The sequence below is a fragment of the Variovorax sp. GW458-11-26-14-LB1 genome (genome assembly GCF_059423965.1).
In genome coordinates this window covers 55,847-137,399 of the sequence record NZ_JBWKYW010000009.1, presented here as the reverse complement: position 1 = coordinate 137,399, position 81,553 = coordinate 55,847, and the positions used below count along the sequence as shown (strand labels likewise).

Annotated in this window: 81 protein-coding genes and 2 tRNA genes (1 of these 83 only partly in view); 54 read left to right on the top strand and 29 right to left on the bottom strand. The window is 69.0% G+C overall.

All coding sequences use genetic code 11. From position 1 onward, the window contains the following. Positions 1–134 precede the first annotated feature (134 nt). The 3 genes from AC07YS_RS09300 to AC07YS_RS09290 all read left to right on the top strand — a co-directional run bounded on the left by AC07YS_RS09300 (position 135) and on the right by AC07YS_RS09290 (position 4,669). Positions 135–1,088, top strand: a complete 954-nt coding sequence (locus tag AC07YS_RS09300; RefSeq protein ID WP_495269318.1) for a LysR substrate-binding domain-containing protein — start codon at positions 135–137, stop codon at positions 1,086–1,088. Positions 1,089–1,176: 88 nt separating this feature from the next. Then, positions 1,177–1,986, top strand: a complete 810-nt coding sequence (locus AC07YS_RS09295) for a helix-turn-helix domain-containing protein (RefSeq protein ID WP_492744704.1) — start codon at positions 1,177–1,179, stop codon at positions 1,984–1,986. Between the two features lie 121 nt (positions 1,987–2,107). Further along, the gene (locus tag AC07YS_RS09290) at positions 2,108–4,669 is read left to right on the top strand and encodes a penicillin acylase family protein (RefSeq protein ID WP_495269314.1); all 2,562 of its coding nucleotides are present in this window, start codon (positions 2,108–2,110) and stop codon (positions 4,667–4,669) included. Here the strand turns inward: AC07YS_RS09290 and AC07YS_RS09285 are convergent. Further along, positions 4,659–5,918: an MFS transporter gene (locus AC07YS_RS09285; RefSeq protein WP_495269313.1), complete on the bottom strand. Its 1,260-nt coding sequence runs from the start codon at positions 5,916–5,918 to the stop codon at positions 4,659–4,661. The two genes, AC07YS_RS09290 and AC07YS_RS09285, sit on opposite strands and share 11 nt — an antisense overlap. 175 nt (positions 5,919–6,093) lie before the next feature. Between AC07YS_RS09285 and AC07YS_RS09280 the strand changes: the two genes are divergently transcribed. Both AC07YS_RS09280 and AC07YS_RS09275 read left to right on the top strand, forming a co-directional pair. After that, positions 6,094–7,041 (top strand): GlxA family transcriptional regulator, encoded by a 948-nt coding sequence (locus AC07YS_RS09280; RefSeq protein ID WP_062477569.1) that lies wholly within the window; start codon positions 6,094–6,096, stop codon positions 7,039–7,041. Between the two features lie 104 nt (positions 7,042–7,145). Then, complete coding sequence (locus tag AC07YS_RS09275; RefSeq protein WP_495269312.1) at positions 7,146–7,973, top strand: SDR family NAD(P)-dependent oxidoreductase; 828 nt, start codon at positions 7,146–7,148, stop codon at positions 7,971–7,973. An 89-nt stretch (positions 7,974–8,062) separates the two neighbouring features. On the opposite strand, the gene AC07YS_RS09270 is transcribed toward AC07YS_RS09275, so the two are convergent. Beyond that, entirely contained in the window at positions 8,063–9,019 is a 957-nt protein-coding gene (locus AC07YS_RS09270) for a hypothetical protein (RefSeq protein WP_495269311.1), read from the bottom strand. Here AC07YS_RS09270 and AC07YS_RS09265 point away from each other — a divergent pair. The 5 genes from AC07YS_RS09265 (at position 9,018) to AC07YS_RS09245 (ending at position 14,783) form a co-directional block, all read left to right on the top strand. Beyond that, the gene (locus AC07YS_RS09265; RefSeq protein ID WP_495269310.1) at positions 9,018–10,133 is read left to right on the top strand and encodes a BMP family ABC transporter substrate-binding protein; all 1,116 of its coding nucleotides are present in this window, start codon (positions 9,018–9,020) and stop codon (positions 10,131–10,133) included. The two genes, AC07YS_RS09270 and AC07YS_RS09265, sit on opposite strands and share 2 nt — an antisense overlap. 105 nt (positions 10,134–10,238) lie before the next feature. After that, positions 10,239–11,525, top strand: a complete 1,287-nt coding sequence (gene guaD / locus AC07YS_RS09260; protein WP_139701961.1) for a guanine deaminase — start codon at positions 10,239–10,241, stop codon at positions 11,523–11,525. Positions 11,526–11,610: 85 nt separating this feature from the next. Next, positions 11,611–12,177 carry a dCTP deaminase gene (gene dcd, locus AC07YS_RS09255; RefSeq protein WP_099795730.1) on the top strand — a complete coding sequence of 189 codons (567 nt, stop codon included), beginning with the start codon at positions 11,611–11,613 and terminating at the stop codon, positions 12,175–12,177. 112 nt (positions 12,178–12,289) lie between these two features. Then, the gene (ypfJ, locus tag AC07YS_RS09250; protein ID WP_495269309.1) at positions 12,290–13,183 is read left to right on the top strand and encodes a KPN_02809 family neutral zinc metallopeptidase; all 894 of its coding nucleotides are present in this window, start codon (positions 12,290–12,292) and stop codon (positions 13,181–13,183) included. Between the two features lie 130 nt (positions 13,184–13,313). Next, positions 13,314–14,783 carry a DEAD/DEAH box helicase gene (locus AC07YS_RS09245; RefSeq protein ID WP_062477554.1) on the top strand — a complete coding sequence of 490 codons (1,470 nt, stop codon included), beginning with the start codon at positions 13,314–13,316 and terminating at the stop codon, positions 14,781–14,783. 69 nt (positions 14,784–14,852) lie between these two features. On the opposite strand, the gene AC07YS_RS09240 is transcribed toward AC07YS_RS09245, so the two are convergent. The 4 genes from AC07YS_RS09240 to AC07YS_RS09225 are packed head-to-tail and all read right to left on the bottom strand — an operon-like array spanning position 14,853 to position 19,283. Next, complete coding sequence (locus AC07YS_RS09240; protein WP_495269308.1) at positions 14,853–16,490, bottom strand: rhodanese-related sulfurtransferase; 1,638 nt, start codon at positions 16,488–16,490, stop codon at positions 14,853–14,855. Next, the gene (locus AC07YS_RS09235; RefSeq protein ID WP_062477560.1) at positions 16,487–17,086 is read right to left on the bottom strand and encodes a cysteine dioxygenase family protein; all 600 of its coding nucleotides are present in this window, start codon (positions 17,084–17,086) and stop codon (positions 16,487–16,489) included. The genes AC07YS_RS09240 and AC07YS_RS09235 overlap by 4 nt, the downstream gene beginning before the upstream one ends. Then, positions 17,083–18,054, bottom strand: coding sequence for an ABC transporter substrate-binding protein (locus AC07YS_RS09230; protein ID WP_495269307.1), 972 nt, complete (start codon positions 18,052–18,054; stop codon positions 17,083–17,085). The genes AC07YS_RS09235 and AC07YS_RS09230 overlap by 4 nt, the downstream gene beginning before the upstream one ends. Then, positions 18,051–19,283 carry an acyl-CoA dehydrogenase family protein gene (locus AC07YS_RS09225; protein WP_495269306.1) on the bottom strand — a complete coding sequence of 411 codons (1,233 nt, stop codon included), beginning with the start codon at positions 19,281–19,283 and terminating at the stop codon, positions 18,051–18,053. Before AC07YS_RS09225 ends, AC07YS_RS09230 begins: the two co-directional genes overlap by 4 nt. A 147-nt stretch (positions 19,284–19,430) precedes the next feature. Here AC07YS_RS09225 and AC07YS_RS09220 point away from each other — a divergent pair, with 147 nt between their 5' ends. Genes AC07YS_RS09220 through AC07YS_RS09185 form a run of 8 tightly spaced genes read left to right on the top strand, consistent with a single transcriptional unit; the run spans position 19,431 to position 27,418 of the window. Beyond that, on the top strand, positions 19,431–20,429 hold the full coding sequence (locus AC07YS_RS09220; RefSeq protein ID WP_495269305.1) for an ABC transporter substrate-binding protein: 999 nt from the start codon (positions 19,431–19,433) through the stop codon (positions 20,427–20,429). Between the two features lie 33 nt (positions 20,430–20,462). Continuing rightward, positions 20,463–21,572 carry an LLM class flavin-dependent oxidoreductase gene (locus AC07YS_RS09215; RefSeq protein ID WP_062482534.1) on the top strand — a complete coding sequence of 370 codons (1,110 nt, stop codon included), beginning with the start codon at positions 20,463–20,465 and terminating at the stop codon, positions 21,570–21,572. A gap of 3 nt (positions 21,573–21,575) precedes the next feature. After that, positions 21,576–22,400, top strand: a complete 825-nt coding sequence (locus tag AC07YS_RS09210; RefSeq protein ID WP_495269304.1) for a class II aldolase/adducin family protein — start codon at positions 21,576–21,578, stop codon at positions 22,398–22,400. 26 nt (positions 22,401–22,426) lie between these two features. Beyond that, complete coding sequence (locus AC07YS_RS09205; protein ID WP_062482528.1) at positions 22,427–23,428, top strand: ABC transporter substrate-binding protein; 1,002 nt, start codon at positions 22,427–22,429, stop codon at positions 23,426–23,428. Continuing rightward, positions 23,425–24,489 carry an ABC transporter permease gene (locus AC07YS_RS09200; RefSeq protein ID WP_495269303.1) on the top strand — a complete coding sequence of 355 codons (1,065 nt, stop codon included), beginning with the start codon at positions 23,425–23,427 and terminating at the stop codon, positions 24,487–24,489. Before AC07YS_RS09205 ends, AC07YS_RS09200 begins: the two co-directional genes overlap by 4 nt. Beyond that, a complete protein-coding gene (locus tag AC07YS_RS09195) occupies positions 24,483–25,277 on the top strand; it encodes an ABC transporter ATP-binding protein (protein WP_495269302.1) in 795 nt (264 codons plus the stop codon). Before AC07YS_RS09200 ends, AC07YS_RS09195 begins: the two co-directional genes overlap by 7 nt. 1 nt (position 25,278) lies before the next feature. After that, positions 25,279–26,421 carry a c-type cytochrome gene (locus AC07YS_RS09190; protein WP_495269301.1) on the top strand — a complete coding sequence of 381 codons (1,143 nt, stop codon included), beginning with the start codon at positions 25,279–25,281 and terminating at the stop codon, positions 26,419–26,421. Positions 26,422–26,455: 34 nt separating this feature from the next. Next, positions 26,456–27,418, top strand: a complete 963-nt coding sequence (locus AC07YS_RS09185; protein ID WP_495269300.1) for an ABC transporter substrate-binding protein — start codon at positions 26,456–26,458, stop codon at positions 27,416–27,418. On the opposite strand, the gene AC07YS_RS09180 is transcribed toward AC07YS_RS09185, so the two are convergent. After that, a complete protein-coding gene (locus tag AC07YS_RS09180; protein ID WP_447742109.1) occupies positions 27,415–28,452 on the bottom strand; it encodes an AraC family transcriptional regulator in 1,038 nt (345 codons plus the stop codon). The two genes, AC07YS_RS09185 and AC07YS_RS09180, sit on opposite strands and share 4 nt — an antisense overlap. Before the next feature lie 238 nt (positions 28,453–28,690). Here AC07YS_RS09180 and AC07YS_RS09175 point away from each other — a divergent pair, with 238 nt between their 5' ends. After that, positions 28,691–29,206: a response regulator transcription factor gene (locus tag AC07YS_RS09175; RefSeq protein ID WP_495269299.1), complete on the top strand. Its 516-nt coding sequence runs from the start codon at positions 28,691–28,693 to the stop codon at positions 29,204–29,206. Between the two features lie 2 nt (positions 29,207–29,208). On the opposite strand, the gene AC07YS_RS09170 is transcribed toward AC07YS_RS09175, so the two are convergent. Beyond that, complete coding sequence (locus AC07YS_RS09170) at positions 29,209–30,153, bottom strand: LysR family transcriptional regulator (RefSeq protein ID WP_495269298.1); 945 nt, start codon at positions 30,151–30,153, stop codon at positions 29,209–29,211. A gap of 128 nt (positions 30,154–30,281) precedes the next feature. On the opposite strand from AC07YS_RS09170, the gene AC07YS_RS09165 reads away from it, so the two are divergent. Next, on the top strand, positions 30,282–31,844 hold the full coding sequence (locus tag AC07YS_RS09165) for a M20/M25/M40 family metallo-hydrolase (RefSeq protein ID WP_495269297.1): 1,563 nt from the start codon (positions 30,282–30,284) through the stop codon (positions 31,842–31,844). Between the two features lie 24 nt (positions 31,845–31,868). Here the strand turns inward: AC07YS_RS09165 and AC07YS_RS09160 are convergent, their stop codons facing one another. Next, a complete protein-coding gene (locus tag AC07YS_RS09160) occupies positions 31,869–32,720 on the bottom strand; it encodes a symmetrical bis(5'-nucleosyl)-tetraphosphatase (RefSeq protein ID WP_495269296.1) in 852 nt (283 codons plus the stop codon). Positions 32,721–32,743: 23 nt separating this feature from the next. Between AC07YS_RS09160 and AC07YS_RS09155 the strand changes: the two genes are divergently transcribed. The 6 genes from AC07YS_RS09155 (at position 32,744) to AC07YS_RS09130 (ending at position 38,519) form a co-directional block, all read left to right on the top strand. Continuing rightward, positions 32,744–34,054, top strand: a complete 1,311-nt coding sequence (locus AC07YS_RS09155; RefSeq protein ID WP_159277941.1) for a hemolysin family protein — start codon at positions 32,744–32,746, stop codon at positions 34,052–34,054. 16 nt (positions 34,055–34,070) lie between these two features. Next, entirely contained in the window at positions 34,071–35,012 is a 942-nt protein-coding gene (locus tag AC07YS_RS09150) for a protein kinase family protein (protein WP_495269295.1), read from the top strand. A gap of 39 nt (positions 35,013–35,051) precedes the next feature. Beyond that, positions 35,052–36,023 (top strand): hypothetical protein, encoded by a 972-nt coding sequence (locus tag AC07YS_RS09145; RefSeq protein ID WP_095946792.1) that lies wholly within the window; start codon positions 35,052–35,054, stop codon positions 36,021–36,023. A gap of 10 nt (positions 36,024–36,033) precedes the next feature. Further along, positions 36,034–37,362: an adenylosuccinate synthetase gene (locus AC07YS_RS09140; protein WP_495269294.1), complete on the top strand. Its 1,329-nt coding sequence runs from the start codon at positions 36,034–36,036 to the stop codon at positions 37,360–37,362. 18 nt (positions 37,363–37,380) lie between these two features. Next, on the top strand, positions 37,381–37,806 hold the full coding sequence (locus AC07YS_RS09135; RefSeq protein WP_495269293.1) for a hypothetical protein: 426 nt from the start codon (positions 37,381–37,383) through the stop codon (positions 37,804–37,806). Between the two features lie 77 nt (positions 37,807–37,883). After that, positions 37,884–38,519: an FABP family protein gene (locus AC07YS_RS09130; RefSeq protein ID WP_062481901.1), complete on the top strand. Its 636-nt coding sequence runs from the start codon at positions 37,884–37,886 to the stop codon at positions 38,517–38,519. Between the two features lie 6 nt (positions 38,520–38,525). Here AC07YS_RS09130 and AC07YS_RS09125 read toward each other — a convergent pair whose 3' ends face one another. Next, the gene (locus tag AC07YS_RS09125; protein ID WP_070061745.1) at positions 38,526–38,879 is read right to left on the bottom strand and encodes a hypothetical protein; all 354 of its coding nucleotides are present in this window, start codon (positions 38,877–38,879) and stop codon (positions 38,526–38,528) included. A gap of 99 nt (positions 38,880–38,978) precedes the next feature. Here AC07YS_RS09125 and AC07YS_RS09120 point away from each other — a divergent pair, with 99 nt between their 5' ends. Next, positions 38,979–39,464, top strand: coding sequence for a DUF2165 family protein (locus AC07YS_RS09120; RefSeq protein WP_495269292.1), 486 nt, complete (start codon positions 38,979–38,981; stop codon positions 39,462–39,464). A 76-nt stretch (positions 39,465–39,540) separates the two neighbouring features. After that, positions 39,541–39,885: a hypothetical protein gene (locus AC07YS_RS09115; RefSeq protein WP_139701940.1), complete on the top strand. Its 345-nt coding sequence runs from the start codon at positions 39,541–39,543 to the stop codon at positions 39,883–39,885. 4 nt (positions 39,886–39,889) lie between these two features. Here AC07YS_RS09115 and AC07YS_RS09110 read toward each other — a convergent pair whose 3' ends face one another. The 3 genes from AC07YS_RS09110 to AC07YS_RS09100 form a co-directional block, all read right to left on the bottom strand. Beyond that, positions 39,890–40,354, bottom strand: coding sequence for a GNAT family N-acetyltransferase (locus AC07YS_RS09110; protein WP_495269291.1), 465 nt, complete (start codon positions 40,352–40,354; stop codon positions 39,890–39,892). Positions 40,355–40,358: 4 nt separating this feature from the next. Then, positions 40,359–41,360: a LysR family transcriptional regulator gene (locus AC07YS_RS09105; RefSeq protein ID WP_307584703.1), complete on the bottom strand. Its 1,002-nt coding sequence runs from the start codon at positions 41,358–41,360 to the stop codon at positions 40,359–40,361. 456 nt (positions 41,361–41,816) lie between these two features. Further along, a complete protein-coding gene (locus AC07YS_RS09100) occupies positions 41,817–42,119 on the bottom strand; it encodes a helix-turn-helix domain-containing protein (protein WP_495268562.1) in 303 nt (100 codons plus the stop codon). A gap of 151 nt (positions 42,120–42,270) precedes the next feature. On the opposite strand from AC07YS_RS09100, the gene AC07YS_RS09095 reads away from it, so the two are divergent. From AC07YS_RS09095 to AC07YS_RS09065, 7 genes are all read left to right on the top strand, one after another. Next, the gene (locus AC07YS_RS09095; RefSeq protein ID WP_139701936.1) at positions 42,271–42,693 is read left to right on the top strand and encodes a DUF7684 family protein; all 423 of its coding nucleotides are present in this window, start codon (positions 42,271–42,273) and stop codon (positions 42,691–42,693) included. Between the two features lie 34 nt (positions 42,694–42,727). Then, on the top strand, positions 42,728–43,522 hold the full coding sequence (locus tag AC07YS_RS09090; RefSeq protein WP_495268561.1) for an ornithine carbamoyltransferase: 795 nt from the start codon (positions 42,728–42,730) through the stop codon (positions 43,520–43,522). Between the two features lie 63 nt (positions 43,523–43,585). Continuing rightward, positions 43,586–43,960 (top strand): tetratricopeptide repeat protein, encoded by a 375-nt coding sequence (locus AC07YS_RS09085; protein WP_495268560.1) that lies wholly within the window; start codon positions 43,586–43,588, stop codon positions 43,958–43,960. A gap of 31 nt (positions 43,961–43,991) precedes the next feature. Continuing rightward, positions 43,992–44,570, top strand: coding sequence for a dihydrofolate reductase family protein (locus AC07YS_RS09080; protein ID WP_492745111.1), 579 nt, complete (start codon positions 43,992–43,994; stop codon positions 44,568–44,570). Between the two features lie 41 nt (positions 44,571–44,611). After that, positions 44,612–45,772: an ABC transporter substrate-binding protein gene (locus AC07YS_RS09075; RefSeq protein WP_495268559.1), complete on the top strand. Its 1,161-nt coding sequence runs from the start codon at positions 44,612–44,614 to the stop codon at positions 45,770–45,772. Positions 45,773–45,883: 111 nt separating this feature from the next. After that, a complete protein-coding gene (locus AC07YS_RS09070; protein ID WP_495268558.1) occupies positions 45,884–46,777 on the top strand; it encodes a DMT family transporter in 894 nt (297 codons plus the stop codon). Positions 46,778–46,821: 44 nt separating this feature from the next. Beyond that, positions 46,822–47,241: a hypothetical protein gene (locus AC07YS_RS09065; protein WP_495268557.1), complete on the top strand. Its 420-nt coding sequence runs from the start codon at positions 46,822–46,824 to the stop codon at positions 47,239–47,241. 379 nt (positions 47,242–47,620) lie between these two features. Here the strand turns inward: AC07YS_RS09065 and AC07YS_RS09060 are convergent, their stop codons facing one another. The 5 genes from AC07YS_RS09060 to AC07YS_RS09040 form a co-directional block, all read right to left on the bottom strand. Beyond that, positions 47,621–48,109 carry a GFA family protein gene (locus AC07YS_RS09060; protein ID WP_495268556.1) on the bottom strand — a complete coding sequence of 163 codons (489 nt, stop codon included), beginning with the start codon at positions 48,107–48,109 and terminating at the stop codon, positions 47,621–47,623. A gap of 73 nt (positions 48,110–48,182) precedes the next feature. Continuing rightward, positions 48,183–49,133 (bottom strand): hypothetical protein, encoded by a 951-nt coding sequence (locus AC07YS_RS09055; protein ID WP_495268555.1) that lies wholly within the window; start codon positions 49,131–49,133, stop codon positions 48,183–48,185. A gap of 180 nt (positions 49,134–49,313) precedes the next feature. Next, on the bottom strand, positions 49,314–50,285 hold the full coding sequence (locus tag AC07YS_RS09050; RefSeq protein WP_495268554.1) for a Bug family tripartite tricarboxylate transporter substrate binding protein: 972 nt from the start codon (positions 50,283–50,285) through the stop codon (positions 49,314–49,316). 47 nt (positions 50,286–50,332) lie between these two features. Then, a complete protein-coding gene (locus tag AC07YS_RS09045; RefSeq protein ID WP_495268553.1) occupies positions 50,333–51,283 on the bottom strand; it encodes a PDR/VanB family oxidoreductase in 951 nt (316 codons plus the stop codon). Positions 51,284–51,286: 3 nt separating this feature from the next. Then, a complete protein-coding gene (locus AC07YS_RS09040) occupies positions 51,287–52,363 on the bottom strand; it encodes an aromatic ring-hydroxylating dioxygenase subunit alpha (protein WP_495268552.1) in 1,077 nt (358 codons plus the stop codon). 108 nt (positions 52,364–52,471) lie between these two features. On the opposite strand from AC07YS_RS09040, the gene AC07YS_RS09035 reads away from it, so the two are divergent. The 4 genes from AC07YS_RS09035 to AC07YS_RS09020 all read left to right on the top strand — a co-directional run bounded on the left by AC07YS_RS09035 (position 52,472) and on the right by AC07YS_RS09020 (position 54,839). Continuing rightward, on the top strand, positions 52,472–53,440 hold the full coding sequence (locus AC07YS_RS09035; protein WP_447742174.1) for a LysR family transcriptional regulator: 969 nt from the start codon (positions 52,472–52,474) through the stop codon (positions 53,438–53,440). 106 nt (positions 53,441–53,546) lie between these two features. Further along, a complete protein-coding gene (locus AC07YS_RS09030; protein WP_495268551.1) occupies positions 53,547–54,017 on the top strand; it encodes a DUF4124 domain-containing protein in 471 nt (156 codons plus the stop codon). A gap of 37 nt (positions 54,018–54,054) precedes the next feature. After that, complete coding sequence (locus tag AC07YS_RS09025) at positions 54,055–54,519, top strand: ribonuclease HI family protein (RefSeq protein WP_492729163.1); 465 nt, start codon at positions 54,055–54,057, stop codon at positions 54,517–54,519. Between the two features lie 65 nt (positions 54,520–54,584). Beyond that, the gene (locus AC07YS_RS09020; protein ID WP_062468964.1) at positions 54,585–54,839 is read left to right on the top strand and encodes a DUF3297 family protein; all 255 of its coding nucleotides are present in this window, start codon (positions 54,585–54,587) and stop codon (positions 54,837–54,839) included. A gap of 39 nt (positions 54,840–54,878) precedes the next feature. On the opposite strand, the gene AC07YS_RS09015 is transcribed toward AC07YS_RS09020, so the two are convergent. After that, positions 54,879–55,931, bottom strand: a complete 1,053-nt coding sequence (locus tag AC07YS_RS09015; RefSeq protein ID WP_495268550.1) for a DUF2272 domain-containing protein — start codon at positions 55,929–55,931, stop codon at positions 54,879–54,881. 90 nt (positions 55,932–56,021) lie between these two features. On the opposite strand from AC07YS_RS09015, the gene AC07YS_RS09010 reads away from it, so the two are divergent. Then, positions 56,022–57,023, top strand: coding sequence for an alpha/beta hydrolase (locus tag AC07YS_RS09010; protein ID WP_495268549.1), 1,002 nt, complete (start codon positions 56,022–56,024; stop codon positions 57,021–57,023). A 5-nt stretch (positions 57,024–57,028) separates the two neighbouring features. Here the strand turns inward: AC07YS_RS09010 and AC07YS_RS09005 are convergent, their stop codons facing one another. Both AC07YS_RS09005 and AC07YS_RS09000 read right to left on the bottom strand, forming a co-directional pair. After that, positions 57,029–57,313, bottom strand: coding sequence for a hypothetical protein (locus AC07YS_RS09005; RefSeq protein ID WP_062468955.1), 285 nt, complete (start codon positions 57,311–57,313; stop codon positions 57,029–57,031). Positions 57,314–57,437: 124 nt separating this feature from the next. Continuing rightward, positions 57,438–57,513 (bottom strand) — tRNA-Lys (locus AC07YS_RS09000). Between the two features lie 150 nt (positions 57,514–57,663). Between AC07YS_RS09000 and AC07YS_RS08995 the strand changes: the two genes are divergently transcribed. Continuing rightward, entirely contained in the window at positions 57,664–58,371 is a 708-nt protein-coding gene (locus tag AC07YS_RS08995; RefSeq protein ID WP_095946812.1) for an SDR family NAD(P)-dependent oxidoreductase, read from the top strand. An 80-nt stretch (positions 58,372–58,451) separates the two neighbouring features. On the opposite strand, the gene AC07YS_RS08990 is transcribed toward AC07YS_RS08995, so the two are convergent. After that, positions 58,452–58,527 (bottom strand) — tRNA-Ala (locus AC07YS_RS08990). Positions 58,528–58,615: 88 nt separating this feature from the next. Between AC07YS_RS08990 and AC07YS_RS08985 the strand changes: the two genes are divergently transcribed. Further along, positions 58,616–59,482, top strand: a complete 867-nt coding sequence (locus AC07YS_RS08985; RefSeq protein WP_062468950.1) for an alpha/beta hydrolase — start codon at positions 58,616–58,618, stop codon at positions 59,480–59,482. Positions 59,483–59,519: 37 nt separating this feature from the next. Here the strand turns inward: AC07YS_RS08985 and AC07YS_RS08980 are convergent, their stop codons facing one another. Continuing rightward, positions 59,520–60,497, bottom strand: a complete 978-nt coding sequence (locus tag AC07YS_RS08980) for a GMP reductase (RefSeq protein WP_062468948.1) — start codon at positions 60,495–60,497, stop codon at positions 59,520–59,522. 220 nt (positions 60,498–60,717) lie between these two features. Beyond that, positions 60,718–61,371 (bottom strand): OmpW/AlkL family protein, encoded by a 654-nt coding sequence (locus AC07YS_RS08975; RefSeq protein ID WP_495268548.1) that lies wholly within the window; start codon positions 61,369–61,371, stop codon positions 60,718–60,720. Positions 61,372–61,570: 199 nt separating this feature from the next. On the opposite strand from AC07YS_RS08975, the gene AC07YS_RS08970 reads away from it, so the two are divergent. Further along, positions 61,571–64,024, top strand: a complete 2,454-nt coding sequence (locus tag AC07YS_RS08970) for a UvrD-helicase domain-containing protein (protein ID WP_495268547.1) — start codon at positions 61,571–61,573, stop codon at positions 64,022–64,024. Between the two features lie 45 nt (positions 64,025–64,069). Here AC07YS_RS08970 and AC07YS_RS08965 read toward each other — a convergent pair whose 3' ends face one another. The 3 genes from AC07YS_RS08965 to AC07YS_RS08955 all read right to left on the bottom strand — a co-directional run bounded on the left by AC07YS_RS08965 (position 64,070) and on the right by AC07YS_RS08955 (position 66,568). Next, a complete protein-coding gene (locus AC07YS_RS08965; RefSeq protein WP_095946815.1) occupies positions 64,070–64,900 on the bottom strand; it encodes a BPSS1780 family membrane protein in 831 nt (276 codons plus the stop codon). A 170-nt stretch (positions 64,901–65,070) separates the two neighbouring features. Beyond that, on the bottom strand, positions 65,071–66,120 hold the full coding sequence (locus tag AC07YS_RS08960) for a homoserine kinase (RefSeq protein WP_070061775.1): 1,050 nt from the start codon (positions 66,118–66,120) through the stop codon (positions 65,071–65,073). A gap of 73 nt (positions 66,121–66,193) precedes the next feature. Further along, complete coding sequence (locus AC07YS_RS08955) at positions 66,194–66,568, bottom strand: hypothetical protein (protein WP_062468938.1); 375 nt, start codon at positions 66,566–66,568, stop codon at positions 66,194–66,196. 97 nt (positions 66,569–66,665) lie between these two features. Here AC07YS_RS08955 and polA point away from each other — a divergent pair, with 97 nt between their 5' ends. From polA to AC07YS_RS08925, 6 genes are all read left to right on the top strand, one after another. Continuing rightward, the gene (gene polA, locus AC07YS_RS08950; RefSeq protein ID WP_495268546.1) at positions 66,666–69,482 is read left to right on the top strand and encodes a DNA polymerase I; all 2,817 of its coding nucleotides are present in this window, start codon (positions 66,666–66,668) and stop codon (positions 69,480–69,482) included. Positions 69,483–69,544: 62 nt separating this feature from the next. Next, complete coding sequence (locus AC07YS_RS08945) at positions 69,545–70,831, top strand: M20/M25/M40 family metallo-hydrolase (protein ID WP_095744265.1); 1,287 nt, start codon at positions 69,545–69,547, stop codon at positions 70,829–70,831. Positions 70,832–70,853: 22 nt separating this feature from the next. Continuing rightward, positions 70,854–71,756 carry a LysR family transcriptional regulator gene (locus AC07YS_RS08940; RefSeq protein ID WP_495268545.1) on the top strand — a complete coding sequence of 301 codons (903 nt, stop codon included), beginning with the start codon at positions 70,854–70,856 and terminating at the stop codon, positions 71,754–71,756. Positions 71,757–71,797: 41 nt separating this feature from the next. Next, positions 71,798–72,157, top strand: a complete 360-nt coding sequence (locus AC07YS_RS08935; protein ID WP_101492588.1) for a DUF2946 family protein — start codon at positions 71,798–71,800, stop codon at positions 72,155–72,157. A gap of 118 nt (positions 72,158–72,275) precedes the next feature. Beyond that, positions 72,276–74,441: a TonB-dependent receptor gene (locus AC07YS_RS08930; RefSeq protein ID WP_495268544.1), complete on the top strand. Its 2,166-nt coding sequence runs from the start codon at positions 72,276–72,278 to the stop codon at positions 74,439–74,441. A 17-nt stretch (positions 74,442–74,458) separates the two neighbouring features. Beyond that, complete coding sequence (locus tag AC07YS_RS08925; protein WP_495268543.1) at positions 74,459–76,033, top strand: PepSY domain-containing protein; 1,575 nt, start codon at positions 74,459–74,461, stop codon at positions 76,031–76,033. Here AC07YS_RS08925 and AC07YS_RS08920 read toward each other — a convergent pair. Continuing rightward, entirely contained in the window at positions 75,966–77,192 is a 1,227-nt protein-coding gene (locus AC07YS_RS08920; protein ID WP_495268542.1) for a D-amino acid dehydrogenase, read from the bottom strand. The two genes, AC07YS_RS08925 and AC07YS_RS08920, sit on opposite strands and share 68 nt — an antisense overlap. Positions 77,193–77,393: 201 nt before the next feature. Between AC07YS_RS08920 and AC07YS_RS08915 the strand changes: the two genes are divergently transcribed. The 5 genes from AC07YS_RS08915 (at position 77,394) to AC07YS_RS08895 (ending at position 81,443) form a co-directional block, all read left to right on the top strand. Next, positions 77,394–78,284, top strand: coding sequence for a transporter substrate-binding domain-containing protein (locus tag AC07YS_RS08915; RefSeq protein ID WP_062468917.1), 891 nt, complete (start codon positions 77,394–77,396; stop codon positions 78,282–78,284). A gap of 29 nt (positions 78,285–78,313) precedes the next feature. Then, positions 78,314–79,054, top strand: coding sequence for an aspartate/glutamate racemase family protein (locus tag AC07YS_RS08910; protein ID WP_159277906.1), 741 nt, complete (start codon positions 78,314–78,316; stop codon positions 79,052–79,054). Positions 79,055–79,181: 127 nt separating this feature from the next. Next, complete coding sequence (locus AC07YS_RS08905) at positions 79,182–80,081, top strand: dienelactone hydrolase family protein (protein WP_495268541.1); 900 nt, start codon at positions 79,182–79,184, stop codon at positions 80,079–80,081. Positions 80,082–80,193: 112 nt separating this feature from the next. Continuing rightward, a complete protein-coding gene (locus tag AC07YS_RS08900; RefSeq protein WP_495268540.1) occupies positions 80,194–81,093 on the top strand; it encodes a ZIP family metal transporter in 900 nt (299 codons plus the stop codon). A 131-nt stretch (positions 81,094–81,224) separates the two neighbouring features. Then, positions 81,225–81,443, top strand: a complete 219-nt coding sequence (locus AC07YS_RS08895; protein ID WP_062468907.1) for a hypothetical protein — start codon at positions 81,225–81,227, stop codon at positions 81,441–81,443. A gap of 19 nt (positions 81,444–81,462) precedes the next feature. Here the strand turns inward: AC07YS_RS08895 and AC07YS_RS08890 are convergent, their stop codons facing one another. After that, positions 81,463–81,553, bottom strand: the 3' portion of a protein-coding gene (locus tag AC07YS_RS08890) for an amidase (protein WP_495268539.1). Its footprint extends 1,295 nt past the window's final position; only the last 91 of its 1,386 coding nucleotides appear in the window; the start codon falls outside the window, past its right edge — the gene reads right to left on this strand; its stop codon occupies positions 81,463–81,465.

Below are 81,553 nucleotides of genomic sequence, written 5' to 3'. Positions count from 1 at the left end.
GCGGGGGGGAGGAGGGCGATGGGGTCATGTTGCAGCGCAGTGTCCGCCGCTGCAAAGGTTTTGAAAATCAGAAAATAATGAGCGGATCGTCCTGAAATTCAGGATGATTGAAAAGCCTCATGCAAGGACCCGCGATGACCCAGGTGATGTTCGATCTCGACGTGCTGCGCACCTTCTCCACCGGCATGGCGCTCGGCAGTTACGCGCGCGCGGCCGACAAGCTGGGCCGCTCGACCTCGGCCGTGAGCGCGCAGCTCAAGAAGCTGGAGTCGCAGGCCGGCACCGTGCTGTTCCGCAAGGAGGGCCGCGGCCTGGCGCTCACCGATGCCGGCGAGACGCTGCTGGCCTACGCGCACCGCATGCTCGAGCTCAACGACGAGGCCAGCGCCGCCCTGCGTGGCGCCGACCTGCAGGGCTGGGTGCGGCTGGGCCTGCAGGAAGACTTCGGCGAGACGCTGCTGCCGGCCGTGCTCGGCCGCTTCGCGCGCGCCCATCCCAAGGTGCGCATCGAGGCCTGCGTGGCGCGCAGCGGCGAGCTGCGCGAGCGGCTCGAGCTGGGCCAGCTCGACCTGGCGCTGGCATGGGACGCGGGCGACCAGCCGCTGTCGCCGCATGCCGAGCGCGTGGCGCGGATGCCGCTGCTGTGGATCGGCCCCATGGCGCCCGAGCGCGTCGATGCGCCCTGGTGGACCGAGCGCGAGCACCGCGCGGGCGTTCGCGCCGTGAAGAGCAAGGAGCCGCTGCCGCTCATCATGCTCGACGCCCCGTGCCCGCTGCGCGAGATCGTCATCACCGCGCTCGACCGCGCCGGCCTGCCGTGGCGCCGCGCCTTCGGCAGCGCCAGCCTGGCGGCGCTGTGGGCCGCGACCTCGGCCGGCCTGGGCCTGACCGTGCGCACGCCGTTCGGCTTGCCTGCGCATGTGCGCGCGCTCGACCGCGCGGTGCTCTCGCTGCCCGCGCTGCCGCAGATCTCGCTCGTGCTGTACCGCGCGCAGGCCCGTGCCGAGGCCCCGGCGAGCCGGCTGGCCACGCTGCTGCTGGAGGCCGTGCGCCAGCATCTGCAGCTCGAGACCGTGCAACCCCGCTGAGCGCAGGCCCTTGCGCGGGCCGCCGCCGCGATGCGTGAGAATCCGCCGCTGGAGACAAGTACAAGAGACAAGACCCAAGCGAGACGGCATGACCACCACGCGGCACAACTCCCTGCACCTGTGGGACGACAGGTTCCTCTACATCACGCCGGCGATCCAGTCGGGGCTCACGGCCCGTTCGTCGGCCACGCTGCTGGCCTCGGTGAGCGGCCATCCCTTCACGCTGGAGGCGGTCGACGGCACGCGCGTGCGCTGCACCGCCGCGCTGGTGGGGCCGCATGTGTCGCGCCGCCTCGACGTCGACGGCTGCGGGCTGCTGTCGCTCAACCTCGACCCGGCCTCCAGCGCCTACCGCATGCTCTCGCGGCACCTGGGCGGCCACGGCATCCAGCCGCTCGACGCGCGCCGCTTCGGCCGCGCGCGCGACGACTTCGAACCGGCGCAGCACGGCGCGCTGTCCGACCGGCGCCTGCAACTGCTCAGCTCCAGGCTGGTCACCGCGATCACCGAGTGTCCCGAGATCGAGGCCGCCATCGACCCGCGCATCGAGCGCGTGCTGCAGGCCATCCGCACGCATGCGGGGCAGATCCCGCTGCGCGAGCTGTCGGCGCTGGCCTTTCTCTCGCCCGACCGGCTCACGCACCTGTTCGCGCAGCAGGTGGGCGTGTCGATCAAGCGCTATGCGCTGTGGACCAAGGTGCGCCGCACGGTGCAGCAGTTCACCGGGCGCCGCCCGCTGACCGACGTGGCGCTGGCCAGCGGCTTCACCGACGCGGCGCACATGAGCCGCACCTTCCAGCGCTACTTCGGCCTGTCGCCGTCCTTCCTGTCGAACCAGGTGCGCGTGACGGCCGACGAGCAGGCCTCGCACGCTTGGGGGCGCGGCCTCGCGCACTGAGGCGCCTTCGAAGGTCTCCAGGCGCGGCGCAGGACAGCGGCTGCGTTCAAGCCCCGGCACGCCGGCGTGCCTAAGCTGTGCGGTGCTCCATCAAGAGAGCGCCCATCCAACTGGAGACAGCATGAGACCTCGGAATTTCCTGCGCGGCGCAACGCCGCGATCACTCTGGCTTGCGCTCGTGGCTGCAGCCGCACTGACTGCCTGCGGTGGCGGTGGAGGCGGTGGCAGCAGCAGCTTTCCCTTCTTCCCCGGCACGGGCGGCAATCCGCCCGCAGAGAACAACGCCTACAAGGCCGAGATTCGCCGCACCACGATGGGCGTGCCGCACATCAAGGCCGCCGACTGGCCCGACCTGGGCTACGGCTACGGCTACGCGCAGGCCGAGGACAACCTGTGCACCATGGCCGACTCGTTCCTCACCTACCGCGGCGAGCGCTCGCAGTACTTCGGTGCCGACGCGAAGCTCGTGGCCGGCAGCACCATCGGCCTGCCGAAGAACATCGACGCCGACTTCTTCCACCGCCACGTCATCTCGCCCGATGTGCTGAAGCAGATGACAAGTGCCCAGGCCGACTACATGCAGCGACTGGTGGAGGGCTTCGCCGCCGGCTACAACCGCTACCTGCGCGACGTGAAGGCCGGCGGCAGCGCGCACGCGGCCTGCCGCACCGAAGCCTGGGTGAAGCCGATCACCGCCGAGGACATCTACCGCCGCATGTACGCGACCAACCTGGCGGGCGGCTACAGCAACTTCCTGGCGCACATCGCGAACGCGACCCCGCCCGTGCCCGCGGCGCCGACGAAGGTCGCGGCACGCAGCACCAGCAACAGCAAGAAGAAAGAGCCGCCGCTGCAGCTCGCCGCACGCGATCTCGCCGTGCCCTTGCAGGTCGGCGGCGAGGAGGGCGTGGGCAGCAACATGATCGGCTTCGGCACCGCCGCCACCGGCGACGCGAGCCCGCTGCTGTTCGGCAACCCACACTGGTACTGGCGCGGGCCCGATCGCTTCTACCAGGCGCAGCTCACCATTCCGGGCAAGCTCAACGTGAGCGGCACCTCGTTCCTGGGCATTCCGGTGACGCTGATCGGCTTCAACGACAACATCGCGTGGAGCCACACGGTCTCGACCGCCAAGCGCTTCGGCTTCTACGAACTGCAGCTGGCCTCGAGCGACCCCACCAGCTACATGCGCGACGGCAGCGCGGTGAAGATGCAGGCCCGCGAGATCACCGTGCAGGTGAAGCAGGCCGACGGCAGCGTGGTGCCGGTGACGCGCACGCTCTACAAGTCCGAGTACGGGCCGATCGTCAACCTGCAGTACCTCAGCGACAAGCTGCCGCCGTGGACCACCACCATGGCCTACGCGATGCGCGACATCAACGACCAGAACTTCCGCACCTTCCGCAACTGGCTGCGCTGGAGCCAGGCGAAGTCGCTCGACGAGTTCATCGCCATCCAGCGCGAAGAAGCGGCCATTCCGTGGGTCAACACCGTGGCCGTGGGCCGGGGCAGCGCCAAGGCCTGGTACGCCGACATTGGTGCGGTGCCCAACGTGTCGGTGGACCAGGTGGCGACCTGCTCGAGCAAGAGCCCGATCGGCGCGGCACTGCAGGCCGTGCCGGCGCTGGCCCGCGTGCCGGTGCTCGACGGCTCGCGCAGCGCCTGCGACTGGCAGACCGATGCCGACTCGGCGCAGAAGGGCGCGCTGGGCGCCGCCCGCATGCCCAGCCTGCTGCGTGACGATTACGTGGCCAACATGAACGACAGCTACTGGCTGGCGAACCCGAAGGCGCCACTTACCGGCTTCCCGGAGATCATGGGACCGGCCGGCACCGACCCCGTGACCTTCCGCACGCGACTGGGCCACCTGCTCGCGCAAGGCCGCATCGATGGCACCGACAGCCACGGCGCGCGGGGTGCCACGCCCGACACCGTGAAGCGCATGGTGCTCGACAGCCGTGCGCTGACGGCCGAGCTCTTCAAGATGCAGGCGCTGCCGCTGGTGTGCGCGAAGGCCACCATCAACGTCGCCACCGATCCGCTGACCAGCGAGGCCATCGGCCGCGACATCGATGTCTCTGCGGCCTGCAGCGCGCTGCAGGACTGGAACGGCACTGGCGTTGCGGGCGCGCGCGGCGCGCATGTGTGGGACGAGTTCTGGAGCCGCGCCTCGCGCATTCCGGCGGCCGACCTGTACAGCGTGCCCTTCAACCCGGCCGACCCGGTCCGCACCCCGCGCGACCTGAAGCCCGCCGCCGCCCTCGCGCTGCAGCAGGCCTTCGGTGCCGCCGTGGCGCGCGTGCAGGCCAGCGGCTTCGCCGAGAACGCGGCGCGCGGCGACTACCTGTTCGCCACCCGCGGCGGCCAGAAGATCCCGCTGTACGGCGGCTGCGGCGGCCCGGGCTACTTCACCATCGCCTGCTCCGAGAACCGGCTCGACAAGGGCGGCTACACGATGGATCTCAACCCGAACGGCAACAGCTACATGCACATCGTTCGCTTCCCCGAAGGCGGCGTGGAGGCCCACACCTTCCTCACGTTCTCGCTGTCGGACGACCCGGCCTCGGCGCACAACGCCGACTACACCCGGGCCTACAGCGCGGGGCAGTGGCTGAAGGTGCCGTTCTCCGAAGCGGAGATCAAGGGCGACGCGGCCTACCGCAGCGCGGTCGTCAGCGAATAGCCGACGACGCGGCGGCTCGCTGCGCGAGCCAGTTCCACCCGGCGCCTGCGGCCATGAGCACGCAGGTGCCGAGGAACACGGCGCGCATGCCGATGTGCCCGCCCACGAAGCCGCCCAGCAGCGGGCCCGCCACTTGGCCCGCGTACTGCGCCGACGTCGAGTAGCCCAGCATGTTGCCGGCCACGCGCTCGGGCACGTTGTGGCGGATCACGCTCGCAATGCACGGCAGCAGCCCGCCGAGCGACAGCCCCATCAGGAAGCGCAGCACCACCAACTGCCAGCCTGCCGTGACGAAGGCCTGCGGCACCAGCAGCAGCGCCGACACCGCGAGGCACCCGACGATCACGTTCCAGTGCCCCACGCGGTCGGCCAGCTTGCCCAGCCGCGAGGCCGAGAGGATGCTGCCGAGCGCGGCGGCCGACATCACGAGGCCGGCCATCATCGTCACGCGCTGCGGGTCGTCGAGCAGCGTGGCGACGTAGACCGTAATGATCGGCTCGATCGACATGTTGGCCAGCATCAGCAGCATGCCGGTGAAGAGCATCGCGACCAGCGGGCGCTTGTCGGGCACGGCGGCCCAGCCGGTGTCGTCGGACGTGCCGCGTTGCTTCGATGCGGAAGGCGCCTTCTTCTCTTCACGGATGAGAAAGGCCGTGGCGAGAAAGGCGATGAAGATCATCGCGCCCGCCGCGAAGAAGGTGTTGCGGATGCCGACCAGCGGCGGCAGCACCCCACCCACCAGTGGCCCCACGAGGTTGCCCGCCATGATGGCCGACGACATCGTGCCCAGCGCCCAGCCCGTGCGGTCCTTGGGCGTCTGCGTGGCGACCAGCACCATCGAGCCCGAGGCGTACCCGCCGAGCAGCCCCGCCAGCAGCCGCAGACCCACGAGCTGCCACACGTTGGCCGCGAGGCCGATCAGCGCCATCGCCACCGCCATGCCGAGGCTCGCGCGGATCAGCATCGGCTTGCGCCCGTAGCGGTCGGCCAGCCGGCCCCACAGCGGCGCGACCAGCGCCGCGCTCAGGAAGGTGGCGCCATAAGCCGCGCCGGACCACTGCACGATGGCCGCGTGATCCTTCACGCCAAGCTGCTCGACGTACAGCGGCAGGAAGGGCAGCAGCAGCGTCATCGCGATGATGGTCGTGAAGGAGCCGAACATGCAGACCGCGAGGTTGCGCTGCCAGTGTGCGTGGGCGCCCGGTTCGGCTGTGGGGGCGCCTGTTGTCGTTGTCGTCGGGTTGGTCATGGTGGGGAACGTCCATTGTGGGACGGCCCGCGCGGGCTGGCGCTTGCCGATTGGTGGGGGCACCCATCGCGGCGCGGGAAGGGCGCGGGCCGTATCCCTTCCGCTGGCGCGGTGGGACGGGTTGGTCTAGCCTTGTGTCTGCTGCTTCAAACAACCCTCTTTTCAGGACATGGCCATGAAACGCATCGGCATGCTCGTCTTCCCCGGTTTCCAGATCCTCGACCTCGCTGCCATTGCCGCGTTCGAGCTCGCGAACCTCCATGCCGGCAAGCAGGTCTACCAGGTCGAGCTGCTGTCGGAAGAGGGCGGCCCCGTGACCAGTTCGTCGGGCGTGGTCACCGACAGCAAGCGCTTCGGCACGGGGAAGTTCGACACGCTGGTGATGAGCGGCGCGCTCTTCATCGCGCCCACGTCCGAGAAGATGTGCCGCTTCCTGCGCGCGGGGCTGCGCAACGCGCGCCGCGTGACCAGCATCTGCACCGGCGCCTTCGGGCTGGCGGATGCGGGCCTGCTCGACGGACGCCGGGCGACCACGCACTGGTCCTTTGCAGGCGAACTGCAGAAGCGCCATCCCGCCGTCAAGGTGCAGCCCGACCGCATCTTCATCAATGACGGGCCGGTGTGGACCTCGGCCGGCATGACGGCGGGCATCGACCTCGTGCTGGCCCTGGTGGAGGAAGACCTCGGCGTGGAGGCGGCACGGTTCGCGGCGAGGAAGCTGGTCGTGTACCACCGCCGCGCGGGCGGGCAGTCGCAGCATTCCGCGCTGCTCGAGCTGGCGCCCAAGTCGGACCGCATCCAGAAGGCGCTGGTGCATGCGCGCGCCAACCTGCGCGAGACGCTGTCGGTGGACGAACTGGCCGAGGTCGCGCACCTCAGCCCGCGCCAGTTCAGCCGCGCCTTCAAGGCCGAGACCGGGCAGTCGCCGGCGCACGCGGTCGAGAACCTGCGCGTGGAGGCGGCGCGCGCGCTGATCGACGAGGGCAGCCTCGCGCTCGGCGTGGTCGCGCGCGAAACGGGCTTCGGCGACCCCGAGCGCATGCGCCGCGCCTTCCTGCGCACGCTGGGGCATCCGCCGCAGAGCGTGCGCCGCGTGGCCCGTCGGGAGGCCGCGACGGCTTGAGCAGCGTATGTCCTGAAAGGTGGCTTATATGACATTTACGCCATCGCCTTGCAGGAAGAAACTTCTCCCCACGGCCACACACCCGTGGCGACGAAGGAAACTCCATGACTGCAACCCAAGCAAATCCGAACAAGGGCACGGCCCTCATCACCGGCGCGTCGTCGGGCATCGGCGCCGTGTACGCGGACCGTCTCGCGCGGCGCGGCTTCGACCTGATCCTGGTGGCGCGCAACCGCGAACGCCTCGCCGCGGTGGCCGCGAAGCTCTCGGACGAGACCGGGCGCAAGGTCGAGGTTCTCCCGGCCGACCTGTCCGACCGGAAGGACATCGCGTCCGTGGAAGCCGTGCTGCGCACGCGCGGCGACATCACCCTGCTGGTGAACAACGCCGGCTTCGGCGCCGCCGCACCGCTGCTCGGCTCGGACATCGACAAGATGGCGGACATGATCGAGCTCAACGTGAGCGCGCTCACGCGGCTCACCTACGCGGCTGTGCCGGGTTTCGTCGAACGCGGTGCCGGCACGCTGGTGAACATCGCCTCCATCGTGGCGATCTCGCCCGAGACGCTCAACGGCGTGTACGGCGGCACCAAGGCCTTCGTGCTGGCGCTGAGCCAGTCGCTGCAGCACGAGCTGAAGGACAAGGGCGTGCGCGTGCAGGCGGTGCTGCCCGGTGCGACAGCCACCGAGTTCTGGGGCGTCGCGGGCGTGCCGATGGCGCACCTGCCCAAGGAGATCGTGATGACGGCGCAGGACATGGTCGATGCCGCCCTTGCGGGGCTCGACCAGGGCGAGCAGGTCACGATTCCGGCGCTGCCTGATCCGGCCGAGTGGGATGCGTTCGATGCGGCGCGGCGTGCGATGTCGGGCAGGTTGTCGAGCACGGCGCCGGCGGCGCGCTATGGCGTTGGTGCCACCGCGCTACTGGCATGACGCCTGCGTTCGGTGGGTGAGGCCGTCGGTCGTACACGAAGAAGACGTGCCCCGGGAACTCCGCCAGCCTGGCTTCACTTCAGGGTCGGTCAGAGCGGCCGCACCTGCCATGCAGAGTCTGGTCCGAAAAGTGCCCGGCACTGGGGGCATTCCTCGGAGAAGTACGGAATCTCCGCATTGCATGAGGGGCACACGCCGAGGCGGGTCGCGGGGTCGAAGGTGTCCGGCGCCGGCATGTCGTCGGTGGGGAAGCCCGCGGAAGGAAACGAGAGCGGCGCGGCCGACGCAGGCGGCACGATCGGCGTCAGCAATCTTGCTTTCAGCGCGTCGCGTGTCTGCGCGTCCAGTCCTTCGCTGTCGGCATAGGCGTCCACGACCTTTCGTCGTTTCTCGAGCCATTCCGGCTGGTGCTGGCGCCAGACGGCGAAGGCCTCGGCCAGTGCCATGCGCAGCACGGTCGGCGGCATGCCGCGGTAGAACAGGTGCAGTTCGCCGAGATGCGTGACGAAGGAAATGAAGCTCTGCAGGGTCGGTTGCGTCGTGGCGGAGATGTGTTCCCGGCCCGTCGGGTTGCCCAGCCCCGTCAGGCCTTGCGTGGTACCGCCGGTTGTCGCGACTTCGCGGTTCTCGATCGTGAGCTCGGCCAGCTCGAAGTAGGGCAAGGGGATCGGATCGCGGTTCTTGGCCTTCACCATCACGCATTTCGTGCCGAAGGCCAGGGTGACGGTCTCGTTGGTGAAGAGGTCGTAGCCCGCCGCGTTGGCGACGATGCATGGCTCGAGCACGGGCGTTCGTGGCAGCGGCGTGAAGTCGAAATGCATGCTGAGGGTCATGGCTGGCAGGGTGTGATGCGGAGGCACGGATCGTAGTGAGTGTGCGGCGTTCCTGGCCGCCGCATCCGATGCGTCTGCGCGGCCGGATGCGTTCGCGTTCTGCGGCGGCCATGGCCGGCGGGAGGCCGCGGCATTAAAATCCGAACCCCGCAGCAGGGCGTCCCGGCCTGCTGCGGGGTTTTGCTTTTCCGGGGCCATGTAGAGGACCACCATGTACAAAAACCTCGCGGGCCGCGCCGTTCTGGCGTGGGTGACCGCCTGTTTTTTATCCCCCGCCTTTTCACAGACCGCATCGCCGAAGCCGCCCCTGGCCAAGGACGCGCTGAAGGTCGGCTTTGTCTACGTCACGCCGGTCACCGATGCCGGCTGGGTGCGCCAGCATGAAGAAGGCCGCAAGGCTGTCGAGGCCGCGCTGGGCCCCCGCGTGAACACCGTTTTCGTCGAGAACGTGCCGGAGGGCGCCGACGCCGAGCGCGTGATCCGCGACCTCGCGCAGCAGGGCAGCCAGCTGATCTTCACGCCCAGCTTCGGCTACATGGAGCCGACGCTGAAGGTCGCGAAGGACTTCCCCGGCGTGAAGTTCGAGTCGATCACCGGCTACAAGACCGCGCCCAACGTCGCCACCGCCAACGCCCGCTACTACGAAGGCCGCTACCTCGCGGGCATCGCGGCCGGGCGCATGACGAAGACGAACGTGGCCGGCTACGTCGCGGGCTTTCCGATTCCCGAAGTGCTGCAGGGCATCAACGCCTTCACGCTCGGCATGCGCTCGGTGAACCCGAAGGCCAAGGTGATCGTGGTGTGGCTCAACGAGTGGTTCGATCCGCCGAAGGAGCGCGACGCGGCCATGGCGCTGTTCAACCAGAACGCCGACGTGCTCGCCTTCCACACCGGCTCCACCGCCGTGATGGCCGCCGCGCAGGAGCGCGGCAAGATGGCCGTGGCCTACCACTCCGACATGCGCAAGATCGCGCCCGACGCGCAGATCGTCGCGGTCACGCACCAGTGGGGCGGCTACTACACGCAACGCGCGAAGGCCGTGCTCGACGGCACCTGGAAGAGCGGCAACCTCTGGGGCGGCGTGAAGGAAGGAATGATCCGCGTCGGCGACTTCGGCACGAAGGTGCCCCAGGCCGTGCAGGACGAGGTGCTGGCGCGGCAGAAGGACATCGCGGCAGGCAAGCTGCAGCCGTTCCGCGCGGTGGCGGCCGACGTGCGCGACAACGAAGGCCGCGTCGCGATCACCAAGGGCGCGCAGCTCAGCGACGAGCAGATCCTGCAGATGAACTGGCTGGCCGAGGGCGTGCAGGGACGGGTGAGCCGCTGAGCGCAGTCTCTTTCCCCTGCGTTTGAAGAGTGCGTTCCGCGTATAGCACTCATACGCGCAGGGCAATTCCCACCGTCCGGGGCTGGATTACCCTCCGAATCCACGATGAAAAAAGCCTACCGCGCCTCCCTCCTGCGATTCGACGCCGCCGGCCTGCCTGTCTTCGACGAGGACGGCCTGCTGGTCGTCGCCCCCGACAGCACCGGCCGCCAGCGTGTGCTCGACGCCGGCAGCCATGCCGACGTGTCGCAGCGCCATGCCGGCGCCCACACCACCCACCTGCCGGGCCGCATCCTGGCGCCGGGCTTCGTGGACATGCACGTGCATTACCCGCAGACCGACATCATCGGCGCGCCCGCCGCCGGCCTGCTGCCCTGGCTCGAGAACTACACCTTCCCGGCCGAAAGCAAGTTCGCCGACCCCGCGCATTCGCGCGTGGTGGCCGACGTGTTCTTCGACGAGCTGCTGCGCAATGGCGTGACCACCTCGCTGACCTTCGCGACCTCGCACGTCGCCTCGGTCGACGCCTTCTTCGAGAGCGCGCAGCGCCGCCAGCTGCGCATGATCACCGGCAAGGTGCTGCAGGACCGCAACTCGCCCGACGGCGTGCGCGACGACACCGAGCAGAGCCTGGTCGACACCGAGGCGCTGATCCGCAAGTGGCACAACGTCGACCGCCTGGGCTACGCCATCACGCCGCGCTTTGCGCCCACCAGCACCGACGCACAGATGCGCGGCGCCGGCGAGCTGGCCGCCAAATACGGCGACACCTGGATCCAGTCGCACGTGGCCGAGAACCGCGACGAGGTGAAGTGGGCGCGCGAGCTGTACCCGAAATCGCGCTCCTACCTGGACGTGTACGCCGACTTCGGCCTGCTGCGCGAACGCGCCGTGTACGCCCACTGCATCTACCTGGACGACACCGACCGTGCGCTCATGCACGAGACCAAGACGGCCGCCGCCGTGAGCCCCACGAGCAACCTGTTCCTGGGCAGCGGCTTCTTCGACTTCGGCGCGGCCGACCGGCTCGAGCAACCCTACGGCCTGGCCAGCGACGTGGGCGGCGGCACGAGCTTCAGCCCCTTCCACACCATGCTGGCCGCGTACTACGTCGGCCGCGAGGGCCAGACCAAGACCGGCCTGAGCATCGCGCCCTCGCGGCTGTGGTGGCACCACACCGGCGGCGCGGCGCGTTCGCTGGGGCTGGGCGGCGTGGTCGGCAACCTGCAGCCGGGCTGCGAGGCCGATTTCCTGGTGCTGAACCCGTCCGCCACACCGCTTCTGGCGCGCAAGACCTCGCTGGCCAACAACCTCGAAGAGCTGCTGTTCGCGATGATCGTGCTGGGCGACGACCGGCTGGTCGAGCGCACGGTGATTTCGCAGGCGGGCTGAGCGGCGCCTGCGGGGGGAGGGCGCGCAGGGCGCCCGTGCCACAATTCGGCCCCGATTTCCCCCGCAGCAGCATCAGCGAGCGCATATGAGCATCAAGAGCGACAAATGGATCCGGCGCATGGCCGAGAACGAAGGAATGATCGATCCCTTCGAACCGGGCCAGGTGCGCGAGAACAACGGCCACAAGATCATCAGCTACGGTACCTCGAGCTACGGCTACGACATCCGGTGCGCGCCTGAATTCAAGGTCTTCACCAACATTCACAGCACGGTGGTCGACCCGAAGAACTTCGACGAGAAGAGCTTCGTCGACATGCACGGCGACTACTGCATCATTCCGCCCAACAGCTTCGCGCTGGCGCGCACGGTGGAGTACTTCCGCATCCCGCGCAACGTGCTCACCATCTGCCTGGGCAAGAGCACCTACGCGCGCTGCGGCATCATCGTCAACGTGACCCCGTTCGAGCCCGAGTGGGAAGGCTACGTGACGCTGGAGTTCAGCAACACCACGCCGCTGCCCGCCAAGATCTACGCGGGCGAAGGCTGCGCGCAGGTGCTGTTCTTCGAGAGCGACGAGGTCTGCGAAACCAGCTACAAGGACCGCGGCGGCAAGTACCAGGGCCAGCGCGGCGTCACGCTGCCCAAGACCTGACAGCCTGATACAGGCATCCTGACCGCCGGTTACGTTCCGGGCGGCCGGGCCAAGTACCATCCTGCGACGTTCCGGCAAATACGCCGTTCAGCAAGCCGGCAAGGAGACTGCGATGAGATGGGAAGGCAACGAACAATCCGATAACGTCGAAGACCGCCGCGACGGCGGGGGTGGCGGCGGTGGTGGTGGAGGAGGCCTTTTTGGTGGTCGCAGCATCGGCATCGGCACCATCGCGGTCGCGCTCATCGCGGGCTGGGTCTTCGGCATCAATCCGCTCACCGTGCTGAGCCTGCTCAGCGGCGGCGGCGACCCGGTCCAGGTGCAGCAACAGCAGCAAGGCCCCGCGCCCAAGCCGCCCACCGGCGACCGCGAGGCGGCCTTTGTCTCCACCGTGCTGAAGAACACCGAGGTGGTCTGGACCGATCTCTTCCGCAAGAGCGGCGGCAATTACCAGGCGCCCCGGCTCGTGCTGTTCCGCGGCGCCACGCCCACGGCCTGTGGCACCGGGCAATCGGCCATGGGGCCGTTCTACTGCCCGGGCGACAAGAAGGTCTACATCGACCTGGCGTTCTACGACACCCTCAAGAACCAGCTCGGCGCGCCTGGCGAGTTCGCGCAGGCGTACGTCATCGCGCACGAGGTGGGCCACCACGTGCAGGACGAACTCGGCATCACCGCCAAGGTCGACGGCATGCGCGGGCGCCTGAGCCAGTCGCAGAACAACGCCATCAGCGTGCGCGTCGAGCTGCAGGCCGACTGCTTCGCGGGCGTATGGGCGCACCACTCGCAGGAGTCGAAGAAGTGGCTCGACCCGGGCGACATCGAGGCCGCCATGAACGCCGCGCAGAAGATCGGCGACGACGCCCTGCAGCGCTCCGCGGGCCGCGCCGTGGTGCCCGACAGCTTCACCCACGGCTCCAGTGCACAGCGCCAACGCTGGTTCGGCACGGGCTACCAGACGGGTGAAATGAAGTCCTGCGACACCTTCAACGCGCGCAATCTGTAAAGATTGTCTCCCGAGAGCCCCAAGTTCATTGGGGTCTTTGCTATTGAATAAATAGCAATTCGGCCTGCGCGGATGTTGTCGTTTCGTTGTCACTGCCGTTTTTTGCGGCAGTGCGACAATAGAAGGCTCAATGACAATGTCCTTCTCCAATCTATCGCTGGCAGAACCGCTGGCCCGCGCCGTGGCCGAAATGGGCTACGAGACCATGACGCCCATCCAGGCACAGGCCATTCCGGTCGTGCTTTCAGGCCAGGACGTGATGGGCGCCGCGCAGACCGGCACCGGCAAGACGGCGGCGTTTTCGCTGCCCTTGCTGCAGCGCATGCTCAAGCACGAAAACGCCTCCACCTCGCCCGCGCGGCATCCGGTGCGTGCGCTGGTGCTGCTGCCCACGCGCGAGCTGGCCGACCAGGTCGCGCAACAGGTCAAGCTGTACGCCAAGTACACCAACCTGCGCAGCACGGTCGTGTTCGGCGGCATCGACATGAAGCCCCAGACGCTGGAGCTGAAGAAGGGCGTCGAAGTGCTCGTGGCCACGCCGGGCCGGCTGCTCGATCACATCGAAGCCAAGAACGCGGTGCTCAACCAGGTCGAATACGTCGTGCTCGACGAGGCCGACCGCATGCTCGACATCGGCTTCCTGCCCGACCTGCAGCGCATCCTGAGCTACCTGCCCAAGCAGCGCACCACACTGCTGTTCTCGGCCACCTTCTCGCCCGAAATCAAGCGGCTGGCCAGCAGCTACCTGCAGAACCCGGTCACCATCGAAGTGGCGCGGCCGAACGAAACGGCCTCCACCGTCGAACAGCATTTCTACAGCGTCTCTGACGACGACAAGCGCCGTGCGCTCAAGCAGATCGTCAAGCAGCGCGGCATTACGCAGGCCTTCGTGTTCGTCAACAGCAAGCTCGGCTGCGCGCGCCTCGCACGCTCGCTGGAGCGCGACGGTCTGCGTACCACCGCACTGCACGGCGACAAGAGCCAGGACGAACGCCTGAAGGCGCTCGCCTCGTTCAAGGCCGGCGAAGTCGACCTGCTGGTGTGCACCGACGTTGCGGCTCGCGGCCTCGACATCAAGGACGTGCCCGCCGTCTTCAACTTCGACATCCCGTTCAACGCCGAAGACTACGTGCACCGCATCGGCCGCACCGGCCGTGCCGGCGCCTCCGGCCTGGCCGTGAGCTTCGCCAGCGGCGGCAACGATGCGCGCCTCGTGGCCGACATCGAGAAGCTGATCAAGAAGAAGATCGAGCTCGAGCCCGTCGAGTTCGAGGAAGACCGCCCGCGCGGCCGCATCAACGACGGACGCCGCCACTGGCGTGAAGAAGGCGAAGCCGGTGACGCACGCGACGTGCTCGACCAGCCGCGCGAACGCCGCGAAGCCGACACCCGCCGCAGCATGAGCGGTGGTGGCCGCCCGCACCGCGCGCCGTCCGCGCCGCGCGATCCGTTCTTCGACAAGCCCTACGAGTCCGGCGAGCGCGAAGCCGCACCGGCCTGGGAAGCGTCGGCCAAGGCCGCGCCCGCACGCGGCATCTCGAGCAACATCAAGAGCAAGCGCAAGGTCGCGGCACTGTTCAAGGCGGCCGAGCCGGGTTGAACCGGGGTCGCACGACAGTGAAAGCAAAAAGCCGGGCATGCCCGGCTTTTTTTCGTCTGCGCTGAGCGCTCAGGCGATGCGGAAGTGATGCGTGCCGTCGCGCCCCAGCTGCTCCACCAACCCGAACTCCCAGTCCAGGTAGCCCTGCATGGCCTCGGCGGGCGCGTCGGTGCCTTCGTAGGGCCGGCGGTAGCGGTCGGTGCGGGCGGTGGCCAGGCGGGTCTCGCCGGTCTCGGCCGGCAGCCCGGCGGCGAACCAGGCGGTGTTGCCGCCCGTGAGCACCTGCACTTCCACGTCGCGCTGGCCGCGCGCATCGAGCAGGGCGCGCAGGTCCGCGGCGGCGTAGCGCGCGAGCAGGCTGCTGCCGCAGGTCAGCACGTAGCGCGGGGCGGACGGAAGGGCCTGGCGGTCGAGCGCCTGGGCGAGCTGCGCGCGGATCGCGTACCAGGCGCCGGGGATGTGGCGCTTCACGTAGTTGGCGCTCGTGGTCACGTCGATCACGGCGGTGGCGGGCTGCTGCTTCAGCAACTCGGCCAAGGCCTGCGGCACGATCTCGGCGACCGTGGCCGCGACGGGCGGGTAGGCCGACGTCGGCGTGCCGGTCTCGCTGTGCGCGGCGGTCGGTGGCACGGCGTCGAGCACGTACACCTCCCAGCCCATCTGGGCGAGCCATGAGGCGCTCATCGATGCGCGCACGCCGTCGTCGTCGGCCAGCACGATGCGTGCGCCGCGCACCGGCACCTGGTGGTCGGTTTCCTGCACGAGCTGCCCGCCGGGCGCGCTCGCGAAGCCGGGCAGGTGGCCGGCGGTGTATTCCTCGGGCGTGCGCACGTCGAAGCGGTACACGGTGCGGCCAGGAGCCTCGAGCGTGCCGAGTGCGTCGAGGGCGATGCGGCGCACGCCCGCGGCGTCGGCCACGCGGCGTGCGTCGGCCTGCGCCTGCGCGCGGTTCGCCTCAGACACCGCAGCCGGCGCTTGCCGGCCCGCGCCGTGGTCGAGCACCTGGCCCGCGAGCTTCCAGCCGATGGTGCCGTTGCGCAGCGCCGCGACCGGGTTCGGGATGCCCGCGTTCACGAGCGACTGCGTGCCGATGATGCTGCGTGTGCGGCCCGCGCAGTTCACGATCACGCGCGTGGCCGGGTCGGGCGCGAGCTCGCGCACGCGCAGCACCAGCTCCGCGCCCGGCACGCTGGTGGCCGAGGGGATGCTCATGGTCTGGTATTCGTCGAAGCGGCGCGCGTCGAGCACGACCACGTCGGCGCGGCTGTCGATGAGCGCCTTCACCTCGGGCGCCGACAGCGACGGCGTGTGGCGCTCGTGCTCGACCAGCTCGCCGAAGGACTTGCTCGGCACGTTCACGTCGCGGAACAGCTCGCCGCCCGCCGCGCGCCAGCCTTCGAGGCCGCCGTCGAGCAGGTGCACGTTGGTGTAGCCGAGCGCGGCGAAGGTGCGTGCCGCCAGCGGCGCGAGATCGACACCGTCGTGCGCGCCGTACAGCACGATGAAGGTGTCGCGCCGCGGAATGCGCCGCCACGCTTCGATCTCGATGCGCGACAGCGGCAGGTTGGCGGCCCACAGCGGGTGTTCTTGTGCAAACGGGTCTTCCTCGCGCAGGTCGAGCAGCGCGGTCTCCTCGCGCGCGATCAGCCGTTCGCGCAGCGCGGCGAAGGGCAGCAGGGGAAAGGAGGCGGTCGTTGTCGTCGTCATGCGGCAGTGTTTCGAAGTTCGGCGGAGCGGTCCCACAGGTTGGGCAGCAGCGTGTTGGAGTAGCCGGAGACGAAGGGCTTGCGCCCGCCTTCGGCCGGGTAGGTGTGGCGGCGCACAGCGCCGATGTTGGCGCCGTACACGTGGATGCTGATCGACACGCGGTCGGCATGCGCGTTGTGCACGCGGTGCAGGTCGCCCACGGTGGGCGACACGGCCTCGACATGCCCCGCGTCGAGCCGCACCGGCTCGCCCTGGGGTCGCGCGGTACCGTCGGCGTCGAGCGCGTAGGGCTGGCTGTACTCGGCGCCGCGCAGCATGCCGATGAGGCCCCACACCGTGTGGTCATGGATCGGCGTGGCCTGGCCCGGCCCCCAGACGAAGCTCACGACCGAGAAGCGCTCGGTGCTGTCCGCGTGCAGCAAAAACTGCTGGTAGTAGGTCGGGTCGGCCACGGCGAAGGCGTCGGGCAGCCAGTCGTCGCGCGCCACCAGCGTGCGCAGCAGCGCGCCGCCTTCGGACAGGATGCGCGGCTCGTCGGGCCGGCTGTCGAGCAGCCGGCCGAAGGCGCCGACGAAATCGCGCAGCGGAGCAATCATGCGGGGCGTTTCCAGAGTTGGGTGTCGGTGATCGCGCGCACATCCACGCGTGTGGGAAGGATACCGTCACGCGCTGAGCGGTCGGCCACAGTTTGTAGCGCGACGATGTCGGCCTCGCTCACGGGCCGCCCCGCCACCGAGGCGCGCGCCGTGATGAGCCGCGCCGAGGCGATCGGCAGCCGCGTGAGCTGGCTGTAGGCCTGCGCATAGGCCTCGGGGTTGGCCAGCGCCCAGTCGCCCGCGCGGGCGAGCCGGTCGAGGAACTGCACGATGGCTGCGCGCCGGGCCGGGTCGGCCAGCGAATGCTCGCTCGCGGTGATGAAGCCCAGCGCCGTGTTGATGCCGCGCCCGTCGCGCAGGATGCGCCCGCCCTGCTGCAGCGCGATGGCGTAGTAGGGGTCGAAGATGGCCCAGGCGTCGATCTGCTTTGACGCGAACGCGGCCGCTGCGTCGGTGGGCAGCACGAACTTCACCGTGACCTCGTCGCGCCGCACGCCGGCCTCTTCGAGCGCGCCGTAGAGCTGGTACTGCGAGATGCTGCCGCGCGCCGACGACACGACCACCGTCTGACCGCGCAGGTCGGCCACGCGGCGCAGCGGCGAGTCGGGCTGCACCACGATGCCCAGCGACTCGGCCTTGCCCACGCGCGTGGCGACGATCTTCAGCGGCGTCTTGCCGACGGCCGCCGCGAGCACGGGCAGGTCACCGGCCATCGCGGTGTCGACCGCTGCGCTGCGCTGCGCCTCGAACAGCGGCGCGGCGCCCTGGAAGTTGGCCCAGCGGTACGCAAAGGGCGCGTCGTCGAGGGCCTTGGAGGCCTCGAACAGCGAGCGCAGGCCGCCGGCCTGGTCGCCGAGCACCAGCGTGGCCTGGGGTTGCGCTAGAGCGCGCAGCGGGCCGGCCACGGCCAGCGACAGCGCGGCGCCTTGCGCGAGCCAGGTGCGGCGAGAAATTGGCAGCGCGCTCATGCGGCACCTCCGAAGGCCTGCAACGCACGCTGGCCCGCCGCGACCAGGATCGCGTCGTTCTGCGGCGTGTGGATGCGGCTGCACAGCACGTCGCGGTAGTGGCGTTCGAGCGGGTTCTGGCGCGTGAGGCCGTGGTTGCCGCTCAGCTGCAGCGCCAGCTCGACCACGCGGATGGCGTGCGTGGTCACGGTGTGCTTGAGCAGGCCGCTGTCGGCGGCGGGTGGCGTGTGGCCGCTGTCGACCGCGGCGGCGGTGTCGTCGAGCAGCACGCGGTTGGTGCGCAGCAGCGCCTCGATCTCGCCGACTTGCTCCTGCACGCGCGGCAGGCTGGCCAGCGGCGTGCCGAGGCTGCCGGGCGCGCGCCGGTTCAAAAAGTCGACCAGCCAGTCGCGCGCGGCGCGCGCCACGGCGTCGTAGAGGCTGCCCAGCAGCACGACCATCCAGGCCTGCTGTGCCGCATGGGCGTCGATGTCGGTCTGGCTGCCGGCGCCGGGCGCCCAGTCGGCGGGCGCGCGCAGGTCGACGGCGTGGTCGGCGGCAATGGCGACGTCTTCGAACACCACCTCGTGGCTGCCTGAGGCGCGCAGGCCCAGGTGGTCCCAGCTCGCGATCACGCGGATGCCGGGCGCGTCGCGCGGCACCAGGAACACGCCGGTGCGCGGTGCGGCCTCGTCGGTGCGCGCCCAGACCGCGAGCCACGACAGGCCCTCGATGCCGGTCGTGTAGAGCTTGTGGCCGTCGATGCGCCAGCCCTCGGGCGTGCGCCGCGCCACGGTGCCGGGCAGGCCGCCGCGCGCGGGCGAGCCCAGCGCGGGCTCCACGCGCAGCGCGTTGATGAGCGCGCCGTGCGCCACTGCGTCGCGTGCCACGCGCTCGCGCAGGTGCGCGGGCCAGCGGCTCTCTCGGCGCGCGAGCGCCTGGTGCTGCAGGTAGGTCATGGTGAGGATCAGCGCGGTGGCGGGCTCGCCGCGCGCCACCGCCGCGATCACGCGGCGCGCCGTGGCCAGCGTGGCGCCGCCGCCGCCGTATGCGGCGGGCGCGACGAGGCCGATCAGGCCGTGCGCCTGCAGCGCCTCGAAGTTCTGGCGCGGAAAGGCGCCGCTGCGGTCGTGGTCTTCGGCCGTGGACGAGAACTGGTCCGACAGGCGGACCAGCACGCTGAGGTCGACGGAGGGCGGGGTGTCTGTGTCGGGAATGGCCGGCGCGCGGCGCAAGGGGAGTGCACTCATGGTGCCCGCACGGTAAAGGCCCGCTGCCAGCGCGCGAAGGATGCATCGCGCATATCCAAATTCGTTTTTCTGCGTTCGTTTTCGGGGCCCGTCTCGGTACGGTCTCGCTTCTCCTCGTGAGTGAGTGAAGAAGAAAGAACACAAGGCATGACACCCGATTTCCCGCTGGACCGACGCCGCCTGCTGCAGGCCGCCGCTGCATGGGGCGTGGCTGCGTCGGGCGTGGCGCAGGCCGCCGCGCCCTCGCGCGACCTGTCGGGCGTGACGCTGCGCGTGGGCACCTACAAGGGCCTGTGGCGCCCGCTGCTCACGGCCTCGGGCCAGGCCGACACGCCCTACAAGATCGACTGGCGCGAGCTCAACAACGGCGTGCTGCACATCGAGGCCATCAACGGCGACGCGCTCGACCTGGGCTCGGGCAGCGAGATCCCGCCGGTGTTCGCGGCGCGGCAGAAGTCGAGCGTGCGGCTTGTGGCCGTGACGCACGAAGACCTCAACAACCAGGCCACGCTGGCGCGCAAGGACGCGCTCATCCGCAGCATCGCCGACCTCAAGGGCAAGCGCGTGGGCTACGTGCGCGCCACCACCTCGCACTACTACCTGGCCAAGCAGCTGGCCGAGGCGGGCCTGTCGTTCGCCGACATCCAGCCCGTGAGCCTCACTCCGGCCGACGGCCTCTCGGCCTTTGCGCGCGGCGACCTCGATGCGTGGGCCATCTACGGCTACAACGGCCAGCTCGCGCGCACCCAGTACGGCGCGCGCACGCTCAAGACCGGCGTGGGCTACCTGTCGGGCAACTTCCCCATCTACGCCAACCCGCGCGCGCTCGACGACACGCTGCGCCGCGCGGCGCTGGGCGACCTGCTGCAGCGCCTGCAGCGCGCGTTCGCCTGGATCAACGGCAACTTCCTGGCCTACGCCCGCGCGCAGTCGGCCGAGACCCGCGTGCCCGTGGGCGACCTGGTCGAGCTGTTCAACGGCCGCAGCGGCGACTACAGCCTGGGCCCGGTGACCGACGCCGTGGTGCGCAGCCACCAGGACGTGGCCGACACCTTCCAGAAGATCGGTGTGCTCGACGGCCCGGCCGACGTGAAGCCCCTGTGGGACCGCCGCTTCGAAAACCTGCTGCGGTTGCCCGCCGCCTGACCCCTTCATTCCATCCGCATCCACGAGGACACCATGAGCCAGAACGACGTTGAATTCATCGGCATGATCCAGGGCCAGAAGGTCTCGGAGATCCACGCCGCCAAGGGCCCGGCCATCGACCGCGACTACGTGCGCGCCTTCGCGCAGGCGCACGAGAACGCCGGCTTCGACCGCGTGCTGGTGCCGCACCATTCGACCAGCCCCGACGCCACGCTCACCGTGGCCTATGCGGCCTCGGTGACCGAGCGCATCCACTTCATGCTCGCGCACCGCCCGGGCTTCGTGGCGCCCACGCTCGCGGCGCGCCAGTTCGCCTCGCTCGACCAGTTCAGCGGCGGGCGGCTCGGCGTGCACTACATCTCGGGCGGCTCCGACGAAGAGCAGAAGCGCGACGGCGACTGGCTCGACCACGACCAGCGCTACGCCCGCACCGACGAATACCTCGAGGTGCTGCACAAGGTGTGGACGGCCGAGAAGCCCTTCGACCACGAAGGCGCGCACTACCGCTTCCAGAACGCGTTCTCCGAAGTGAAGCCGGTGCAGACGCGCCACGGCAAGCCGCACGTGCCCGTGTACTTCGGCGGTGCGTCGGAGGCGGCGATCCCGGTCGCGGGCAAGTACGCCGACGTGTACGCGCTGTGGGGCGAATCGCTCGACCAGGCGCGCGAACTCACGACCCGCGTGCGCGCCGAGGCGGCAAAGCACGGGCGCAGCGTGCGCTTCTCGGTGTCGTTCCGTCCGATCCTGGCGGACACCGAAGAGGCCGCATGGGCGCGCGCCGAGAACATCCTGGCGGAAACGAAACGCCTGCGCGTGGTGCAGGGCTACAACCGCGGCGGCCCGCAGCAAAGCGAAGGCGCCAAGCGCCTGCTGGCCGCGGCCGAGAAGGGCTCGCGCCTGGACAAGCGGCTGTGGACCGCGGTCGCGCAGGAGATCGGCGGGCGCTCCAACAGCACCGCGCTGGTCGGCACGCCCGAGCAGGTGGCCGACGCACTGCTCGACTACTACGACCTGGGCGTGACCACCTTCCTGATCCGCGGCTTCGATCCGCTCGAAGACGCGACGGACTATGGGCGCGCGCTGATTCCACGCACGCGCGAACTCGTCGCGCAGCGCCTGCAATCGCAGCGCAAGGCGGCCTGAGCCATGAGCGCCGTCCTGTCCATCGACCGCCACGCGGCCCAGCCGCTGAAGCTGCACGCGAACCCGCAGCAGAAGCACTGGTTCGACCCCATCCCGCCGCGCCCCACCGTGCAGGCCGAGCGCCGCCACCGGCAGGAACGCCTGGCGGGCGCCTTCCGCCTGTTCGCGCGCTTCGGCTTTGCGCAGGGCCTGGCCGGCCACATCACGGCGCGCGACCCCGAGCTGACCGACCATTTCTGGGTCAACCCGCTGGGCGTGCACTTCTCGCGCATCAAGGCGTCCGACCTGCTGCTCGTCAATTCAAAGGGTGAAACGGTCGTCGGCGACCGGCCGCTCAACAAGGCCGCCTTCGCGATCCACGCCGCGATCCACGAGCACAACCCGAACATCGTGGCCGCCGCCCACACGCACTCGACCTACGGCAAGGCCTGGTCCACGCTGGGCCGCAAGCTCGACACGCTCACGCAGGACAGCTGCGTGTTCCACGACGACGTGGCGCTGTTCGACGACTTCACCGGCATGGTGGTCGACACCAGCGAGGGCGATCGCATTGCTCGCGCGCTGGGCGACAAAAAGGGCGCCATCCTCAAGAACCACGGCATCCTGACGGCCGGCCCCACCGTGGAGGCCGCGGCGTGGTGGTACATCGCGCTGGACAACGCCTGCCACACGCAGCTGCTGGCCGAGGCAGCAGGCACGCCGCAGCCGATCGACGAGGCCACTGCGCGCCACACGCACGGCCAGATCGGCGGGCCCGAAGGCGCCATCCATTCCTTCGACAGCCTGTACGAAGGCCTGGTCGAGGCCGAACCCGAACTCCTGCTTTGATGACGAACCCCCGGAGCCTTTCCCCGATGAACGCATCCCTTTCCCGCCGCAGCGTGCTGCGCACCGGCGCCGCTGCCGCCGTGGTCGCCTCGGGCGGCCTCATTGCCTCGCAGGCCTTCTCGCAGCAGGCGCGCAAGCTCACCTTCGCCTGGAACGCCGCCGCGTTCTGCCTCTCGCCCGTGGTGGTGGCGCAGGAGCGCGGCTACTTCGAGCGCAACGGCCTGCAGGTGGACCTCATCAACTACACGGGCTCGACCGACCAGCTGCTCGAATCGCTCGCCACCGCCAAGGCCGACGCGGCCGTGGGCATGATCCACCGCTGGCTCAAGCCGCTCGAGTCGGGCTTCGACGTGAAGATCGTCGGCAGCTCGCACGGCGGCTGCGTGCGCCTGGTGGGCGCCAAGGACGCGGGCGCCACCAGCCTGGCCAGCCTCAAGGGCAAGATCATCGGCGTGTCGGACATCGCGAGCCCGGGCAAGAACTTCTTCTCGATCCTCCTCGCGAAGAACGGCATCGACGCCGACCGCGACGTGACCTGGCGCCAGTACCCGGCCGACCTGCTCGACATCGCGGTGAAGAAGGGAGAGATCCACGCCATCGCCGACGGCGACCCGAACGTCTACCTCATCGAGAAGCGCAACCAGGGCACCTTCGTCGAGCTCGCGAGCAATCTCTCGGGCGAGTACAAGGACAAGGTCTGCTGCATCGTCGGTGCGCGCGGCGAGCTGGTGCGCAAGGACAAGGCCACCGTCGCCTCGCTGGTGCGCGCCATCGCGCAGGCCTCCGACTACGTGGCCGAGAACCCGAACGAGTCGGCCAAGCTCTTCGCCAAGTACTCGCCCAAGGTGCCGGTCGAAGACCTGCGCGCGCTGCTGGGCACGCTCACGCACAACCACCACCCGCTGGGCCGCAAGCTGCGCGACGAGGTGGAGTTCTACGCGCGCGACTTCCGCGGCGTCGGCGTGCTCAAGAAGACCACCGACCCGGTGCGCTTCGCGGAGCACGTGTCTTTCGATCCGCTGGCATGAGCGCCGTCATCGACCGGGTGCTGGAAGCACCGCCGGCACCGGGCAGTTGGCGTCGCCCCGGCATCGAGAAGGCCGCGCCGGCTTCCGTGTTCGCGCGCCCCGCCGAAGGCTTCTGGCGCACCGGCGCGCTCGCGAGCGCGGGGTGGGTCGCGCTGGGCCTGCTCACCGTCTACTGGCCCAACAAGGCCGTGGGCTTCAGCGACTGGGCCTATACCGACGAATTCGGCATTGCCGCCATTGCCATCGGTGCGGCGCTGCTGCTCGTGGCGCTGCTCGGCGCGCGCGCGGGCCGCGTGGCGCGCACGCTGCGACCGGCCGGGCCCTGGCTGGTCGCGCTGCCGGTGCTGTTCGCCCTCTGGGAGATCGCCACCGCCAAACTCGCACTGCTGCCCACGCCGTTCTTCGCGCCGCCGCAGAGCCTCATCGAGACCTACATCGACGACTGGCGCCGCCTCGGCGAAAGCCTGGCGCATTCGGCGCGGCTGCTCGCCCACGGCTTCGTGCTGGGCGCGCTGGCGGGCTTTCTCACGGGCGTGACCATCGGCTGGTCGCGCATCGCGGGCTACTGGGTGCATCCGGTGCTGCGCTTCGTGGGGCCGGTGCCGGCCTCGGCGCTGCTGCCGCTGGCGTTCTTCTTCTTTCCGTCGAGCTATGCGGCGGCCGTGTTCCTCATCGCGCTGGCCACGGGCTTTCCGGTGGCGGTGCTCACCTGGTCGGGCGTGGCGGGCGTCAACCGCAACTACTACGACGTGGCGCGCACCATGGGTGCGAGCGAGCGCTTCCTGGTGCTGCGCGTGGCCATTCCCGCCGCGCTGCCGCAGGTGTTCGTGGGGCTGTTCATGGGGCTGGGCGCTGCCTTCTCGGTGCTGGTGACGGCCGAGATGATGGGCGTGAAGGCCGGGCTGGGCTTCTACCTGTCGTGGGCGCAGGGCTGGGCGTCGTACTCGAACATGTACGCCGCGCTGATCGTGATGGCGCTGCTGTGCTCGGGCCTGATCACGCTGCTGTTCAAGGTGCGCGACCGCGTGCTGTCGTGGCAGAAGGGGACCGTCAAATGGTAGCCACCGCGCAAGCCGAAGCGGGTGTGCGCCAGGCCGGCGCGCAGATCGACATCCAGGGCGTGAGCCACTGGTTCGACGTGCCGGCCGGGCCGCTGCAGGTGCTCGACGACATCGACCTCACGGTGAAGCCCGGCGAGTTCGTCGCGCTGCTCGGGCCGAGCGGCTGCGGCAAGTCGACGCTGCTGCGCCTCGTCGCCGGGCTGGAGCCCGCCACGGCCGGGCGCATCACACAAGACGGCGAACCCATCACGCGGCCCGACCCGTCGCGCATCGTCGTGTTTCAAGACCCGACGCTCTACCCCTGGCGCAGCGTGTGGGACAACGTGGCGCTCGGCCTGCAGGCGCGCGGTGTGCTCAAGGCGCAGCGCGGGCGCGTCGACGAAGCGCTGAAGCTCGTCGGCCTCACCGACTTCGCCAAAGCCTTTCCGCACCAGCTCTCGGGCGGCATGGCGCAGCGCGTGGCGCTGGCGCGCGCGCTGGTCAACGACCCGCAGCTGCTGGTGCTCGACGAGCCGCTGGGCAAGCTCGACTCGCTCACGCGCATCGCGATGCAGAGCGAGCTGGTCAACCTGTGGCAGCGCGCGGGCTTCTCGGCGCTGCTGGTGACGCACGACGTGGAAGAGGCGCTGTTCCTCGCCAACCGCGTGATCGTGCTGAGCGACCGGCCGGCGCGCATCGCGGCGGAGCTCGTGGTCGATTTGCCGTACCCGCGCCATCGCGGGCACGCGCGTCTTGCTGAGCTGCGCCACGAAGCGCTGCGCCACTTGGGGCTCGACGCCACCTGGTGACATGAACGCAACGCCCGAGGCCGATTGGCTCAACCTGCTGATCGGCCTGCTCCAGGGCGCTCAACTCCAGCTGCTGCGCATGCTCGACGCGCTGGGCCTCGTGCGCCATGTGCACGGCCAGCCGGCCTGGCCGTGGGCGCACCGGCTGTCGGGCGAGAACCTGCTGATCGACCTGGGGCAAGCGCGCAGCCTCGCGTGGACGCTGGCGTGCGTCGGCGTGGCTTTGCTGCTGCTGTCGGTCGCGTTGCTCTGGCGGCGCCCGCGCTGGTACCTGCTCGCGCTGGTGCCGATGCTGCTGATCGCTGCGCCCTGGCCCCACGCGAACGTGGTGCTCGTGCCTGCGACGCCGGCGAGCTTCCACGCGTCGCCGACCGGCTTCACGGCCACATCGATCGCGCAAGGCCGCGCGCTCTACGCGCAGCACTGCGTGAGCTGCCACGGCACCGACGGCAAGGGCGAAGGGCCGCTGGCCGCCTCGCTCGCCGTGTGGCCGCCGAACCTCACGGGCCCGCTGCTGTGGCGCCGCGCCGATGGAGACCTGCTCTGGCGCGTGCTTCACGGCACGGCCACCATGCCCGGCTTCGGCGGCCCGCTCGACGCGGCCGATGCCTGGGCGCTCATCGACTACATGAAGGCGCAGGGCGCGGGCCAGAGCCTGCGTGCGCTGGGCCACTGGCCGCAGCCCGTCGGCCTGCCCGACATGGCGGTGCGCTGCGGCGCGCAGGCGCCCCGGTCGCTCGCGCAGTCGCGCGGGCAGCGCGTGCGCGTCGTGGCGGGCGCGGTCGCGCCCAGCGAAGACCCGCGCCTGGTGACGGTGCAGCTGCTGCCGCCCGGTTCGAAGGCGGCGGGCGTCACCGCCGATTGCGTGGCCGATTCACCGGCCGCGTGGGAGGCGCTGGCGCTCATCGCGGGCACCGACCAGCTCGCGGGCATGCAGCTCATCGCCGACCGCGACGGCTGGCTGCGCGTGCGCGGCCTGCCGGGGCAGGCCGGCTGGTCCGACGACGACCTGCTGTGCCGCAGCGACAGCCCACCGACTGCCTCGGCGAAAGGCGCCGTGCTGCCACCCGATGGCCTGGGCGCGCTCATCGCGCGCATGGACGCCGAGCCGGTGCGCTTCGTCAAGGGCGGCTTCATCCACTGATTTCCTTTTCACTGCTTCCACGGAGAACGAACCCATGACTTCACACCTCGACCGATCGCGCCGCCAGCTGCTTGCCGGCGGCCTTGCCGCCGCCACGACCGCCACCTTTCCTGCCTTCGTTCGCGCGCAGGGCCGCCCGGTGCTCAAGGCCGGCGACCAGAAGGGCGGGCTGCGCGCGTTGCTCGAAGCGGCGGGCGGGCTCGAAGGGCTCGGCTACGACATCCAGTGGTCGGAGTTCCCCGCCGCTGCGCCGCTGGCCGAGGCGCTCAACGCGGGCGCGGTCGATTCGGGCCCGATCGGCGATGCGCCGCTGATCTTCGCGCTCGCGGCCGGCACGCGCGTCAAGGCCATCGGCGCGAACCGCTCCGACGCCTACGGCACGGCGGTGCTGGTGCGACCCGATTCGCCGCTCAAGAGCGCGGCCGAACTCAAGGGCAAGAGCGTTGCCACCAACCGCGGCTCCATCGGCCACTACGTCACGCTCAAGGCGATCACGGCCGCGGGCCTGAAGCCCGAGGACGTGAACCTGCGCTTCCTCGCGCCGGCCGATGCCAAGCTCGCGCTCACGCAGGGCTCGGTCGATGCCTGGGCCACCTGGGAGCCCTACACCGCGCTGGCCGAAATCAGCCGCCACGCGCGTGTGCTGGTCAGCGGGCGCGGCCTGCTGCCGGGGCTGAGCTACCTCGCCGCGACCGACGCCGCCATTGCCGCCAAGCGGCCGGTGCTGCAGGACTTTCTGCAGCGCGTGGTGAAGGCGCAGCGCTGGTCGTACCGCAATGTCGATGCGTTCTCGGCCACGCTGGCACGCATCATCGGCATTCCGCCCGAGGCGGCGAAGCTGCAGTTCGAGCGCCGCCAGCAGCAGTGGGTGGCCATCGATGCACAGGTCATCGCCGACCAGCAGGGCACGGCCGATTTCTACCGGCAGGTGGGGCTCATCAAGCAGCCGCTCGACGTGAAGGGCACGTTCGACACGGGCTTCGGCACGGCGGCCTAGAACCGTCGTTCGAGCGCCTGCACGCGGAAGTCCTGCGGTGCGATGCCGTAGGCGCGGCGAAAGGCGCGGCTGAAGTCCGAGGCGCTGCGAAAGCCGGCGCCGTAGGCGATGTCGGTCACCATCACATGCGGGTAGCGCGCCAGGTCGCTCGCCGCCTGGCGCAGCCGCAGGCTGCGGATGTAGCTGCCCAGCCCGCCTTCGTGCTGGAACATGCGGTACAGCGTGGGGCGCGGCAGCTGCAGCGCGGCCAGCACGCTCTCGGGCGTGAGGTCGGCGCGGTGCAGGTGCGTCTGCACATGGCGGCGCACCCGGTCGAACATGGCGGCGCGTGCCGCCGCGCGCGCGTTGCCGTCGAAGCCGGCCTGCTTGCCGAAGGCCGACACCACCAGCTGCGCGCCCGTGCGCACCGCGCTCTGCGCCGCCGCCGGTGTCATGCCGCCGATGTGCCGCGCCAGCGAGATCGCGTGCCCCGCCGCCAGCCGCGCCAGCGGCGTGGTGCAGGCCAGCGTGCGCCCGTGCAGGGCCTCGGGGTCGGGGAAGCTCTCCTGCACCAGCGCGCCGGGCACGAAGAAGGTGTGGACGCGGCAGTCGTGGCGCCGCATGCGCACCGGCTGGTTCATGTCCAGCGCAAGGATGGTGGGCGTGCCCGCGGGGGCGGGCGGCGGTTCGTCCTTGCGGCGTGCCCCCGGGGTGGCCCGCACCCGCAGGTCGTCCACGCCGCCTTCCTCGAACACATGGAACACGAAGTCGCGCACGCTGTCGGTCGACACCCGGGCCAGCGAGCGCTCCAGCACCAGCGTGTCGGAGCGGCATTCGGTGAAGACCAGGCCGCCCACGTCGTAGCGGTCGATCGCGGCGTTGAAGGGGCGCTCGAGCGCGTCGCGCGAGGGCAGGGCGTCCATCACATGGCCGACGCGTGCGCGCCAGGCCAGGAACTGCCGGTCGGGCGGCTCTGCGTGCACGTCGAAATGGCTGTGCGCCACGCCCGGGGGACAGAGGGGGCGTTCGGGGGCCGTGGCGGCGCTGTGCGTCATAGGGCGAGGTCGGAGCGGCGCCAAGGGGCTGGAGGGTCCATGCCCGCCAAATAGTACTAACTAAGCGTTAAAAAATCACAGATTTTGCGAAATTCTCCCAAGAACTGAGACGGAAGGTCAAGGCTGTTTACAAAGCGACCTCAGGCTCGCGAGAGGCGTCCTTGCATCGCATTTCGTGGCAGAGGGACGCCGGGTTTACTTTTTTCCCCCAGCGTTGATCGACCGAGCGAGCATTGACATGTCCAAAGGAAGCGCCGAGCTGCGTGCCATTTCGGAACTGGACGACGCACCGCCCTTGAGCCCCGCCGTGGCCGCGAACGCCGCGGCGCGGCTCTTTGCCCAGGCCAACCAGCTGGACCTGGCCAACCTGATGACGGCGGTCGAGCGCGGCGACGTGTGGGCGGCCGCGCGCACGGCGCGGCAGATCCTGTGCGACATCGAGGAGGCGGCCCTGGCGGCGCACGGGCTCGACAGGGCGCACGAAGAAACCGGCGACGAGGGCTTGCTCTCGCCGCGCGAACTGAAGGTGCTGGAGCTCGTGGCCCAGGGTTGGAGCAACCGGCGCGTGGCCGAGGCGCTGCACCGCTCCGACAGCACGGTCGCCAGCCAGATCAAGAGCATCTACCGCAAGCTGTCGGTCCATTCGCGCACGCAGGCCGTGCACGAGGCCACGCGGCGCGGGCTGCTGCGCCCCTCGGGCGCGACGCAGCGCCGGGTGATCAGCTTTCCGGGGTCCGGGCCCGCGCGCGGCTGAGCTCAGGCGGCCTTGCGCGTGCGTGGTTTGGGCGTGCCACCGGACGCCGGCAACTGCTCGCGCAGGTAGTCCAGGAAGGTGCGCACCACCTCGGGCAGCGTGCGGTCGGCCAGCGTCTGCAGCTCGACCGAGCGCCCGCGCATGCCGGGCTCGCGGATCTCGGCCGCCACCAGCTCGCCGCGCTGCACGCGGTCGCGCACCGTGATCTCTCCCGTGATGGCCAGCCCGCCGCCCTGCAGCACGAAGTTGGCGAGGGCCTCGAAACGGTTGCTCACCAGCACGGGCTCGAACACGAGGCCGCGGTTGCTGCAGCCGACGTCGAACAGCTGGCGCACCGTGTTCTCTGGGCTGCCCAATGCGATGGGAAAGGGATGCATCTGCGCCAGCGTCACGCTGCGCGACTTCGCCAGCGCATGGTCAGGCCGCATGATCGCGAACACTGACGCCGCCTGGCGATGCTCGACCCGGATGCCGCGCACCGCCGCGCGGCTGTAGGTCAGGCCGATGTCCGCCTCGCCGAGCAGCACGGCGTCGCTCACCTGCGTCGGGCCGGTGGCATCGAGCCGGAAGCGCACGCCCGGGTACTGTTCGCGGAACGCCGCGATGGTGCGCGGCAGGAACTCGTTGGCGAAGCCCGAAGAACAGGCGATGCGCACCCGCCCGCTCAGCGGCCCCTGCAGCGCCTGGATGTCCGACAGCACGCGCTCGGCCTCCAGTGCGCCGCGCAGCGCGTGCGCCGCCAGCAGCTCGCCCGCGGCGCTGGGCACCATGCCGCGCGGGCGGCGCTCGAACAGCGGCGCGCCCACCAGCGTTTCGAGCGCGGCCACCTGGCGGCTGATGGCCGAGATGCTGACGTTCAGCCGCGCGGCCGCCTCGGTGAGCGAGCCCGTGCGGGCCACTTCGAGGAAGTAGCGCAGCGAGGTTTCCTGCAGGCGGCGGCTGGGCATGGGGGAGTGTGAGGTTTGCAAGGAATGCAAAGGTAGCTCAAGAAAATAGCAATTGTTGAAAAGGTGCCCGCTTTTTATGCTGCGCAGATCCCCGGTTCTCCGTCCTGCTCCCTTCTGCGCTGCCATCCATGCCCACCCCTTCCCCTCGCTTCCCTCGTGCCACCCGCCGCCTGTTGGCGCTGCTCCCCACGGCCGTCCTGCTGCTGGGCCACGGCCTCGCGCAGTCGGCCGAACTCTCGCCGGCCCAGGCTGAGCGCCATGCGCAGGGCACCTACCGCGAGTACTTCGAGCTGCTGGCGCTGCCCAACGACGCCACCGTGCCGGAAGACATCCGCAAGAACGTCGACTGGCTGGAGCAGGCCTTCCGCAAGCGCGGCTTCACGACGAAGCAGCTGCCCAACAACGGCAAGCCGATGCTCTACGCCGAGTTCCCGGGCAGCGACCCGGCGCGCAAGACGGTGCTCTTCTACATGCACCTCGACGGCCAGCCGGTGATCCCCGCGCAGTGGGCGCAAAAGAGCCCGTGGACGCCCGTGCTCAAGCGCAAGACGGACAAGGGCGAGTGGGAAGAGATCGATGCGGCCCCGCTCTTCAGCGGCCCGCTGGACCCCGAGTGGCGCGTGTTCGGCCGGGCCTCGGCGGACGACAAAGGCCCGATCATGATGTTGCTGGCGGCCATCGACGCGCTGAAGGCCGGCGGCGGACAGCCGGCGGTCAACGTGAAGGTGATCCTCGACAGCGAGGAAGAAAAAGGCTCGCCGTCCATCAGCCAGGTCATGCAGGCCCACCGCGAGCTGCTGCGCAGCGACGCCATCGTGATCCACGACGGCCCCATGCACGCCACCAACCGGCCCACGCTGGTGTTCGGCAACCGCGGCGCGGCCGATGCGCGGCTCACCGTGTACGGCGCCAAGGTCCCGCTGCACAGCGGGCACTACGGCAACTACGCGCCCAACCCGGCGCAGCGCCTGGCCAGCCTGCTGGCCACGATGAAGGACGACACCGGCCGCGTGACCGTGCCCGGCTACTACGACCGCGTGAAGATCGGCGAGGCCGAGCGCAAGATCATGGCCGCCGTGCCCGACGACGAGGCCGCGCTCAAGCGCCGCCTGGGCATCGCCCGCACCGACCGGGTCGGCGCCAACTACCAGGAGGCGATGCAGTACCCCTCGCTGAACGTGCGCGGCATGGCCTCGGCGGCCGTGGGCGACAAGGTGGCGAACATCGTCCCCGACAAGGCCGAGGCCGAGATGGACCTGCGCACCACGCCCGACTCCGACGCGCCCTACCTGGGCAAGCTGATCGAAGCGCACATCGTCAAGCAGGGCTACCACCTCGTGAAGGGCGCACCCACCGACGAGGAGCGCGCCCGCTACGACAAGCTCGCCAGCTTCAGCTACCGCAGCGAGGGCGCCGACGCGGCGGGCTCGCCGATCAACTCACCCATCGGCCAGTGGGCCTACAAGGCGCTGACCGACACCTTCGGCACCGCGCCCGAGCCGGTGCGCATCCGCATGATGGGCGGCACCGTGCCGACGGCGGAAATCGTGCGCGTGCTGCAGGTGCCGTTCGCGATCATTCCGCTGGTGAACGCCGACAACAACCAGCACGCGGCGAACGAGAACCTGCGCATGGGCAACTACGTGACCGGCGTGCAGACGGTCTACGCGCTGATGACGCACGGGTTCTGAGCCCCCGAACGGGGCGGGTGCTCGTCAGGCCCCCTTGCCGGGCTTCTGCGCCTGCTCGCATTCCACCTGGATCAGCTCGCGCTGGTCCAGCGTCGCGCCGAAGCGCACCGCGCTCAGGCAGCCGCCCCACACGCAGCCCGTGTCGGTCGACAGCAGGTCGGGCCGCGAGAGCCAGCCCAGCGTCGACCAGTGGCCGAAGGCGACGGTGGCCGCGGCCGTCTTGCGGCCCGGCACGTCGAACCACGGCAGGTAGCCCTCGGGGCCGGGAATGGCGCCGTCCTTGCTCTCGAACTCCATCACGCCCTCGGGCGTGCAATAGCGCAGCCGGGTCAGTGCATTGACGATCACGCGCAGGCGCGCATGGCCCGTGAGCGCGTCGTCCCAGTGGTCGGGCGTGTTGCCGTACATCTCGTGCAGGAAATCGCCCAGCGCGGGCCCGCGCAGCACCGACTCGACCTCCGACGCCAGCGCCAGCGTGTCGCCCACCGTCCACTGCGGCAGCACGCCGGCATGCACCATCAGCAGGTCGCCGCCGCCGACCTGCATGTGCAGCGCCATGTGCTGCTGGCGCAGCCAGTCGAGCATCGCCTCGCTGTCGGGGGCGGACAGCAGGCCGGCCACCGTGTCCTTGCGGCCGCCCTTGCGCACGCCGTGCGCCACGCCCAGCAGGTGCAGGTCGTGGTTGCCCAGCAGGCTGCGTGCCGAGGCGCCGTAGCCCTGCAGGCGGCGCAGCACCGCGGCCGAATCGGGGCCCCGGTTGACCAGGTCGCCGAGCACCACGAGCGTGTCGCGGCTGGGAGAGAAATCGATCTTGTCGAGCAGCCGGCCCAGGGGGACATCGCAGCCCTGGACGTCGCCGATACAGTAAAGTGACATTCCCTCATTCTCTCCCCCCGTTCATGGATGTCTTCCTGCTGGCCTTGCTGACCACCCTCAATGCGGTGTTCGCAATGTCCGAAATGGCCCTTTCCACCAGCCGCCGCGCACGCCTCGCGGCCTTGGCCGAAACGGGGGACACCGGGGCGGAGGCTGCGCTGAAGCTGATGGAATCGCCCACGCAATTCCTCTCGACCGTGCAGATCGGCATCACCTCGATCGGCATGCTCAGCGGCATCGTGGGCGAGGCCGCCTTCGCGGCGCCGCTCGCGGTGTGGATGGAAAGCCTGGGCATGGGCGCCGGCACCTCCAGCATCGTGTCGACCGCGGTGGTGGTGACCTGCATCACCTTCTTCACCATCATCTTCGGCGAGCTGGTGCCCAAGCGCATCGGCCAGCTGTACCCCGAGCCGGTGGCGCGCTTCGTGTCGCGCCCCATGCGCGGGCTGGCCAAGGGCGCCAAGCCCTTCGTGTGGCTGCTGGCCGGCGCCACCGCCACCACGCTGAAGCTGCTGCGCATCGACGCCAACGCCGCGCGCTCGGTGACCGAAGAAGAAATCTCGGCCAGCCTTGAAGAAGGCGTGGACGCCGGCGTGATCGAGCAGCACGAGCACCAGATGGTGCGCAACGTGTTCCACCTGGACGACCGCCGCCTGTCGTCGCTCATGATCCCGCGCGCCGACATCGAATGGCTCGACGCCTCCAACACCGTGGCGCAGGCGCTGCAGAAGGTGGCGGACGCCGCGGCGCTCAACCTCGTGCACTCGTGGTACCCCGTGTGCCGCAACTCGCTGGACGACGTGGTCGGCGTGATCAGCGTGGCGCACCTGCTGCGCCTGGGCTCCGCCCACAAGGGCGTGCTCGGCCAGGAGGCCACGCCCGCCGTGTTCGTGCCCGAGACGCTCACCGGCATGGAGCTGCTCGAGCAGTTCCGCACGCGCGCCGGCCGGCTGGTGTTCGTGGTCGACGAGTACGGCGTGGTGCAGGGCCTCATGACCCCGCGCGACCTGCTCGAGGCCATCACCGGCGAGCTGCAGCCCGGCATGCAGGCCGACGCCTGGGCGCACCAGCGCGCCGACGGCATGTGGGAGCTCGACGGCCTCATGCCCGTGTCGGAACTGCGCGCGCGCCTGGGCATCCGCGAACTGCCGGACGAAGAGCGCGGGCGCTACAACACCGTGGCCGGCCTGCTCATGTCCGTGTCGGGCCACCTGCCCGCCGTGGGCGAGCACATCGACTGCGCGGGCTGGTGCTTCGAGGTCGTGGCGCTCGAAGGGCGCCGCATCGACCGCGTGCTGGCGTCGCCGGACCCGGCCGCGCCGCAAGAAGACTGAAGAGGAGGGCGCGGCCATGCTGTCGCTGCTTGCACTGAGTTGCCCCCAATGCTCGGCCCCGCTGCCGCGCGCGGCGCGCTGGCGCACCGTCAACTGCGGCTACTGCGGCGCCACCATCACGCGCGGCACCGAGACCGTCGAGCGCGAGAGCTTTCGCGCCGCCTGGCGCCGCGCCAACGCGGCGCAGCTGTCGGACACCGGTCGCCTCCTGCAATGGCGCGGCGCGCACTACCGTGTGCTCGCGCCGCTGGGCCAGGGCGAACACAGCGAGGTGCTGCTGGCCGAACGGCTGGGCGCCGTGCCCGAGCGCGTGACGATCAAGCTCGCGCGTGAAGCGGCGGGCAACGCCGTGCTGGCGCGCGAGGCCGCCGTGCTGCAGGCGCTGCAAGCCCTGTCGGTGCCCGGCGCGGCTTACTTCACGCGGCGGCTGCCGCAGCCGCTGGGCCTGGGCGTGGCGCAGGGCCTGGGCGACGGCGAACGGCAGGCGCTGGTGCTGCGCCACCCGACCGGTTTCTGGGGCAGCCTGCAAGAGGTGCAGCAGGCCAATCCGCAAGGCATCGATGCCCGCCATGCCGTCTGGCTCTGGCGGCGCATGCTCGAGGTGCTGGCCTTCGTGCACGGCGCCGGCTGGACGCACCGCGCGCTCGCGCCCGCGCATGCGCTCGTGCATCCGCGCGACCACGGCGTGTTGCTCATCGGCTGGTCGCAGGCCAGGCAGGACGTGTCGGGTGGCGCCATCGGGCGCGACCTGATGGCGTCGGCGCGCAGCGTGCGCGCGCTGCTGTCCGACAGCGCCACCTCCGCGCCGCTGGCCGCCTTGCTGCGCGAATGCAGCGACGACGCCGTGGCCTGCGAGCGCCTGGGCGCGCAGGGCATCGAGCAGGCGCTGTCGGTGGCCTCGCGCGAGGCCTTCGGGCCGCCGCGCTTCGTTCACTTCGACCCCGCGCCGGCCGGCTAGCCGCCAGCCTTTCACTTTTCCTCACGAAGGAGCACGTCCATGGGTTACGGAAACTACTCGCACGCCGCCCACGCGGCCATCGTGGCCGACCGCGCCGCCAAGTCCGGCAGCGAAGTCTTCACGCAGACCGCCACGCACGCGCTCATGAACCCGCAGGGGCTCAAGGTGCGCGAGTCGCGCGACAACGCCGACCATCCGAACTCGCTGGGCATCGCCTTCGCGCTCGACGTCACCGGCTCGATGGGCGACATCCCGCAGACCCTGGCGCGGCGCGAGCTGCCCACCTTCATGAAGCTCTTGACCGACTGCGGCGTGGCCGACCCCCAGCTGCTCTTCATGGCCATCGGCGACGCCACCTCCGACCAGGCGCCGCTGCAGGTGGGCCAGTTCGAATCGACCGCCAACCTCATGGACCAGTGGCTCACCTGGAGCTACCTCGAAGGCGGCGGCGGGGGCAGCGGCGAAGAAAGCTACGAGCTCGCCTTCTACGTCATGGCGCAGCACACCGACATGGACTGCTGGGTCAAGCGCAAGAAGCGCGGCTACCTGTTCGTCACGGGCGACGAGCTGCCGTACCCGGCCGTGTCGCGCCACCAGGTCGAAGGGCTGATCGGCGAGAAGCTCGACGAGGACATTCCCATCGAAGAGGTCATCGCCGCCGCGGCCGAGACCACGCACCTGTTCTTCCTGATCCCCGACGCGCAGCGCCGCCGCCGCTGCGAGCCGCGCTGGCGCGAGCTGCTCGGCGACCACGTGATTTGCATGGACTCGCCCGACGACGCCTGCGCGGTGGCGGCCGGCATCGTCGCGCTCACCGAGAAGGCCGTGCCCAGCCTCGACGCGCTGGCCGGCGTGATGGCCGCCACCGGCATGGCCAAGGAGCGCGTGGGCGGCGTGCTGCACGCGCTCGACGGCTACGCCGCGCTGCTCGATCCGACCGCACCGCGCCGCGCCACGCCGGCCGCCGGTCACGGGGCGCGCAGCTCGTGGTGGAAGCGGCTCTTCGGTTGACGGCCTGCTGTTGACTTCGACGCGCTACGTCTCGCTGCTCGGCCTCGGTTTCGGCGACTGCGGCAAGGGCCGCTTCACCGACTTCCTGTGCGGCGCCTGGGGCGCGCACACCGTGGTGCGCTTCAACGGCGGCGCGCAGGCCGGCCACAACGTGGTGCTGGCCGACGGCCGCCACCACACCTTCTCGCAGTTCGGCGCCGGCAGCTTCCATGCCGGCGTGGCGACCGTGCTGGCGAGCCCGGTGGTGGTGCACCCGACGGCGTTGCGCGTCGAGGCCGAGGTGCTGCAGCGCGCGGGTGTGCCCGACGCTTTTGCGCGCCTGTTCATCGACGCGCGCTGCCGCGTGACCACGCCTTTTCATCAGGCTGCTGGCCGCCTGCGCGAATGGGTGCGCGGCGCGGCCGCGCATGGCAGCTGCGGCGTCGGCGTGGGCGAGACCGTGCGGCAGGCGCTGGCCGCGCCGGAAACGACGCTGCACTACGGCGACCTTGTTCACCCCGCGCGCACGCTCGACAAACTCGAAGCCCTGCGCCTCGCGCTGCACCGCGAGTTCGCGAACGAGCAGCCTTCGTCGGCCGGTGCCGAGCAAGAGCTGGCCGTGCTCGCCGATGCCTCGCTCGCACAACGCTGGCTCGACGCCGTGCAGCCCAGCCTGCGCCAGTCGCCGCCCGCGAGCGCCGACACCATCGGCGAACGGCTCGCGCTTCAAGGCACCGTGCTGTTCGAAGGCGCGCAGGGCGTGCTGCTCGACGAGTGGCGCGGCTTTCATCCGCACACCACCTGGAGCACTGTTTCCACCGCCGCTGTCGAGGCGGTGCTGCGCGACGTGGGCATCGCATCGCCCGTTCAGCACCTGGGCGTGCTGCGCAGCCACCTCACTCGGCACGGCGCCGGTCCGCTGCCCACGCACGACCGCGCGCTCGATGCGCGGCTGGCCGAGCCGCACAACGCCGACGACGGCTGGCAGGGCGCGTTCCGCCGTGGCCACCCCGACGCGGTGCTGCTGCGCTATGCGCTCGCCGCCGCCGGGCCGCTCGACGGGCTGCTCGCCAGCCACCTCGATGCGCTCACGCGTGCGGGCCTGCGCTGGTGCACCGGCTACCGCGATGCCGACGGGCACACGCTGTCATCGCTGCCGTTCGGCGATGCGACCGACCTGGACCATCAGCACGCGCTCACCCGCCTGCTGGAGGGCGCCCAACCTTTGTATGACCCGCAAGCCGTCGCCCACGCACCCGAGTGGGTGCGGCGCGTGGAAGCCCTCAGCGGCCTGCCCGTGCGCTTCGGTGCGTTCGGCCCGGTGCGCGAGGCCGTCCGCGCGCGCGACCTGCTGCGCTGACCTGATGAGAAAGCCTGCGTGACCCCCAACCTCTTCCTGATCGCCGGTGCCGTGCTGAGCGCCATCGCCGCGCTCTTGCACATCTGCGTCATCTTCGGCGGCCCGTCCTGGTACCGCTTCTTCGGCGCGGGCGAGCGCATGGCCGCGAGCGCCGAGGCCGGCCACCTGTACCCCGTGGCCGTCACGCTGGTCATCGCCGGCATGCTGGGCGTGTGGGCCGCCTACGCGCTGGCAGGCGCCGGCGTGTTGCAGCCGCTGCCCTTGCAGGCGCTGGTGCTGCCCGCCATCACCGCCGTGTACCTGCTGCGCGGCCTTGTCGCCGTTGCGATGTGGCTGTTCGACCGGCGCCGCCTCAGTGCTTTCTGGGTGTGGAGCTCGCTCGTGTGCTTCGTGTACGGCGTGGTGCACCTCATCGGGCTCGTGCAGGTCTGGGACACGCTCTGACCACGACCCGCCACCGCACTCAAGCAGAATCCGAATCGAAGCATCCTCGTCCTGTTTTCCCTCCCACGATCGACACCATGACCACTCCCGAAGACATCTACACCGAACCCCCCGCCGATCCCGACACGCTCGCCAACCTGGGCCCGCTGCGGCCGCTGGCCGGCATCTGGGAGGGCACGAAGGGCGTCGACGTCAAGCCGAAGAAAGAGGGCCCGAAGACGCAGGTCTACGTCGAGCACTACGAGCTGCAGCCCATCGACGCGCAGACCAACGGCCCGCAGCTGCTGTACGGCCTGCGCTACCACACCTACATCCACAAGCCCGGCCTCACCAAGATGTACCACGACCAGGTCGGCTACTGGCTGTGGGAGCCGGCCACCAGCACCGTGTTTCTCACGCTGGCCATTCCGCGCGGACAGGTGGCCATGGCCAGCGGCCACGTGAAGCCCGGCGACACCGAGTTCACGCTCAGCGCCGAGCACGGCAGCCTGGTGAACGGCATCGTGTCGAACCCGTTCCTGGAGCGCGCCTTCACCACGGTGGCGTGGAACATCACGGTGAAGATCAACGCCGACGGCACCTGGTCGTACGACCAGGACACCGTGATGCAGATCCTGGGCCAGGCCGAGCCCTTTCACCACACCGACCGCAACACGCTCACGCGCGTCGGCGAGCCGGGGCTCAATCCGCTGGCGAAGACGGCGGCGGCCTGAGGCCGTTCAGTCGGCGGGCGGCTTCGGCGTGCGCAGGCGCCGCAGCCGCACGGTGAGTTCCTTCACCAGCTGAAGCTCCCCGCGCCGCTGCGCCACCTCCAGCGCCTGCGCGAACGAGGCCTCGGCCTTCGCGGCGTCGCCGAGCGCCAGTGCGAGCAGGCCCTGCAGCCGCCACGCGGCGGTGAACTCGGGGTCGAAGGCCAGCGCCTTCTCGACATGCATCAGCGCCGTGGGCGCGTCGTCGCGCCGGTGGTGCGCCAGCGCCAGGCTCATGCGCAGCAGGGCGCCGTCGCGGCCGGCGGCCAGCAGGCGTTCGAGCGCCTCGGGCGAGGGGCCGGGTGGGGTGGTGGCGGTGTTCATGGCATTCGTTCGACCTTCCTTGAGGGACTTTGAGCGCCGGCCTGCGGGCACATCAATATCAAAGAATAATCTTTGATATTTAAAAACGCAGGCGCCCCGATGAATCTCCCTACCTCCGTCTGGCTGTTCCAGTCTCTCCACGCGCTGGGCATGGCGCTGTGGCTGTCGATTGCCGTGCGCAACAACTGGCGCGGCTTCGCGGGCTCGGTGTTTGCGGTCGGGGGCACGATGTCGATGGCGCCGTTGCGCGTCGATCCGGCCATCGACACGCCCTTGCTGACGCGCGCCATCCGCTCGGTGGCGCTGCACCGCGCGGCGCTGGGCGTGGTGCTGGTGTTGCAGCTCGGCGCGGCGCTGGCGTTCTGGGCCGGCGGCGCGATGCTGGTGGTCGGTGGCGACCTAGCCGCCGCGCGGCCGTGGCTCAACCTGGGGCTGGCCGGCTTTGCTGCCTTTCTGTTCGCGATGCACCTGGGCGGCCTGTGGTTCGGCTACTGGATACGGCAAGAGGGCCTGCAACTCACGCACCTCGTGCTGCTCTTGTGGGTGCTGGCGGCGTTCTTCCTGTTCAACCTGTCATGGCATTGATGCCGCCTTCGTCCTACGCGCGGGGTGAGGCCACGCCCACAGCCCGCGCGACGCGCTGCATCCACCATCAGCCTCCATGAACAGAGTGATTCTTGCGTTCCTGGGTGGGGTTGCCTGCGCTGCCGCCGTGGTAGCCATCGCGGAGCCCGTGAGAGTGCCCGTCGACAGCGACGACAAGGGCACGGCCTACATCGCGCCCAATGTGAACTCCACCGAAACCTCGGCCCGCACGAACGGCGCCACGGTCGGCGTGCAGCGCCCCGACGGCAGCGCTTTGGAAGCCGGCACCGACACGTCTGGCAAGCGGCCCACCTATTCGGTCGGTGCCAAGACCGGCGGCGACGTCTCCTTCTCGGGCGGCGCGCATTCGGATGGCAAGGCCAACACCGGCGTGAAGGCCGGCATCACCATCAAATACTGATCGGTCAGACCATCGTCGCGTAGACGATGAAACCCTCGTGCTTCGCGACCTTGTCGTAGAGCGTGCGCCCGGCCGCGTTGGTCGTGTGCGTCTGCCAGTACACGCGCTGCCCGCCCGCGCCGCGCACCGCGTCGTACACGCCCTGGATCAGTTGCCGGCCTACGCCCCGGCCGCGTTCGGACGACTGCGTGAACAGGTCCTGCAGGTAGCAGGTCGGCTCGATGCGCGTCGTGCTGCGGTGGAACAGGTAGTGCACCAGCCCCACCAGTTGTCCCTCGCGCTCGGCCACCAGCGCATGCACCGGTTCGTACGGATCGAAGAAGCGCTGCCACGTGACCTGCGTGATCGCCTCGGGCAGGGCCGTGGGGCCCTCGCGGCCGTAGAAGGCGTTGTAGCCGTCCCAGAGCGGCTTCCAGGCGGCGAAGTCGTCGGGCGTGGGCGGGCGGATCAGGAGCGCGGGCGTGGTCATGAGGTCAGGGGGCCTTTCCATTGGGCACGGATGTGTTGCGCGCCGCGATGGCAGCGGCGGTGGTCGCGGCGTTGACAGGGCAGGCCGGCAACGCCACCGGCACTGCCGCGGGCATGGGCTCGGGCACCGGTCCCATCGATTTTTCGAGAAAGTCGAGCATCGCGCGCATCGCCGCGCTGTTGTGGCGGCGCTGCGAGTACGCGGCATACAGCCAGTGCTCGTGCGGCATGTGGTCGCGCAGCACTGGCACCAGCGCGCCGCGCTCCAGGTGCGACTGCGCCAGCGGCTCGGGCACGTAGGCCACGCCCACGCCGCGCAGCGCCAGCTCGATCAGCGCCACCGCGTCGTTGGCCTCCATGCGGCTGTGCACCGCCACGTCGTGCGGCTGGCCGTCGGTTTCGAACGGCAGGTGCGTGGTGGGCATCGGCGAATAGCTCAGCACGTCGTGGCGCGCCATGTCCTCGGGCACCTGCGGAATGCCGCGCTGCGCCCAGTAGGCGGGCGACGCGCACACCACCATGTCGAAGCGCACCAGCCGGCGCACGATCAGGTTCATGTCGTCGATGCGCCCGCCCGTCAGGTGGATGTCGATGCCTTCCTCGATCAGGTCGATGTCGTGGTTGGTGAAATTCAGGCTCACGTACACGTCGGGATAGAGCTTGATGAACTCCGCGATCACGTCCGAAAGCCAACCTGCGATGAGGCCGTGCGGCGCGCTCATGCGCAGGCGCCCGCGCGGGTGCGAGCCGTGCGCCTGCAGGTCGTTGAGCGTGTTCTCGGCCATCGTCACCAGCTCGGTGCTGCGCTCCAGCAGCACCTCGCCCGCGTCGGTGAGGCTCAGCGAGCGGGTCGAGCGGTTGAGCAGGCGCACGCCGCTGCGCGCTTCCAGCTCGGCCACATAGCGGCTGACCGTCGCCTTGGACATGCCCAGCGACAGGGCCGCGCGGGAGAAGCTGCGCCGGAACGCGACTTCGCGGAACGTTTTGATGAGATCGAGACCATCCATAGATCGGCGCATTGTTCCAGCATCGGGGGAGGGGGCACGGGTCGTAGGGGCATCCCGGTTTTGCGCCGTGAAAGGGGTGGGGGTGCGTGGCTATACTGCCGCCCGTTGCGCCTGAGGAGGCGCGGCCGGGCTTGGTCTCCCGAAACACCTCTGCGCCCACCTCCCGGAGGCCACGCATGGCGCTCGCTCCCTCGTTACCCGAATCCTCGGCGACTCTCTGCGCCGAATCGCTCGCCCTTCAGGCCTGCGACGACCTCGACAGCTTTCACATGGTGCGCCGCGCGTATGCGTGCATCGAGAAACTCATCGTGCCGCAACATGTGAACGACACCGACGAGGTGTACCCGACGTGCACCGAACTCGGCGCGCTCGTGCGGCTGGTCAATGAAGAGCTGCAGCGGCGAATCGAAGCGGCTGAAGCCACGCTGCAGTCGCTGCGTGCTGTCGTGGCGATACCTAGCCGGGTTGGCCAGTGGGGCGCTCGCCGCTCTCCGTCGGTAGTTGCTGTTGCTGTTGCTGTTGCAACGTCGCCGAGATGCCGTAGAGCGCCAGCATGCCGAGCACGTGCCCGATCGCGACGCCCGGCTCACCCGATTCGATCCGTGCGATCGTCTGGACGTGAACGCCCAAGCGCGTGGCAGCAGCGGCCTGGCCCTCGCCAGCCGTTGTGCGCGCCAGCTTGGCGGCAGCACCGAACGCCTTGATCGCTTGGATCGCGTCGTCTCCGATGTCGGAAGAAATTCGTTTTCCTTGGGCCATGGGGTGATTGTCACTGCTTGCCGGGGAGGCGTCCGGGGCGGGTAGGTACGATCAGGCGGGAGCGGTTCTTGGCGACCACAGCCGGACGTTCGCGTCGGCGGGCAGGGCCTGTCGTTCAAGAAGAGCTCAAGTCCCTTATTGCCTAGATTTCATGCCAGAACTTCCGGTCTACTTCCATATGCAACCTGGCGCCACGCTGCCCAACATCGGGTACTTGGCCCCCTTTCGGGCTGTTGTGATCATCGAGGAGGAAGTCTCCATTGAGTGGCGCGACGATGTCAGCAACTGGTTGGTGAATTCCGGCTGCCTCTACATGATGGCGTGGGGGCTGGACTGCACTTTGTGGGACGACTCTGTCGACTGGGCGAACATAGGTCAATTCCCCTTCGAGGACATTCCAGAGGATCGATTCGTCGTGACGACATGGCATGACAGTGATCCACTGGATGAGGTTTTCTATTTCTGCAAACACACTGCTGCTCATCCGATAGTGGAGCTACCTCAAGCGATCTTGCTGCACATCGCCCGCAATGAGAGTGCAGGCCCGATGCTTAATGCGTATAGCCGCGCCTGATAGGGTGGGCGAGACCTCTGACGCATCCCCAGCCATGAACCTAGTCAGCCTGTCAGCACTTTCCCCCGAGGATGTTCGCGCGATCTGGCGCCTGGCTGCATTGCCCCCCGTGGATGTTCAAGGCGCCGCAGCCTGGTCATTCGAAGGAAACGGCATTCGCACGCGCACGACCTTCCTGAAGGCGTTCCACGAACTGAACCTGTCCGTCATCGAACTGCCGAATCTCCTGAAGACAAACGAACGCGTGTGCGATCTCGCGGGCTATCTCGACCCTTTCTATGACATCTACGTCATCCGGGAATCGAACCATGAGCGCCTCGCGGAGTTCGCTGCTTCGTCCCGCAGGCCTGTGGTCAATGCGATGTCAAACGCCGGCCATCCATGCGAAGTTCTTACGGACGCCTACTTCATCGAAACAACCATAGGCCCGATCCAGAAGGTGCGCATCTGCCTTTGGGGGCCGCCGACAAACGTGTTTCGTTCGTGGCACGAGCTGGCCAGCGTGCTGGGCTTTACGCTGGTTCATGTCTGCCATGAGAGCTTCCACGAGACCATCCCCAACGTCGCCTTTTCATCGGCTTCCCCAGAAGCAGCGGACGTGGTCATCACCGATGGCTGGCCTCGGGGCACGGAGCAGTTGAGCCGTCCGCTGTCCGTCGAAGATCTGACTCGGATGGGCAACCCCGTGCTGTTGCCGACGCCACCGTTCACTGTCAGTGGTGAACTTTCGGTGGACCCTCGTCGCTATCCGCACTTCGTCGGCTACGAGCAGAAGAAGCTCCTCTTGCCGGTGCAAAGAGCGGTGCTTCAATATCTGCTTGCAACCTGAATTGACCGAGGCCAGTCAGTCGAGTGCTGGACGGAATAGAGTCGAGAAAAGCTTGAACAGCCTATGAGCGAGGACTTCATCTCCATCAGCCGATCGCTTGTCGAGGACGCATGGAACAACCCCGACATGTGGGAAGCGAACCTTGCCTCTGCGCAAGCGTTGCTCTCGAAGGTGCTCGTTGAATCCCCTGGCAATGTCCTTGCCCTGACGTGCTTGGGCGCCGTGCTTTCCGATCAAGGCAAGCACAAAGAGGCTGCATCCGCCCTGCAGCGTGCAGTCGAACTCGGCTCCACCGATCGGAACACGTTCTTCAACCTCGGCGTGGCAACGATGAACTTCGGCTCACGCGCGAAAGCCATGTCTGCATTCCGTGGGGCCGAAGGGCTCCAGGCTTCGCCGCTGTCGTGGCCGGCATACTTTGATGCGCAGGCCCATTGAGCCCCCTCCCACCCCAAGCAAGGAGACCCGCATGAGAACGCTGAAAATCATGGAGCACATCTCGCTGGATGGTGTGATCCAGACCTCGGGCGAAGACGGCTTTCCCTACGCGGACTGGACCACGCCCTACCGCAGCCCCGCCGGCCGGGATGAAGTGCTCGCCGCGCATGGCGGGCGCTTCGATCTGCTGCTCGGGCGTCGCACCTACGACCTGTGGTCGGACTACTGGCCCAAGGCGCCGAGCGGCGCGATGGCGGATGGACTGAATGCGGCGACCAAGCATGTCGTGACCCACCGCCCCGAAAGCCTGGCATGGGGCCCGTTCGAAAGCGTGGGACCGGACGTCGTCGAGGGCGTTCGCCGCATCAAGTCTCAGGCTGGCCCGAACCTGATTCTCTGGGGCAGCTCCTCGCTGACATCGACGCTGCTGGAACACGGCCTGGTGGATGACGTCGTGCTGCTCGTCTATCCGGTGCTGCTGGGCGCGGGAAAGCGCTTCTTCGCACAGGGCACTCCACCACGCGCCTTCGAGCTTGTCACCACGAAAGCAATGCCATCGGGCATCCTCCTCAGCGCCTACAAGGTCGTCGGCCCTTTGAAGGCCGGGTAGTCGAACCGCGAAACATCGCGAGCGAAATCACAAGGAACATCTTGATCCACCGCATCCGCACGGCCCTCGTGGCCTGCACATTGGGCGCCGCGGCACTGGCCGTTTCCGCGCAGGTCACCATCGGCTTCATCGGCACGCTCTCCGGCCCCGGGGCCGCGCTCGGGCAGGAACAGTACGACGGCTTCATGCTGGCGGTCGAGCAACGCCAAGGCATGCTCGGCGGCGTTCCCGTGACGGTCCTCAAGGAAGACGACCAGCACAGCCCCGAGCGCGGGGTGCAGCTGGTGCAGAGCCTGATCGAGAAGGACAAGGTCAGCTTCATCACCGGCGTGACCTTCTCCGACGTGATGATGGCCATGGCCAAGCCGATGGCTCGGGCGGGCATGCTGTTCGTCGGCTCGAATGCCGGCCCCGCGCCGATCGCCGGCAAGCAGTGCAACACCCGGTTCGTCTTCGCCTCGTACCAGGACGAGTACCAGGCCGGGATCGTCGGACGCTACGCCGTCGACAAGGGCTACTGGAAGACGCTGTTCATTGCGCCCGACAACGCGTCGGGCAAGGACCAGCTGCGCGGCTTCAAGCGCTACTACTCGGGTGAGGTGGTGAGCGAAATCAACGTCAAGCCCGACCAGACCGACTACGCGGCGGCGCTGGCGCAGATCCAGCGCGTGGCGCCCGATGCGGTGGTGGCGTTCCTGCCGGGCGACATGGGCGTGAACTTCATCCAGCAGATGAACCGCTCGGGCCTGCTGAGCAAGGTGCCCTTGCTGACCGTGGGCACGGTCGACGGCACGACACTGCCGTTGCTCAAGGAGGCCGCGCTTCATGTGCTGGCCGGCGCGGTCTGGGGCCCCGACCTGCCGAGCCCGACGAGCAAGGCTTTCGTTGCCGCCTTCGAAAAGAGGCACGGGCGCATCCCCTCGCAGTATGCGGCGCAAGGTTTCGATGCGGCGCTCCTGATCGACCGCGCGCTGAAGGAGACCAAGGGCTCCGTCGCCGATCGCGGTGCCTTGCGCAACGCGCTCAACGAGGCCGACTTTTCGTCGGTGCGCAGCGGCTTCAAGTTTCTGCGCAACGGTTTCCCGGTGCAGGACGGGCACGTCTTCGTGGTCGCGAAGGACGCGCAGGGCCGTGTGTCGCTCAAACGGGTCGCCACGCCGCTGGAGGCGAACCCGGATGGGTACTGGAACGAGTGCCGGTAGGCAGGGGCCGGCGGCATCAGGCCAAGACCCCGGCGTTCGCAGCGCCTATGCTCGGCGTTCAAGAACAAATCCCGTCCGTCCCGGCCACTGCCGCGAGACCACAGCCTGACCATGCACCCGACCGGAACCCTGCGCGGCATCGCCGCGATGCTGTTGGCTTGCGCCTTCTTCGCCTGCATGGACGCGCTGCTCAAGACCCTGGCCGGGCACTACCCGCCGGTGCAGGTGATGGCGCTGCGCGGTCTCACGGCGCTGCCGCTGGTGTGCGTGTACATCGTCTGGCGGCGCGAGGCGGCCGGCGTTTTCAACCGCCGGCTGCGCTGGCGCCTGCACCTGCTGCGCACCGCGCTGAACATGACGATGCTGGTGCTCTTCGTGCACGGCCTGAAGACCCTGGGCCTGGCCGAGGCCTACACGCTCACGTTCATCGCGCCGTTGCTGATGGTGCTCATCGCCGTGCCGATGCTGGGCGAATCGGTGCAGCCGCGGCACTGGATCGCCATCGGGCTGGGCTTCGTCGGCGTGGTGGTCGCGCTGCGGCCCGAGCAGGGGGCCTTCCTCTCGACGGGTGCGCTGGCGATCCTGGTGGCGGCCGTCTGCTATGCGCTGTCGAACATGCTGGGCCGGCTCATCAGCCGCACCGAGCCGAGCGCCGCGCTGGTCTTCTGGACCACGGCGGGCATGGCCGTCGGCGGCAGCCTGTTCGCGGCGCCGCAATGGGTGCCGCTGCAGGCCGGGCACGCGTGGGCGCTGGCGGGCCTGGCCCTCAGCGGCTTCCTGGGCCAGCTGGCCATCGCCGAGGCCTTCCGCCACGGCCAGGCCGCGGCCATCGCGCCCTTCGAATACAGCGCGCTCGCGTGGGCGCTCGTGATGGACTGGGTGTTCTGGCAGGCCGCACCCGATGCATGGACGCTGGGCGGCGGGGCGTTGATCGTCGCGAGCGGACTGTGGCTGGCGCGCAGCGAGGCGCCGAGGTCTGTGCAGAAAAAGCAGAAGGCCGCCTGAGCCGCTAGAGTCGGCCAGAAGCAGCCACGCGCACAAGACTTTCAATGCCCCGAACCACTTCCGAGATCGCTCACGACATCGCCAACTTCGCACCGCCGGAGGATGGCAGCTGGCGCCACCTGGACTCGCTTCTGGATGAACTCTGGAGGGCAGGCAGTCCGGAGCAAGCCATGCCCGAAATGCTGAGCGTCTTCGAGCGCTACCCGGAGGAAGACGGCTATGGGGTCATGTGGACCATCGTTCACGGATTGGAGAGCTTGCCGAACTACCAGCCTGAGCTTCTTCGCTCCCTCGCGCGACAGCCCAGCGAACTCGGCATCGCCATGGTCGGTCGCATCCTGAACGCCGGCACGACGGAGATCGGTGGCGTTTCATTGCTGCAGACGCTGCACGATCTGGCGAACACGGCGGCCTCTTCGTACCTCAGGGAAGAGGCGCTCCGCGTGGCGTCGCGACCGCGCTGAACGTCCCGTCGTGAGGTGCATCGGATAGCCGCTTATTCGCATCGTGCGCCGCGATGCTCCCACGCTGCCCGGCTTAGCGATCCAAGCCCATGACCACAGAGCCTCTTCCAATCACCCGGCCCGCCATCCTCTTCGTCGCATGCGCCGCGGCGGCGGGGTTCTTCTGGTGGGCATTCCATGAGCGGTACTACAGGCACAGGGACTGCATTGAAGTATCCGCATCCAGCTGCATCACGCCCGACGGCGCCAATCTGATCGGCGGGAGCGCCGTCTGGTCCGTGGTCGCTGGCCTCTTCACGTGCGCCTCGGTCTACTACCTGGGGGTCGTGCTTCGCCGTCGTCGGGCGAATGGCCGCTGATGGCCGGCTGAAGCGAGAGTTCAGGCCCCGCCGTCTTGTCGAGCCAATACGGGCGCCTCATGCCGCGAGGCCACTTCCGGCTGGCCATCGAGCGTGGCCCGCGCCTTGGCAAAGCAATCCACGTCGGCCGGCAAGGCCACGCCGCTTTGGGCGGAGCGGGTCCAGATGTGGCTCGTGAGTTCGACCGCGTTGGGGTCGTCGTAGCACCCGCGCGAGATGGCGCGCACATCGGGCCAACGCTCGAAGGTCAGGCCCATCGTCGTGCCGCACGAGGGGCAGAAATGAACGAAGACCTGCTTGTGGCTGCCGTCCGATCGGTGCGCGTACTGCCGCAGTTCGCCGTCGTTGAACTGCACGGCGTCCATCGGAAAAAGCGACTCCGCATAGAAGGACGTGCCGGTCATGCGCTGGCAGAACGTGCAATGGCACGCGAACGTGCGCAGCGGCGGCTGGGTCGTGCTGAATCGGACCTTGCCGCAGAGGCAACCCCCTTCAAGTACAGCTGGCATACGGCACCCGGAAAAAAAGAGGGGATTCTGCCCCCTCGATCGACGGCGCTCGATGCAGCTGCGCGAACCGCGCTCAGGCCAGCCCCAGCTCCTTGGCCTCGGCTTCGTAGTGGGGGTACGACGCCTTCATCGTCGCGCCATTGAGGATCATCTCGGCCACCAGCGTGCGCGAGGGCATCTCGTACACCTGGGTGCGTATCCACACGGATTCGGTGCGCGCGCTTTCGCTCAGCGCGATGATCTCGCGCTCCAGTTCGTAGTCCTGGTCGACGAAGAGCGGGCCCTTGATCAGGCGAATCTCCTGCCCGGCGAACAGGCCCACGGCCGGCTTGCGACCATTCAGTTGCGCCTCGGCGCTGGTGGAGCCGAGCAGCACGCTGATCATCTCGGTCGGGATGATGGCCCGGCCCCACGGCGAGCGCTTGCCGCCTTCGGCCGTGTACCAGTCGCAGGGCTCGGTGATGACCTTGAGCTTGTCGGCGAGCGTGAAGGGGTAGTGATCGCCCATGTGCTGGTCGAAGCCCATGCGGATCTTCTCGACGACGGCGCCGCGCTGGCCCACGCGCAGGTCGCGGTTGATGACCAGGCCTTGGGCCGGGCGCAGCTTCGCGATGCGCTGGGGCAGCTCGTGCGGGTGCTGGCCGGCATCGCCCACCGACGCGGTGCCGGTCAGCACCGGCGTGCCGTCGGCCTTCTCGGCGCGCAGGCGCACGAAGGTGGCGCCGGGCGCGGGCAGGTCGACAAAGGCGCGCACCGACTCGCCCTCGACCACCATGTTCTGGTAGTGGGCGCTGATGCAGCCGGTCTCGAACCAGGCCTGGCCGAACACATGGAAGAGCAGGGGATCGAACTGGCTGAAGTGCGTCGGCCCTTCGATCGGCCCGGCGCGCAGGCCCAGCGTTTCGGCCGTCGCGTCGTCGTGGATCGACTTGTGGTCGTCGTAGGTCTGGTCGGCCAGCATCTGGCGCGGCTGGCGCAGCGGGCCGCACAGGCCCAGGGCGGTGGTGGTGAAAGGCGAGGTCATGGGGAAGGGCTCCGTGTAGCCGGCGGCGGGCGCCAGTCGAGTTCGCGATGATGGCAAAGTCTCCGCGCCGCGCCTGTCGCCTAGGGAACGCCTGATGCGGCCGGCCGCGCAGTCACTGGCGGTCGGCGCACGGAAGATGCATCGGTCGTCCTTGCATGACGGTCCGGGTGGTCGCCTGCCTCATTGCGCCTCGACGCCCAGCTCGCGCATCCGCCTGGTGATCACGTTGAACTCCTCCTTGTACGACGCCGCGAACTGCTCGGGCGTGCTGTTCATCACCTCGAAGCCCCGGCCCACGAACAGCTGGCTGACGTCGGGCGAGCCGACGATGGCGCGCACTTCACGGGCCAGCTTGTCGACGATGGGCTGTGGCGTCTTCGCCGGTGCCAGCAGCCCGATCCAGACGTTGGTGTCGTAGAGCGGGTCCTTGAAGCCCAGCTCGTTCATGGTCGGAACCTGCGGGAGCGTGGTGGAGCGCTGTCGTCCCAGCACGGCCAGCGGCACGACCTTGCCCGTTGGCACATGCTGCATCGCGCTGGGCACCGACGACAGTCCGACGTCGATGGTGCCCGACAGCAGGTCGGTCACCACGGGCCCTTCGCCGCGTTGCGGCACATGCACCATGCCTGCATTCAGGCCGCGGTTGAGGCTCTCGCCGGCCAGATGGCCCAGCCCGCCCACGCCCCAGGACCCGTAGCTCAGCTTCGCGCCGCCCTTGGCCACCTTGGCCTTCAGGTCTTCGATGCTCTTGATGCCGGTGCCGGGGTGCGTGGAAATCAGCGCCGGGCTGCGCACCACCTGCGTGACGCCGACGAAGTCCTTCTGCGGGTCGTAGGCCAGGGTCTTGAACAGCGCCGTGTTGTTGATCTGCGAATCGGTGATGGTCATCAGCAGCGTGTAGCCGTCGGGCTTGGCGCGGCCGACTTCGCCGGCGCCGATGGCGCCTGCCGCACCCGCTTTGTTGTCCACCACCACCGGCTGCCCCATCGATTTCGACAGGCGATCGCCCAGGGTGCGTGCCACGAAGTCGGTCGCACCGCCGGCGGCGTAGGGCACGACGAGGCGGATCGGCCGCGAGGGGTAGCTCTCCTGCGCGGCGATGGGCAGCGCCAGCGTGATCGCTGCGCATGCGGCAGTCATTTGCTTGAACATGGTTGTCTCCAGTGGTGGGGTTGGGTGGTCTGCTGTTGTTGGGGGTGTCAGAGATCGAGAACGAGCACGGCGCTGCGCGCGCGAGACACGCAGGGCAGGATGCAGGTGTGGCTGTCGCGCTCCTCGTCGCTGAGCACGAAGTCGCGGTGATCCGCCTCGCCCTCGAGCAGCGGCACCTCGCAGCTGCGGCACATGCCTTCGCGGCACGAGAAGGGAATGCTGACGTTGGCGCCTTCCAGTGCGTCGAGCAGGCTCTGCCGCGGTGCGACCTCGATCCTCTGGCCGCTGCGATGCAGCACCACGGTGAAGGTGCCGGCCGGCGCTGCGGGCGTGGCGGGTTCCGGCGGTGCGAAGCGTTCGAAATGGGTGGCCGCCTTGTCGATGCCGACAACGCCTGCGGCCGCGCCGACCGCGTTCATCAGCCCTTCGGGGCCGCAGCAGTAGAGGTGGGCGCCTGGGGCCGTACCGGCCAGCCAGCCCGCCAGGTCGGGTGGCGTGCCCGCCGCTTCCTGGTCCACGTGCAGCTGCACGCGGTCATGGTGGCGCGCCAGCGTCCACGCATAGGCGGCACGGGCCCGCGTGCGCACGCAGTACAGCAGCTTCCAGGGCCTGGCGTGGGCCTCGCACCAGAGGATCATGCTCAGGATGGGCGTGATGCCGATGCCCCCGGCCACGAACACATGCTCTGTGGCGGCCGGGTCGATGCCGAACAGGGCGCGCGGCGCGCCCACCTCGAGCACATCACCCACGGCAAGGCGCTGGTGAACGAAGGCCGAGCCGCCGCGCGAGGCTGGCGCCAGGCCCACACCGAGCACGTAGCGGTGGCGCTCCAGCGGCGAGTTGGCCAGCGAGTACTGGCGGCGGATGTCGCCGGGCAGCAGCAGGTCCACATGGGCGCCCGAGGTGAAGGGCGGCAGCGCGGTGCCGTCCTGCGCACGCAATTCCAGGCCGAGCACATCCTGCGCCTCTTGCGTGAGGCGGGTGACGAGGAGCTTCATGGCTCAGGCCTTGACGGGTTCGGGCGCTGCTGTGGCGGCAGGGCGGGCCGCGGCTTCCTCGAGCGCTTCTTCTTCCAGCCGGCGCGAGACCATCCAGCGGAACTGGTTCAGCGCGGCGTCGATGCCGAAGGCCATCATCTTGAAGTCGGGCGCCAGCGCCAGGCTCTTTTGCTGCGCGGTGATGATGTCGCGGTCTTCGTCGAAGGCATCCACCACGGCCTGGTGGATCGAGTGCGTGACTTCGGGTTGGTCGATGGCGAAGTTGTGGGGATGCGCGAAGAAGTAGTGGGTGGAGTTTTCCGTCTCGGGCGTGATGGCCTGGCAGCCACGAAACTCGATCGCACCTTCGCGGTTGCCTTCGGCAGCGCCCTGGCCGGTGGGCGCCATGCCGGAGTCCATCAGCAGGATGGCCGGGATGGTGAAGTTGTAGATGTTCCATCGATCGACCCTGCTGCCCCAGTCCTTGACCGCCTGGGCGAAAGGCGGCGGCTCGGTGTCGAGGGCCCACCGGGTGATGCGCACGCCGTTGTCGATGCGTTCGACCTTGGGCTGGGCGGCGGCGTAGTCCGCACTGCCTCCCAGCGTGGTCGGGTGCACGAAGGGCAGGTGAGAGAAGTCCAGCAGGTTGTCGCAGATCAGCAGGTAGTTGACGTCGTAGTGGATGTAGCCGTCCAGGCTGCGCCAGTGCGGGTCGTCCAGCCATGGCGTGTCGGGGATCAGCGCCGGGTCGGCCTTGTCGGGGGCGCCCATCCAGATCCAGACCCAGCGGTGGCGTTGCACCACCGGGAAGGTGCGCACCCTGGCCTGGATGGGAATGCGCTTCTGGGCCGGCGCCTCGATGCACTGGCCCGAGGCGTCGAACTTCAGGCCGTGGTACATGCAGCGCACGCAGTCGCCTTCTCGCCGTCCCACCGACAGGGGCGCGCCGCGGTGGCAGCAGCGGTCTTCCATGGCGACGATCTCGCCGTCGTCCTTGCGGTACATGAGAACGGGCACGCCGATGATGGTGCGGGCGAACAGGCCCTGCGGCGTGAGCTCGTTGTCCCAGGCAGCCACGTACCAGGTGTTTTTGATGAACATGGGGAGTCTCCTTTGTTGTCCGCCGCGTTCGGGTCACGGCATGGGCAGAGCGTAGGACGAGGGTTCCCATGTATCAATGTCATTTCAGTCATTCCTAGAATGCGCAGCATGCATGCGGAAAACCTCGACCTGAATTTGCTGGCGGTCTTCGACGCGATGTTTCGCGAGGCCAGTGTCACGAAGGCCGCGCAGGGCCTCGGGCTGACGCAGAGCGCGATGAGCCATGCGCTCAACCGGCTGCGTGCTTTCTTCGACGACCCCTTGTTCGTCAAGGTCGGCAGCCGCATGGAGCCCACGCGCAAGGCCGAGGGCATGCGCGCTGCGGTGGTGGAGGTGATGACCACCGTGCGCCAGCAGATCCTGGCAGGCGCCCGGTTCGAGCCCGCACTGGCGCGACGCACCTTCACCCTGTGCATGACCGACATGGGCGAACTGGTGTTCCTGCCGCCGCTGCTCGAGCGCTTCAAGAAGGAGGCGCCCGGTTGTTCGCTGCGAACGCTGCAGGTGCCGCTCGAGCAGGTCGAAGGGCTGCTTGCGTCAGGCGAGGCCGACCTGGCGGTGGGGTCCATCCGTGCGGCGCCCGAGGGGCTCTTTCATCAGCGCCTGTTCCTGCACTCCTTCGTGACCATCGCCAGCGCGCGGAACAAGGACATCGGCGCCACCCTCACGCGCGAGCGCTTCGAGGCGATGCGGCACATCGTGGTCTCGCTCACCGGCCACTCGGCGGAGAGCTACGACAAGGTGCTGGAAGACCAGGGCATCCGCCGCACCGTGGCCGTGATGACGCCCCACTTCCTGATGGTGCCGCTTCTGATGGACCGGCACGCCGATCTGCTCGCGACCGTGCCGCGCGAACTGGCGGAGGTCTTCGCCCGCATGGGCACGGTGCGCATGTTCGAGCCGCCGGTGCCCGTGCCCCAGTTTCAACTCAACCAGCACTGGCATCCGCGCTTTCACCACGACCCGGCCGTGGTCTGGCTGCGCGACGTGATGAAACATACCTTCGAGCACTACCCACGCATCACCACGCAGGCCGAGCCTCCGGCCAGGAAAAGTGCGCGAGCCAAGTCGCGTTGACGCGCCGGCCGGCATCGACTTTCCCTCTGCTGCGAACCTCATCCCCCACCCGTTTCTGCGTGCCCGCTTGTTCGAGCGGCCGCGCACTGTTACAAAGGGCGTCTCCATGCGCTCGCCCACCTTTCTCTTCGTTTCGCTGCTCTGGCTTGTCGTGGCCGTCCCGGCCGCGCAGGCGGAGGTGGTGCGCTGCACCGATGCCGACGGGCGCATCGTCTACACCGACGGTGCCTGCCCGCCGGGGACCAGGCAGTCGCGGCAGCTGCGCATCGACGAGCCGCCGCCTGCACCGCCGCGCGCCTCCAACGAGGAAGACTCTCCGCGCCGGCCGGACTACGCGGCACCGTCTGCCCCACCGCCGCAGCCCGCACCCTCGGGGCCGGCCATCATTCCGCGCTACCCGGTGGGCGAGGCGCCTGCGGCCGACCCGGGGCCGACCTACATCTGGGGCGGCGATCCGTACTACGGCCCGCCGCGACCGGGGTATCACCCCCGGCCGCCGCGTCCGCCGCGCGACCCCGGGCCGCCGCCCGGCCAGCGGCCATGCAATCTCGCGGGCATCAAGCGCAACAACTGCTGAGCGCGTTCGTCCTCTTTCCTCTGCTTCCTGCTTCTTCATGACCGTTGCCGCGCCCGAGCGCCTTTCCCCGTGGGTCGTCCATTGCGACGGCAGTGCCATGCCGAACCCCGGGCGCATGGGCGTCGGCGTCGTCATCACGCAGCCCGACGGCACCCGCCACACCTTCTCGCAGGCCACGCACACCACGGGCTGCAACAACGAGGCCGAGCTGCGGGCGCTCACGCTCGCGCTGCGCGAACTGCAGGCGCGCGGCGCCACGAGCGTGCAGGCCTTCAGCGACAACAGCACGCTGGTCGAACAGCTGAGCGGCGCTGCCGACGTGCGACCGATCGTGCGCATGGCGCCGCTGTTCGACGAGGCGCGCACGCTGCTGCAGGGCTTCGACGAGGCGCGCGTGCAATGGATTCCGCGCCACCGCAACGCCGAGGCCGACGCGCTCGCGCGGGCCGCGCTGGGCTTTGGGCCGAAGCCGCCGCCCAAGGCCTGGAAGAAGCGGCGCTAGCGGCCCTCGCGAAGGGGTATGTGGCAGGTTCTATCATTCGGGTCGATTCAGACACCCGTTTCCCCATGACCGAAGAAGCCACCTCCAAGCCCACGCTGCCCGACCATCTCTCGACCGATCCGCGCAGTCCGCACCACATTCCCGCCGTGTTCGAGCACCCGATCGGTATCCGTTTCAACGGCAAGGACCGCCTGGACGTCGAGGAATACTGCATCAGCGAAGGCTGGATCAAGGTGCCCGCCGGCCGTACGCTGGACCGCAAGGGCTATCCGCTGCTGATCAAGCTCAAGGGCGCTGTCGAGGTGTACTACCGCGACTGACGGACCGGGGCACGCGCCCCACCGTTCCTGTTTTTTCTTTCAGCGCCACTGCAGCAGCAGCGACCACGGCTGCCGGCTCATGTGGCGATCGACGCATGCGCTGCGGCCCGCCGTGCAGCCTTCGGGCAGGTAGCTCGGGTCCAGCAGCCGCGTGCCGGGCGCAAAGGCCAGGCGCCGCAAGGTGACCGACTGCAGCACGTTGCCACCCACGGCATCGAAGCCCGCCCCGTCCACGCCCACCACCACATCGCAGTGCATCGGCAGCGGCGCGCCGCCCGTCGGGCGCGCGGCGATCACTTCGCCGATCTTGGCGAAGCGATCGAGCGCAGTGCCGCGCGCGCCGCGTGCGTGGCAGACCAGGTCGCCGGGGCGTGGCGGCGTGCGCATCAGGTCGCAGGCGCGCAGGGCCTGCGGTGTCGCGCGGCCCGCCGCCTCGTCGATGCCGGCCTGCCACGCGGCGCCGGCGTAGTCGACGTGCGCCTCGGAAAAGACGAACTCGTCGGCACCGAGCCCGGCCTCGCGTGCGACCCAGCTGACGAACGCGGCGGACCAGGGCGTGTCGATCACCGCGACGCGCTGCAGGGTCACCTCGATGGCGCGCTGGTCCGGTGCGGCCAGCCCCTGGTCGGGGCCGACGCCCAGGCCTTGCAGGCGCGCCGCGCTCGCCTGGTTCAGCGCGTCGGTCAGCCGCGTGCGGTCGGCCGCGTGCGGGGCGCCGAAGCGAACGAGAGAAGGCAACCGCTCGCTCGACGGATCGACCGCGCGCCAGTAGCGCAGCACGCGTTGCCATGCGGGCAGCGCGTCGATCGGATAGCGCGTGTCTTCTGCTTCTGAATAGCCAGACTCGGTGAGCCGGCCTTCGGCGTCCATCGTCTGGCTGCCGAAGGCAACGTGCTCCTGCCGGGCTAGCGCGGCCATCGCGAGGGCGCGTGGCGGCGGCGGAATGTAGGAGGCCGTGGCAAGGCAGCCGGACGCGGCCGATGCGAAGGTGGGCGCCGCCGCGAACGTCAGGGCTGCGCACAGCGTGCGCGCGGCGTGGCGCAGCGGTTGTGTGAGCGCGGAGGAGGGTGCGATGACGGGCGGTGGCGGCATGTGAGGCGAGCATAGCGGGGCACTGCCCGTGGCAAGCAGAATGCAGGGCGCTCCCTGAAGCGCCGGACCGTCCGGCGCAGGCGCTCCACCGTGAAGCTCAAGACCATCCTGCTGCGGATCCTCGGCGTCATCGCCGGCCTCGCGATCGTGGGCTATGCCGCGTTCCAGTGGAGCCCGTGGCCCTCGGTGCTGATGATCCGCTATGCCTTCGGCAAGGGATCGGACGCTGCATCGCAGTCGCTGCAGAAGCACGTGCCGCCCGGCATCGCGACGGTGCTCGACCAGCACTACGACGAGGCCGATCCGGATGCCTACCTCGACGTGTTCCGTCCGGCCTCGGCGGGCGCGCAGCCCTTGCCCACCATCGTGTGGGTGCACGGCGGTGCCTGGGTCTCGGGCCACCGGCGCGACGTGGCGAACTACGCGCGCGTGTTGGCGGGGCAGGGCTTCACCGTGGTGGCCGTCGGTTATTCGATCGCGCCGGGCGAGGGCTATCCGGTGCCGGTGCGGCAGGTGAACACGGCGCTGGGTTATCTGGTGCGCGAGGCGGCGCGGCTGGGCGTGGACCCCGCGCGGCTCGTGCTGGCCGGCGACTCGGCGGGCGCGCACATCGTCGCGCAGGTCGCGAACGCGGTGGCCGTGCCGGGCTACGCGAAGGCCGTCGGTCTCACGCCCGTCATCGCGCGCGAGCAGCTGCGGGGTTTGCTGCTGCACTGCGGGGCCTACGACGCGGCGCAGGCCAAACTCGACGGTGCCTTCGGCGGTTTCCTGCGGACCGTGTTCTGGTCGTACAGCGGCAGCAAGGATTTCCAGAACGCGCCGGCCTTCGAGACTGCGTCGGTGCGCCGCTATGTGACCGGGGCCTTTCCGCCGTCGTTCATCACTGCAGGCAATGGCGATCCGCTCGAAGGGCAGTCGCGGTCGATGGCTGAAACGCTGATGGCGAAGGGCGTGCAGGTCGACAGCCTGTTCTTCCCCGCCGATCAAACGCCGGCGTTGCCGCACGAGTACCAGTTCAACCTCGATGATGCGCCGGGGCGGCTGGCGCTGGAGCGCTCGCTGCAGTTCTTGCGGCGCGTCACGGCGCCGTAGCTAGGTCAGCCCTGGGGCTTGCTCGGCAGGTCGCCTTCGCGCAGCTTGCGGCCGACCCACATCAGGCCGGTTTCATAGTCGGCGCTGCCGACCTGCACGCCGCCCACGGTGCGCAATGCACCAGTGCCGTCATCGGTGGCCGGGCCTTCGCCCGTGAGGTCGCCGGGGACCAGCAGGCGGCCGTCCTTCAGGAAGTCGGCGATGCGCAACTGGCGCATGCCGCGGCCCCAATGCCAGTGCTGCTTGAGGTCGAAGGATTTCGGCGATGGCGCGGGTTTGGATTTCTTCACGGGATGTCGGGGAGGGGCTTGCGAAGGTTCGCGTCGGCGCGATCAAACGTACAAGTGAACGCACCATGAAAAAAGCCTGCTACCTTGTGGGTAGCAGGCTTTCCAGCGTTGCCGCGATGTTGGTTGGTGGGCCCTGAGTGACTCGAACACTCGACCTACGGATTAAGAGTCCGCTGCTCTACCAACTGAGCTAAGAGCCCTTGCTTTGAAAACCGTTAGTGTTTTCTGGCAAGACCACGAGTATATACCAATCTTTTTGGGACTTCAAAAAATTTCTGCACATTTGTACGAGGGCGTTAGGATGCGCGACCTTCGGGGCCCCGCCCCACCCCCTATCCGAGGAGTTTTCGATGAGCGATGCAAGCAACACGCCCCATGTACTGATCACCGGCGCCGCGGGCGCGCTGGGCCGGGCCGTGGCCCAGCACTTTCTTGACCAGGGCGCGCGGCTCGCGCTGGTCGATCACCACGCCGGTCGCCTGGCCGAAGTCTTCCCGGGCCTGGACAACTCACAGCACCTGCTGCTTGCCGGCGACGTGACCTCGGCGCCCGACATGGCCGCGCTCACCGGCCAGGTGCTGCAGGCCTTCGGCCGCGTCGATGCGCTGGTGCACATCGCCGGCGGCTTCGAGATGGGCGAGGCGACGCACGCACTCACGCGCGCGAGCTGGGACCGGATGATGAATCTCAACGCCTGGTCGTTCGTGGCCGTGACGCAGGCCGTGCTGCCCTCGATGATCGAGCGCCGCGCGGGCCGCATCGTCGCGGTGACGGCCAAGGTGGCGGCGCGCGGCCTGCCGGCGATGGCGGCGTACATCGCGTCGAAGAGCGCGCTGCAGCGGCTGGTGGAATCGATGGCGGCCGAGGCCGCGCCGCACGGCGTGAACATCAACAGCGTCGCGCCCAGCGTGCTCGACACGCCGGCCAACCGCCAGGCGATGCCCGACGCGAACCCGGCCGAGTGGGTGTCGACCTCGGTCGCGGCGCAGACCATCGGTTTCCTGGCATCGCCGGGCGCTGCGGCATTGCACGGCCAGCACCTGACGCTCGACGCTTGATCTGACATTTCCCGGCGGCAGCGCACAGCTGCAAATGAAAAAGGCCTTGGCGATTGCCAAGGCCTTTTTGCTGGGTCGGTTGGTGGAGAGGAGGAGGATCGAACTCCCGACCTCCGCATTGCGAACGCGGCGCTCTCCCAGCTGAGCTACCCCCCCAACACAGGCCACATTTTATCCAGCCGCGCATTTCCATGCACGCGGCCGTGCCAAGATGCGCCCCGGAAAAACAAGGAGCAAACACCGCATGGAAGCGCACGACCCCGCCTGGCTGGAAGGCATGTACAACAACCTGGCGCGGGTGAAGGACCACCCCGCGTACTTCGCGCGCTGGGGGCGCGATTCCGCCGCGGCGCGCGACACGCTGCCGTGCCGCATCGACGTGCCCTACGGCACCGGACCGAACGAAACGCTCGACGTCTTTCCGGCGCCCGTGCCCGATGCGCCGGTGCTGGTCTTCATCCACGGCGGCTACTGGCGCGCCATGGACAAGAAGGACCACTCGTTCATCAGCCCCGCCTTCCACGACCGCGGCATCTGCGTGGTGCAGCCCAACTACGCGCTGTGCCCGGGCCCGGTCGACCAGCCGGTGACGGTGCCGGGCATCCTGCTGCAGATGGTGCGGGCGCTGGAATGGACCTGGCGCCACGTGGCGGCGCATGGCGGCGACCCGTCGCGCATCACCGTCGCGGGGCATTCGGCCGGTGGCCACATGGCGGCCGCGTTGCTGGCCTGCGACTGGAAGGCGGTCGCGCCCGATCTGCCCGCGCAGCTCGTGCGCAATGCGCTGTCGGTCTCGGGTCTGTTCGACCTGCGTCCGCTGCAGCGCACGCCCTTCCTCGAGCACACGCTGAAGCTCACCGATGCCGACGCGCGGCGCGCGAGCCCGGCGCTGTGGCCTGCGCCGGCGCGCGGCCAGCTCTATGCGGCGGTGGGGGGCAACGAGAGTGCGGAGTTCATCCGCCACAACGCGATGATCCGCGAGGCCTGGGGCCGACACACCGTGCCGGTGTGCGAGGTGCTGCCGGGGCTCGACCACTTCGGCGTGGTCGATGCGCTGGCCGATCCGGCGCACGCGCTGCACCGCTACGCAGTGCAACTGCTCGAGGCCTGAAAGAAAAGACGGGCGGGCAGAGGGCCGCCCGTCGCGCTCACATCAGCAGGTGTTCGCCGGCGTTGTCGCCGCCCAGCGTGACGTAGTTGACCTTGCGGATGTCCATCAGCGTGCGGCCGCCCGCGTAGCTGATCGAGCTTTGCACGTCCTGCTCCATCTCGACCAGCGTGTCGGCCAGCTTGCCCTTGATGGGCTCGAGGATGCGCTTGCCTTCGACGTGCTTGTATTCGCCCTTGTTGAAGTCGCTGGCCGAGCCGTAGTACTCCTTGAAGAGCGTGCCGTCGACGTCGACCGTCTTGCCCGGCGACTCTTCGTGGCCCGCGAACAGCGAGCCGATCATGACCATCGACGCGCCGAAGCGGATGCTCTTGGCGATGTCGCCGTGGTCGCGGATGCCGCCGTCGGCAATGATGGGCTTGGTGGCCACGCGCGCGCACCACTTGAGCGCCGACAGCTGCCAGCCGCCCGTGCCGAAACCGGTCTTGAGCTTGGTGATGCAGACCTTGCCCGGGCCGATGCCGACCTTGGTCGCGTCGGCGCCCCAGTTCTCCAGGTCGATCACGGCTTCGGGCGTGCCGACGTTGCCGGCGATCACGAACGACTTCGGCAGCTTGGCCTTGAGGTAGCCGATCATGTTCTTCACGCTGTCGGCATGGCCGTGCGCGATGTCGATCGTGATGTATTCGGGCACAAGGCCTTGGGCCACCATCTGGTCGACGGTGTCGTAGTCGGGCTTCTTCACGCCCAGCGAGATCGAGGCGAACACGCCCTTGCCCTGCATGTCCTTCACGAACTGGACGTTGTCCAGGTCGAAGCGGTGCATCACATAGAAGTAACCGTTCTGCGCGAGCCACAGGCAGATCGACTCGTCGACCACCGTTTTCATGTTGGCAGGCACCACCGGCAGGCGGAAGGTGCGCTCGCCCAGCGTGACGCTGGCGTCGCATTCCGAGCGGCTTTCCACGCGGCATTTGCGTGGCAGCAGAAGGATGTTGTCGTAATCGAAGATTTGCATGACCAGGCTCCAGAAAGGAATCGTTGAGTGGAACGAATGAGCGCTTGGTCCGGCCGGTTCTCGTGGTCGCGTCATGAAAATGACGGCCAAAAAAAACCGGACGCAAGAAACTTGGGCCCGGTGATTGATTTTACGGCCATGGCGATGATGCGCAAGTTGCCGGGGCGTATTGACCCTATGGGTTGCTGCGTATACCCGACGACCGCGGTGCGCTTCTTCCTCAGAACCGGTAGCCGATGCCCACGCCGAACAGCCACGGGTCGACCTTCACGGTCGAAAGCTGCACGCCGTCCATGTTCACGGCGCTGCGGATGCGCAGCTTCTTCACGTCGATGTTGAGGTAGGTGTTCTTCGCCACCTCGATGTCGACGCCGGCGCCCAGCGCGAGGCCGAAGCTCTCGTTCTGCAGCTGCAGGCGCCCGACCGTCGGCACCTGCAGGTTGACGCTGCTCAGTCGCGTGTAGTTCAGGCCCGCGCCGATGTAGGGCCGGATCTTCGCGGTGGGCATGAAGTGGTACTGCAGCATCAGCGAGGGCGGCAGGTGCTTGAAGGTGCCGATGTCCACCGGCCCGCCCAGCGCGCTCTGTTGCACGGTGACCGTCTGTTTCTGCGGCACCGTCAGCACCAGTTCGGCGGCGATGTTCGGCGTGAAGAAGTAGGTGACGTCCAACTCGGGGATGGTCTTGCTGTTGACCGTGATGGCATCGGCCGGAATCGACAGGTCGGCCACCGGGGCCGAGTGGTTCGCCGGCTTCAGGTACACGGCGCGGGCGCGCACCAGCCAGTTGCCCTGAGTGTCCTGCGCTGCGGCCGGCAGGGCGACCATGGCGCCGAGCAGGGCGGCGATGCAGGCGGGGGCGAGTTTCTTGGGCATGGGTTCTCCAGTGACGGCCGGCGCGCAGGGCCGGCAACTGAGAGGCAGTCTCCCGCCGGGCATGGCCGCCTCGCTTGATCTGCCGCAAGCGCGGCGGGCCGGTGCACGCCAGCGGGCCCGGCCTTGATCCAGGTCATGCCCGCAGGGGCAAGCGCGCTCGGCGGGGCCCTGGGCGGGGCAGCTTTCTACAATGGCACCCATGCTCCCTCACGACCTGTTTTCCGGCGCGTCCGCAGCCGATACGGGCGGCCCTGCCTCGCCGTTGCTGAACAACCTCAACGCCGAGCAGCTTGCTGCCGTCACGCTGCCCGCGGGCAATGCCCTCATCCTTGCCGGTGCCGGCTCCGGCAAGACGCGGGTGCTCACCACCCGCATCGCCTGGCTGCTGCAGACGGGGCAGGTGTCCGCTGGCGGCATCCTGGCCGTCACCTTCACCAACAAGGCCGCCAAGGAAATGATGACGCGGCTGACCGCGATGCTGCCAGTGAACGTGCGCGGCATGTGGATCGGCACCTTCCACGGCCTGTGCAACCGCCTGCTGCGCGCGCACTGGAAGCTGGCCAACCTGCCCTCGACCTTCCAGATCCTCGACACGCAGGACCAGCTCTCGGCCATCAAGCGCCTGATGAAGCAGTTCAACGTCGACGACGAGCGTTTTCCGGCCAAGCAGACCCAATGGTTCATCGCCGGCGCCAAGGAAGACGGCCTGCGCCCCGGTGACATCGAAGCCCGCAGCGACGACGACCGCAAGAAGGTCGAGCTCTACCAGCTGTACGAAGAACAGTGCCAGCGCGAAGGCGTGGTCGACTTCGGCGAGCTGATGCTGCGCAGCTACGAGCTGCTGCGCGACAACGAGCCCGTGCGTGAGCACTACCAGCGGCGCTTTCGCCACATCCTGGTCGACGAGTTCCAGGACACCAACCGCCTGCAGTACGCATGGCTGAAGATGCTCGCGGGCCACACGGCGGCCGGCGGCCACTTCACGCCGGGCGAGCACAACAGCGTGATCGCCGTGGGCGACGACGACCAGAGCATCTACGCCTTCCGCGGCGCGCGCGTGGGCAACATGACCGACTTCGTGCGCGAGTTCGACGTGCGCCGCCAGATCGTCCTGGAGCAGAACTACCGCAGCTACAGCAACATCCTCGATTCGGCCAACGAGCTCATCAGCCACAACAAGAAGCGCCTGGGCAAGAACCTGCGCACGACCCAAGGCCCGGGCGAGCCCGTGCGCGTGTACGAGTCGCCCACCGACCTCGCCGAAGCGCAGTGGATGGTCGAGGAAATGCGCCAGCTGGCGCGCGACGGCTTCGACCGCAAGGAAATGGCTGTGCTCTACCGCAGCAATGCGCAGAGCCGGGTGATCGAAACGGCGCTGTTCAACGCCTCGGTGCCGTACCGCGTGTACGGCGGCCTGCGCTTCTTCGAGCGCGCCGAAATCAAGCATGCGCTGGCCTACCTGCGCCTGCTCGAGAACAAGGACGACGACACCAGCTTCCTGCGCGTCGTCAACTTCCCGCCGCGCGGCATCGGCGCACGCACGCTCGAAAGCCTGCAGGACGCGGCGCGCGCCGCCGGGCGCTCGCTGCACGACGCGGTGAGCGCGGTCGGCGGCAAGGCCGGCTCGAACCTCACGGCCTTCGTCGCCAAGATCGACGTGCTGCGCGAACAGACGCAAGGCGTGAGCCTGCGCGAGATCATCGAGCTGGTGCTCGACCACAGCGGCCTCGTCGAACACTACAAGGCCGACCGCGAAGGCGCCGACCGCATCGAGAACTTGGACGAACTCGTGAACGCGGCCGAAAGCTTCGTCACGCAGGAAGGCTTCGGCCGCGACGCCGTGGCGCTGCCGGTCGACGAGTTGCGCCAGTCGCCCGCCAGTCAGGGGCTCGACCCCAACCGGCCGGTGCTCGACGAGCCGCTCGCACCCGATGCCGAAACCGGCGAAACGCTGAGCCCGCTCGCAGCCTTCCTGACGCATGCGGCCCTCGAGTCGGGCGACAACCAGGCGCAGGCCGGGCAGGACGCGGTGCAGCTCATGACCGTGCACGCCGCCAAGGGCCTGGAGTTCGACTGCGTGTTCATCACCGGCATGGAAGAGGGCCTGTTCCCGCACGAGAACTCGATGAGCGATTTCGAGAGCCTCGAGGAAGAACGCCGCCTGATGTATGTGGCGATCACGCGCGCCCGCAAGCGCCTGTACCTGAGCCATTCGCAGACGCGCATGCTGCATGGCCAGACCCGCTACAACGTCAAGAGCCGCTTCTTCGACGAGCTGCCGGAAGGCGCGCTCAAGTGGCTCACGCCGAAGAACCAGGGCTTTGCGCCTTCGGCCTTCGGCTATGGCGGCGGCTACGGCAGCACGCGCGGCGGTGCCGGTGGCTACGGTGGTGGAGGAGGCGGCGGCAACCGCTACGGTGGTGGCGGCAGCAGCGCCGGCAAGGACACCTTCGCCAGCCCGCCCGTGCCGCCGCAGAAGACCGCGCCGTCGCACGGCCTACGTTCAGGCATGCAGGTGTTCCACAACAAGTTCGGCGAGGGCACGGTGACCGCGCTCGAAGGCACCGGCGACGACGCGCGGGCGCAGGTGAAGTTCGCGCGCCACGGCGTGAAGTGGCTGGCGCTGTCGGTGGCGAAGCTCACGCCGGTCTGAGGCCGGCGGTCCCGCTTGCCCGAAAGGGCAGCGGGCGATGCCCTCTCAGTTCGCGTCGAAGCTGTCCCGGAAGGTGAACCAGGTCGAGGCCAGCGACATGGCCGCCAGCACCAGTGCCGTGCCGATCATCAGGATGTTGCCGATCGCCAGGGCTGCGCCGTCGGAGCCCATGGCGCCGACGCCGATCAGCACGGTGGCGAGCAGGCCGATGGCGATGCCCGCGAGCATGAACACGCCGAACCATGCCAGGCCGAACAGCGCGTAGGCGCCGAAGTTACGGAACAGCGCGACGATGCTGAAGAAGACGCTCTTCACCGGCTCCACGCGGTGCCAGTGCACCAGCGCCGGCGCATGCCACATGGCCAGCGACAGCGGCAGGTTCAGGCACATCAGCAGCGTGCGCGCCGTGAGGAACTCGCTGCTCTTCATGACTTCGGGCGTCACCGCTTCGTCGAACAGGTAGGCGCGCATGAGCTGGCCGCCGTCGACCAGTGCCGTCAGCGTGACGGCCAGCACGAAGTACACGGCCGAGATCACGCCCAGCACCACCAGCGAGCGCCATTCGGTGCGCATGGCGTCGAACACCGCGATGAACATGGCCGAGCCCGTGGGGCGGCCCTGGTCGCCCGCGTTGCCCAGGCCGTCGGCGTTGTCGGTCGCAGCCACCGAGGTCGCGACCATCAGGCCGAGGGTCATGAAGGGCAGCAGGATCGGTGCGAGCACGCTGCCGAGCAGCGGCAGCATCGACACCGTCGAGATCATCGCCATCAGCAGGAAGAACAGCGAGATGAAGGCCAACGGCTGGCGCCAGAAGGTCTTGAGTCCGAGGCGGACCCAGTCGAAGCCGGTGCGCGCCGGCACGAGGTGGAGTTTCATGTGGGGGTCAGAAGGTGTGAAGGAATCCGGCGTGGCCGAGCAGGCCGCCCAGACGCGCCCAATCAAGGCGCAAAGCGCAGCCATAGCTTGGGCTATGGCGAGCATTTGCAACGCAGAGTGGGTGTGTCTGGGCGGGATGAGCGGGCATGGCGGGTTCGGTCACACCTTCTTTAGGCTGCCAGCGCCGGCTCTAAGACGTGGGCGATGGCGTGCGGGTGGGTGGCGCGCTCGCGCAGCACGCGCTCGAAGTGCGTCGGGTCGTGGGGCTTGAGCATGCTGGCCTCGCGCGGCAGGTGGAAGTCCCACAGGCGCGAGATCCAGAAGCGCAGCGCGGCGGCGCGCAGCATCGCGGGCAGCAGGGCGCGCTCGGAGGCGTTCAGCCTGCGCACGCTCTCATACGCGGCGAGCAGGGCGTCGGCGCGGGCGGCGTCGTGCCGGCCGCTGGCCAGGTCGATGGCCCAGTCGTTCAGGCACACGGCCAGGTCGAACAGCCAGGTGTCGGTGCCGGCGAAGTAGAAATCGAACACGCCCGTGAGGCGCGGCGGCGCATCGGGCTCGCCGCCGGTCGCGAACATCACGTTGTCGCGGAACATGTCGGCATGCACCGGGCCGCGCGGCAGCGCCGCGTAGGCCGACGATTCGGCGACATGGTTCTGGTAGGCCAGCTCGGCGCGCAGCAGCGCCGACTGCGCCTCGTCCATGTGGGGCAGCACCACCGGGGCGGTCTCGTTCCACCAGGACAGGCCGCGCAGGTTGGGCTGGATGCGCGGGTAGTCGCGCCCGGCCAGGTGCATGCGGGCCAGCATGGCGCCCAGTTCAGCGCAGTGGGCGGCCGTGGGGGCCAGCTCGCTGCGGCCCGACAGCTTCTGCACCAGCGCCGCCGGCTTGCCGGCCACGCGGTGCAGCAGCTCGCAGGGCGCCTGCGCGGGGATCGACAGCGCATGGCCGGTCGGCGGCGCCACGGCCGGGTCGGCCACGGGCGCGGGCACCGGCAGGCCGGCACCGGCCAGGTGCTTCATGAGGCAAAGGTAGTACGGCAGTTGCTCGGCGCTCAGGCGCTCGAACAGCGTCAGCACGAACTCGCCCGACTCGGTGGTGGCGAAGTAGTTGGTGTTCTCGATGCCGCCCTCGATGCCGCGCAGCTCGCGCAGGGCGCCCATGCCAAGGCGCTGGACGAGCGCGTCTGCCTCGCCGAACTGGACTTCGGTAAAAACTGCCATGGCGATGCTCAGCGCCGGACGGCGGCTGCGGGAGAAAAGAGGGAGGGCGGGAAGGAGAACGACAGCGTCACGGTCAGAACTTCAGCACGTTCCAGACACGCGGGCCGTTGCCGCCGCTGTTCGCGTCGCCGGTCGTGCCGGGGCGGGCGCTGCCGCCGTCGTTGGGCAGCACTTCGTAACCGGGCATGTTCGACTTGGGCTTGACGTTGATGCTCTGCGTGCGGCCGCCGTAGCGCACCTCGTCGACCGAGGCGCCGCTGTCTTCCGTGTGGATGTGCTCGACCTTCTGGTTGCGCCGGCCATCGGCCTGCTCCTGATTTTGTAGCGGTTCCGCCGGGGCCGGCTTGGCGGCGGGCGCGGCCGGCGCCTGCGCGAGGGCGGCAACGGGGGTGGCGAAAGCCAGCGCCAGCAGGATGCGGCGGGCGACCAGGAGTGGGGAGCTAGGCATGCACGGATTGTAGGCGTGCACCCGCTGGCGGCGTGTCGGCCGCCAGCCGACCCTGGTGTCGTTCCGGACGCCGGTCCGGGCACGGCAAAATGCCCCGATGACCGACAAGAAAACGCTGCTGCTCGTCGATGGCTCGAGCTACCTGTACCGGGCCTTCCACGCGATGCCCGATCTGCGCGCCGTGCCCGGCGACCCCAAGAGCCCGGCCACCGGGGCGATCCGGGGCATGATCAACATGATGACCGCGCTGCGCCGCGAGGTGCGCGCCGACTACGCGGCCTGCATCTTCGACGCCCCTGGCAAGACCTTCCGCGACGACTGGTACCCCGAGTACAAGGCCAACCGCTCGCCGATGCCCGACGACCTGCGCAGCCAGATCGACCCCATCCACGAAGTCGTCAGGCTGCTCGGTTGGCCGGTGATTACCGTGCCCGAGGTCGAGGCTGACGACGTGATCGGCACGCTCGCCAAGGTGGCGGCCGCGCAGGGCGTCGAGGTGATCGTGTCCAGCGGCGACAAGGACCTGAGCCAGCTGGTCGACGAGCACATCACCATCATCGACACGATGAACGGCAAGAAGCGCGACATCGCCGGCGTGACGGCCGAGTTCGGCGTGCCGCCCAGCCTCATGGTCGACTACCAGACGCTCATCGGCGACACGGTCGACAACGTGCCCGGCGTGCCCAAGGTCGGCCCCAAGACAGCGGCCAAATGGCTGCTCGAATACGGCTCGCTCGATGCGCTGGTCGAACGCGCCGCCGAAGTGAAGGGCGCCGCCGGCGAGAACCTGCGCCAGGCCCTCGACAAGCTGCCGCTGAGCAAGCGCCTCGTCACCATCCGCACCGACTGCGACCTGAACGGCTTTGTCGAAGGCCTGCCCTCGCTCGAAGGCCTGCCCGTCGGTGCGCCGCAGACCGCCGAGCTGAAGCCTTTCTACGAGAAGTTCGGTTTCAAGAGCCTGGTCAAGTCGCTCGAAGCGCAGGAAGTGCCGCCCGAGCTGATCGAAGAGAACGCCAAGAAGAAGGCCGCTTCGAAGGCCGACCGCGACCAGGGCGGCCTGTTCGACGAGCCTTCCGAGCTGGAGGCGCAAGAGGCCGCCGCGCCCGCGAGCAACCTGAAGTACGACACCATCATGGAATGGGCGCAGTTCGACGCCTGGCTCGCCAGGCTCGAGGCCGCCGAACTCACGGCCATCGACACCGAGACCACCTCGCTCGACGAAATGGTCGCGCAGATCGTGGGCATCAGCTTCAGCGTCACGCCGGGCGAAGCGGCCTACATTCCGCTCACGCACAACTACCCCGACGCGCCCGCGCAGCTGCCCATCGACGAGGTGCTCGCCAGGCTCAAGCCCTGGCTCGAGAACGCCGACAAGAAAAAGCTCGGCCAGCACATCAAGTACGACCGCCACGTGTTCGCCAACCACGGCATCGAGGTGCAGGGCTACGCGCACGACACCATGCTGCAAAGCTACGTGCTCGAAGTGAACAAGCCGCACGGCCTGTCGTCCCTGGCCGAGCGCCACCTGGGACGCAGCGGCATCTCCTACGAGGACCTGTGCGGCAAGGGCGCGCACCAGATCTCGTTCAGCCAGGTCGACATCGCCAAGGCCGCCGAGTACTCGTGCGAAGACAGCGACCAGACGCTCGACGTGCACCACGCGCTGTGGCCCCTGCTGCAGAAGGAAGAAAAGCTGGCCTACATCTACCAGCTCGAAATGGATTCGAGCGAGGCGCTGTACCGCATCGAGCGCAACGGCGTGCTGATCGACGCGCCCACGCTGGCCGCGCAGAGCCACGACCTGGGCACGCGCATCATGGCGCTGGAGCAGGAGGCCTACGACATCGCGGGCCAGCCCTTCAACCTCGGTTCGCCCAAGCAGATCGGCGAAATCTTCTTCACCAAGCTGGGCCTGCCCGTGGTCAAGAAGACGCCGAGCGGCGCGCCCAGCACCGACGAAGAAGTGCTGGAGAAGCTGGCGGAAGACTATCCGCTGCCCGCCAAGATCCTCGAGCACCGCGGCCTCTCGAAGCTCAAGGGCACCTACACCGACAAGCTCGGCCAGCTGGCCAACCCGCGCACCGGCCGCGTGCACACGCACTATGCGCAGGCGGTGGCCGTCACGGGCCGCCTGAGCAGCAACGACCCCAACCTGCAGAACATCCCGATCCGCACGCCCGAAGGCCGCCGCGTGCGCGAGGCCTTCGTGGCACCGGCGGGCAGCGTGATCGCCAGCGCCGACTACTCGCAGATCGAGCTGCGCATCATGGCCCACATCAGCGGCGACGAGTCGCTGCTGCGCGCCTTCACCGACGGCGTCGACGTGCACCGCGCCACGGCCGCCGAGGTGTTCGGCACCACGCCCGACCAGGTGTCGAGCGAGCAGCGCCGCTATGCCAAGGTCATCAACTTCGGCCTCATCTACGGCATGAGCAGCTTCGGCCTGGCGAAGAACCTGGGCATCGAGACCAAGGCCGCGGCCTCGTACATCGATCGCTACTTTGCGCGCTACCCAGGCGTGAAGACCTACATGGACCAGATCGTGGAGTTCGCGCGCGACAAGGGCTATGTCGAGACCGTGTTCGGCCGGCGCCTCTACCTGAGCGAGATCAACGGCGGCAACGGCCCCCGCAAGAAGGCGGCCGAGCGCCAGGCCATCAACGCGCCGATGCAGGGCACGGCGGCCGACCTCATCAAGCTCAGCATGGTCAAGGTACAGAACGTGCTTGACGAAGAAAAGCGTGCCACCAAGATGATCATGCAGGTGCACGACGAACTGGTGTTCGAAGTGCCCGAGGCCGAGGTCGAATGGGTGCGCACCGAAATCCCGCGCCTGATGGCCGGCGTGGCGGCGCTCAAGGTGCCGCTGCTCGCCGAGATCGGCGTCGGTCCCAACTGGGACAAGGCCCACTGATCCTCACTGATCCACGTTCGCACGACCCAACGAGACATCCCGAAGAAAGAAGAAGCACCTCCATGAAACTCCAGCCCCGCACCTTCCTGCTCGCCGCCGTCTGCGCGGCCTTCCTCGGCACCGCTTCCGCAGCCCCTGATGCCCGCATCGCCGCGCTGGCCGCCAAGGAAAAGCCCGCCCTGCTCGAGACGCTGAAGGAGCTGGTCTCCATCGAGTCGGGCAGCCGCGACATCGAAGGCCTCGAGAAAATCTCCGACCTCATCGCCGCCAAGTTCAAGGCGCTGGGCGGCGAGGTCGAGCTCATCGATCCGAGCGCCGACGCCTACCGCATGGAAGACACGCCCGAGAAGATCGGCCGCGTGGTGCGCGCCACCTTCAAGGGCACGGGCACCAAGAAGATCATGCTCATCGCGCACATGGACACGGTCTACACCGTGGGCATGCTCAACAAGCAGCCGTTCCGCGTCGACGGCGACAAGGCCTACGGCCTGGGCATTGCCGACGACAAGCAGGGCGTGGCCGTCATCACACACCTGGTGTCGATGCTGCAGGCGCTGAAATTCAAGGACTACGGCACGCTCACCGTGCTGATCAACGGCGACGAGGAAATCAGCTCGCCCGGTTCGCGCGCGCTGCTCACCAAGCTGGGCGGCGAGCACGATGCGGTGCTGTCGTTCGAGGGCGCCTCCATCAAGGACGACAAGCTCTCGCTGGCCACTGCGGGCATCGCCTCGGTCACGCTGAACGTGGCGGGCAAGGCCTCGCACGCGGGCTCCGCGCCCGAGCTGGGCGTGAACGCGCTGTACGAGCTGTCGCATCAGATCCTGCAGATGCGCGACCTGTCCGACCCGTCCACGGGCCTGAAGATGAACTGGACCATCTCCAAGTCGGGCACCAACCGCAACGTGATCCCGGCCAGCGCCACGGCGGGCGCCGACGTGCGCGTGCTCAAGGTGGCCGACTACGACCGCATCGAGCAGCAGGTGAACGAGCGCGTGAAGAAGCAACTGGTGCCCGAGGCCAAGGTCGAGCTGAAGTTCGAACGCCGCCGTCCGCCGCTCGAGGCCACCGACGCGTCGCGCGCGCTGGCCAAGCACGCGCAGGCCATCTACAAGGACGAGCTGGGCCGCCCGCTGGGCGCCGACGACAAGGCCGCCGGTGGCGGCACCGACGCGGCGTTCGCCTCGCTCAAGACCAAGGCGCCGGTCATCGAGCGCTTCGGCCTGCAAGGCTTCGGCGCGCACACGGCCGACGCGGAGTACGTGCTGATCGACTCCATCGAGCCGCGCCTCTATCTGGGTGTGCGCATGGTGATGGACATCGCCACCGGCAAGACCACCGTCCGCTGACCGCCACCGACCGCTGTCGGCCATGCGGCTGCGCCACATCGAGGTCTTCAACGCGATCATGCTCGCGGGCAGCGTGAGCGCGGCCGCGCGGCTCATCAACATCACGCAGCCGGCCGTGAGCCGCACGTTGCAGCATGCCGAGCTGCAGCTGGGCTTTCCGCTGTTCCAGCGCGCCAAGGGGCGGCTCACGCCGACCACCGAGGCGCTCACGCTGTACCCGCACATCGAGCGGCTGTTCGCGCAGCTCGACGAGGTGCAGCGGCTGGCCGCGAACCTGCGCGCGGGCAACGACACGGGTGAGCTGCGCATCCTCAGCGTGCTCGCGCTGAGCTACGAAATCCTGCCGCGCGCGCTCAAGGCCTTCCGCGAGATGCACCCGGGCTACGCGATCACGGTCGAGTCGCTGCACTCGCCGCAGATCATGTCGGCGCTGCTGCTGCAGGAGGCCGACGTGGGCTTCGCCTTCAGCCCCGCGGTGCACCCTTCGCTCACGCAGGAGACGCTGGCCGACAGCCGCATGGTGTGCATCGCGCCCAAGGGCATGCTGCCGCGCGCGCTGGTGCGCAACGGCTCGGTGGCGCTGCACGACCTCATCGACCGCCCGGTGATCGGCCTCGACGGCCGCGACCCGGTCGGCACCAGCCTGAGCCAGGCCTGCCGGCAGGCGGGCGTGGGCTTCCAGCAGGCCGTGGTCACGGTGCAGACCTACCACGCGGCGCTGGCCATGGCGCACCACGGGCTGGGCGTGGCGCTGGTCGACGGCTGCACGGCGCGCTCGGCCGACCGCGCCAAGGTCGACGTGCTCACGCTGGAGCCGCACATTCCGGTGCCGGTGCGCGCGCTGCGCTTCGCGGGCCGGCCCGATTCGGTGGCGGTGCGCGGCATCACGCGCTGCATGCGCGAAGCGATCGAGCAGACCGCCTGAGAAAGATGCGGGGCATTCGCCTCGCGCCATAATCCGCGCCCATGCACGCCCTTCGAACCTTCTGCGCAATGCACCGCCTGGTGCTGGCGTGGTTCATGGCGTCGCTGTTGATTGCGGGCGCATCGCCGCTCGTGAACCCGCAGGCGATGGAACTCGTGTGTTCCGCGGCGGGCACCGTCAAGCTCATCGTGCAGGGCGACGACGGCGCGACCGAAGTCGGCATGGCGGCCATGGACTGCCCGCTGTGCATGGTCTCCGGCCCACCGCCTGCCACCGTGCAGGTGACGCTGCCCACGCCGCTGCCGCTGGGCCGCGCGCTGCAATCGATTCCTGCTGCCCGCCTCGCGGCAGCCACGGCTTCGCCGCCGCCGGCGCGAGCGCCGCCCACGCATCTCTCCTGAGCTTCGTCGTTCCTGCACCTGACGCCGCCTGAACGGGCCGCGCGGTGCGTTCCCGGTCGTTGTGCGGCCGGCGCTGCGCTTCATTTGTTTTCGCCAGCGCCGTCGCAAGAGAGATGCCATGCCCACCCTTTCCCGTGCCCCCGCCCTGGGGCTGCTTGCCCTGTTCGGCGCCGTCCATGCGCCTGCCAATGCCCAGACCGCCGTGTCTTCGCTGCCCCCGATCGAAGTGGCCGACGACGCCCCGCGCCCCAACGGCCGGCTCGACCTCGACACGCCCGCCGACACCGCGAGCCGCCTGGGCCTCACCCCGCGCGAGACGCCGGCTTCCGTCACGGTGGTGAATCGCGCGGTGCTCGATGCGCGCGGCGCGCAGAACACGCAGGAGGCGCTGCGCGCCGTGCCCGGCGTGACCGCGCACGACGCGCCCGGCAACGTCGGCGTGAGCTACCGTGGCTTTGGCAGCGGCTCGATCGCGCAGCTGTTCAACGGCATCAACCTGCAGTATTCGATCGCGGCGCGCCCGGTCGACAGCTGGATCTACGACCGCGTCGAGGCCATCGGCGGCCCGTCGAGCTTCCTGTTCGGCTCGGGCGCGCTGGGCGGTTCGATCAACTACATCACCAAGGCGCCCGAGCGCAGCGACTTCGCCGAAGCGCAACTGCGCCTGGGCACGCAGAACCTGAAAGAGGCCTCCTTCGGCCTGAACCGCCGCATCGCCGGCGACGGCGGCGCGGGCAGCCACTACGCGCGCATCGACGTGAACCACCGCGACGCCCACGGCTGGACCGACGGCACCAAGAGCCAATCGACGCAGCTCGCGGCCTCGCTGCTGTCGGACTTCGGCGGCGGCCTGAAGCACACGCTGGCCTACGAATACCAGGACGAAGACGTCACGCGGCCCTACTGGGGCACGCCGGTGCTGAACCCGGCGGGTGGCGAGATGCGCATCGACCGCGGCACGCGCTTCAAGAACTACAACAGTGCCGACGGTCTCTATGCGCAGCGCGTGCAGTGGCTGCGCTCGGTCACCGAATGGCAGGCCAGCGACGCGCTGCAGTTCAAGAACACCTTCTATGCCTACGACGCGCTGCGCGACTACCGCAACGTCGAGAACTACCGCTACAACGCGCGCAACACGGCCGTCATCCGCTCGGGCGCCTTGCTGCAGCGGCACGACCAGGACGTGTGGGGCAACCGCGTCGAAGGCATCTACAAGGGCCAGCTCGGCGGGCTGAAGAGCGACTGGTCCTTCGGGCTCGACTTCAGCGTGAACCGTCAGACGCGCTTCCCCAACAGCCTGCCCGGCACCGTGAGCACGGTGAACCCGTACGTCTTTGCCACCGAGCGCTTCTTCGACGTGCCGGGCATGACGCCGGGCTTCCGCCCCGACCGCGACAACAAGGTGCGGACCACCGCGCTGTATCTGGAGAACCGCACCGCGCTGCAGCCGTCGCTGCACCTCGTGACGGCGCTGCGCCACGAGCGCATCGACCTCGACCTGGTCAACCGCCGCACGGTGGACGCGGCGAACCCGGCCACCTTCCATCGCGGCTACCGGCCGACCACCGGCCGCATCGGCCTGGTGTGGGACTTCGCGCCCGGCGCCAACCTGTACGCGCAGTACGCCACGGCGGCCGATCCGCCGTCGGGCGTCCTCTCGACCGCCTCGTTCGCCGACGTGCGCAACAACAGCGAGCTCACCACCGGCCGGCAGGTCGAGGTCGGCACCAAGCTCGACTTCTGGCAGGGCAAGGGCACGGCCACGCTCGCGGCCTACAGCATCCGCCGCACCAACATCGCGACGCAGGACCCGGCCAACAGCGCGCTCACGGTGCTGGTCGGCGAGCAGTCGTCCAAGGGCGTGGAGCTGGCGCTCGGGCTGCAGCCCACGCCGCAGTGGTCGCTGCAGGGCAACCTCACCTACGTCGATGCGCGCTACGAGCAGTTCCGCCAGGGCGGCGTGTCGCTCGCGGGCCGCACGCCGACCAACACGCCGGCGGTGGTCGCGAACCTCTGGGTGTCGTACGCCATCACGCCGCGCCTGCAGGCCACGGCGGGCGTGCGGCATGTGGGCAGGGTGTACGCCGATGCGGCCAACACGATGCACTGGCCCGGCTACACGCTGCTCGACCTCGGGCTGAGCTGGCAGGTGAACCGCAACGTCACGCTGGTGGGCCGCGTGCGCAACGCGACCGACCGCGTGTACGCCGCGAACGTCGGTGCCGGCTTCGCCTACCTCGGCGCGCCGCGCACGGCCGATGTGTCGGTGCGCGTGAGCTTCTGAACCGAAGGAGCGCCGCCATGCATGCCAAACGCTGGTTGTTCCTGATCCACCGCTGGCTCGGCGTGGTCGTCTGCGCCTTCTTCGCGATGTGGTTCGTCTCGGGCGTGGTGATGATGTACGTGGGCTACCCCAAGCTCACCGAGGCCGAGCGTCTGCAGCACCTGCCGCCGCTCGATGCGAAGGCGCCCTTGCTGGGGCCGCGGCAGGCGCTCGATGCGGCCGGTATCGCGGGGCCGTTGCAAGACTTGCGGCTCGCGGTCGCCAGCGGCGGGCAGGCGGTGTACCTCGCGGTGCCGGCGAGCGCGGCAGAACCTGGCGCGCGCCGGTCGCCGCCGGGTCGCGGCGTGGTCGTCGTCGATGCGCAGACCGGCGCCGTGCTGCGCCAGGTCGACCGCGCCCGTGCACTCGTGAGCGCGCAGGCCTATGGGGGCGAGGGCGTGGTGCTCCAGTACCGGGGCACCATCGACGAAGACGCCTTCACCCATTCGCGCGGGCTCGACGCGCACCGCCCGCTGCACGTGATCGACCTGGCCGATGCGCAGGCCACGCGGCTGTACATCTCGGGCCGCACCGGCGAGGTGGTGCGCGACGCGCCGCGTGCCGAGCGGCTGTGGAACTACGCCGGTGCATGGATTCACTGGCTCTACCCGCTGCGCGGCACGGGCCTGGACCGCTACTGGGCCGACATCGTCAACTGGCTGTCGATCGTCGGCATCGCCGTCACGCTCACGGGCACCGTGGTGGGCGTGATGCGCTGGCGCTTCCGGCGCACCTACAAGAGCGGCTCGCACTCGCCGTACCAGGGCACGATGATGCGCTGGCATCACATCAGCGGGCTGCTGTTCGCGCTCGTCACGCTGACGTGGATCTTCAGCGGGCTGATGTCGATGAACCCCTGGCGCGTGTTCGACAGCGGTGCGCCGGCATTGCGCATGGCGGCGATGCAGGGCGGGCCGCTCGTTGTTGAAGCTGGTGATGCAACGCCCGCCGCGTTGCTGGCGTCAACGCGTGGCGATATCCGCGAACTGCGCTGGGCGCGTGCGGCGGGGCAGACGTTGGTGCTGGCCAACACCGCCAGCGGCCGGCCGCTGGTGCGCGACGCGGCCAGCGCGCAGCCGCATCAGATCGACCCTGCGGCGCTGCGCACCGCCGTCGCGCAACTGCTGCCTGATCCGGTCGCGCGCATCGACGTGCTCACCGCCTACGACAGCCACTACTACACGCGCGACGCGCACACCATGACCGGCGGCAGCGAGAAGCCGCTGCCCGTCTGGCGCGTGGTGTTCGCCGACACGCACGCCACCTGGGTCCACGTCGATCCGCAGACCGGCGCCGTGCTCGGCCGCAGCGACAGCGCGCGGCGGTGGAGCCGCTGGCTGTTCGCGATGCTGCACAGCTGGGACTGGCTGCCGCTGCTCGCGCACCGCCCGCTGTGGGACGTGCTGCTGGTCGTGCTCAGCGTGGGCGGTGCGCTGCTGAGCCTGACCGGCGTGGTGATCGGCTGGCGGCGCCTGGGCCGCAAGCTCAAGCGTGCGGCGGGGCCGCGTCCAGCGCCTGCCCGATCCGCTGCGCCGAGCCGAAGGCCAGCGTGAAACCCAGCGCGCCGTGGCCGGTGTTGAACAGCATGTTCGACGGCGCATGCGGCAGCCGACCGATGATCGGCAGGCCCTTCGGCGTGGCCGGGCGCATGCCGGTCCAGGGGTGCAGTTCGGCCAGCCGGCTGGCGCGCGGAAATACGGCGCGCGTGGCGTCGGCCAGCGTCTCGATGCGCGTGGCGGGAATGCTCGCGTCGTGCCCCACGAGCTCGGCCATGCCGGCCACGCGCAGGCGCGAGCCGATGCGCGCGAAGACGACCTTGCGCGCGCTGTCGGTCACGTTCACGCGCGGCGCCGCGCCGGGCGCGGGGTCGACGTCGACCGTGATGCTGTAGCCCTTGAGCGGATACACGGGCAGGTAGGCGCCGAGTGCGCGACCGAGCTTGTGCGAGGCCGAGCCCAGCGCCATCACGAAGGCATCGGCTTCGATGTCGCCCTCGCTCGTCTGCACCGCCACCACGCGACCTTCGCTGCGCGCGAAGCCGTGCACGTCGGTACCAAGCAGGAAGCGCACGCCGCGCGTGCTCAGTGCGCGCATCAGCTCGGCGCACACCTTGAGGCAGTCGGCCGCGCACTCGCTCGGCGTGTGGACCGCACCCGCCATCTGGCCGCGGTAGTCCGCGAGCGCGGGCTCGATGGCCACGCACTCGTCGGGCGTGACGATGCGCTGCTCGCTGCCCAGGGTGCGCTGCAGTTCGACCTGCGCGCGCGCACCGGCCAGCGAGGCGGCGCTGGCATAGATCACCAGCTTGCCGGTGGCGGAGAAATCGCAGTCGGGCGCGATGTCGGCCTGCATGGCCTCGAAGCCGGTGCGGCTCGCGGCCGCCAGCGCGAGCAGCTGCGCGGTGGTGTCGCGCGAGGTCGCGGCGTTGCACGCGGCCAGGAAGGCCAGGCCCCAGCGCCACTGCAGCGGATCGAGCTGCGGGCGCAGTTTCAGCGGCGAGGTGGGGGAGAACAGCAGCTTGGGCAGCTGCGTCCAGATCGACGGATCGGCCAGCGGCTGCACGTACGAGTAGCTCAGCTGCGCGCCGTTGCCGCCGCTGGCGCCCGCGCCGGGCGCCGCGCGGTCGATCACCGTGACCTGGTGGCCCTGGCGCTCGAGTTGCCAGGCGGTCGCCAGGCCCACGATGCCGGCGCCGAGCACGCACACATGCATGGAGGCAACTTTCCGGAAGTGAAGAAAAAAGGGAACAGAAGAGACAGCGTGCGACTGTAGGGGCCCCTCGCCGTGCCCGGAAATGCCAAAAGAACCCAGCCCATAACCTTTGGGCATGACCCCGGGGTTAATTGGAATTGTCCCGATGTGTCACTCCTTCTTACACTGGCCGTCTGTTCAATCCAACCGATGAAGGCTCGAATGAAACTCTCCGTTTTGATGGCGTCCCTGGCTGCCGCGGTCCTCTTCACTGCACCGGCCGCGCAGGCTGCCGACACGCTCGCCAAGATCGCCGAGTCCGGCAAGATCTCGCTCGCCTACCGCGAGTCGTCGGTGCCCTTCAGCTACCTGGACGGCCCCAACAAGCCGATCGGGTTCTCGGTGGAACTCTCCAACGCCGTGGTCGAGGCGGTGAAGAAGAAGTTGAACAAGCCCAACCTGCAGGTCTCGCTGATGGCGGTCACTTCGCAGAACCGCATCCCGCTGATCACCAACGGCACCATCGACCTGGAGTGCGGCTCCACCACCAACAACACCGCGCGCGGCAAGGACGTGGCCTTTGCGGTGAACCACTTCTACACGGGCACGCGCCTCTTGACGAAGAAGTCTTCCAAGATCAAGGACTACGCCGACCTGGCGAAGAAGACCGTGGCCAGCACCACCGGCACCACCAACGCGCTGGTCATGCGCAAGTACAACACCGAGAAGAACCTCGACATGAACATCGTGCTCGGCAAGGACCACGCCGACGCGTTCCTGCTGGTCGAGAGCGATCGCGCCGTGGCCTTCGCCATGGACGACATCCTGCTGTTCGGCCTCATCGCCAACTCGAAGAACCCGGCCGACTACGAAGTGGTGGGCGAGTCGCTGCAGGTCGAGCCCTACGCCTGCATGCTGCCCAAGGACGACCCGGCCTTCAAGAAGCTGGTGGACGACACCTTCACCGCCATGATGAAGAGCGGCGAGTTCGAGAAGCTCTACACCAAGTGGTTCATGCAGCCGATCCCGCCGAAGAACGTGCCGCTGAACCTGCCGATGAGCGACCAGCTCAAAGAAAACCTGAAGGCCTTCAGCGACAAACCAGCGACCTGATCGCACAGAGAGAGCGAAAGAGAAAAGACATGGTCGCAGCCACGCAGGTCGTCGGCATCCTCGGGGGCATGGGCCCCGCGGCGGGCGCCGACTTCGTCCGGCTCTTCGTGCAGGCTTGCGCGCAGCAGATGCGTGCGCGCGGCGAGCCGGTGCGCGACCAGTCCTTTCCCGAACACTGGCTGGCGCAGGTGCCGGTGCCCGACCGCACCGGCGCGCTGGCCTCCGACGCGCAGGGCGCGCACCAGCCGCTCGAACCGATGCTGCAGGCGCTGGGCCGGCTGGCCGCGCTGGGCAGCCGCGCCGTGGCCATCGCCTGCAACACCGCGCATGCGTGGCACGCCAACCTGCAGGAGCGCTTTCCGCAGGTCGAGCTGTTGCACATGGCGCGCGAAACCGCGCAGCACCTGGCCGCGCAGGGCGCGAGCGAGGTGGCGCTGATGGCCACCGAGGGCACCTACCGCGTGCGGCTGTACGAGCAGGCGCTGGCCGAGGCCGGTCTGGGTTGCCATGTGCCGTCGGCCGACGAGCGCCAGACCATCATGCGCGGCATCTTCGACGGCGTGAAGGCCGGCAACCTGCCGCTGGCCGAACGCTGCTTCTCCGAGGTCGCGCTGCGGCTGGCCGAACGGCACGGCCCGGTCACGATCATCATGGGCTGCACCGAGGTGCCGCTGGGCCTGCAGGGCTCGACCGCGGTGGCGGGGCTGCGCCTCGTCGATCCGGCGCAGGTGCTGGCCGAGGCGCTGGCACGGCGGGCCTACGGCACCTGACCGCAGCCCGAAGCGGCCCGGCTGCTTTACGGTCCGGTCATACGGCCCGGCCCGATTTCGCCTACATTGCGGCGTGCGTTTTTCTACGCCACACCCCCTTGTCAGACGATTCAACCGGAGCCCTTGCATGACCTCCTTCGACGACAACCGTTCCGAATTCGATTCGCTGCGCCCCGGCGACAGCACCGAGCAGGGGGCCACGCGCCGCACTGCGCTCAAGGCCGCCCTCGGTGTCGGCTACGCCGCCGCCGTGCTGCCGGTGGCCGCGCAGACGGCCATCACCACACCGGCCGATGGCCTGAAGGCCGGCCCCATCAAGTACACCGTCAACGGCTTCGGGGTGCCTGCCTATGCCGCGGCGCCGGCTGGCAAGACCGGGCTGCCCGTGGTGCTGGTGATCCAGGAGATCTTCGGCGTGCACGAGTACATCGCCGACACCTGCCGCCGCTTCGCCGAGTTGGGCTATCTGGCCATTGCGCCCGAGCTGTATGCGCGCCAGGGCGATCCGCGCGGCTACACCGACATTCCCAAGCTGCAGGCCGACATCGTCACCAAGGTGCCCGACGCGCAGGTCATGGCCGACCTCGACGGCGCACTGGCCTGGGCCAAGGCCAACGGCGGCGACACCGCCAAGGCCGGCATCACCGGCTTCTGCTGGGGCGGGCGCATCGTGTGGCTCTATGCGGCCACGGGCAAGGTCAAGGCCGGCGTGGCCTGGTACGGCCGGCTGGTCGGGCAGGCCAGCGAATTGCAGCCCAAGCACCCCGTCGACATCTCCGCCAGCCTGCAGGCGCCGGTGCTCGGCCTGTACGGCGGAAAAGACCAGGGCATCCCCCTTGACACGGTTGATAAGATGAAAGCTGCTCTGGCCGGTGGGACTCCGGCGGCCAAGGCATCGAGCTTCGTCGTGTACCCCGAAGCAGGCCACGCGTTCCACGCCGACTACCGCCCGAGCTACCTCAAGAGCGCCGCGGAAGACGGCTGGCAGCGTGCCACGGCCTGGTTCAAAGCCAATGGTGTCGCCTGACCGAAGACGGCGCCCGTAGCCACCCGCCGCCGAAGGCCGTCCGAAGTGACGGCCTTTCTCTTTTTATGAACGGAACAAGGTCATAACGGCCGTCCCTCTTGCGCAAGCAGCTATGAATTTGATAGTAATTCTCGTGGCGACCCTGGTCGCCGGCATCGGTAGCGTCTGGCTCGCGGCCCTGCTGCTGCGCGTGGGCGTGCGCAGCGGTGGCGGCGGCGTGAACCCGCAGCACCTGCTGAGCCTGGCGGCCGGCGCGCTGCTGGCCACTGCCTTCATGCACCTGCTGCCCGAGGCCTTCGAAAGCCGCATCGAGCCCGCGCTGCTGTTCGCGGTGCTGCTGTTCGGGCTGGTGTTCTTCTTTTTGCTCGACAAGGCCGAGCTGTGGCACCACGGGCACGAGCACCACCATGGCGACGTCGCACCCGCCAAGGGCGAAGCGCACGATCACCACGATCACGGTCATTCACACGGCCACGCCCACCACCACCCACCCACCACGGGCGGCGGCGGCTGGGCCGTGCTCACCGGCGACAGCGTGCACTGCTTCGGCGACGGCATCCTGATCGCCTCGGCCTTCGTGGCCGACATCCGTCTGGGCCTCGTGGCCGCGCTGGCCGTGCTCGCGCACGAGGTGCCGCACCACATCGGCGACCTCGTCGTGCTGCGCCAGAGCTCGGCCAATTCACGCGCGGCGCTGGTGAAGGTGTCGCTCGCGGGCACGATGACCATGCTCGGCGGCATCGCGGGCTGGTGGCTGGTCGACCAGCTGCATGGCTGGCTGCCGTACTTCCTGGTGCTGGCGGGCAGCAGCTTCGTCTACGTGGCGCTGGCCGACCTGATTCCGCAGCTGCAAAAGCGCCTGCCCGCGCGCCAGACCGCGGCGCAGATCGCGTGGCTCGCGGCCGGCATCCTGCTGGTCACGCTCGTGAGCCGCTTGGCGCACGGCGAGCATGGCCACGAACACGGCCACGATGAAGGACACGGCGAGCACGGCCACGTCCACAAAGACTGACGACGACGCGTGTGGGTGGCCTCGGGAGACGGGAAACTTTCCGACACCGACGTCAGCCCGTCGATCCACCGCAAGGGGCAAAACAGGCGCACCATAGAGGGCCGTTTACTCATCTGCCGAGGAATTCGATCATGACGCCCCAAGCCGATGCCACCGCGCGCTCCGCCTCGTCGTCCGAAGACGACGATGACGACAGCACGCCTGCCGACGACTTCGATGAACTCGAAGCCGATGCGTCCGACGACCTGTCGGACGAAACGGGCATCGACCTCACCGATGCCAGCGAGCTCGATGCCGACAACGTGCCGGCCGACGAAGAGTTCGACCGCGTGATGAACGCGCCGGACTGATTCGCCTGACCCAGCCCGGTCAGGCCGGTTCGGGCCAGCGTGCCTGCGCCGGACGCACCGATTCGTAGAAGCGCGCCATCTGCAGCACGCCCAGGTCGTCGAAGCGGCGC

Excerpts from the sequence above, each read along its gene's own strand:
- AC07YS_RS09265 (WP_495269310.1), top strand. The coding sequence starts at position 9,018 with ATGTACAAAAACCTCGCGGGCCGCGCCGTTCTGGCGTGGGTGACCGCC.
- AC07YS_RS09210 (WP_495269304.1), top strand. The coding sequence starts at position 21,576 with ATGAGCGCCGTCCTGTCCATCGACCGCCACGCGGCCCAGCCGCTGAAG.
- AC07YS_RS09095 (WP_139701936.1), top strand. The coding sequence starts at position 42,271 with ATGCCAGAACTTCCGGTCTACTTCCATATGCAACCTGGCGCCACGCTG.
- AC07YS_RS09205 (WP_062482528.1), top strand. The coding sequence starts at position 22,427 with ATGAACGCATCCCTTTCCCGCCGCAGCGTGCTGCGCACCGGCGCCGCT.
- AC07YS_RS09275 (WP_495269312.1), top strand. The coding sequence starts at position 7,146 with ATGACTGCAACCCAAGCAAATCCGAACAAGGGCACGGCCCTCATCACC.
- AC07YS_RS09030 (WP_495268551.1), top strand. The coding sequence starts at position 53,547 with ATGCGCTCGCCCACCTTTCTCTTCGTTTCGCTGCTCTGGCTTGTCGTG.
- AC07YS_RS08900 (WP_495268540.1), top strand. The coding sequence starts at position 80,194 with ATGAATTTGATAGTAATTCTCGTGGCGACCCTGGTCGCCGGCATCGGT.
- AC07YS_RS08975 (WP_495268548.1), bottom strand. The coding sequence starts at position 61,371 with ATGCCCAAGAAACTCGCCCCCGCCTGCATCGCCGCCCTGCTCGGCGCC.
- AC07YS_RS09130 (WP_062481901.1), top strand. The coding sequence starts at position 37,884 with ATGACCACTCCCGAAGACATCTACACCGAACCCCCCGCCGATCCCGAC.
- AC07YS_RS09150 (WP_495269295.1), top strand. The coding sequence starts at position 34,071 with ATGCTGTCGCTGCTTGCACTGAGTTGCCCCCAATGCTCGGCCCCGCTG.
- AC07YS_RS09110 (WP_495269291.1), bottom strand. The coding sequence starts at position 40,354 with ATGACCACGCCCGCGCTCCTGATCCGCCCGCCCACGCCCGACGACTTC.
- AC07YS_RS09185 (WP_495269300.1), top strand. The coding sequence starts at position 26,456 with ATGACTTCACACCTCGACCGATCGCGCCGCCAGCTGCTTGCCGGCGGC.
- AC07YS_RS09300 (WP_495269318.1), top strand. The coding sequence starts at position 135 with ATGACCCAGGTGATGTTCGATCTCGACGTGCTGCGCACCTTCTCCACC.
- AC07YS_RS09015 (WP_495268550.1), bottom strand. The coding sequence starts at position 55,931 with ATGCCGCCACCGCCCGTCATCGCACCCTCCTCCGCGCTCACACAACCG.
- AC07YS_RS09085 (WP_495268560.1), top strand. The coding sequence starts at position 43,586 with ATGAGCGAGGACTTCATCTCCATCAGCCGATCGCTTGTCGAGGACGCA.
- AC07YS_RS08905 (WP_495268541.1), top strand. The coding sequence starts at position 79,182 with ATGACCTCCTTCGACGACAACCGTTCCGAATTCGATTCGCTGCGCCCC.
- AC07YS_RS08910 (WP_159277906.1), top strand. The coding sequence starts at position 78,314 with ATGGTCGCAGCCACGCAGGTCGTCGGCATCCTCGGGGGCATGGGCCCC.
- AC07YS_RS08935 (WP_101492588.1), top strand. The coding sequence starts at position 71,798 with ATGCACGCCCTTCGAACCTTCTGCGCAATGCACCGCCTGGTGCTGGCG.
- AC07YS_RS09180 (WP_447742109.1), bottom strand. The coding sequence starts at position 28,452 with ATGACGCACAGCGCCGCCACGGCCCCCGAACGCCCCCTCTGTCCCCCG.
- AC07YS_RS09045 (WP_495268553.1), bottom strand. The coding sequence starts at position 51,283 with ATGAAGCTCCTCGTCACCCGCCTCACGCAAGAGGCGCAGGATGTGCTC.
- AC07YS_RS09090 (WP_495268561.1), top strand. The coding sequence starts at position 42,728 with ATGAACCTAGTCAGCCTGTCAGCACTTTCCCCCGAGGATGTTCGCGCG.
- polA (WP_495268546.1), top strand. The coding sequence starts at position 66,666 with ATGACCGACAAGAAAACGCTGCTGCTCGTCGATGGCTCGAGCTACCTG.
- AC07YS_RS08920 (WP_495268542.1), bottom strand. The coding sequence starts at position 77,192 with ATGCATGTGTGCGTGCTCGGCGCCGGCATCGTGGGCCTGGCGACCGCC.
- AC07YS_RS09115 (WP_139701940.1), top strand. The coding sequence starts at position 39,541 with ATGAACAGAGTGATTCTTGCGTTCCTGGGTGGGGTTGCCTGCGCTGCC.
- AC07YS_RS09160 (WP_495269296.1), bottom strand. The coding sequence starts at position 32,720 with ATGTCACTTTACTGTATCGGCGACGTCCAGGGCTGCGATGTCCCCCTG.
- AC07YS_RS09055 (WP_495268555.1), bottom strand. The coding sequence starts at position 49,133 with ATGACCTCGCCTTTCACCACCACCGCCCTGGGCCTGTGCGGCCCGCTG.
- AC07YS_RS09175 (WP_495269299.1), top strand. The coding sequence starts at position 28,691 with ATGTCCAAAGGAAGCGCCGAGCTGCGTGCCATTTCGGAACTGGACGAC.
- AC07YS_RS09025 (WP_492729163.1), top strand. The coding sequence starts at position 54,055 with ATGACCGTTGCCGCGCCCGAGCGCCTTTCCCCGTGGGTCGTCCATTGC.
- AC07YS_RS09065 (WP_495268557.1), top strand. The coding sequence starts at position 46,822 with ATGCCCCGAACCACTTCCGAGATCGCTCACGACATCGCCAACTTCGCA.
- AC07YS_RS09105 (WP_307584703.1), bottom strand. The coding sequence starts at position 41,360 with ATGGATGGTCTCGATCTCATCAAAACGTTCCGCGAAGTCGCGTTCCGG.
- AC07YS_RS09225 (WP_495269306.1), bottom strand. The coding sequence starts at position 19,283 with ATGAGTGCACTCCCCTTGCGCCGCGCGCCGGCCATTCCCGACACAGAC.
- AC07YS_RS08965 (WP_095946815.1), bottom strand. The coding sequence starts at position 64,900 with ATGAAACTCCACCTCGTGCCGGCGCGCACCGGCTTCGACTGGGTCCGC.
- AC07YS_RS09200 (WP_495269303.1), top strand. The coding sequence starts at position 23,425 with ATGAGCGCCGTCATCGACCGGGTGCTGGAAGCACCGCCGGCACCGGGC.
- AC07YS_RS08945 (WP_095744265.1), top strand. The coding sequence starts at position 69,545 with ATGAAACTCCAGCCCCGCACCTTCCTGCTCGCCGCCGTCTGCGCGGCC.
- AC07YS_RS09245 (WP_062477554.1), top strand. The coding sequence starts at position 13,314 with ATGACAATGTCCTTCTCCAATCTATCGCTGGCAGAACCGCTGGCCCGC.
- AC07YS_RS08915 (WP_062468917.1), top strand. The coding sequence starts at position 77,394 with ATGAAACTCTCCGTTTTGATGGCGTCCCTGGCTGCCGCGGTCCTCTTC.
- AC07YS_RS08960 (WP_070061775.1), bottom strand. The coding sequence starts at position 66,120 with ATGGCAGTTTTTACCGAAGTCCAGTTCGGCGAGGCAGACGCGCTCGTC.
- AC07YS_RS09270 (WP_495269311.1), bottom strand. The coding sequence starts at position 9,019 with ATGGTGGTCCTCTACATGGCCCCGGAAAAGCAAAACCCCGCAGCAGGC.
- ypfJ (WP_495269309.1), top strand. The coding sequence starts at position 12,290 with ATGAGATGGGAAGGCAACGAACAATCCGATAACGTCGAAGACCGCCGC.
- AC07YS_RS09170 (WP_495269298.1), bottom strand. The coding sequence starts at position 30,153 with ATGCCCAGCCGCCGCCTGCAGGAAACCTCGCTGCGCTACTTCCTCGAA.
- AC07YS_RS08970 (WP_495268547.1), top strand. The coding sequence starts at position 61,571 with ATGCTCCCTCACGACCTGTTTTCCGGCGCGTCCGCAGCCGATACGGGC.
- AC07YS_RS08980 (WP_062468948.1), bottom strand. The coding sequence starts at position 60,497 with ATGCAAATCTTCGATTACGACAACATCCTTCTGCTGCCACGCAAATGC.
- AC07YS_RS09155 (WP_159277941.1), top strand. The coding sequence starts at position 32,744 with ATGGATGTCTTCCTGCTGGCCTTGCTGACCACCCTCAATGCGGTGTTC.
- AC07YS_RS09215 (WP_062482534.1), top strand. The coding sequence starts at position 20,463 with ATGAGCCAGAACGACGTTGAATTCATCGGCATGATCCAGGGCCAGAAG.
- AC07YS_RS09050 (WP_495268554.1), bottom strand. The coding sequence starts at position 50,285 with ATGTTCAAGCAAATGACTGCCGCATGCGCAGCGATCACGCTGGCGCTG.
- AC07YS_RS09195 (WP_495269302.1), top strand. The coding sequence starts at position 24,483 with ATGGTAGCCACCGCGCAAGCCGAAGCGGGTGTGCGCCAGGCCGGCGCG.
- AC07YS_RS09220 (WP_495269305.1), top strand. The coding sequence starts at position 19,431 with ATGACACCCGATTTCCCGCTGGACCGACGCCGCCTGCTGCAGGCCGCC.
- AC07YS_RS08985 (WP_062468950.1), top strand. The coding sequence starts at position 58,616 with ATGGAAGCGCACGACCCCGCCTGGCTGGAAGGCATGTACAACAACCTG.
- AC07YS_RS09190 (WP_495269301.1), top strand. The coding sequence starts at position 25,279 with ATGAACGCAACGCCCGAGGCCGATTGGCTCAACCTGCTGATCGGCCTG.
- AC07YS_RS08995 (WP_095946812.1), top strand. The coding sequence starts at position 57,664 with ATGAGCGATGCAAGCAACACGCCCCATGTACTGATCACCGGCGCCGCG.
- AC07YS_RS09080 (WP_492745111.1), top strand. The coding sequence starts at position 43,992 with ATGAGAACGCTGAAAATCATGGAGCACATCTCGCTGGATGGTGTGATC.
- AC07YS_RS08955 (WP_062468938.1), bottom strand. The coding sequence starts at position 66,568 with ATGCCTAGCTCCCCACTCCTGGTCGCCCGCCGCATCCTGCTGGCGCTG.
- AC07YS_RS09295 (WP_492744704.1), top strand. The coding sequence starts at position 1,177 with ATGACCACCACGCGGCACAACTCCCTGCACCTGTGGGACGACAGGTTC.
- AC07YS_RS09040 (WP_495268552.1), bottom strand. The coding sequence starts at position 52,363 with ATGTTCATCAAAAACACCTGGTACGTGGCTGCCTGGGACAACGAGCTC.
- dcd (WP_099795730.1), top strand. The coding sequence starts at position 11,611 with ATGAGCATCAAGAGCGACAAATGGATCCGGCGCATGGCCGAGAACGAA.
- AC07YS_RS08930 (WP_495268544.1), top strand. The coding sequence starts at position 72,276 with ATGCCCACCCTTTCCCGTGCCCCCGCCCTGGGGCTGCTTGCCCTGTTC.
- AC07YS_RS08925 (WP_495268543.1), top strand. The coding sequence starts at position 74,459 with ATGCATGCCAAACGCTGGTTGTTCCTGATCCACCGCTGGCTCGGCGTG.
- AC07YS_RS09290 (WP_495269314.1), top strand. The coding sequence starts at position 2,108 with ATGAGACCTCGGAATTTCCTGCGCGGCGCAACGCCGCGATCACTCTGG.
- guaD (WP_139701961.1), top strand. The coding sequence starts at position 10,239 with ATGAAAAAAGCCTACCGCGCCTCCCTCCTGCGATTCGACGCCGCCGGC.
- AC07YS_RS09230 (WP_495269307.1), bottom strand. The coding sequence starts at position 18,054 with ATGAGCGCGCTGCCAATTTCTCGCCGCACCTGGCTCGCGCAAGGCGCC.
- AC07YS_RS09125 (WP_070061745.1), bottom strand. The coding sequence starts at position 38,879 with ATGAACACCGCCACCACCCCACCCGGCCCCTCGCCCGAGGCGCTCGAA.
- AC07YS_RS08940 (WP_495268545.1), top strand. The coding sequence starts at position 70,854 with ATGCGGCTGCGCCACATCGAGGTCTTCAACGCGATCATGCTCGCGGGC.
- AC07YS_RS09285 (WP_495269313.1), bottom strand. The coding sequence starts at position 5,918 with ATGACCAACCCGACGACAACGACAACAGGCGCCCCCACAGCCGAACCG.
- AC07YS_RS09280 (WP_062477569.1), top strand. The coding sequence starts at position 6,094 with ATGAAACGCATCGGCATGCTCGTCTTCCCCGGTTTCCAGATCCTCGAC.
- AC07YS_RS08895 (WP_062468907.1), top strand. The coding sequence starts at position 81,225 with ATGACGCCCCAAGCCGATGCCACCGCGCGCTCCGCCTCGTCGTCCGAA.
- AC07YS_RS09120 (WP_495269292.1), top strand. The coding sequence starts at position 38,979 with ATGAATCTCCCTACCTCCGTCTGGCTGTTCCAGTCTCTCCACGCGCTG.
- AC07YS_RS09145 (WP_095946792.1), top strand. The coding sequence starts at position 35,052 with ATGGGTTACGGAAACTACTCGCACGCCGCCCACGCGGCCATCGTGGCC.
- AC07YS_RS09035 (WP_447742174.1), top strand. The coding sequence starts at position 52,472 with ATGCATGCGGAAAACCTCGACCTGAATTTGCTGGCGGTCTTCGACGCG.
- AC07YS_RS09070 (WP_495268558.1), top strand. The coding sequence starts at position 45,884 with ATGCACCCGACCGGAACCCTGCGCGGCATCGCCGCGATGCTGTTGGCT.
- AC07YS_RS09060 (WP_495268556.1), bottom strand. The coding sequence starts at position 48,109 with ATGCCAGCTGTACTTGAAGGGGGTTGCCTCTGCGGCAAGGTCCGATTC.
- AC07YS_RS09020 (WP_062468964.1), top strand. The coding sequence starts at position 54,585 with ATGACCGAAGAAGCCACCTCCAAGCCCACGCTGCCCGACCATCTCTCG.
- AC07YS_RS09100 (WP_495268562.1), bottom strand. The coding sequence starts at position 42,119 with ATGGCCCAAGGAAAACGAATTTCTTCCGACATCGGAGACGACGCGATC.
- AC07YS_RS09165 (WP_495269297.1), top strand. The coding sequence starts at position 30,282 with ATGCCCACCCCTTCCCCTCGCTTCCCTCGTGCCACCCGCCGCCTGTTG.
- AC07YS_RS09240 (WP_495269308.1), bottom strand. The coding sequence starts at position 16,490 with ATGACGACGACAACGACCGCCTCCTTTCCCCTGCTGCCCTTCGCCGCG.
- AC07YS_RS09235 (WP_062477560.1), bottom strand. The coding sequence starts at position 17,086 with ATGATTGCTCCGCTGCGCGATTTCGTCGGCGCCTTCGGCCGGCTGCTC.